Source organism: Streptomyces sp. NPDC023157, assembly GCF_055560575.1.
On sequence record NZ_JBVHIL010000004.1, the window covers coordinates 665,458 to 759,831 of the forward strand.

A 94,374-nucleotide genomic window follows, 5' to 3' on the forward strand; every position below is an offset into this window, starting at 1 on the left:
CCCCGGGTGCGCCCGGGGCCGAACCCGTGACGACACTGACGACAAGGACGGCCAAGAGGTACGATGCCCACAAAGGTTTGGGCCGACCAGGTGGCGGGCGGAGAAGATGGCAGTCGTGGAAGAGCTGACGGGCCGCGAGGCGGTGATCCAGCGCCTGCGCGACGTCGGCCTGCGGGTCACCGGACCGCGCCTGGAGGTGCTCACCGTGCTCGCCGCCGGCGGCCATCTCGACGTCGAGGCGATCACCTCGACCGCCCGTGAGCGGCTCGGCACCCTGACCAGCCAGGCCGTGTACGAGATGCTGCGCCACTTCCAGGAGACGGGCCTGGTCAGCAAGTTCGACCGCCCCGGGCTCCCGGCCGTCTTCGAGGTGTCCGGCCCGCCGCACCAGCACGCCCTGTGCGTCGAGTGCGGCCGGGTGGAGAACGTGGACGCGACCGCCCCCGCCCCGCCGCGCGGCACCCTGCCGCAGTGGCGGATGAGCGATGCCGAAGTGGTCTTCAAGGGTGTGTGCCCCGACTGCGCCGAAGAGCACCGTTCGCGCTGAAACCGCTTGAACACCGTGCGTCGCGTTCGAATTTGTGGCAGGGTCGAGCGGGGCGTTTCAACGGGATCCGCGCGATCCGAGGGGAGTCTGCTGCGCTGTGTCCAAAAACGCCGCCGGAACGCGGGCGGGAAGCGAACAGGCCCTCACCCTCTACCAGGCCCTCCGCGCCACCCCGGGTGACCCCTTCGAGGTCGTCGCCCGCCGCCTCGAACTGACCGACGCCGAGCGTGAGCGCTGCCGCGACGAGCTGATCGCCCTCGGCCTGCTCGACCACGGGCACATCACCCCCGAGCGGCCCGCCCCCGTCGTCGTCGCCCCCGACATCGCCTTGCTCCACCTGCTCCAGCACGAGCGGGACCGGCTGGAGAACCGGCTGGCCGAGACCAGCCGCGCCCACACCACCCTGGAAACCCTCGCGGGACCGTTTCTGCGGGCCGGACTCGAACCCGGCTCCGAGGTCGAGGTGGAGATCGTCGACGACCCCGCCCAGATCCGGCGCGAGCTCGCCGACCTGACGGAGACGGTCCGCGACTCGGTCCACTCCATGCTGACCGGCGCCGTACGGCGCGAGGAGATGGCACAGGAGCTGGAGTGGGACCGCTGCCGCGTCGCACGCGGGGTGCGCGTCCACGCCATGTACAGCCAACGCGTGGGCTCCGTACCGGAGATGGTGCAGCACCTCGCCGAACGCACCGCGCTCGGCGTCGAGGTCCGCCTCTCCCCCGTCGTCCCCATGAACATGGTCCTCGCCGACGACAACTTCGCCCTGCTGCCCACCGATCCGCACGACCCCGAGTCGGCCGCCATCCTGGCCCGCGGCCCCGGCCTGGTCCGCTCCTACCGCGCCCTGTACGGGTACTGCTGGCACGCCGCCACCCCGTACGGCCACGAGGAACCCGCCGGGCACGGCGGCGACGGACTGTCCGAGCAGCAGCGGGCCGCGCTGCGGATGCTCGCCTCCGGGATCAAGGACGAACAGGTCGCGCGCAATCTGGGTGTCTCCCTGCGCACGGTGAGCCGGCTGATCTCCGAGGTGATGCAGGAACTGGACGCCGCCAGCCGCTTCGAGGCGGGCGTGAAGGCCGCCCGCCTCGGCCTCCTTGACGGGGAGACGTACCAGCACAGCGCGTAGCCTGGACGGTCGGGACGATCGATTCGCGACGATAGGGGGGTGGTTCGCCATGGTCACGACGGGCGACGGCACGGAGGGCGGCACGACGACCGGCCGGCTGGTGACCCTCTATCAGGAACTGCGCAGACGAGGGGCGTCCAGCTTCACCGAGGCCGCGGGCGCGTTAGGCTGCGCACCCGAGGAGCACGAGCGATGTCGGGCCGAACTGATCGCGCTCGGCCTGATCGTGCCGACGAACAGCACCCACGCCACCGTCAACGACGTACGCGACGCCGCCTGGCAGCCGGACGCCGACACGGTGGCGTCCGTCGCCCCGGAGATCGCCCTGCTCCGCCTCCTGGACCGGGAGCGGGTCCGCCTCCGGGAGCATCTGGCCGAGGCGGACCGGGCGTTCAGCACCCTGGAGACCCTGGCCGGCACCTTTCTGCGGGCGAGCGCCCTGGCGGGCTCCGAGGTCGAGGTCGAGGCGATCACCGACTACCGCAGGATCCAGCAGACGCTGGAGGACATCACCGACGTCATCCAGGAGAGCTCCGCCTCGATGCACCCGGGCGGCCCGAGCCGCCAGGCACAGGCACGGACCCTGGACCGGGACCGGCGCCAGTTGGAGAACGGGGTCCGGGTCCGGGCCATCTACTCCCGCGCCCACGCCGACCTGCCGGACGTCGCCGAACTGCTGCGCATGCGCATCGAGATGGGCGTGGAGATCAAGGTCGCCCGGTCGGTGCCGATGAACATGGTGATCGCCGACCAGCAGTACGCGCTGCTGCCGATCCGCCCCGAGGACGGGCGTGAAGGCGCCATCCTGGCCCGCGGCTCCGCCCTCGTCCGCTCCTACCTGGGCCTGTACGAGCACTGCTGGCACACGGCCGCCCCGTACGGCGACGAGACCTCCGTCGAACGCGGCGGCGACGGCCTGTCGGAACAGCAGCGGGCCGCCCTGCAGATGCTGGCGACCGGGATGAAGGACGAGAAGATCGCCCGGAACCTCGGCGTCTCCCTGCGCACGGTGAGCCGGATGCTTTCCGAACTCATGCAGGAATTGGGGGCGTCGAGCCGCTTCGAGGCGGGCGTGCGCGCGGTACGGCTCGGCTGGCTCGACTGAACCCGAAAAGCGGACACGGAAAGGCCCCGCAATCGTGGCAGGTCGATTGCGGGGCCTTTTCGCTGCCGAATTCCGTCCGGCGGTACCTCAGTTGGTCGGGGTGGGGGTGGGGGTGGGGTCGACGAACGGCCACTCGTTGGTGACGCCCGCGTTCTGCTGCGGGGCGGCGGCGCTGCCGTCGGCGGTGGCCACGGCCGCACCGCCGGCGACGGCCAGACACGCGACCAGCGCGAGGGTGAACTGGCGGACCGTCTTGCGGACACCGGCGTTCTGCTGAGCGGTCATGATTCCTCCAGGAGTGGGAATATGAATTCCGCCTTCCGGGGGCCCGTGCCGCCGGGCGCTCCCTGAAGACATCTCTATTCTGATCCGCCCCTGGAAGCGAATCCATAGGTGGTCTGTGCGTGCACTCGCCATGGCGTGAGTGCGTCAATGCGACGCCCCGGCAACGGAATTGGGGGATCCGGAGCTTCCCTAACCTTTGGTCGGACCAAAAGAGATGCTAGACTTGAACTACGGCCTTCTCGTTCCTCCAGGAGAGAGGGGCCGCCGGGGCAGGGGCGTGCCGCCGCCCTTGCCCCACCCCACCCGCACGGCGCGACAGACCCGCCCGCGCGTCCTCGTAGACGTCGACCGTCCGCGCGGCGGAAGTGCGCCAGCTCATCCCCTGCGCGTGCCGCACCGCCGCCTCCCCCATCGACACCCGCGCCTGCGGATGCGCCGCGAGCCACCGCAGCCGACGCGCGTACTCCACCGGGTCGTGCCCCCGTACGAGCATCCCCGACACCCCGTCCCACACCGCCGTCGGCAGCCCGCCCACCGCCGCCGCGAGCACCGGCGTCCCGCACGCCTGCGCCTCCAGCGCCACCAGACCGAAGGACTCCGAGCGCGAGGGCACCACGAGCACGTCCGCCGCCCGGTACCACTCGGCCAGCCGCTCCTGCGGTACGGGAGGACAGGCCTGGAGCACGTCCTCGACCCCCAGCTCCCGCGCGAGCCGCCACATCGAGCCCTCCCGGCCCGCCCCCGAGTGCCCGCCCACCACCGGCACCAGCAGCCGCCGCCGCAGCTCCGGCGCCATCCGCAGCAGCTCGGCGACGGCCCGCACCAGGACGTCGGGCCCCTTCAGGGGCTGGATCCGCCCCGCGTACAGCGGGATGAACGCGTCGGCCGGCAGCCCCAGCCGCGCCCGGGCCGCCGCCCGCCCCGCACCCGGCCCGAAGGTCCGCAGGTCCACCCCGGGCCGCACCACCTCGGTGCGCGGCGGCGCCGCCCCGTACAGGGAGCGCAGCGCCTCCGCCTCGTCGGCCGTGTTGGCGATCAGCCGGTCGGCGTCGCCGACCACCTGCCGCTCGCCGCGGATCCGCAGCTCGGGCTCGGGGCGGTCGCCGTCGGCGAGGTGCGCGTTCTTCACCAGGGCCAGGGTGTGCGCGGTGTGCACCAGCGGTATCCCCCAGCCGAACGAGGCGATCCGCCCGGCCTGCCCGGACAGCCAGTAGTGCGAGTGGACCAGGTCGTAGCGCCGCCGCTCCTTGAGCAGGGCCAGCGAGAACGGCACCACCAGGTCCGGCATGGCCTCCTTGGGCAGCGGCCGGCGCGGCCCCGCGTGCAGGTGCCGGACCCGGACGCCGGGCGCGAGGTCTTCGAGGCCGGGCCGGCCCTCGCCACGGCAGCGGGTGAACAGGTCGACCTCCACGCCCTGTTCGGCGAGGGCCCGGGAGAGTTCGACCATGTAGACGTTCATTCCGCCGGCGTCCCCGGTTCCGGGCTGGTGGAGCGGGGAGGTGTGGACGCTGAGCATGGCGACGCGCAGGGACACGGGGGGCTCCTGTGGGGAGGGCCACGTGGTCCCTGCGCGTCGCGCGCACGGTCACGCGGCGGGGATGGGGACTGCGTTGTTCGTGTTCTCTCTTGCGGAATTGCCGAGTCGTCGCGTGACCGACTTCTCACTTACTGAGGTACTTAGCTGATTAGTAGTCGTGGGCGCGGGAATCCGGTGCGAGTTCGTCAGAACCCGTAGACCGGACCGGAGGGCGGCGCGAGCCGCGTCCCCGGCAGCGGGGCGATCAGGGCCGACCAGTCGACGGGACGGCCCGACGCCACCTGCAACGCCGACGCCAGCCGGTCCGCACCCTCCGGCATCACCGGCCGCGACCACGCGGACAGCGCGGAGGCCACCGCCAACTGGGCGGCGAGCGACGGCAGATGGCGGCAGGAGTTGCTGGGCCGGCAGCGCTCGTGGGCATTGACGTAGCCGAAGTCGGCGACCGAGCGGACCATCTCGTCGAGCACGGCCACCGCGCGGCGCGGGTCGAACGCGTCGGGGCCGTACGCCTCCCGCAGATCGTCCACGCCCCGGTGCAGCCGCCGCTCCAGGATCTCCCAGCCGGTGCCGCCCGGCATGGCCTGCGGGGCGAGCCCGTCGCACTCCTCGCGGACCGACGCGAAGAGCCGCGCGAGCCAGCTGTTCCAGTTCTCGTCGAGCTCCAGGCGGGCGGCGGCGAGCCGGTCGCGCTGGAAGACGGTCCTGCGGCCCGTCGGACGGGCCTGGAGGACATGCCGGCGCAGCGTGTCGGAGCCGTACTCGGTGAGCAGGTCGAGCGCCCACACATTGCCCTCGCGGACGCCCTCCTCCACGATGTACGACTCGTTGACGTTGAACTCCTGCGGCAGCTTCACGTCCTGCGCGAGGAGCAGCACCGGCAGCAGCACCGCGTGACAGAAGGCGTGCCCGAACCCGCAGAAGTGAATGGTGCGGCGGGGCAGCGGGCCCTTCGTGTCGTAGCCGAACAGGTGCATGGCGGCCGCCTCGAAGCAGCCGTCGATACGGTGGTCGGGGAAGCCCTCCACCGGCACCGGCAGGCCCCACTCCGCGGGATGCCCGACGGCGATGTCCGGCAGCCCGTCCTCGACCAGCGACTCGCACAGCGCGGCGAGCCGCGGCGGGAGCCCGGCCGCCGCCCAGTACTCGGCGAGGGTCTCCCGGAACGGCTCCAGGGGTACGTACAGCCGCCGGCAGCGCTTGGCGAGCGCCGGGGTGTCGCACAGCGAGCAGCGCGGCGAGATGAGGTCGCCGCCGTCGTTGGGGCGGGCGCACTCGTGGCACATGCCGCCGTCGCTGGTGGCCCCGCAGTGCGGGCAGCTGCCGGTGACGTGCGCCCCGTACAGCCACCGCTCGCACGGCTCGCAGTACGGCAGCAGGCGGGTGCGGGGGGCGATGACCCCCTGCGCGTACAGGCGGCTGAAGAGCTCCTGCACCCAGCGTGCGTAGCCCTTGTCGCGGCGCGGCCGCACGATGTGGTCGAACTCGACACCGGACCGCAGCCAGTCCGCGGTGATCGCCGCGCGGTAGCCCTCGGCGACCTCCTCCGGCTTGCGGTTGTGGCGCAGCGCTCTGACCTCCACCGAACTGGCGTGGTCGGCGGTACCGGTGGTGAACCGGACCGGCTCGCCCTCGGCCCGCAGGTAGCGGGTGAGGACGTCGGCCGCGACGTAGGGGCCGGCGAGATGTCCGATGTGCAGTTCGCCATGGGTGGCCGGAGGGGTCGCGGTGATCCAGACAGGGGTGCTCATGGGACCTCCTTGACGCTGTGGTGCGGGGAGCTTCAGCGAGTTCGGGTCGGCGGTGCCGCGGTCGGCGGGTGCGCGATCAGCGGGGTTCGAAGTGGAAGGAACGGATGAAGCAGTCCCGGGGCTGTTCGACGGCGTACACGATGCATTCGAAGAGCGCCTGGGTGGTGAGCTTCTCGTCGGGCGCTATTCCGTCGGGATTCGAGCCGTCCCATTCCGCGAAACGCGGGTCGGAGGTCGAGAAGTCCGGCGGAAAGAGCGAGAACACCCGCACCCCGGAGGGCCGCAGGCGGCGGGAGAGGATGTCGGCGAAACCGGCCTGCGCGCTCTTCGCCGCGTAGAACGCCTCGTGCGCGGCGCCCGCGGAGGCGCCCTCGGCGTCGCGCACGGCGACCATGTTCACGATGTCGGGACGCAGCGAGCCGCGCAGCAGCGGCAGGAAGTGCTTCACCATCAGGACGGTGCCGCCGGCCGTCGACTCGATCGTCTCGACGATCTCGGCGTCGCTGGCCGCCTCCAGATCCATCCCGTCCAGCCAGCGGGCCCCGTTGTTGACCAGGAGGTCGACCCGGTCGGTGTGCTCGCCGACCCGGGCCGCGAACTCCCGGATCTCGGCCGGCCGGCTCAGGTCGCAGCCGAAGGCGTGGATACGGTCACGGGCCGAGCCCATCACCTCGGCGCGGGTGCGCTCGGCGGCCTCCACGGTGCGGGCCGACACATAGACCTCGGCGCCGAGATGGGCGAATCCGACAGCGAGGGCGCGGCCGAAATAGCGGGACGCGCCGGTCACGACGACACGCAGATTCTCGAATTTCATGTGTGTCTGCTCTCCCCACGGATACGCCACGGATACGCACGGACCACGGCACGGACACGAATCCGATACGGAGTGCCACCGATTGCCGGTCGTCATTCAGCGTGACAGAGGTCGGGTGGGGACCGCCCGTTCGCAGGGGTGCGCGTTCACGCCGTTGCGTGGATACGCCAGGGCAGTGCGAGCCGGTCGAGGACCCGGGCCCGCTTGTGGTGCACGCTGACCCGGCCGGGCCCCGTGGAGACGGTCACGACACCGCCGGGCGTCCTGACCGTACCGCCCGCGACCCCCGGCACGACAGTGCCGTCGAGGGCGGCCGCGGCGGCGAGGGCGGCGGCGCCCGTGAGCGCGAGACGAGGGTGCCAGCCGCCGACGGTGAGCGCTCGCACGAAGAGCCCGTCGGCCTCCGCCCGGAACACGGCGATCTTCGGCAACGCCGCATGCGGGCCGTACCCGAGCAGCTTCCCGGCCGCCCCCCGAAGCCGCCCCAACTCCTCCTCCACCCCGTCCCCGTCCCCCACATGACGGGCGTCGACGAAGACATACGGATTCCCGTACCGCACGAGGGAGACGGGCACCCCGAGCAGCACATCCACGGCCCGCCCGGTGGGCAGGGTCCCGGCCGCCGTCACGTCCCGCAGAAAATGCAGCACCCACCCCTCCCCGCCGCCGCTCTCCTCCTCCACCCGCACGGTGTCCCCCGTAGTCACCGCCCGCACGGTGACGGGCCCGCCCCGCCCCTCCGCGACGACACACGCGAGCAGCGAATGCCCACACCCCGTACGAAAGTCGAACCGCCCGTCGGGGAGCGCCTGGACGAACCGGTAGTCGAGCCCGCCGGCGGCCCGGGAGGAGGACCCGTAGACCGCGATCTTGTTCACCCCCGTGTACGGGGTCCCCGCGAGCCCGTGGCGCAAGCCCGCCAGCTCGTGAGCGAGGGCGAGGGCGCCCGGGGGGAGGTGGTCGAGCCGGACGACGAGGGTGGGGCCGGGGGCGTCTTCGGCACGGACGATGGTGACGGGGACGGTGCGTGGCGCACCTCCCCCGCCACCCCCGTGTGGGCAATCGTCCCGCAGGGCGGGACGAATGCCCACAACGGCGGGGGTGGCCCCGCATGCGGTGGGCCCGGGACTGCCGAGGCCCGGCGGGTCAGGCCGCACAGCCCACCGGGATGCGCATGCCCTGGACGATCTCCGTCCACAGTTCGTGGACCGCCAGGCCCCACAGGGCCATCGCCGCGTGCTGGTTGGGGCGTTCCAGGTGGCGGTTGAGGAGTTTTTGGACGCGGTCGGCGCGGACCTTGCCGCCGAGTACCAGGCGGGCCGGGGAGAGGAGTTCGCGGACGGTGTCCAGCAGGGGGCCGCCGGGGGCGAGCATGGCCGCCACGGGCAGCGTGAAGGGCTGCTTGGGGCGGTTGAGGACCGCCGCCGGGAGGAGTTCCGCCCCCGCCTCGTACAGCGCGGGCTTCCCGTGCCGCGCGGCGGCCGGCAGTCCGCGCGCGTGGGTGACGACCCCGGGCTGGCAGAACGGCATGCGCGCCTCGACGGCCCACGCCATCGACAGGTGGTCGACCCGCCGCAGGTGGTACGCGGGCAGCCGCCACCGCGTCTCGAAGGCGCTGAGCGCGGTCACCCGGTCGCCCCCGGCCGCGTCGGCCGAGCGCAGTTCCTGCTCGATGCGGTCGGCCGCCGAGCCGTGTTCGGCGATGTACGCGGCGTACGAGGACGTGTACAGGTGCTCCCGCAGCAGCCGGGGCGCGGCGGAGAGCGCGTCGGCGTAGGCGCCGGCCCAGTCGATGCCGGCGGGCGCGTTGAGCGCGGCCCGCATCCGGTCGTACCCGCCGAAGAGTTCGTCGGCGCCGTCGCCGGTGAGCGCGACGGTGAACCCGTTCTCGCGGACGGCCCGGAACAGCGCGTACGTGGAGAGCGCGATGGGGTCGGCGTTGGGCTGCCCGAGGTGACGCACGGTGCGGGTGAGGAGCGAGGGGATCTCGTCGGGGTCGACGACGACCTCGTGGTGCACGGTCCGGGCCCGCCGCGCGACGGAACGGGCGTACGCGGCCTCGGAGTCGGGCCACTTGCCTCGGTAGGTGAGGTGGAAGGTGTGCAGCGGCGGCGCGTCCGTCTCGCGGGCGTGTTCGGCGGCGAGCGCGGTGATCAGCCCGGAGTCGAGCCCGCCACTGGTGACCGCGCAGACGGGCACGTCGGCGGTGGCGAGCCGGCGCACCTCGTGCCGCAGCACGTCCTGGGTGTCGCCGAGCGGCCGTACGGCGTGCGCGGGGCGGCGGCGTACGACGGGCGCGCAGCCGGGGCGTACGAGCGCGGTCGCGCCGGGCGGCAGGACGTCGACGCCGTCGAGGGCGGTGCGCGCGGAGAAGGAGGTGCGGGTGGCGAGGACGGTGTCGAGGGCGTCCTCGCGGGGGGCGATCCGTACGCCTTCGAAGGCGAGCAGCGCGGGGATCTCGGAGGCGAAGCGGGTGGATCCGTCGTACGGGTCGTGGTGGAGGTGGATGGGCTTCATGCCCATGTCGTCGACGGCGAGCACGAGTTGGGCGCCGGCGGGGCGCAGGTCGAGGATCGCGACGGCGAACATGCCGTCGAGGTGTTCGGCGAAGGCGGGCCCGTACTCGGCGTACAGCGCGGGCAGCAGCGTGCCGTCGCAGCGGTCGGGGAAGCGGTGGCCGCGCGCGGCGAGGCGGCGGCGCAGTTCGCTGTGGTTGTAGATCTCGCCGTTGAGCACGGCGAGGATCCCGGGCAGGTGGGGCAGCCGGTAGGGCTGCCGTCCGCCGCAGGGGTCGGTGACGGCGAGCCGGTCGCAGCCGAGCGACCAGCCGGGACCGCTGAGGATCTGGTGCTCGTCGGGGCCGCCGTGCCGCTGCCGGCCCGAGACCGCCGCGAGTTCGGCGGGGTCGGGTCGCGCCGCACCCGCGGCGATGGTGCCGAGAATCCTGCACATGGCCGGTCGCCTCCGGATCTCCCTGGCTCTCTCTACCAGTCTCTGTCCACGTGGAACACCCAATGATTTGAATCTACCAACTTTTTGAGTGGCGCGTAAGTGCCATGTCCTGTTCACGCCACGACTTGGCCTTGCGACGCCCCCGCCACACCAAGAGGCTGGCCCCATGGAGGACTTCGCGACGACCGACCCGACCGTCCGCAGCGCACCGGAATCCCTGCTGGTGGTGGCGGCACACCCGGACGACATCGAGTTCTGCGTCAGCGGCACGGTGATGCAGTGGGTCGAACGCGGCACCCGCGTCACCTACTGCATCGTCACCGACGGCGGCGCGGGCGGTTACGACGAGGCGCTCCCCCGCCAGGCCATGGCGGACCTGCGCCGCGCCGAGCAGGTCCACTCCGCGAAACTCAGCGGCGTCGCCGACGTCCGCTTCCTCGGCTACCCCGACAGCTTCGTCGAGGCCTCCGTCGACCTGCGCCGCGACCTGTGCCGGGTCATCCGCGAAGTACGCCCGCAGCGCGCGATCATCCCGTCCCCCGAGATCAACTGGGCCCGCGTGGCCGACCTCCACCCCGACCACCGCGCCGTCGGCGACGCCTGCCTGCGCGCGATCTACCCCGAGGCCCGCAACCCCTTCGCCCACCCTCAGCTCCTCAAGGAGGAGGGCCTGGAGCCGTGGACGGTCCACGAACTCTGGCTGATGACGGGCCCCACCCCGAACCAGTACGTGGACGTCACCCCCGTCTTCGACCGCAAGGTCGAGGCCCTGCGCATCCACACCTCCCAGACCGCCCACTTCGACGACCTGTCCGGCCTGCTCCGCGACTGGCTCAGCGAACACGCGAGGGCGGGCGGGCTGCCGGTGGGGCGGATGGCGGAGGCGTTTCAGATCGTCCACATCGACTGAGCGCCGGCTGGGGTTCTGGGTCCCGGGTCCGGGTCCCGAGTCCCGGCCCCGGCTCCGGCTCCCGGCACCCGGCACCCGACACCCGACGGACATTGCCGCTTGACCTTGACACGGTGACAAGCCCTTCACTGTGGCCGAGGAGGTGGCCCCATGACCACGACACGCGCCCTGCCCGGGCTGACACACGACGACCCGTCCGTCCGGCTCCGCGCGGCCCTGACGGCCGGCACGACCCCGGACCCCGCCGACGTCGGCACCCTCGTCGACCGCTGCGCGACCGAGCCCGACTTCTCCGTACGCGAGATGCTGACCTGGGCCCTCACCCGCCACGCCCCCGCGGCGACGGTCCCGGCGCTGCTCGTGGAGGTCCGCTCGGAGACCCCTCAGGCCCGCAGCCAGGCCCTGCACACCCTCTCCAAGATCGGCGACCGCCAGGCCTGGCCGGCGATCACCCCGGCCCTCCTCGCCGACCCCGACGACGAGGTGGCCCGCAGCGCGTGGCGGGCGGCGGTCGTCCTCGTACCGGAAGGTGAGGAGCCGACGCTGGCCGTAGGGTTGGCGAGGCAGCTCGGACGCGGCCCGCGCGAGACGCGGCTGAGCCTGAGCCGGGCGTTGATCGCGCTCGGGGAGGCCATGCTGCCGGCGCTGGACACGGCGACGCGTCACCCGGACCCGGAGGTGCGGGCGCACGCGCTCGCGACGGAATCGCTGTGGCGGGACCCGGAGGCGGGGTTCGAGTTCGCGATCGAGGCGGCGAAGCGGGTGGTGGCCCTGGGCGGGGAGGGGCCGGGGGGCGGTACGGAAAGCCGGTAACCGGTACGGAAAGCCGGTAACCGGTACGGAAAAGCCGGCAGCCGTGAGGGAAGGCCGGCTGTACGGCCGTACAGCTCGCCGGCGGTACGGGAGGACGGTGGGCGGTGCTGATCGGCGAGGTCGCGCGACGTTCCGGGGTGAGCGCCCGCATGCTCCGGCATTACGAGTCCCTGGGCCTGGTGCGCCCGACCGGACGCAGCGGTTCCGGCTACCGCGAGTACTCCGAGGAGAACATCCGGCGCGTGTTCCACATCGAGAGCCTGCGCGCGCTGGGCCTCTCGCTGCGGGATGTCGGGCGCGCGCTCGACGACCCGGACTTCGCGCCCACGGAGCTCGTCGACGACCTGGTACGCCGGACCCGGGAGCGCATCGCGGCGGAGACGGAACTGCTCACGAGGCTCCGCCGGATCGGCGCGGCGGAGCCGGCCGGATGGGAGGAGGTCCTGCGGATCACGGCCCTGCTCCAGGCGCTGGGCTCGCAGAGCCCGGGGGCGCGGCAGAGCGCGGCCCTGGCCTCGGTGTCGTCGCGACGCTCGGCGTCCTCCTCGGCCGACGGCGTCCCGGCCCCGGCCGTACCGGTGGAGGCCTTGGTCGAAGCCGTCCTGGCCGAACCCGACCCGGTCGTCGCCGGGGCACTCCACTGGGCCCTGGCCCAGACGGGTGGGACGGCGGCCCCGCTGCTGGCGGAGGGCCTCGACTCGCCCCGCGCGACGGTACGGAACCGAGCCGTCCGATCCCTGGCCGAACTCCCGGACGCCGGGGCGACCGCTCTCCTGCGGGACGCCCTCGGCCACCCCGACCGGGTGGTCCGGGCGTACGCGGCCCTGGCACTGGGGACGCGGGGAGCACCCGAGGCGGTCCCGACCCTCGTCGACATGGTGGTGGAGGAGCGCAACGACGCCGACGCGGCCGACGCCCTGAGCACCCTGGCGGCCGACCCCGCCCACGTGCCCCGGATCACCACCGAACTGACCACCCGCCTCACCCACCCCACGACCACCCCAACCGCCCGCCAACGCCTCACCCAGGCACTCGCGGACATCCCGGGCCCGGCGGCGACCCGCGCCCTCACGGAACTGTCACGGGACGAGGACCGGACGGTGGCGGCGACGGCCGCGTACGTCCTGAGGTTGCGGGAGGGCCGCTAGCGGTTCCGGCTCGATCGGCCTTGTCCGACACCGAGCGACCGGAAAGCGTCCCTCTCAACGGTGAACCAGGCGCATCCGGATGGCGAGTGCCGGGGCGGTCTCTCTAGGCTGCGTCGGCATGGGGGCGGCCAACCCGACCGCCTCACGGTGAGGGGTGCGGAGAGCGACGCATGGAGCGCTACAGCAAGGTCGGCAAACTGGTTCGGGACGGCATTCCGCAGATCATCCGCGCGAAGGGGGCCGTCCCTGTCACCTACACCGCCGGACCCGAGGAATACCGAAGCAGGCTGCGCGACAAGCTCCACGAAGAGGTCAACGAGTTCCTGGACGCGGACCATGCGGCGGCGCCGGAGGAACTCGCGGACGTACTGGAGGTCGTGCACGCACTCGCCGCGGACCTGGGGATCGGCACGGAGCAGCTGGAGAAGATCCGCGAGGCCAAGGCGGGTGAACGGGGCGGTTTCGCCGACCGGATCGTCTGGACCGGAAACCGCTGACCCGGCGCGGGTATCAGCCGCCGGCAGGTACCGCGCTTTGGCGCACTCGGTCGTACGCGACCGGCCACGGTCATCTGTACCCGGCTTCGCCCTCGGGCTTGGTGAGGACCACGTGGCAGACACCCGGTAGGGGCAATTCGGGAACATCGGCGGCGGGCAGGAGGCCGGCCCTGCGGGCGAGTGCGGTGATCTCGGCCGAGTCGATGCCGCGCTGGAAGGTTCCCTTGCTCCGGCTGGACCAGAACCCGTCGTGATGGGCCGGCCACCCGCCGTTGGCGGCGGCTTTGGCGATCTCCTCGGGGGAACGGGTGACGACAGCGACATGGCCGCCGGGCCGGGCGAAGGAAGCCGCGTCTCTCAGAGCCTGGATCCGCTGCCAGGGATCGGGCAGCACGTTGAGGACGAACATCGAGGTGACCAGGTCGAATCCGGTCCGCGCGGGACGTGGCCAGCCGAACGCGGCATGGGGATCGAAGCCTTCGGCGTCCAGCCCCACCGACCGGTAGTGGGTGACGTCGGCGCCGCGGCCGCAGCCGTGGTCCAGGACGCTTCCGATCCGGAGGGGGCCTATCAGCTGTTCAGTCACCGTCCTGGAGGCCGGGGAGGGGGCCTGGCGGCTCATCGCGGTCTTGTGGGGCTGTGAGTCCCGGCCCCCGGCGGGGGCCGGGACGTCGCCGGTCAGTTCGCTCAGCCTGAAGAGCACATCGTCGGGCTCGGCCGGCTCCAGAGTGACCGGCAGGTCGACCAGGACGGCGGAGTGGTCGGTGAACTCCTCCGGGCCGCTTCGCACCACCGGGTCCGTAGTCACCCTGACCGTCGGTACCACATGATCGCTGAGCAGGGCGAGATCGCAGCGGACTCGGGTCGGTCGACCGTGGAAGGTCCGCTCGAAGGTGAAGACGACGGGCCCCTCGGCAGTGGTGTCGACCAGCCTGGCGCTGTGTATCAGATGCCGCAGGCGATCGCGCTCCTGCTGGGTGGTGAAGGTGCTGGGCCGGTCGCCGGCGAGGCCGTCCTGAGGGCGGGGGGCGAGGTTGAAGTCCCCGCAGATCAGCAGCGGACGCCCGTCCTCGGCGGCGGCCAGCTCTCCCAGTCGGGCCAGTTGGTCGGCGCGGGCGGCACTCGTACGAGAGTCCAAATGGACCTGGAAGACGGCCAGCCAGTCCAGCTCGACGCGCTGGACCCACGGGTGCGGCGAAGTGACGGCGGGCCGGGCGAGATCCTCGCTGATCCAGGCAGCCAAACGTCCGTCGCCGCCGGCGAAGGTGAACCCGGGCAGCGCCGGCGCGGTCCGGTCGACGGGCTTGAACGGCTCCTGCGCGAGCACCGCCTGGACCCGGCGCTCCCGGAGCCAGGTCGCCAGGCGGGAACGAGCTCCGTCAGCACCGAGGCGCTTGTTGAGGTTGACCGAGGCCAGCAGCACGGGGGTCCTCCAGGAGGATCGGTCACAAGGGCAGGGGCCCACCGGAGGCGGCCTCGTCGCGGAAGGCGTCCCACAGGATATTCAGCGGATGGGAGGCGTCATAGGTTTCGCGTTCTCCCTTGCGGGCGAAGACTCCGGAGACCAACTGGAGCATAGGGTCGAAGTCGTCGGCGATGTCGATCAGGCGGAAGTCCTCGCTCGTCGGCAATCGGCCGTCCACAGCGGCCTCACCCAGGGAGCGGGCGCACAGCATGCAGCCGTAGGTCATGCGGGACCGCAGCAGGGCGAGGCCGTAGTAGATGTCGTCGATCTCGGCCGCGATCTGCAGCTGCGAGCGGAAATCCGGGCCGTACCAGCGCTCGACGAAGTCGGTGATCACCCCTCGGGAGGGAATGACCAGCGGAAGCGTCCGCAGTCGGTCGACGCCGACCTGACGGGCGGCGAGTTCCCGCACCGGCAGGTTGGTCAGCAGGGACAGGCCCTCGCGGTGCCACTCCAGGAAGTCGTACTCGGGGGCGACCTGGCTCTCGGCTGCCTCGGCGGCCAGCCCGCCGCACAACAGGTCGACCTGGTTGGAGTCGAGCCGCTGCCAGAAGTCACGGGTCCGCACATGCACGACCTTCAGCTCGACCTCCCGCTCCTGCAACTGCGGGGCCACCCGTTCCCACACCCGGCCCAGGAAGCCGAGGGTGAATTCGGTGGTCCCCACGGTCAGCGTCGAGCCCAGTCTGCGGCGGGAGCCGGCGATGCCCTGCAGCCAGTCGGCGAAGGACGCCCTCGCGCGCTCGACGACCTCCAGGCCGGTCGGGGTGAACAGGAAGTCACGGCCGCGTCCCTGCTTGACCACCAGCAACTCACCCGTGAGGGACTGGAAGTTGCGATTGAGGATGTCGAGCTGCTTCTGGACGCTGGACTGTTCGCGCCCGAGGAGCCTGGACGCGGCCAGCGCGGTCCCGGCCTCATGGACCACGATCAGGGTCCGCATCTGGTCCCAGGTCACATCCAGGAGATCCGGGGAACACGCCAGCAGATCAGCGCGGAACCCCTCAGGTCCGGGCACCTTCAGTGGCCCGGAGGGCAACGACGGCACTCTCACGCACCCTCCCCGACACGGCCTCACCCGACGTGCGCTGTCCGCTCGGCCAGCAGAACTGAACTTCTCCGCATTTCACCCCGAGAAAACCTCTAAATGTCCAATCGGACATATGGCTATCGGGAGCTATCCCGGGGAACATTTCAGCAGCCTTCGATCCGAAAGGCGATCACGTCCCTGCTGCCTGAATCCGGGGGTGAGTCATGCTCTCAGCCGAGTCGATCACCTGGCTGATCGAACGAGAAGATTTGGAATGGCCCGGCCAACTGCGCGGTGACGGACTGCTCTTGACGCTCGGGGCGCCCTTGTTGCCGCTGGCGACACCGCCCCCGCCCGTAATCGACCTGGCCGACCAGGCCAGCATCGACGATCTCTACGGCGAGTCGGTCACCGAATGGACGACCTACGACCTGATGCCCGGCGAAATGGTTCTTGGCCCGGTCGCCGATCCGCTGCGACTCGGGGCCGGGTTGATGGGAATGATCGGTGGCCTGAGCCACCTGGCCCGCGTCGGCCTGGCCGTTCACGTCACCAGCCCGTTCGTCCTGCCCGGCTGGGACGGCCATCTCACACTGGAACTGGTCAACACCGGCCCGGCCCCCCTGCGACTGCACCACGGCATGCCGCTGGCCCGCCTGCTCGTCTTCGCGCTGGACGGCACCAGCACCGGCGACAGCGCATCGCACCCCTTCTACGGCCGCGAAGCCGACCTGAAGAGCCGATACGCCGACGAGTTCCCCCTCGGCCCGAGCGGAAAGTGACCTGATGGACTGCCAGTTCTGCACCGAGTTCACCACACGCGAGCACCCCACCCGGATCATCACCGAGACCCCGGGGAGCTGGCTGCTGCTGCCCACCGTCGGAGCCTTCACCCCCGGCTACTGCTTGTTCATGCCCGTCGAGCACCTGGACGCCGCCGCCGACCTCACCCCCGCCCACCTCAGGCGGGTCGCGGCAGAGGTCGAGGAGATGCGCACGCTGATCCAGAACCGCTACGGGCCGACCATCCTCGCCGAGCACGGACCGCGTGACTGCGAACTGGGTGCCTCCTGCTGCAGCCACTGCCACCTGCACCTGATCCCCGTCCCCGACCCGGACGTGATCACCGCCGCCTATGAGCGGTCCGGTGGTCCCGGCCGCCGCCTGGGATCGATGGCCGAGCTGCCCACCGCGGCGGACGGCTCCTACCTCTATCTCTCACCCCGGCACGGTGAGCACCACTACTGGCCCTCGGCCGGCTTCGCCCGGCAGTTCGTACGCCGCGTCTGCGCCGACGCGCTCGGCATCGGCGACAGCTTCGACTGGCGCGACCACCCCTTCACCACTCACCGCGAGCGCACGTTCGCCGAGTTGTCCTCCGACCTCCACATCGCGGACGCCGCCTGACGAAGGAAGGGGGGAACGGCGCGATGGCGACAGCCCTGCCCCGCCCGTTACACGCACTGACAGCTGACGAACTGGCCTCGGCGGCCACGGACCGACGCTGGCCGAAGTGGCAGACCATGGCCCTGCTGCACTCACTGAACCTGCCCGTCCTGAACGCCTGCCTCATCGAGCCCGCCCAGGGCATGGCCGCAGTCCGCACCGCCGCCCACGACCTCGCCACCGCCACCGCCACCACGAAGCTGATGGTCCGTTCCGACGGTGGCGTCGAGAAGAAGCAGTACTACCGAGGTGGCAACACCTTCCCCGTCGAAGAGATCCCGCTCCTTGCGGCCGGGCTGCTGGCCGACGGACGGGCCGTGATCCTGGCCGAGCCCACCAACCGCTTCACCAACAGACTCACGGTTCTCGTCCGCATGGACCGGCCCTGTCCCGGCAGGCCCGGTTCCGTCACGATGGAGGCCCTCGGCCCCGGCTACGACGTCGCCGACCTGACCCGCGGGCAGATCCCGCCCCAGGTCACCGCCTACATCGGCGACGTCGACTGGGACCACTACCAGTCGCCCCGCTGGCACGAATGGCAGATCACCGGCGACCGCTGCTCCGGCGGAGAGGACGCCCGCAGGCACCGCCGCCTTGAGCGACTGGCTGCCCAGACCCTCACCGACGGCGGCCACCTGGACCGCACGGCCGGCGTCGAGCACGCCGGGGCGTGGCTGCGCGAACACGGCTTCCCGCACCTGTTCGGGCCGCAGCCGACCCGCCAGGCCCTGGCTCGTCGCGCCCTTCGGTTGTTCGAGGACGCCTTCCTCATGGCCCTGGCCCAACCCAACCGGAACTGGCACTGTCTGGCCACCGCGTTCTCGGTCTTCGACGAACCCCGCGCCGTCTACTGGGACCTCGTCGACGGCGAACACAAGTACGCCGCGACAGCGACGAACCCCGCCCGCCCCAAGGAGCGGGCGGCATGACCCAGCAGCCGGTCTACCTCGATCACCAGGCCACCACCCCCCTGGACAAGCGGGCCCTGGAAGCGATGCTGCCGTTCCTCACCACCGCGTACGGCAACCCTTCCAGCCCGCACGCCATCGGACGTACCGCCGCAAGGGCCGTCCGCACCGCCCGGCGCCAGGTCGCCGACTTGGTCGGCGCGAAGAGCGAGCGGGAGATCGTCTTCACCTCCGGCGCCACCGAGGCCGACCACCTCGCCCTTGTCGGCGGCGCCCTGGCCGCCCGCCCGCACGGCGGGCACATCGTCACCACCGTGATCGAGCACAAGGCCGTCCTCGCCGCCTGCCAGCGGCTCGTCGATCACCATGGCTACACCGTCACCCACGTCGGCGTCGACCGGCACGGCCGCGTCCAGCCCGCCGACATCGCCGCCGCCCTCACCCGGCACACCGTGCTGGCCTCGGTCATGCAGGCCAACAATGAGATCGGCACCCTGCAACGGATCGCCGCCATCGCCGAGATCACCAGCCCTCGCGGCATCCTCCTGCACACCGACGCCGCCCAAAGCGCCGGCTGCGGACTCCTGGATGTCACGGAGTCCGGGGTCGACCTCGCCTCCCTCTCCGCCCACAAGCTCCACGGACCCAAAGGCATCGGCGCCCTCTACATCCGCGGCGGCACCCGGATAGCACCTCAGCAGACAGGCGGCGGACAAGAACGCGGACTGCGGGCCGGAACGCCGAACGTTCCCGCGATCGTCGGATTCGGCGCCGCCGCCCGCCTCATCACCAGCGGCACCGTCCCGTCACCGGCCCACCTCCGAGCCCTCCGCGACCGGCTCCAGGCCCGCCTCCTCGCCGCGATCCCCGACGCCCACGTCAACGGCGACCCCCACCGCCGACTGCCCGGCAACCTCAGCCTCACCCTTCCCGGCATCGAAGCCGCCGACCTCCTCGACCGGATCCCCGCCCTCGCCGCCTCCACCGGTTCCGCCTGCGATACGGGAAGCAGCGAGCCCTCCCACGTCCTCACCGCAATCGGACTCACACGCGACCAGGCCCGCGCAACCCTCCGGCTCAGCCTCGGCCGCACCACCACCGAAGACGACATCGATCAGGCCGTCAGCCTCATCACGAGCACCATCGAACCCCACGCCCCAAAGGGCACCGCGCCGCCCAAGGCATAAGGAAACGGCCCCGAGTTACGCCGTCGGGCCGTCGCCTCGGGCGAGGCCGGTCACTTCCAGGTCGCCAGGGTGTCCTGGCCGCGCACCCACTCCACCGTCTTCGGCGTGCCGCCCCCGGCGTCGGTGAGGAAGATCTGGCAGCCCTCCACCGAGGCGCCCTTGGCCGCCTTGTCGAGGCTGTCGCCGCTCTTGCACTTGTCGAACGCGCTGACGTGCAGCGGGTCGTTCGGGTCGCCGGTCGCGTCGAGGGAGGGCAGGACGCTGAGCCGGGTCAGCCGGCCGTCGTCGCCGGAGACCTGGAAGCCGCCGGACCAGTCCAGCGAGCCGTCCTCGTTCTTGGTGTAGCGGTAGCGCAGGTAGTACGGCGTGCGGCCGGCGTACTTGCCCGGGTGGCGTTGCGAACGGGCGTGCTGCGCATGGCGACGATTCCCCACCCATGGACGCCTTCGACGGCAAGAGGATAGCGGGGCCGGCCTTCCGGCGTCCGCCTTCCGGCCCACACCCCGGCGTCGCGTTCACTCGCCATTCATTGCAACGGAGAGGGGGGCAGATGTTGCGTTAGCAGGACGCCTGTTGCAACGATTTCAAGGCTCTGAACTGGGCCAATCATCGCCGCACGCAACGTTCTTGTTGCGCTCCCACCGAACGCAACGTAGCGTTTCTCATGTCAGAAAGACACCGGAACGCCACTCCACAGGAGCAGAAAACCATGCAGAGCTTCGCCACCACCGCCCCCATCACCGCCGTCCTCGACATCCCCGCCGGCCGCGTCCAGCTCATCGCCGCCGACCGCAAGGACGCCACCGTCGACATCCGCCCCGCCAACGCCGGCAAGGGCCGCGACGTCAAGGCCGCCGAGCGCGTCCAGGTCGCCTTCACCGACGGCGTCCTCCAGATCAAGGCCGCCGCCCCCGAGAACCGTCTCTTCGGCAACTCCGGCGCCGTCGAGGTCACCGTCCAGCTCCCCGCCGGCTCCCGCGTCGAGGCCAAGGTCGCCGCCGCCGACCTGCGCGGCGTCGGCCGCCTCGGCGACGTCGCCCTCGAAGCCGCCCAGGGCCAGGTCAAGCTGGACGAGGCCACCCACGCCCGCATCACCGTCCAGGACGGCGACATCCTCGTCGGACGCCTCAACGGCCCCGCCGAACTCCGCACCATGCGCGGCGACATCAAGGTCACCGGCGCGGTGCGCGGCGCGGTCGACCTCCGCACCGAGAAGGGCGACATCGAGGTCTCCGCCGCCCGTGGCGCCTCCGCCACCCTCGACGCCGGCACCGGCCACGGCCGCGTCAGCAACGCCCTCGCCAACACCGTGGGCGCCGACGCCGAGCTGACGATCCGCGCGACCACCGCGTACGGCGACATCACCGCCCGCAGCATCTGAGCCCCGCGCCCGCGTGCGCCTCAGGGCGCGCGCCGCAGCTCGCACCACACCGTCTTGCCGTACGGCCCCTGCTCCACGCCCCACCGCAGCGCCAGCGCCTCCACGATCCCGAGGCCCCGCCCCGACTCGGCCCCGTCGACCGCCTCCCGCAGCACCGGCCACACCCTCGGATCCGGATCCGTCACCGCGACCCGCGTCCGCCCCTCCCGCGTCGCCTCCACCCGTACGGTGACCGGCGTCCCCTCCCCCACGTGCCGGATGACGTTCGTCAGCAACTCGCTCACACAGAGCCGCAGATCGTCCCCCTCCACCATCCGGCGCACCTCCGGCACCGCCTTCGGAACCGCGATCAGCTCGACCGCGAACGGCAGCGTCACCCGCCGGCCGCCTTCCGCAACGCCTCCGCCAGCTGGCGTGCAGTCGCCACGTTGCAGTTGCCCAGCGCGACGAGCGGGGGCCGTACCGTCCGCCCCGCGAGGGTCAGCGGATCCACCCCCAGGGAGGGGAGTGTGATGCCGTGAGCTGCGAGAGCGGTACGGAGGGCCTCGACGTCGGGCCTGATGTCGTCGGTCATGCGGGGTTCCGCCTTTCGTTGCGTGCCGTGACGAACCCCTCACACGCTGCCGCGCCGAGCCCTACCGTGGAAGGGTTTCCCGCTCCACGACGCAAGGTGCGAAAGGCGGTCCGTCAACGGTGGCTGCGCGCAAGGAGATCGACGGCTCGGCGAGCGTCCCGCAGTTCTATGGGAAGGAGCTCCGCTTCAAGAGAGAGGCAGCGGGGCTGACGCTTGAGGGGTTGGTGGAGGGCAGTTTCTACGGAGTGACCTATCTGAGCGAGATCGAGCACGGGAAGCGGCGGATGCCGCGCGACCTGGCGCAGCACGTGGACCGGGTGCTGGGGACGGACGGGTTCTTCTCGCGGCGGTGCGATGACGTCCGCAAGGCGAAGCAGGGTGCGCATGCGGCGTACTTCGCGGCGATCGCTGAGGCAGAGAAGCGGGCGTTGGTGATCGAGGAGTGGTGCAACGTCCTCATCCCGGGGCTGCTCCAGACGGCCACGTACGCGAAGGCCGTCATCCGCTCCACGCATCCGCTGCACACCCCTGACGAGGTGCAGGCCAAGATCGATGCCCGCCTCAAGCAAGCAATGCTCTTCGACGAGCCGAAGAGACCCGAGTACTGGGTCATCCTCCATGAATCGTTGGTGCGCAACCCCACGATTCCGGCTGTGGACATGGCCGAGCAGCTCGACCACATCGCCGCCCTCGTACGGCGGGGGCGTGTCGTTCTACAGATCCTGCCGTGGAACGCGCCGACCCGGCCCTTCATTGCCCTGCCGTTCAAGTTCATGGAGTTCGACGACGAACCTCCGCTGATGTACACGGAGGGGCCGTACCACGGTCAGACGGTCGATGATCCGGCCCTCGTGAAGCAGTACCGCAAGGCATACGATCAGCTGAGGGCCGCCGCCTCGCCGCCGGAGGTGTCCCTCGCCCTGATCGAAGAAGCGGCTGAGGACTACCGACATGGCCAGCAACGCCCTTGATCTGACCGCCGCCGCCTGGCGCAAGAGCAGCTACAGCAACGGCGATGGCGGCGACTGCCTCGAAGTGCGGGACGACACCCCCGGCATCGTCCCCGTCCGTGACTCCAAGCGCCCCAACGGCCCCGTCCTCCTCATCCCCGCCTCAGCGTGGGCGCCCTTCGTCGCATCGATCACCGATTAGTTTCTCCGTGGACCCCGGTCTTCACTCACGACTGGCAACGACACACCACGGAGGAACCCCGGCCATGCGCACTCTCATCACCACCGCCTTCATCTCCCTCGACGGCGTCGTCGAGGCCCCCGGCGGCGAGCCCGGGTACCGGAACTCCGGCTGGACGTTCAAGCACACGGAGTTCCTGCCCGAGGCGTTCGAGATCAAGGGGCGGGAGCAGCAGGAGGCCGCCGCGATGCTGCTGGGGCGGGTCAGCTACGAGGCGTTCAGCGGGGTGTGGCCGGACATGGCGGAGTTCGCCGAGTACAAGGAGATGCCGAAGTACGTCGTCTCCACCACCCTCACCGAGGACGACCTGGTGTCGAACTGGGGCGAGACGACGATCCTCCGCACCCTCGACGAGGTCCGCGCGCTGAAGGAGACCGAGGGCGGGCCGATCATCGTCCACGGCAGCGCCTCCCTGAACCAGGCGCTGTCGGACGCCGGCCTGATCGACCGCTACCACCTGCTGGTCTTCCCGCTGCTGCTGGGCGCGGGCAAGCGCCTGTTCAGCACCACGGACAAGGACGTGCAGAAGCTGAAGCTGGTCGAGCACGAGGCGTACGCCAACGGGCTGCAGAAGCAGGTCTTCGACGTGGTGCGCTGACGCGGGCTTCCGGTCAGGGCGGTTGCCGGTGCGCTGCGGCGATCGCCCCGGAGGGGTCAGCCGATCCCCGTGACGGTCGACAGCAGGGACAGGAACGCCGCGCCCAGCGCCCCCACGGCACCGAAGAGGCGCGCCCCGGCGCACGGGTCCAACCGGCGGACGTACCGCAGGGTCGCGGCGGCGAAGAGTGCTCCGCCGGCGAGGAACCACGGGCCCCACAGGCAGAGGTACCAGCGGGTGAGGCCCGCCAGGTCGGGCGCGACCGCGCGGGCACCCGTCTCGACCAGCGTTCCGTGGACGACGAAGACGGCGCCGTGCCAGGCGAGCAGCACCGCCGCACCGGCTCCGGAGAGCGCCAGGAGACGGCCGGTCCACCGGCCGCGCCGGCGGGTCAGGCCGATACCGATCAAGGCGCCGAGGATCTTCAGGAGTCCGGTCAGCCACAACACGGCCACGAACCACGTCACGCGGTCGTCGGCCAGCTTCACCAGGGACGGTGCCACGGTCGTCCGCGCACCGAACGAGAAGCCCATCGCCCAGACGAGACTGGGCACGGCGAACAGAAGTCCCCACGCCCCGGCGGCGAGTCCCGGCCACGTGCCCGCCCGGGGAAGGGGCGCCGGACGCGGGGCCCGCCGCCCCGTGTCGTCCGTCGGGATCCTGATCGTCATGGCTCCATGCTGGGCGGGCCCCGGCGCCGAGAGGTCATGCGCGCGGATGATCCGCCTCCCCCGCGCGGGCTAGCTCGGGGGCGCGCCGAAATGTCCTTGCCCGTACGCCCCCTCGCGTACGAGCCTCCTCGCATGGAACTCCCGCAGCCCGCGCCCGCGACGCGCGCGCCCGCCCGTGCCCCCGCCGGTCTGATCCGTGTCGACGACGACCTCGTCCTGCGGTCCTTCGACGCCGAGGGTGATCTTGACGCCTGGGTGCGGGTGATCGACGAGTCGTTGGAGCATCTTCGGCCCTGGATGCCGTGGGCGGCCGCGCATTCGCGGGCCCATGCGGCCGCGTTCCTCGCCGGGCGGGCGGAGCTCTGGGAGGCGGGTGTGCAGTTCTCGTATGTCGTGGGCGTGGACGGGAGGTTCGCCGGGAGCTGTGGGCTTTACCGGCATGAGGACACGCCCGAGGGGGCCTACGAGATCGGGTACTGGCTGCATCCCGCCGCCACCGGGCGGGGTATCGCCACCCGGGCCGCGGCGGCCATGGTCGCGGAGGGGTTCCGGCTCTCCGGGGTCGACGAGCTGCTGATCCTGCACGACGCCGCCAACCACGCCAGCGGCGCCGTCGCCGCACGCCTCGGCTTCGCCGAAGCCGGGCTGGACGCCGACGGGCTGCGGATCTGGCGGCTCGCGCGCACGGCCCGTCCCTAGAACTCCGCGGACGCCGCCTGTTCCCGGCGACCGGCGTCTTCGCGGTCGTCATGGACGTCACCGGCGTCGCCCGGGCGGGCCGTCATGCCAGTTTCTCCGTCACCCCCGGCTCCAGCCAGCGCAGGGTCCCCGCCAGCTGTGGGTCGGCGGCGAACGCTGCGGTGATGGCGGACGGGTCCTCGGCGAGGTGGGCCCAGGAGTCGAAGTGGAGGGGGACGACCGTGCGGGCGCCGAGGGTGCGGGCGAGGGCGGCGCCCTCGGTGGCGCTGAGCGAGAACGCGCGGTCGCCGGTGGACGGGAAGTGGGCGTCGCCGAAGTGGAGGAAGGCGGTGTCGAGGACGAAGCGTTCGCCGATCTCGGTCAGCTCGTCGTGGCGGACGGTGTCGCCGGAGAGGTAGAGCGCGCCGCCCTCGTACTCGACGACGAAGCCGGTGACCGGTCCGGTGGCCTGCTCGGTGCCTTCCGGGCCGTGCCGGGCGGGGGTCGCGGTGATCCGTACGGTGCTGCCGCCGGCGCTGACCTCGCGGCTCTCCCAGGGGGCCAGGCCCTCCGCCCGGCCGCCGAGGCGGGCGGCGCCCTCCGGGGTGGTGAGGGTGCGGGCCGCGCGGGCGAGGACCTCGCGGCCGGTGTGGTCGAGGTTGTCGGCGTGCTGGTCGTGGGAGAGCAGCACCAGGTCGACGGGCGGCAGCCGGTCGGCGGTGAGGGCGGGGCCCGCCGTGCGGTGGAGCGGGCGGGCGGCCGGGTAGTCGGCGGGCGCCGGGTCGAAGGCCGGGTCGGTGAGGACGGTGAGGCCGCCGACGCGGAGGAGGACGGTGGCGGTGCCGATGTAGGTGGCGGTGACCGGTGTCATCATGCCCAGGAAACTAAACCGATCGGTTCAGCTTGTCAACCAAACGGTTCAGTCTTGACAGTGAACTGAATGGTGTAGTTCATTCTTGGCATGGCACCCACCGAGCGCACCGTCACCCGAGTCGCCCGCCCCTTCCACACCCACGAGGGCGCCGGCTTCCCCGTACGCCGCCCCTTCCCCACCACCGAACTCCCCTTCCTCGACCCCTTCCTGATGGTCGATCAGGTAGGCCCCATCGACCTCGCCCCCGGCGAGGCCAAGGGCGCTCCCCCGCACCCCCACCGCGGCTTCGAGACGATCCAGTACGTCCTCGACGGCGACATCGCCAACGCCGACTCCCGCGGCCACCGCGCCGTCGTCCGGGGCGGCGGGGTGCAGTGGCTCACCGCGGGGTCCGGGATCGTCCACGAGGCCCTGCCCACCGAGGAGTTCCTCGCCACGGGCGGGCGGCAGCACATGCTGCAGATCTGGGTGAACCTCCCCGCCCGGCTCAAGTCCCTCCCGCCCCGCAGCCAGAACGCCGAAGCCGCCGACCTGCCGCCCGTCACCACCCCCGACGGCGCCGAACTCACCGTCCTCGCCGGCAGCAGCCACGGCGTGACCGGACCCTTCGGGACCCACACCCCGGTCCTCGTCGTCCACGCGCGCCTCGCGGCGGGCGGACGCGCCGAGTTCACCGCGCCCGCCGGGCACAACGCGATGGTGTACGTGCTGACCGGCGACGCCGCCGTCGCCGGCCGGCCCCTCGCCGACGGACACCTCGCGGTCCTCGACCGGGACGGCGAGCACTTCACCGTCGAAGCCCCCGGCGCGGCGACCGAGGTGCTGGTCCTCGCGGGCGAACCGATCGGCGAACCCGTCGCCCGCAGCGGCCCCTTCGTGATGAACACGGCCGCGGAACTCCGGCAGGCGGAGAAGGACTTCACGAACGGGTTGATGGGGCGCATGCCGGTATGACCACCTCCACGGCCCCCGCCGCCTCGACCGTCCCGACCACCCCGGTCCGCACCCCCCGGGCCTGGCGCGCCCTCCTCCCCGCGCTGTTCGTCGCGCCTGCCTCCATGGGCGTGTCCGGGCCGAGCCTCGCGCTGCCGGACGCCGCGCGGGAACTCGGCGTCTCCGCCGGGTCGGCGGCCTGGCTGATGACCGCGTTCGGCGTCGGCATGGCGGTCGGCACGCCCCTGCTCTCCGCGACGGCGGGGCGGCGCGGCCCCGGCGGGACCGTCCGGGCCTCCGGGGTGCTCCTCGTCCTGGGCGCGGCGCTCGTCCTCGCCGCCGGGTCGCTGCCGCTCGCCGTGGCCGGGCGGACGGTCGAGGCCGTCGGGGCCGCCGGGGTCACCGTCGCCGCCTTCCAGCTCGCGGGCCGGGACGGCACGGGCCGTACGTCCGGGATCGTCGCCATCGGCAGCGCCCTCGGCGGCACGCTCGGCCTCTTCGCGGGCGCGGCCGTGGCCCGGGCGGCGGGCTGGCAGGCGGCACTCGTGCTGCCCCTGCTGAGCCTCCTCGTCCTGCTGCCGGTCCTGCGGCTGACGGGCCGCGCGACCCCGCGCACCGGCGTCGCCACCCCTGGCGCGGCCCCCGGCGTCGTCCGCCCCCTCGACATACTCCGCGCCCCCGGCTTCCCGGCCGCCGCCAGACTCATGCTGGCGCTGTCCACGGTCAACTTCGCGCTCCTGTACGCCGCCCCGCACCGCTTCTCCGCGCTCACCGGCTGGAGCCCCGTCCGGACCGGCGCGGTCGCCGCGCTCGCCGCCCTGACCGGAGCGCTGCTGTCCTGGCTCCTGATCCGTCTGGCGCCCCGGCTCGGGACGCGCAGGACCCGGACGCTGCTGGCCGCCGCCTCGGCGACGGCACTGCTGCTCGCGGCCCTCGCCCCGTGGCCGGTGGCGGTGCTGCTCGGCTCCGGCCTGAGCGCCCTCGCGACGGCGGGCGGCCAGGGCGTCCTGACCGGTGCCGCGACCCGGGGGCTCGGGGAGGAGCGGCAGGGTCTGGGGATCGGCCTGTTCAACCTGGCGTTCCTGGCGGGCGTGGCGGCGGGCCCGGCCCTGGCGGCGGCAGTGGCGGCCTGAGCCCCACCCCGTACACGTACGGACGGAACCCCCGCCTGAGCCCCACGCCGTACACGTACAGACGGAACCCGCCCACCCCGTACACGTACAGACGGAACCCACCCACCCCGTACCGAACGGTTCAGTTCACGCCCTTCCTATACTGGCGGTGACCCCCGCCCCCGCCACCACGTCACCCCGCGAAGGACCCCGCATGGGCGCCAAGACCCCGGCCGATCCGTCCGCCCCGGACGACGCACTCCACGCCGTCCTCGACGCGTACGGCATCCCGGTCATCCCCGACCCCGCCTCCGCCGCCGCCCGCAAGCGCCAGGCGATGATCGACGCCGCGCTGACGGAGTTCCTGGCCGAGGGGTACTCGGCGGCGTCCATGGACGCGATCACCCAGCGGTCCGGCGTCTCCAAGGCGACCATCTACAAGCACTTCGGCAGCAAGGAGCGTCTGTTCCTCGCCGTCATCGGCGGGGTGCTGCCCCGGACGTACGCCGACGTGGAGCCCGCCGGCGCCGGCCTGGCCGACGCCCCCGACCTGCGCGCCGCGCTCGTCCGGCTCACGACCGACTGGGCCCGTACGCTGCTGCGCCCGGACATCATGTCGCTGCGGCGCCTGGTGATCGGCGAGATCGACCGCTTCCCGCAGCTCGGGCAGCTCTGGTACCGGGTCACGTACGACATGTACAACGGCCCGCTGATCGAGGCGGTCACCGCGCTGGACGCCCGCGGCACGCTGAACGTGCCCGACCCGGGGCTCGCCGTGCAACAGCTCGTGGCGACGACGGTCGGCCTGCCCCAGCTCGTCCACACCTTCGCGCCGGACACCGAGGTCGACGAGGCCGAGCTGACCCGCCAGATCACCTCGGGCGTGGACCTCTTCCTGGCCGGATACGCACGCACCTGACGGCGCGAGGAGAGGTCCGCGGAACAGGCGACCGACCCTCGCACGTTCCATTCAGCGAGATGCGGATTCCACGCGCAGTACGATCGGGACCGTCGTCAGCATCACCCGCTTCACCCGCATTACCCGTCGAAACACCCGTCGAAGGAGATCAGGCATGGCGCAGGTCACGCTCAAGGGCAACCCCGTACAGGTCAACGGCGACCTGCCCGCCGTGGGCAGCGACGCCCCGCAGTTCAACCTGGTCGGCGAGGGCCTCGCGGACCGTTCGCTCAAGGACTTCGCCGGTCAGCGCAAGGTCCTCAACATCTTCCCCAGCGTCGACACCCCGACCTGCGCGAGCTCGGTCCGCCAGTTCAACACCGTGGCGTCCGGCCTCGACAACACCGTGGTGCTCTGCATCTCCGCGGACCTCCCCTTCGCCCAGGCCCGCTTCTGCGGCGCCGAGGGCCTGGAGAACGTGAAGAACCTCTCCACCCTCCGTGGCCGCGAGTTCCACACCAACTACGGCGTGGACCTCGCCGACGGCCCGCTGGCCGGCCTGACCGCCCGCGCCGTCGTCGTCCTCGACGAGAACGACAAGGTCCTCCACGTGGAGCTCGTCAACGAGATCGCCGAGGAGCCGAACTACGACGCGGCCCTCGCCGCCCTGAAGTAAACCGAGTCCAACCGGGTCCAACCGGGTCCAACCGGGTCCAACCGCGCACGGGGGCCGTCACGACGCACACGTCGTGGCGGCCCCCGTGCTCGTACGATCGGACCATGGGACGCACAGGAAGCAAGGGAAACGACTCGTTCCTGTCCCTCTGGTCGAAGGGCTCGTTCCTGTCGATCGGATCGGTCGGGTCCTTCATGTCCATCGGGTCCGTCGGGTCGGCCTTCTCGATCGGGTCGGTCGGCTCGTTCCTCAGCGTCGGCTCGCTGCTGTCCGACCGGTCGTGGCGGCCCCGCCTCGCGGTCCGTCGCGGCCGTCACACGCTCCCGCAGTCGGCGACAGGCGTCACCGACGTCACGTCGCTGAGCGGGACGTCGACCGTGCGGCCCTGGACGATCAGGGTCAACGCGCCGCTGCCCCGGCCGAGTTCGCCGCACAGGCTGCCCGTGGAGGTGCCGACCTGCACCTCGACGGGCCCCGCCGCCGGGGTGGCCGGGGCGGTCGCCGTGTCCGGGGACGGCCACCAGGAGCTGGTGGCGGCGACGGCGGTCAGCAGGACGGTCGCGAAGGTGAGGACGAGGCCGGTGCGCAGGCGGCGGGCGGCGCGGTCCGGGTCGTCGGGGCCCACCGCGTGCGGCCAGGCGGTGCGGCCGACGAGATAGACCGCGAGGACGGCGAGCAGCAGGGCGAGCAGGACCAGGACGCCCGCGACCGCCTCGACGCCGCGGGGCGCCGGGGACCCGGGGCCGCCGCCGGCCTTCAACGCGCCGCACACCCCCACGAAGCCGAGGGCGGCCAGCTGGAGCGTGAGCCAGCCGCGGGCGGAGGTCCGGACGGCTTCCTCGCTGTCGGTCATGGCGCAAGGATGCCGAGGCGGCGACCCGGGAGGCGGGGTGCCACGCCGAGGGGCAGACTGAAGGGGTAGCACGGCCGGCCGACAGGGGTGCCCTGAAGGAGTGGTCATGGCCGGTACGGCTGTGGAGACGCTGCGCGAGGCGTTGCGCGGCGAGGTGATCGGCCCGCAGGACCCCGGGTACGACGAGGCCCGCACCATCTACAACGCGATGATCGACCGGCGGCCCGCGGTGATCGCCCGGTGCGCGGACGTGACGGACGTGCGGGCGGTGGTGCGGTACGCCCGCGAGAGCGGCATGGACCTGGCGGTGCGCGGCGGCGGCCACAGCGGTGGCGGGCTGTGCCTGGCGGACGGTTCGCTGCTGCTCGACCTGTCGGCGATGCGCTGGGTACGGGTGGATCCGGAGGCCCGGACGGCCCGGGTGGGCGGCGGCAGCCAACTCGGCGACCTGGACCACGAGGCGCACGGCTTCGGGCTCGGCGTACCGGCCGGGATCATGTCGACGACCGGCGTCGGCGGGCTGACCCTGGGCGGCGGGCACGGGCATCTGACGCGTGCGTACGGGCTGACGATCGACAGTCTCCTCGCGGCCGACGTGGTCCTCGCGGACGGCTCGTTCGTGACGGCGTCGGCGGAGGAACACCCGGAGCTGTACTGGGCGTTGCGCGGCGGCGGCGGAAACTTCGGGGCGGTGACCTCCTTCACGTATGGGCTGCATCCGGTGGACACCGTGGGCCTCGCGGTCACACTGTGGGAGCCGGAGCAGATCGGGGCGGTGCTGCGCTGGTACCGGGAGTTCCTGCCGGCGGCACCCGAGACGCTGAACGGTTTCTTCGCGATCCTGGCGGTGCCGCCCGGGCCGCCGTTCCCGGAGGAGATCCACGGGAAGAAGATGTGCGGCGTGGTGTGGTGCTTCACGGGCTCGCCGGACGAGGAGGAACTGAACCGGACCTTCGCCGCGGTCACCGAACCGGCGCCGCCCGCCTTCCACTTCGCGACACCGATTCCGTACCCCGCCCTCCAGACGATGTTCGACGAACTCATCCCGAAGGGCCTGCAGTGGTACTGGCGCGGCGACTTCTTCGACCGCGTCACCGACGGCGCGATCGACGTGCACCGCACCTTCCTGGAGAACCTCCCCACCGAGCTCTCCACCATGCACCTGTACCCGGTCGACGGCGCCGCCCACCGCCCCGGCCCCATGGACACGGCCTGGGCCTACCGCGACGCCATCTGGTCCGGCGTGATCGGCGGCATCAGCCCGCAGCCCTCCGACGCGGACCGCATCCGCGACTGGGCCGTCGGCTACTGGGACGCCCTGCACCCGCACTCGATGGGCGGCGCGTACGTGAACTTCCTCGGCGCCGACGAACCCGACGCCCGCGTCCGGGCCACCTACCGCGGACACTACGACCGGCTGGCCGACGTGAAGCGGACGTACGACCCGGACAACGTGTTCCACCACAACCAGAACATCGGACCGGCGGAGAACCAGGGGAGCCAGGAGAGCCAGGCGAGCCGGAAGAGCCGGGGCTAGCGGCCCCGCAGGACCTCCTCCGCGATGATCCCCAGCCAGGCGCCGTGGGTGTACGGGGCGGGCGGGTCCACCTCCAGGCCCAGCAGGGACAGCCCGTACGCGTACTCCGCCTCGTCCAGCCGCAGCGCCAGCAGCTCGTACACCTCCCCGCACAGCCGGGCCGCCAGCGACGGGTCCGTGACCTCCAGGTAGTCCCGCAGGGCCTCCTCGTGGTCCTGGAACTCCACGCCGTGATCCTGGGAGAACCAGCCGCCGAGCAGCTGCCCGAGCTCGGGGAACCGGGCCTGCCACTCCCAGCGGGTCTGCGGCGCCCCGGGCGGCGGCATGTCGCCCTCCGCGAGGCAGCGGCGCAGATGCCCGGCCACGGTGAGCAGCCAGGCCTGGATCCCGGCCCCGTCGAGCCCCGGATCGGGCAGCGGGTACACCTCGCCGAGGCGCAGCAGCAGCGGCCCCGGAGGATTCCGGGCGTACTCGCGCAGCTGGCTCTCGGCGATCCCGACCGCCCACGGCCTGCTGTGCCAGGTGTGGCGCAGGTACGCGGTCAGCGCCACGCTCGGCTTCTCCTCGGTGTCGTCGGCACGCTGGCCGGCGTACGCCCGGAGGACCTGGTCCATCTCCCCGTACCGGGGGTCGTGCTGGAGCGGGGTCAGCGGCATGGGAGGCGGTCTCCTGTCACGGGTAGATCGGGAAGGTGGCGTGCACGGTGAACCCGAGCGGATGCTCCGGGTCGCGCTTCAGGATCACGCGGGCGGCCCGCACGTCCACCGGCCCGTGCCCGGCCAGCATCTCCCCCTGGAGCAGCACCTGCCCGACCGGCTCGGCGCGGGACGGCCAGTACGCCTCGATGGTGAGCCGCGCGCGGTCCGGCCGCGTCAGCCACCGGTGCACCACCTGCTCGTTCTGCGAGACCACGGCCTGGGTGGCCCAGTGCGCGGTCTCCCGGTCCGGGTAGGCGGCGGAACGTGTCAGCACGGGGAGTGCCCCTCTCGGCCGGAGGTCCAGGAACACGGGCCGTGCTCCTGGCGCAGGTGGGTGGTCAGGACCTCGGAGATCAAGGTCAGCCAGGCGGACCAGGACGTGTGCGAGCCGGAGCCGAGACCGAGCTCGTCGGCGAAGAAGCGGCGGAGGGTGGCGTCGTCCTGGAAGAGGGCGAGGGCTTCGGCGCATTCGGCGACGACGAGGGGGAAGTGCCACAGGCAGGTGCCGACCAGGTGCCAGTTCGCGACGTACAGACCGATGCCGTCCTCGTCGGACAGGTCCTCGTCCTCCAGAGCGATGCCGTCCTGGCCGAAATACGGGCGGAGCATGTTCCCGAGCTGGGGGAAACGCCGCTCCAGTTCCCAGACGGTCGGTACAGCGGCGAGGAGTTTCCGATCCATGGCAGCTTGCCACGTGTCCACGTACTCGGCGATGTCCCTGAGCGTCGCGGGTTCCCCTCCGGGGCCGGATCGCATGGCCAGTTCCCAGAGGTCCCGGGGCATCCGGGCGGCCCCGGCCGCACCCACCGCGACGGCCTCGGCCAGTGCCCGGACCTCCTCTGCCGCCTCGTACACCGTCACGCCACCACGCTCGGACCGGTCGAACAGGACCCGCAGCGGAGCCTGGAGCGCGACCTCCCGCGCGTCCCGGTCGGAGGGGATACCGGGGGTGGCGCCGTAGAAGAAGGGGGCGAGGAGGGTACGCGCGGCGGCGTACCGGAAGTGGATCTGGTGCACGGGCGGTTCCTGACGGGCTAGGGCCTCTCCGGGAAGGCGGTGACGACGATGAACGGTGGCTTGCGTCCGTCATTGGCGAGCCGGATGCGGACCAGCACATTGTGTACGGGGGCCGGCACGCCGTTGGGGGTGTCCACGGACAAGCCGGTGACATCCGAGCCGAAGGGGACCAGGTAGTCGATCGTGTTCGGGTTGTTCGGGTTGTTCTGGATCGCCTGGGCGATGTCCGCGGAACGCTGGTCGATCGCCGCCTGGACGAGCCGCTGGGCGGTGGCGAGGTCCGTGAACCGGGAGGCGCGCGGCGCGTTGCTGTCATCCCGCATCCGCCGCTGGAGCTCTTCCGGGGTCAGCGCCACATGCCGGTCGATGACGTGGGCCGTCTGGTTGCCGACGGTCATGTCCTCCTGGTTGGCCAGGTCGATGGGGTACGTGTGGTTCGTCGCCTGATCCCCCGCCACCGTCCAGTTGTGTTCCGTTCCGTACCCCTCGATGGAGCGGGCGCCCACCGACTGCGCCCGGGCCTCCTCCGCCTGGAAGCTGGGGACGCTCCGCCTGGCCTCGTCGAGGGCGGGCAGGAGGTCCCTCAGGTTCTGGGCGAGCTGGTGGGTGTTGGCGTTGTACCGGTCGACACCCGCGTTGAGCACGGTCTCGTTCAGGTTGTCCAGGAACTGTTTGGCGATGGCCGGGGGACCGCCGAAGATCGCGGATGCGAGGTCCTCCAGGAAGTTCTTGACGCTGTCCGTCTCCAGCAGGTCCTTGGCCGCCCGGACGTACTCGTCCGAGATCACCTTGCGGACGTCGCGGACCTCCTTGGCGAAGGAGTCGAGGGCGTCGGCGATCTTCTTGGCGGTGGCGATCAGGACGAGGAGCACCGGCTGCTCGTTCATGCTGCGTTTCCAGTTGTAGCCCTTGGCTACGGGACTGCCGGCCCCCTTGCCCCAGGTGGCCGTTCCCCACAGGTCGGACGTGACCTGCCCCATAGCGTCCTGCCATTCCGTGGCGGCGCTGTCCGGGTTCTTCAAGTAGTTGATGGCCGCGTCCAGGTCGTCGCCGGACTTCCTGGCGTCGTCCGCGATCTTCCTCCAGGCGGCCGCCACCTTCGGCAGTTCCTTGTCGTCGCCGCCGGGGGTGATCTGGCCGACCCTGCCGTGGTTGAGGGCCTTGTCCATGACCTGGCGGATCATCCACTGGAGGGCGTGCCCGAGGACCCCGAGGATGTCGTTGACGAGCTGCTCGGCGAAGTTGTCCCCGCCACCGGTCCGCCAGCCGAGGTACGGCACCAGCCCGTAGTACGGCGGATACCGAATGACCTCCGGGAGCTGCTTCAGGCTGGTGGGGGCGCCCCAGGACGGGTGGGAGGCGTACTCGGCCGCGACGTAGTTGTTCGCGGTGATGGTCAGGCCGGTCGAGACACCGCCGATGGCGACCACGGAGGCGGCCCACACCTCGAAGTAGCGCATACAGACCGTGTTGTACGCCCGCTCGAAATCCTCCGGCCCCGAGCCGACCCCGCACACGTGCTCGTGGCCCTTCAACGTGTCCATCAGATGCCGGGGGGCCTTGTCGAACTCCGTCTGGTGGTTCCGGATGAGGTACGACGTGTACCAGACGTGCGGCGGGTCGACGTCGAAGCCGCTCGGGTACCCGCCCGGGTCCACGGACGGCTTGAGGTCCTGGACCTCTTTGTTCGGGTCGGGTTTCGGCTTCGGCTGCCCCTGGGAGATGTCCTTGCCCTGGGGGTCGGTGAGCTTGCCGGGAACGGGCGACGGAAGCGCGGGCGAGTTCGGCTGCCCGTTCCCGCTGCCACTCCCACTGCCGCTCCCGCTCCCACTGCCCCCCGTGGGCGGCGCCGGGGTGGCCATCAGGCGGCCCCCCAGCCGCGCAGGACCGCCTGGTGGGCGGCCGAGTAGTTGGCGTGGGAGGTGGTCACCGAGGTGTGCAGCCACGCCTGTTGGGCCTTGAGGTCCTCCATGTCCTTGGCCCACCGGTCCAGGGTGATCACGAACTCCTCGCGGGCCTCGCCCTGCCAGCCGAGGACCACCCGTTCGGTGCGTTCATACAGCTCGGCCAGTTGCTCGTTCAGCTGCCGGAGGATCTCCTCCAGCTCCCCGGACATCGCCTGTAACGCGGTGATGTCCACGGCTATCCGGTCGTCGCCCGCCATGTCCGCTCCTCCCCCTACACGTCTTCGATACGGCTGCGGGGGACGGGCACGGGCACGGGTGCGGACTCGGCGGCCGGAGCGCCCGGCGGCGGCGCCTGGAGGGCGTTCGCCTCCCGGGCCACGTCGATCTGGCCCTGGAGCTTCCGCAGCCGGGACAGCACCTCCAGCTCCTGCTCGCTGAACCCGTTCCGGCTGAACCGGACCGCCTCCTCCAGGATCCGCAGGTGCTCCCGGATGCGTACGGCGTCCTGCGCGGCCTCGGTGTGGAGGGTCCGGTAGGCGTCCCCGGTGGCGCCGCGCCAGCGGGCCTGGATCCGGTCGACGATCCCGTCCATCCGCCGGACCTGGTTGTCGAGGTGCCGCTGCATGGCGTCCAGGTCACCGGCCAGCTTGGCCAGCCCGTCGTCCTCGGGCACTCTCAGATCGGGATCCCCCACTGCCATGGCAGCCCCGCCTCCCCGTCGGTCGCGCGACGATCCGCCGCGCGCCCGAAACCTACAAGTGGGATCGAAACAAAGGAAGTTGAGAAGTCGTCAGGAAATCTGATCGTGATGGCGCGAATTCGATCGGACCCTGCGGGGTCGCGGGTAGCACGAGGGTCGAGCGGGGGCGCGGTCACGCCACCAGCCGCACCGCCAGCACCACGATCAGCGTGCTCGACGTCAGGGCCGTCGCCAGCCTGCCCCGGGGGCCGGTGAGGGTGCGGCCGAGGAGGGTGCCGCCGGTGGTCAGGAGGAGTTGCCAGGTCGCGGAGGCGACGAGGGCGGCCAGGACGAAGGCGGTGCGTTCGGCGGGGGACGCGGGGGCCTCGGGGCCGGTGGCCAGGATCAGGGCGACGAAGTAGATCACCGTCATGGGGTTGAGGACCGTGATGCCCAGGAAGGTGAGGTAGGCGCGGGCCGGGGTCAGGGGTGTCGAGCCGTCGTCGCGGGAGGACAGGGCGCCGGAGCGGTGGGTCCGTACCGCCGTCCACGCCGCCCGGACGGCCAGGGCCACCAGGACCAGCGCGGAGACCCAGCGCAGCGGGGTCATCACCGGGGTGAGGTACGGGACGAGGGCCGAGCCGCCCGCGACCGCCAGGAGGGCGTAGACGCCGTCGGCGGTGGCGACGCCCAGGGCCGCGGCGGCGCCGGTGCGCCAGCCGGTGCGGGCGGTGACGGCGACGAGGTACGCGCCGACCGCGCCGACCGGGATCGCGATGCCGTAGCCGGCGAGCAGGCCGGCCAGGGCCGCGGCCGTCATGCGACGGCGGAGGTCGCTCCTACGGGGGCGCCGGGCTGTCGCCGGTAGGCCGAGCCGTCCTTGGTGCGGGCGAGCTGCCCGCCGATCACCAGATAGCGGCGCAGCGCCGGGAAGTCCTCGTGCACCGTCTTCAGCGCCTCGTTGACCTCGCGTTCGGCGTACACGCGGCCCGGCTCGAAGAGCGTCGCGGCGAGGTGGTCGAGGAGGGCCGCTCTACGGGCGGGCTTGCGAGGGATCGCCTTGAGGCGTCCGTCGGCGGAGAAGAGATCGGAGGGGGTCATGCGGTGCAGGGTGCCTTCGGGGCCGGGACGCCCGCAACGGAATTACGCCGGGGGCGGGGCCGGGGCCGGGCCGGGGCCGCTACTTCACCTGGACGTTCGTGAGCGGGTCGATCTTCGGCATGATCGGCGGCATGCCCGTCTCCTGGAAGATCGGCTTCGCCTTCTCCACGAAGGCCAGGAACGCGTCCTCCGACTCCCAGAAGTCCACGATCCGCCAGCCGCCCGTCCCGTCGGGTCCCGCCGAGTGGGCGATGAAGCCCGCCGGCGGGAACCAGGACGCGGAGGTGAGCCGGCCGTGGGTGCGCTCGTACTGCTCCTGGGTGCCGCCGGGGATCTCGACGGTGACGATGACGGCCATGGTGCTGCTCCCATGCGCGGGAAGGGACGGGGTCCCGACCAGCACACCAGCCGGTCCCCCGCCCCGCACCGCGACCGGGCCCGAAAGGGCTACCGGCCCAGGCGGTAGTGGATCTTCTTCACGAGTTCCTTCAGGTCCGGGGCCCGCAGCAGGCTGTAGTGGTCGGCGTCGAGTTCGATCACCGTCGGCGGGCGGGTGGACCAGCCGGTGGTGCCTTCGAGGAAGGAGTAGTCGTCCCCCTGGGCCTTGAAGATCGTCACCGGGCAGGAGACCTTGCGTTCGGTGAGTTCGCGGAAGGTGTACGTGAAGTCGAAGGTCTGCTCCACGATCGCGATGATCCGGGCGATCAGCTCCGGGTCCAGGGACGGGAAGCGGTCCGCGACCTGGGCCGTGAACGACTCCGCGTCCTTCGCGGGGACGTCCGCGAGGGCGCCCGCGAAGACCGACCAGAGGATCTGGGTGAAGCCGGGGTTGTCGTACGAGGCGCCGCCGGCGGCCGACTCGGCGCGGACCTTCGGGGAGCCGGGCGCGATCAGGAACAGGTGCTCCACCTGCTCCCCCGCCGCCTCCAGGAGGTGGGCCGACTCGAAGGCGACGCGGGCTCCGAAGGAGTAGCCCCACAGGGTGTACGGGCCGGAGGGCTGGCGCCTGCGGATCGCGGCCACGTCGGCCGCGGCCATCTCGCGGATGGTCGCGTACGGCGTCTCGCCCCGGTTGATGCCGTGCGCCTGCACCCCGTAGAACGGGCGGTCGATGCCCAGCTCCTCCGCCAGGAAGCGCAGGTTCATCGCGTATCCGCCGAGCCCGGGCCAGCAGAAGACGGGCGACTGGGCGCCGTCCGCGTGCAGCCGGACCAGCCGGGACGCGGGGGTGGCCGCGGCGCCGTCCACCCGGTGGGCCAGCTTCTCGATCGTGGGGGCCTCGAAGAGGATCTGGAGCGGGAGCGCCGCGTCGGCGAACTCGCGGTTGATCTTCGTGATGAGCGCGACCGCGATCAGCGAGTTGCCGCCCGACTCGAAGAAGTCGTCCTGCACGGAGACCGCCTCGACCTCCTCGTACTTGAGCGCCGCCGCCCAGATCTCGGTCAGCCGGGTCTCGGTGCGCGTGCGCGGCGGGACGTGCGGGCGCCCGTGGAGGCCCGCGTTGACGACGGCCAGCTCGCCGAGGGCCTTGGTGTCGACCTTGCCGTTCGCGGAGTGCGGCAGCCGGTCGAGGACGACGACCCGGTTGGGGATCATGTAGTCGGGCAGGTGGTGGACCAGGTCGTCGCGGATCATCTCCGCGGGGCCCTTCATGTGGACGGTGTCCTCGTACATGCCCTCGCTGAGCCGCTGCTCCTCGCTGACCCGGCCGCCGACGAAGAAGTACGAGGGGCCGGTCGGGCGGCCCGCCGCCGCCAGGACCTCGTCCATGCGGCGGGCGGCCGGCAGCGGGTTGCCGGACATCGAGCTGTAGCCGGAGGACATGAACCCGAGGCCGTGGTCGCCGAGTTGGAGGCGCTGGAGCGCGCGGCCCAGGTCGATGTACGCGCGCCACGGCTCCCGGGTCCGGCTGATCGCCGTGATGCCGAGGCCGGCCCGCTCGTACACCGCCTGGTTGATCGCGATGACGTGCTTCTTCTCCACGAGGCCGGAGGAGGCGGACGAGATCGCCGTCAGCGCGCCCTCTTCGTAGGCGTACTGGCCGCCCGGGAGGTCCGCGATCCGGCCCGGGTGCGCCTGCACGTACAGGTCGACCTCCGCCTCCCCCGCCGCGGCCGACTCCTCGTCGTACGGCACGAGTTCGAAGACGCCCAGGTCCTCGGTGGCCGCCCCGTCGTCGGACTTCCCGCCGCGCACCGGGCGGATGCCGAGGCCCAGGCCCGGCAGGATCTCCTCGAACAGGCCGACCATGTGGCCGGCCTCGATCTCCAGGACCTCGCGGATGTTGTTCCGGTAGACCGGCTCGATCGCCGCCCACTTGCCGCGGAAGGAGAGCCGGACCAGCGGCGGGCCGTCGGCGGTCCCCGGCTCCATCAGGTGCAGCTGGTGGTGGACCGGGTGGTAGTAGTACGTGCCGGGCTCCAGGCCCGCGAGGCCGCGCACCTCCACGTACAGCTGGGTCGCGTACAGCGCGCCCGGCGAGGCGTAGCCGTACTTCGGGAGCAGGCGCTCCTCGCTGGGGAACTGCCCGAACCAGCGCAGGATCTCGCCCAGGTCGGCCGCGGTCAGGGTGCCGACCGGGCGGGAGCCGATGCCCTCGGGGCGGCGGGCCAGGGCGGCGAGGACGTCGGCGCGGGTGACCGGGCCGCCCTCGTAGAAGCGGTAGGTCTTGCGGGCGAAGACGGTGCGGCGCATCCGCTCGGTGGGGGTGCGGCCGGGCAGGCCGACGACGGGGCGGCCGGCGAGGGCGGCGGCGTCGAGGGTGCCCGCGTTGGACAGCTGCGCCTTGACCTGGAGCTTGGACTCCTTGGACTGGTGGTGGGCGCCGTGGTTGCCCTGGTCCATCAGGGCGGCTTCCTTCGGGGAGAGCTCGACGCAGGCGACCAGGTTCTGGAAGCCGGTGCGGGGCTCGTTCTTCACGATGACGGCGGCGGACTTCACCCAGTCGTGGTTCTCGATGGCGAGCGCGATCTCGTCGAGCTCGACGCGGAAGCCGCGGAGCTTGATCTGGTTGTCGGCGCGGCCGGCGAACTGGACGGTGCCGTCCTCGTTCCAGGTGGCCAGGTCGCCGGTGCGGTAGAGGCGTTCGCCGTCCTCGGCGGTGATGAAGCGTTCGGCCGTGAGCTCGGGCCGGTCCAGGTACCCCCGCGCCACCTGGACCCCGCCGATGCACAGTTCTCCGTCGCGTATGTGGAAGCTGGTGTCGTACGCCGGTCTGCCGATGGGGACGGCGGCGGGCCCGTCGGCGACGGTGGCCCGGTCGACGGTGTGCGAGGAGGCGTTGATGGTGCACTCGGTCGGGCCGTACAGGTTGATCAGCTCGGCGTCGGGCAGCTCGGCGAGCAGCTGTACGGCGAGGTTGCGGGAGAGGATCTCGCCGCCCGAGTAGACCCGGCGCAGGCTGGTGCAGGAGCCGAGGCGTTCGGTGTCGACGAGGGCCTGGAGGAGGGTGGGGACGCCCTGGAGCATGGTGGCGCCGTACCGCCGGACGGTGTCGATGAGGCCCTCGGGGTCGCGGTAGACGCCGGGCGGGCCCATGGCGACGCGGGCGCCGACGGCGCAGGCGAGGATCTCCCACTGGGCGGCGTCGAAGGACATGGGGGTCTTCTGGACGACGACGGCGTCCGGGCCGAGCCGGTGCGCGTCGGCCATCCAGCGCATCTGGGCGGCGAGGGAGCGGTGCTCGACCATGACGCCCTTGGGCTTGCCGGTGGAGCCCGAGGTGTAGATGACGTAAGCGAGCTGGGACGGGCTCAACTCGGGCTCGGTGAGCGGGTGTTCCTCTCCGGCGGTGCGCCAGGCGTGCTGGACGGCGTCCTTGAGGGTGAGGACGGTGGTGCCGGGCGGGGCGAGTTCGGTGACGTGGGTACGGAAGCGTTCCTGGGTGAAGACGATGCGGGCGCCGCTGTCCTCGATCATGTAGCGGAGGCGCTCCTCGGGGTACTCCGGGGAGAGCGGGACGTAGGCGCCGCCGGAGAACAGCACGCCCCACGTGCCGATCACCAGTTCGAGTGAGGGTTCGACGTACACGCCGATGCGGGCGTCGGCGGTCACCCCTAAGGTGCGGAGGTACGTGGCGAGGACGGCGGCGCCCTCGTGCAGCTCGCGGAAGGACAGCGTCTCGTCGCCGAAGACGACGGCGTGGGCGTCGGGGCGCTGTGCCGCCTGGTCGTGCAGGAGCCGGTCGAGCGTGGACATGCGGTTCCCTTCGTCTGCGGGTCCGCGGGGGGCTCCGGGCTGAACGGGCCGGACGGGTGCCGGCCCGGCGGAGGGGTTGTGCCCACCCGTTCCGCCCTGCGGAACGACTGCCCACAACCCCCACATCCCGTCCGCCCCGCGCGGGCCCGCCCTCAGCGGTAGATGAGTAGTTCCTGCTCCGTCGCGCCCGTCAGTTCGTAGCGGGTCCGTACCAGCGGGCGTCCCGAGTAGATGCGGATCAAGGTCGCCGCGTCCCCGTGGAAGCGGGCCGGCGGCCGGCCCTCGATCTCGTTGCCGAGGTCCACCTCGCCGCCGCCCCGGTCGGCCAGGACCCCGACCAGTCGGGGGGTCTCCCGCTTGCGGCTGGTGACGGAGAGCAGCGGCAGGGCCAGCTCCAGAGCGTCCCCGCAGTAGGCGCCGGGTTCGCCGAAGGCCTCCCGTACGTCTCCGGCGTGGACCCATTCGCCGAGCGCGACGGCGTCGAGCCTGCCGTCCTCCCGCTCGGCGATGACGGGGCCGGCCTCGGTGAGGCCCCGTTCCAGCTCGTCGAGGATGCGGTCGAGCGGCCAGTCCTCCCGCTCGGCCACGTCGCAGGCGTTGGCCTCGGGCAGGAACACGCCCTCCTCCAGACGTCCCTCGACGATCCTGACGAGTGCCGCCCCACAGTGCGCGAGCACCTGCCGGGCGGTCCAGCCCGGGCAGGCCGTGCGGAGCTCGAACGCCTCGGCGGGCGTCCGGCGCAGCAGCGGCATCAGCAAGTCCCGCTCCGTCTTGAGGAGATGGTCCGGGAGCCAGGGATCACGTCTGTCGTGCACGTCGTCGGTACACATCAGTAGCGGTAGTGGTCCGGCTTGTACGGGCCCTCGACCGGGACGCCGATGTACGAGGCCTGCTCCGGGCGGAGGGTCGTGAGCTTGACGCCCAGGGCGGCCAGGTGGAGGCGCGCGACCTTCTCGTCCAGGTGCTTGGGCAGCGTGTACACGCCGGTCGGGTACTCGGCGGTCTTCGTGAAGAGCTCGATCTGGGCCAGGGTCTGGTCCGCGAAGGAGTTCGACATCACGAAGGAGGGGTGGCCGGTGGCGTTGCCGAGGTTGAGCAGGCGGCCCTCGGACAGGACGATGACGACCTTGCCGTCGGGGAAGGTCCAGGTGTGGACCTGCGGCTTGACCTCGTCCTTGACGATGCCGGGGATCCGCGCGAGGCCGGCCATGTCGATCTCGTTGTCGAAGTGCCCGATGTTGCCGACGATGGCCTGGTGCTTCATGCGGGCGATGTCGGACGCCATGATGATGTCCTTGTTGCCCGTGGTGGTGATGAAGATGTCGGCCGTCTCGACGACGTCCTCCAGGGTCGCGACCTGGTAGCCGTCCATCGCGGCCTGGAGGGCGCAGATCGGGTCGATCTCGGTGACGATCACCCGGGCGCCCTGGCCGCGCAGCGACTCCGCCGAGCCCTTGCCGACGTCGCCGTAGCCGAAGACGACGGCGGTCTTGCCGCCGATGAGGACGTCGGTGGCGCGGTTGATGCCGTCGATCAGGGAGTGCCGGCAGCCGTACTTGTTGTCGAACTTCGACTTCGTCACGGCGTCGTTCACGTTGATCGCGGGGAAGAGCAGCTCGCCCTCGCGGTGCATCTCGTACAGGCGGTGGACACCGGTGGTGGTCTCCTCCGTCACCCCGCGGATCCCGGCGGCGATCGTCGCCCAGTCGAGCGGGCTGTTCTCCAGGAGGCTCCGCACGACGGCGAGTTCCTCGTTGGAGGCCTCCGGGAGCGCACCGGTCTTGCGGTACTCCACACCCTTGTGGACGAGGAGCGTGGCGTCGCCGCCGTCGTCCAGGATCATGTTGGGGCCGTCCGCGCCCGGCCAGGTCAGCGCCTGCTCGGTGCACCACCAGTACTCCTCCAGGGTCTCGCCCTTCCAGGCGAAGACCGGGATGCCGGCGGCGGCGATGGCGGCGGCGGCGTGGTCCTGGGTGGAGTAGATGTTGCAGGACACCCAGCGGACCTCGGCGCCCAGCGCGACGAGCGTCTCGATGAGCACCGCGGTCTGCACGGTCATGTGCAGGGAGCCGGTGATCCGGGCTCCGGCGAGCGGCTGCCGCTCGGCGTACTCGCGGCGGATCGCCATCAGGCCGGGCATCTCGTGCTCGGCGAGCGTGATCTCCTTGCGGCCGAACTCCGCGAGACCGATGTCGGCGACCTTGTAGTCGGAAAACACAGCACCGGTGGACTCAGACACGTGCGAGGCTCCTTGAGGCGTGGATGGATCGGTGGATTTCGAGGGCCGCGGTGGACTTGTTGAGCGTGATGTAGTGCAGGCCGGGCGCGCCCTCGTCGAGCAGCCGCTGCCCCATGGCGGTGGCGTGCTCGACGCCGATCCGGTAGGCGGCGGCCGGGTCGTCCTTGGCCGCCTCCAGGCGGTGCGCCAGGTCCTCGGGGAAGGCGGCGTCCGACAGTTCGGCGAAGCGGCGGATCTGCCGTACGTCGGTGGCGGGCATGATCTCCGGGATGATCGGGGTGTCGCAGCCGGCGGCCGCGACCCGGTCGCGCAGCCGCAGGTAGTCCTCGGGGTCGAAGAACATCTGGGTGATCGCGTAGTCGGCCCCGGCCCGGCACTTGGCGACGAAGTGCGCCAGGTCGCTCGCCGGGCCGGACGAGCGCGGGTGGCCCTCCGGGAAGGCCGCCACACCGATCCGGAACTCGCCCAACGACCGCACGAGTTCGACCAGTTCGTACGCGTAGGTGAAGCCGTCCGGGTGCGGGGTCCAGGGGGCGCGCGGATCGCCCGGCGGGTCGCCGCGCAGCACCAGCACGTCCCGTACCCCGGCGTCCGCGTAGGCGCCGATGATCGCCCGCAGCTCGGCGACCGAGTGCCCGACGGCCGTCAGGTGGGCGACGGGCCGCAGGGTGGTCTCGGTGACGATCCGCTTGGTGACCTCGATGGTGCGGTCGCGGGACGAGCCGCCCGCGCCGTACGTCACGGAGACGAAGTCCGGCGCGAGGGCCTCCACCCGCCGGATGGCGTCCCACAGGGTCTGCTCGCCCTTGTCGGTCTTCGGCGGGAAGAACTCGAAGGAAAACGTCTCGCTCACCGGCGGCCTCCCGCGTTGAAGTAGCTGGCCTCCGGGTGGTGCACGACGAAGGCGTCCGTCGACTGCTCGGGGTGCAGCTGGTACTCCTCCGACAGCTCGACCCCGATCCGCTCGGGCCGCAGCAGCTCGGCGATCTTCGCCCGGTCCTCCAGGTCGGGGCAGGCCGGGTAGCCCAGCGAGTAGCGGCAGCCCTGGTACTCGGTGCGCAGCATCCCCTCGATGCCGGCCGGGTCGGCGCCGCCGATGCCCCACTCGGCCCGCACCCGGCCGTGCCAGCACTCGGCCAGGGCTTCGGCCAACTGGACGGACAGGCCGTGCAGTTCGAGGTAGTCGCGGTAGGAGTCGGCGGCGAAGAGCTTCGCCGTCTCCTCCCCGATCCGCGAGCCGACGGTGACGACCTGGAGGGCGACCACGTCGACCTCCCCGGCGTCCTCCGCGCGGAAGAAGTCGGCCAGGCAGAGGCGGCGGCCCCGCTGTTGGCGGGGGAAGGAGAAGCGGGTCCGCTCGCCTCCGTCCTCGTCCAGGACGATCAGGTCGTCGCCCTTGGACACACAGGGGAAGTAGCCGTACACGACGGCCGCTTCGAGGAGGTGGTCCGTCTGCAGCCGGTCCAGCCAGCCGCGCAGCCGCGGCCGGCCCTCCGACTCGATGGTGTCCGCGTCCTTGAGCCCCCACTGGCCCTTGAACAGGGCGGACTCGTCGAGCCAGGAGGCGTATTCGGCGAGCTGGATGCCCTTGACGACCTTCGTCCCGAGGAACGGCGGCTCCGGTACGGGGTTGTCGGCGGCCACGTCGGACCGCCCGGCCGGCTCGGGCTCCCGCACCTGGAGGACGGGGGTCTCGCGCTTCGGCACCCGGCGCTGCTTGAGCTCGGGCAGGGCGGCGCCCGGCACGCCTCGCTTGATCCCCATGAGGGCGTCCATCAGACGCAGGCCCTCGAAGGCGTCGCGGGCGTAGCGGACCTCGCCGCCGTACAGCTCGTGCAGGTCCTGCTCGACGTACGCCCTGGTCAGGGCGGCTCCGCCGAGGATCACGGGGAAGCGTTCGGCCAGGCCGCGGCCGTTCAGCTCCTCCAGGTTCTCCTTCATGATCACCGTGGACTTGACCAGGAGACCGGACATGCCGATGACGTCGGCGCGGTGTTCTTCGGCGGCTTCCAGGATCGCGGAGACCGGCTGCTTGATGCCGATGTTGACGACGTTGTAGCCGTTGTTGGAGAGGATGATGTCGACGAGGTTCTTGCCGATGTCGTGGACGTCGCCGCGGACGGTGGCGAGGACGATCGTGCCCTTGCCGTCGGCGTCCGTCTTCTCCATGTGGGGTTCGAGATACGCCACCGCGATCTTCATGACCTCGGCGGACTGGAGCACGAACGGCAGCTGCATCTGACCCGAGCCGAACAGCTCGCCGACCGTCTTCATGCCGTCCAGGAGGACGTCGTTGACGATCTCCAGGGCGGGGCGCTCCGCGAGCGCCGCGTCCAGGTCGCCCTCCAGGCCGTTCTTCTCGCCGTCGATGATCCGGCGCTTCAGCCGCTCCTCCAGCGGCAGCGCCAGCAGCTCCTCGGCCTTGCCGGCCTTCAGCGACTTCGCCGTGGCGCCCTCGAAGAGTTCCAGGAGCCGCTGGAGCGGATCGTAGCCCTCCCGCCGCCGGTCGTAGATCAGGTCGAGCGCGACCTCGACCTGCTCCGGCTCCAGGCGGGCGATCGGCAGGATCTTCGACGCGTGGACGATCGCCGAGTCCAGGCCGGCCTTGACGCACTCGTCGAGGAAGACCGAGTTCAGCACGATCCGCGCGGCCGGGTTCAGGCCGAAGGAGATGTTGGACAGGCCGAGCGTGGTCTGGACGTCCGGGTGGCGCCGCTTCAGCTCGCGGATCGCCTCGATCGTGGCGATGCCGTCCTTGCGGGACTCCTCCTGACCGGTGCAGATGGTGAACGTGAGGGTGTCGATCAGGATGTCCGACTCCCTGATCCCCCAGTTCCCCGTCAGGTCCGCGATCAGCCGCTCCGCGATGGCGACCTTGGTCTCGACGGTGCGGGCCTGGCCCTCCTCGTCGATGGTCAGCGCCATCAGCGCCGCCCCGTGCTCCCGCGCCAACGACGTGACCTGCGCGAACCGCGACTCGGGCCCGTCACCGTCCTCGTAGTTGACCGAGTTGAGCACGGCCCGGCCGCCCAGCTTCTCCAGGCCCGCCCGCAGCACGTTCACCTCGGTGGAGTCGAGGACGATCGGCAGGGTGGACGCGGTCGCGAAGCGGCCGGCCAGCTCCGCCATGTCGGCGGCGCCGTCCCGTCCCACGTAGTCCACGCACAGGTCGAGCATGTGCGCGCCCTCGCGGATCTGCTCGCGGACCATCTCCACGCAGTCGTCCCAGCGGGCCTCCAGCATGGCCTCACGGAACTTCTTCGACCCGTTGGCGTTGGTCCGCTCGCCGATCGCCAGGTACGAGGTGTCCTGGCGGAACGGCACATGGCTGTAGAGGGACGAGGCGCCCGCCTCCTCGACCGGGGTCCGCGGCTTCACGGCCGCGCCCCGCACCCGCTCGACGATCTCCCGCAGGTGCTCGGGGGTGGTGCCGCAGCAGCCGCCGACCAGGGCCGGGCCGTAGTCCCGTACGAACGCCTCCTGGGCGTCGGCGAGTTCGGACGGCGTCAGGGGGTAGTGCGCGCCGTCCGAGGTGAGCACCGGCAGGCCCGCGTTGGGCATGACGGAGACGGGGATCCGGGCGTGCCGGGACAGGTGCCGCAGGTGCTCGGCCATCTCGGCCGGGCCGGTGGCGCAGTTGAGGCCGATCATGTCGATGCCGAGCGGTTCCAGGGCGGTCAGCGCCGCCCCGATCTCGGAGCCGAGCAGCATGGTGCCCGTCGTTTCGACGGTCACCTGCACGATCAGCGGCAGGTCGAGCCCGACCCAGTCGAGGGCCTGGCGGGCGCCGATGACGGCCGCCTTCGTCTGGAGCAGGTCCTGCGAGGTCTCGATGAGCAGGGCGTCCGCGCCGCCGCGGATCAGCCCCTCGGCGTTCTGCCGGTACGCCTCGCGCAGCGGCTCGTACGTGATGTGTCCGAGGGTCGGCAGCTTGGTGCCGGGGCCCATGGAGCCGAGCACCCAGCGGGGGCGCCCGTCGGCGGCCGTGTGGGCGTCGGCGGTGTCGCGGGCGATCCGGGCGCCGGCCTCGGACAGCTCGTACACCCGGTCCTCGATGCCGTACTCGGCGAGCGCCGCCAGGTTGGCACCGAAGGTGTTGGTCTCCACGCAGTCCACGCCGACCGAGAAGTAGGCGTCGTGCACGGAGGCCACGATGTCGGGACGGGTGACGTTGAGGATCTCGTTGCAGCCCTCCAGCTGCTGGAAGTCGTCCATCGTGGGGTCGGCGGCCTGGAGCATGGTGCCCATCGCCCCGTCGGCCACCACGACCCGCGTGGCGAACTCCTCCCTCAGTGAACGCCTGCCGCTCATCACGTCAGCCCCCTCATGACAGTGCCCTCAAGTGGGTGAGCAGCGAAGCCGTGCAGCCCACTCCGTACGTCGTCCTGATCCGGTCCAGGAGCGGATCCCGGTGCAGCCGGTACTCCTGCGTCCCCACGTAGTCGAGGACGGTCGCGGCGACCGCGCAGCCCAGCTGGGCCGCGCACCGCTCGGGCACGCCCCACAGCGTTCCGGCGAGGAAGCCGGCCCGGAAGGCGTCACCGACGCCCGTCGGGTCGACCACGCCCGCCACCGGCACCGCCGGCACGGCCAGCGGGGCGCGGCCCTCGCCGCGGATCCGCACCCCGGCCTCGGCGTGGGTGGTGATCCAGGTGCCGACGCGGCGCAGCACGTCCGCCTCGGCCCAGCCGGTCTTCTCGTGCAGCAGGGCCGTCTCGTACTCGTTGGTGAACAGGAACCTCGCCCCGTCCACCAGCTCCCGCACCTGCCCGCCGTCGAGCCGCGCGAGCTGCTGCGAGGGGTCGGCGGCGAAGGGGACGCCCAGCTCGCGGCAGGTACGGGAGTGCCGCAGCATCGCCTCGGGGTCGTCCGGGGAGACCAGGACCAGCTCCAGACGCCCGGTCCGGGCGACGACCTCCCGCAGGTCGATCTCGCGGGCCTCGGCCATCGCTCCGGCGTAGAAGGTGGCGATCTGGTTCTGCGCCCGGTCGGTGGTACAGACGAACCGGGCGGTGTGGAGCGACTCGCTGACGCGCACCGAGTCGGTGTCCACACCGTGGTCCTTGAGCCAGATCCGGTACGGCTCGAAGTCGGCGCCGACCGCGCCCACGAGAACGGGGCGCAGGCCGAGCACGCCGAGTCCGAAGGCGATGTTCGCTGCCACTCCGCCGCGCCTGACCTCCAGGTTGTCGGCGAGGAACGACAGGGAGACCCGGTCGAGCCGGTCGGCGAGCAGCTGCTCGCTGAACCAGCCGGGGAAGGTCATCAGATGGTCGGTCGCGATGGATCCGGTGACAGCGATACGCATTCCAGCTCCCCTCAGATCCCCGCGGCCTTCTTCAGCCGCTCCACCCGGTCGGTGCGCTCCCAGGTGAACTCCGGCAGTTCCCGGCCGAAGTGCCCGTACGCGGCGGTCGCCGCGTAGACGGGACGCTTCAGGTCCAGGTCGCGGATGATCGCCGCCGGCCGCAGGTCGAAGACCTCGGACACGGCTTCCTGGATGCGCTCGTCCGGGAGGGTCCCGGTGCCGAAGGTCTCGACGAAGAGACCGACCGGCTCGGCCTTGCCGATCGCGTACGCGACCTGCACCTCGCAGCGCGTGGCCAGCCCGGCGGCGACGACGTTCTTGGCGACCCAGCGCATCGCGTAGGCGGCCGAGCGGTCCACCTTCGACGGGTCCTTGCCGGAGAAGGCGCCGCCGCCGTGGCGGGCCATGCCGCCGTACGTGTCGATGATGATCTTCCGGCCGGTGAGTCCGGCGTCGCCCATTGGGCCGCCGACCTCGAAGCGCCCGGTCGGGTTGACCAGGAGCCGGTAGCCGTCGGACTCCAGTGTCACGCCCTCCTCGACGAGCTCCTTGAGGACGTGCTCGACGACGTACTCGCGCACGTCCGGGGTGAGCAGGCCCTCGACGGAGATGTCGGCGGCGTGCTGCGAGGAGACGACCACCGTGTCGAGGCGGACCGGCTTGTCGCCGTCGTACTCGATGGTGACCTGGGTCTTGCCGTCGGGCCGCAGGTACGGCACGGTGCCGTTCTTGCGGACCTCGGTCAGCCGGCGCGACAGGCGGTGGGCCAGGGCGATCGGCAGCGGCATCAGCTCGGCGGTGTCGTCGCAGGCGTAGCCGAACATGAGGCCCTGGTCGCCGGCGCCCTGCCCGGCGAGCTCGTCCTCAGCGCCTTCGACACGGGCCTCGTGGGCGGTGTCGACGCCCTGCGCGATGTCCGGCGACTGGGCGCCGATGGACACCGACACGCCGCAGGAGGCGCCGTCGAAGCCCTTCGCGGAGGAGTCGTAGCCGATGTCGAGGATCGCGTCGCGGACGAGCTGCGCGATCGGCGCGTACGCCGAGGTGGTGACCTCGCCGGCGATGTGGACCTGACCGGTGGTGATCAGGGTCTCGACGGCGACGCGGGAGGACGGGTCCTGGGCGAGGAGCGCGTCCAGGATGGTGTCGCTGATCCGGTCGGCGATCTTGTCGGGGTGGCCCTCGGTCACGGACTCCGAGGTGAACAGGCGGCGGCTCATGCCTGGGCCTCCGCCGGGGTCTTGAAGAAGTGCTGCTCGATGGCGGCGAGGGTCCGGATGGAGTCGACCTCCAGGGTCTCCATCTGGATCGCGGTGCCGCTCTCCTGCTCCAGCAGGAAGACGAACTCGACGAAGGACAGCGAGTCGATGAGCCGGTTCTCGATCAGGTCGAGGTCGGACGCGATGTCGTCGCGCTCGGGGTGGCGCTCGAGGATCCAGCTCTTCACCGTCTGCAGGCCGTCGGCCATGATTGCTCTCCTTTTAGCTACTGCTGCTGTGAAAGGGGGTGGGGGCGGAAGGGGTGGGGGCGATGATCGGCGCGGCGACCGCGACCGCGTAGTCCACGTCGTGGCTGATGGACACGGTGATCTCGGAGATGCCGGACTCGGCGGCCATGTCGGCCGCGGGCCCGTACAGCTCCACCAGCGGCCAGCCGCCCTCGGAGCGGCGTACGACGATGTCCGGCCAGGGCAGGAACCTGCCGCGGACCCGTAACGTCTTGAAGGCCGCTTCCTTGGCCGCGATCCGCCCGCACAGGCTCAGCACGTCGAGCCCGCCGGACGTGCGGCAGTCGTCGAGTTCACCGGGGGTGAGCATCCGCTCGAAGAACTTCTCCCCGTACTGCGCGAGAAGCCTGCGGACACGGTTGACGGACACGATGTCCATGCCGAGGTTCGCCCAGCCCAGGCCGCCCGCCGGCGGTGCCACGGGACGGGCCGTCACGTCAGATCACCGGCCCGGCCGCGGGACTCGCATCGGCCCGCAGACGGGCGTTCGCGTCGAGCACCGCCTGGGTGGCGGACTCCCAGCTGCCGTGGCGCCGGGTCAATGCCGACAGCCAGCGCTCCAGACCGAAGGCGACACAGCTGGTGAAGGCCGGACCGCCGGTCGACTCCAGGGTGATGTCGCAGCGGTCGCCGAAGAAGTTCCGGTGCGTGTTGACCGAGGCGATGGCCAGGTCCTCGTACAGGAACTCGTACTTCACCGGCGTGAGCCGCTGGAGCACGGCCTTCGACGTCCCCTTGTCGAAGAAGGGGTCGCAGGCGGCCTCCTTGCGCAGCGGCAGGTCGAGCGCCGCCGCGAAGGCGTGGATACGGGCGGTGAAGCCGGCCAGGTGCTGCTCGGCGTGCTGCTGCGCGCCGATGGCCACGATCTCCCGCATGCGGAAGCCGAGTTGGCGCCGCATTCCCTCGTAGTGCGTCTCCTTGCGGTAGCACCAGGAGCAGATCGTGACGAGGGTGTCGTCGGCGACCCGGTGGCCCTGGTGCGTCAGGTAGACGGCGTAGCAGGACGCCGAGGGCAGTCCGAGCGCGGCCGGTTCGAGCGCGGCGGTCGGAAAGCGGCCGGTGTCGGCGGAGATGGGGTCGGTCGTCCGTCGCTCCAGGTCGAGCGAGGTGGCGACGACGGCCTGGTGGGGGAAGTTGTCGTAGTAGTCCAGCTTGGCCAGTTCGGCGGCCGGCAGCAGCGGGGGCATGGTCATCGGGTGGGCGCCCGCGGCCACTCCCCAGCCTTCGAAGGTGTCGTCGAGGAGCCGCAGCAGGCGGGTCCCCTCGGGGCCCATCGTGGGCAGGCCCCTGGTCTCCCCGACGGTCTCGGGGCTCGTCAAGGTCATGGTCTCGTCACCTCTCGGGTGGGAGGTCTCCGGGAAGGTCCGGGCTCACGCGGGGTCCGGTCTCCGGGGAGGCCTCCTGGGCGGGTTCAGACGACGGGCAGCGTGTCGTCGGTGAAGATCCCGGTCTTCAGGAAGAAGGACAGCGGCTTGCGGATCGCCTTGCGCTCGTGCGGGCGGCGGCGCTCGTCGGCGACGAGCGAGTTGCGCAGCGCGAGCGGGTCGGGGATGCCGGCGTCCCGGTACACGTGGGGGTTGTAGAGCGAGTTGGTGCTGTAGACGACGTACCGCTTGAGGTACGCCTCGACCTCCCGGACCCGCTCCGCGCTGACGGCCTGGCACATGCGCTGGAACAGCAGCGAGACCAGCTCGCGGCCGAAGGCGATGTGCCGGGACTCGTCCTGGTGGTGGATGCGGTTGACCTCGCGGATGGTGTGGCACAGGGAGGCGTCCCTGGCCATCCGGGAGTTGTAGTGGTCGACCAGCTCCTCGAAGAACAGGATGCGGGTGAAGACCAGGAAGTTCTCGACCTCGGGCTCCCAGGCGGCGTCGGCGCGCATGGCGGTGGAACCGTAGATCTTGTTGCCGTAGCGCCGGCAGAACTCGGAGAAGAACCACATGTGTTCGTTCTCCTCACCGATGAAGTGGTGGAAGAAGTCCGAGGGGACCTCGAAGCCGGGCATGTGGATCCGGCCGACGACCTCGATGAGCAGCTCGCGGATGCCGTGCACATTGAGGCTGTAGAAGTTGATGGACTCCCACTTCGACAGGCGCTGAAGCGTTTCCTCACCGAGGGTGTCGAAGTGCTCGGTGCCGTAGACGGTGAGCAGCTCCGGCGTCATCCAGTAACGGTTCTCCTCCAGCGTCTCGGGCCACTGGAAGGTCTGGTACGGGTTGTAGTAGTCCTCGACGGAACGCTCGCTGAGACGCTCCAGGACCTCCATGAACCGGTCGGTGACGGGCAGCGGGGCGGTGACGCCCATGGTGTGACTCCTCGGGACTCGTGGGGCGATGGGCTCGGGGGGCCGGACGGGACCCGGGGAGCCACAGGGCCGGACTGTCGGGGCGGGAAACCCTCAGGGCCGGTCTGTCGGGGGAGGGTCCCTCAGGGACGGACCTCGTAGACCGCGTTGACCGGGGTCTCGGTGGCGCGCCGCCAACGGGTGAAGCCGGCCTCCTCCGCGATCGCGCGGAAGGCCTTCTCGCCGGAGTGGTTGCCGAGCGCGTGCGGGCCGCGCTGGGCGACGGCGACGGGCAGGCACATCACGGCGGACAGGGCCATGAACATGCGGGCCGCGGGGGTCTGGGTGTCGATGTCGGCGGGCGACACGTTCGACTCGACGAGCATCCAGGTGCCGTCCGCGTCGAGCGACTTGAGCACGTGCTGGGCGGCGGCGACCGGGTCGCCCATGTCGTGCAGGGCGTTGAAGAAGCAGACCAGGTCGTAGCCGGTGCCCGGGTAGTCGTCGGCGGACGCGACCTCGAAGACGACCCGGTCGGACAGGCCGGCCTCCTCGGCGAGCTGCCGGGCGATGCCGATGGCCTCTTCGGAGTAGTCGAAGCCGTGCACGGTGGCGTTCGGGAAGGCCTTGGCGATGAGCAGCGTGGTGTGGCCGACGCCGCAGCCGACGTCCACGACGGTGCCGCCGGCGCCCAGCTTGTCGGTGACCTCGTGCAGGGCGGGCAGCCAGTCCGGGACCAGCTTGTGCTCGTAGGTCGGCTGGAAGAAGGAGCCCATGCCGGTGTCGAGGGCCGCGTCGTGCTCGGCCCAGCCGACGCCGTCGCCCGTCTTGTACGCCTCGGCGAGCAGGTCCTCGGTGGCGTACAGCGCCTTGAGGGCGGTGAAGAAGCCGGCGGCGAAGGTGACGGCGGTGGGGTCGGCCAGCACCTCGACGTGGTCGGCGGGCAGCGTGTACGTGAGCGAGCTCGGGTGCCGCTCGACGTACCCGGCGGAGAGCTGGGCGTGCAGCCACTCCTCGATGTACCGCTCGTTGGTGCCGGTCTTCCCGGCGAGCTCGCCCGCGGTCAGCGGGCCGTGCTCGGCGAGCGCCTTGTACAGGCCGAGCCGCTCGCCGAGGGCGACGGTGAGTCCGCGCACGGCCGCGCCGGCGTCGGTGATGACTCTCTGGTGGAAGTCCTGGGCGCTCATGCGGCCGTCTCCTCCTCGTATCCGGGCAGGTCGCAGGTGAACAGGAAGGAGCGGGGCACGCGGGGCACGTTGCGGGCCGGGACCGGGTAGGGCCAGCGGTCGAAGTCGGCGCCGGGCTCACCCGGCTGCCTGACCTCGCGCACGGCCCAGCCGCAGGCGTCGAGCAGCGCCTCGGGCTCCTCGGTGCCGAAGAGCCACGGGTTGCCGTCCTCCTTCAGCGCGTTCATGAAGGTGCGGGCGAGCGGGTTCTCCAGGGCGGCCCTGGAGATGACGTCGCCGAGCAGCACGGAGCCGGGCGCCGCGTGCGCGGAGAGCGTCGAGATGAGGGTCCGCACGGCCTCCTCCGGCAGGAAGAAGAGCAGGCCCTCGACGACCCACAGCACGGGCTCGTCGCTCTTCCATCCGGCCTCCTTCAGGGGGCCGGTCCAGTCCTGGGTGAGGTCGACCGGGATCGGGACGCGGGTGCGGCCGGCCGGCAGCGGCTCGTCCTTCAGCATCTCGGCCTTGGCCTCCAGGAGGGCCGGGCGGTCGAGCTCGTAGACGGTGACGCCGTCGGGCCAGGGCAGCCGGAAGAACCGGGTGTCCATGCCGGCGGCGAGGAAGACCACCTGGCGGATGCCGCGCTCCTGCACCGCCGCGACGATCGCGCGGTCCAGGTAGGTGGTGCGGATGGCGAGGAACGGCACGATGCCGCCCCCGTCGTAGCGTTCGAGCAGTTCGAAGCCGATCTGGTCGGCGACGGTGCGCGCGTACGGATCGGCGAACAGCCGGTCCTCGCGCTCGGTCTCCAGGGCGCGCGCCGCGGCGGTCCACTGGGCGGTGCGGGATACGGCCTCCACAGGAGGTCCCCCTTCACTTGGATTGCGGGCGATACGGGTGACGCGGGCGGTGCGGGTGACGTGGGAGGTGCGGGCGGTGCGGTTGACGCGAGCCGCACTCGCCGCGCGTGCTGTACGGACGGCCGTGCTGTACGGACGGCCGTGCTCAGTCGCGGACCGACCTGTTCAGGTCCAGGTCAGGCGCTCATGGCCACTGCGGGGGCGGTCTCCTCGGCGCGCGCGTGCGTGCGCGGGCGCGCGCAGCACCCGACGGGGTCCTCGGCCGCGGGCATCGACGACAGATGGCCGGCCTCGGTCCCGGCGGGGCGGCGCCGGAAGATGCTGTGCAGGATCATGCTGAACACGGCCGTCCCGTCGGCGCCCACCAGCGTGCAGCGCGGTTTGACGGTGCCGCTGGTGGGGTTGAACGGCGACGGGGTGGCGCCAAGGATCTCCACCCGTGCCGTGAGGACGTCGCCCGGGCGCACGGGGCGCAGGTAGCGCACCTCGTCGATCCCGGGCGAGCCCATACAGAAGCTGTAGGCGAGCAGGCCGTCGACGTAGCGCCGCATGAACATCGACTGGGTGTGGAAGCCGCTGGCGATCAGGCCGCCGAACTGCGATTCCGCCGCGAGCTCGGGGTCCGTGTGGAAGGGCTGCGGATCGAAGCGCCTGCCGAACTCCAGCACCTCCTCCGCCGTGACGGTGACGGTGCCCAGCTCGTGGATGTCGCCGGGCCGGAAGTCCTCGAAGTAGCGCATCACGCGCCCCCCTTGACCTAGGAGTGGTCGTTCCTGTCGTTCCTTTGTTCCTTGGCACTACCCAATCTACGAATTGCTCATTTATTTTGTCAACCCAAAAGAAGGCTCAAATGACCCCATCCGCCGGGGTCTTCACCGCCCTCGTGGGCGAGCGCGCGCTCGATGTCGCCCCACAGGTCCTCGACCCCCTCGATGCCGACCGACATGCGCACCAGACCGGGCGCGATCCCGGCCGCCGCCAGGGCATCCGCGTCCAGTTCCCGGTGGGAGGTGGAGGCCGGATGGGTCACCAGGCTCTCCACCCCGCCCAGCGACAGCGCCAGCTTCGCCACCCGCACCCGCTCGATGAACGCCCGCCCCGCCTCCCGGCCGCCGGCCAGCTCGAAGGAGAGCAGCCCACCGCCCCCGGACAGCACCTTGCGGGCCGTGTCGTACGAGGGGTGCCCGGCCAGCCAGGGGTAGTGCACGGCGGACACGTCACGGCGGCCCGCGAGACGCTCGGCGAGGACCGCCGCGTTGGCGCAGTGCTCGCGCATCCGCAACGGCAGCGTCGGTATCCCGCGCAGGGTCAGCCAGGCGGCGAACGGGTCGGCGCAGGCGCCCAGTTCGACCGTGCGAGGCCACACCTTCCGGCGCAGCTCGTCGTCCGCGAAGACGGCGGCGCCGCCGAGCACGTCGGAGTGGCCGGAGAGGTACTTGGTGGTCGAGTGCACCACCACGTCCGCGCCCAGCTCGATCGGGCGGCACAGCACCGGCGAGGCGAGCGAGTTGTCGACGACGCTGGTCACCCCGAGCCGGCGGGCCGCCGCCAGCAGCCCCGGCAGGTCGGCCACCTGCCCGGTCGGGTTCGCGATCGTCTCCAGGACGAGCAGCCGGGTCGCCGGATGCACGGCCGCCTCCTCGAACTCGGCGACCTCGTCCCCGGAGACGTACACGACCTCGATCCCGTACCGCCGCGCCAGATCCGACAGGACGGCGAAGGTCCCCCCGTACAGGCACCGCTGCGCCACCACCCGGTCCCCCGGCTTGAGCAGCGCGAGCAGCACCCCGCTGATCGCCCCCATCCCGGAGGCGAAGGCGATGGCCCCTGCACCCCCTTCGAGCCCGGCGAGCGTCTGCTCCAGGGCCCGTACGGTCGGGTTGCCGCGCCGGCTGTAGACGTACTGCCCGTCGGGCCCGGCCATGGCCCCGGCGAGCTCGTCGGCGGAGGAGAAGGCGAAGGCGGAGGACTGGACGAGGGGGACGGAGAGCGGCCAACTGCCTTGCTGGAAAGGCTCGTTGACTACGTGAACGGCTCGGGTGTTCAAATCCACTGCGGGCTCCCGTGGCGGACGTAGGGGTACGAGAAAAGGGGCCGCCCGACATCCGCCGGCGCGACGGACATCGGGCGGCCCCTGCGGGGCCGCGTCAGGCGGAGACCTTGTCGCCGCCCTGCTGCGCGGGGACGCCGGCGTCGGCGGCCGGCGCCTTGTCGCCCTTCATCACGAGGAGGGTGATCACGCCACCGACCGCGGCGATGATCGCTGCACCGATGAAGGCGGCCGAGAAGCCGTCCGTCAGCTTCGGCAGGTTGCCGAGCTGGTCGGCGCCCTGGGACATGGCGACCGCGGTGAGGGCGGCGAGGCCGAGCGCGGAGCCGACGTTGTAGGTGGTGTTGACGATGCCGGAGGCGAGACCGGCCTGCTCCTGCGGCGCGCCGGACATCGCGGCGATCATGGCCGGAATGTAGGCCAGGGACATGCCGAGCGCGGCGACCAGCGAGGCCGGCAGGACGTCGACGAGGAAGGTGCCGGTGGGCTCGACGGCGGCGAGCCAGACCAGGCCGGCGGCGAGGACGAGCAGACCGATGCCGATGAGCGGCTTGGCACCGAACTTCGCCATCAGCTTGGCGGTGATGGCCGTCATGAAGATCATCAGCAGCACGGTCATCGGGAGCAGCGCGGCACCGGAGGCGAAGGCGCCGTAGCCGAGGACCTGCTGGAGGTAGAGGTTGAGGAAGTACCACATCGGGATCCAGGCGGCGCCGAGCAGCGTCATCGCGAGGTTGGCCGAGCCGAGGCGGGGCACGCGCCAGACGCTGAGCGGCATGAGGGGCTCGCGGATGGCCTTCTGGATCACGAAGAAGAGGATCAGGAGGACGACGGCGCCGGCCAGCTGGAGGATCGTGCCGGTGGAGCCCCAGCCGACCTCGGGGGCGCGGACGACCGCGAAGACGGCGAGCGCGAGACCGGCGGTGACGGCGACGGCGCCGAGGACGTCGACGGAGCCGCGGCGGGACTCGACGCTCGGGAGGATCTTGGTCGCGGCGAGGGTCGCGAGGCCGATGGGCACGTAGATGATGAAGCACCACTGCCAGGCGGCCCACTCGGTGAAGACACCGCCGAGGAAGACACCGGCGGTACCGCCGGCGGGGGCGGCGGCACCGTAGAGGGCCATCGCCTTGCCGAGCTCCCTCGGGTCGTGCATGAAGAGCATCATGAGCAGCGTCATCGCGGAGGGCGCGATGAGCGCGCCGCCGACACCCTGGACGGCACGGCCGAGGATCTCGACCCAGGCGGTCTGCGCGACGGCCGCGAGGACGGATCCGGCGATCATGACGACCCAGCCGGAGACGAAGATCTTGCGGGCGCCGATGAGGTCGGAGAGCCGGCCGCCGAGCAGCAGCAGTCCGCCGAAGACGATCACGTAGGCGTTGAACACCCACTGGAGCTCGCCCTGGGAGAAGCCCAGGTCCTTCTGCATCTCGGGGAGCGCCACCCCGATGATCGAGGTGTCCATGATGACCATGAACTGTGCGGCGGCGAGCACGACAAGTGCCCACCAGCGCCGGGGATTGACGGTTGACATTGCCCTGACCCTTCACTCGCGTTCCGACCCCGGGGACCGCCCGAGGCATACCCCTGGGGGGTACCTGTGCGCTGCACCGTAGCATACCCATGGGGGGTATGTAAGGCTGAGGTGAAGGCAAGTCAGACCCCAAAAGGGAGCACGCGCCTCCGCACGAAGGACACCCATCCGGCACCCATCCGGCACCCATCCGGCACCCGCCCGCCGAGCCCCGACACCCCACCCGCCCGGCCCCCGGCACGGCAGAATGCCCCCCATGACCACGGACCAGGAGACAGACCGGGAGCGCGAACTGCTCCGCCGCTGGACCTCGACCCTGCTCGCCGCCCGCGCCGGCCGCGAAGGCCCGGACCCCCTGCCGTACGGCCGGAACCTGCTGTCCCGCTGGGCCGAGCCGCAGCGCAGGTACCACACCGTCGACCACCTGGCGGCGGTCCTCGGCCGCATCGACGAACTGGCCGATCAGGGCGGCGAGGGCGGCGAGTTGGAGCTCGTACGACTGGCCGCGTGGTTCCACGACGCGGTCTACCGGCCGGACCGCTCGGAGAACGAGGAGCGCTCGGCGAACCTGGCCGAAAGAGCCCTCCCCGAAGCGGGCCTCACCGCCCACGAGGTAGCCGAGGTGGCCCGCCTGGTCCGCCTCACGGCCACCCACGACCCGGCCCCCGGCGACCTCAACGGCGAGACCCTGTGCGACGCGGACCTGGCGATCCTGGCGAGCCCCCTGGATACCTATACGGGGTATACGAGAGCCGTCCGCGAGGAATACGCCTTCGTCCCCGACCCCGCCTTCCGAAAAGGCCGCACCGCCATCCTCACCCACCTCCTCTCCCTCCCCCGCCTCTTCCGCACGCCGTACGGGGCAGCGGTCTGGGAGGAGCGCGCGCGGGCGAACCTGGAGCGGGAGCTGGGGGAGCTGCGGGAGCCCTCGGGGGAGGGCTGAGGGGGCGGAGTGCCGGTTGGCGTGAACCGGCCGGGGCGGCGCGCCGGGACGGTCAGCGCGCGTCGACGCAGCCCGCCCCGCGCTCCCGCGACGTGACCGTTCCGTATCGCGAGACGTGTCGGGGTGGTGGAATGTCAGGAATGAACGGCCGGTTGCGCATGTCATGCCGTCTTCCTCGTCCGAGCCTGCCGTCGACGCCTCCGCGCCGTCCGGAGCCCCCGCGCCCGCCCGCATGCCTCTCGCCGTCTACATCCTCGGTCTCTCCGTCTTCGCGCTCGGTACGAGCGAGTTCATGCTCTCCGGGCTGCTGCCGCCCATCGCCGAGGACATGGACGTGTCCATCCCCACCGCGGGGCTGCTCATATCGGCGTTCGCCATCGGGATGGTCGTCGGCGCCCCGCTGCTCGCCGTGGCCACGCTGCGGCTGCCTCGCAAGACCACGCTCGTCGCGCTCATCACCCTCTTCGGGCTCGGGCAGATCGCCGGAGCGCTCGCGCCGAACTACCCGGTGCTCTTCGCCTCGCGGGTCGTGAGCGCGCTCGCCTGCGCCGGGTTCTGGGCGGTGGGGGCCGCCGTCGCCATCGCCATGGTGCCGGTGGGGGCGCGGGCGCGGGCCATGGCCGTCATGATCGGCGGGCTGTCCATCGCCAACGTCCTGGGCGTCCCCGCCGGCGCCTTCCTCGGCGAGCACCTCGGCTGGCGGTCCGCCTTCTGGGCCGTCGGGGCCGCCTCCGCCATCGCCCTGGTGGGCGTCGTGACGAAGATCCCGCGCATCCCCGTGCCCAAGACCCGGCCGCGGCTCCGCGCCGAGCTCGTCATCTACCGCGACCGGCAGGTCCTGCTCTCCGTCCTGCTCACCGCCCTCGCCGCCGGCGGCGTCTTCTGCGCCTTCTCCTACCTGGCCCCGCTGCTCACCGACGTCTCCGGCCTCGACGACGGCTGGGTCTCCGGCGTCCTCGCCCTCTTCGGCATCGGCGCGCTCATCGGTACGTACCTCGGCGGCCGGGTCGCCGACGCCCACCTCTTCGGCGTGCTGCTCAGCGGCGTCACCGCCTCCACCGTCTTCCTCACCGCGCTCGCCCTGTTCGCCTCCAGCCCGGTCGCCACGATCACGCTGACCTTCCTGCTCGGCGTCTCCTGCTTCTACACGGCGCCCGCGCTCAACGCCCGGATGTTCAACGTCGCCGGCGCCGCCCCGACCCTGGCCGGCGCCACCACCACCGCCGCCTTCAACCTCGGCAACACCGGCGGCCCCTGGCTCGGCGGCACCGTCATCGACGCCGGCCACGGCTACGCCTCCCCCGCCTGGGCCGGCGCCGCCATGACCCTGCTCGCGCTCGCCACCGTCACCGTCTCGCTCCGGCTCCACCAGGGTTCCTCCCGGGTCGTGGCCTCGGGTGCGCCGCGGGCGCGGAAGGTCGTGTCGTCCCGCTGACCCTCCCGTCGGGGGGATCGCCTCCGCACGGGAGAGCGGGATCTCCCGTGCGGATCACCGGCCGGGGACGCTCACCGGCTAAGGGCGGTCACCGGCCGCCTCCCCCTGCGCCGGCCGACCCTTCGGCCGGCGCAGGCCCGCGTCCGTGAGACGGCGGAGCAGTTCCTTCGAGCCGACCTCGATCGCGCCCGCCGCCACCGCGCCCGCGTAGTAGTCGGAGGGGATGTCGTAGTGGTCGCCGTCGAAGCCGCGGGCGGGCGCGCCGATCGAGGCGGCGAAGGCGTGGAGCTCCTCGAAGGAGACGTCGCTGATCAGGTGGGACCACATGCGGCCATGGCCCGGCCACGAGGGCGGGTCGATGTACAGGGTCACGTCAGGCCGCCCACGGGGGCGACCACCACGCCCTGCTTGCCGCAGACCCAGTGCGGGTCGGGGCCCATCTCGGGTTCGACGTCGAGGGCGTGCGGGTCGCCCGAGGAGCAGACCGGGCAGAGCGGCCAGCGGCCGTAGCGTTCGAGCAGGGCGTCCTGGACGTCCTGGGCGACGAGACCGGCCACGAAGGGCGCGCCCTCGGGCCACTGCTCGACCCACCAGCGGCGGTGGGCCACGGCGTCCTCGACCATCGAGACGACCTCGGCCATGGCGACCTCGCGGGCCACCAGGTCGGCGAGAACCAGGGCGCGGGCGGCATGGAGTGCCTGTTCCACGGGGTCGATGTCGTCCATGCTCACATTCTCGCCCCAAGGGGCCGCCGCGGACCAATGCCGTACCCCGAGGAAGGGGACCAATGGCCTGCCCGGATACGGGTCCAACGGGGTCTTGACGGTCCCCAGGGGCCGAAAATATCTTTCATTATGTGACCAATGACGTGAAGGAAAGTTTCACCGGCGCCTCCGGGACGCCGGCCGCGGCCCCGCCCGCACCCGCCGCCCTCGCGGCGAAGGTGCGCACCCTCGCCCCTTCCATGACCCGCTCCATGCAGCGCGTCGCCGAGGCCGTCGCCGGGGACCCGGCCGGCTGCGCCGCCCTCACCGTCACCGGCCTCGCCGAGCTCACCGGCACCAGCGAGGCGACCGTCGTGCGCACCGCCCGCCTGCTCGGCTACCCCGGCTACCGCGACCTGCGCCTCGCGCTCGCCGGTCTCGCCGCCCAGCAGCAGTCCGGCCGGGCCCCCTCGGTCACCGCCGACATCGCCGTCGACGACCCGGTCGCCGACGTCGTCGCCAAGCTGGCCTACGACGAGCAGCAGACCCTCGCCGACACCGCCGCCGGACTCGACACCGTCCAGCTCGGCGCCGCCGTCGCCGCCCTCGCCACCGCCCGCCGGGTCGACATCTACGGTGTCGGCGCCTCCGGCCTCGTCGCCCAGGACCTCGGGCAGAAGCTGCTGCGCATCGGCCTGATCGCCCACGCCCACAGCGACCCGCACCTCGCCGTCACCAACGCCGTCCAGCTCCGCTCCGGCGACGTCGCCATCGCGATCACCCACTCCGGGTCCACCGGCGACGTCATAGAACCGCTGCGGGTCGCCTTCGACCACGGCGCCACCACGGTCGCGATCACCGGCCGCCCGGACGGCCCGGTCACGCAGTACGCCGACCACGTGCTGACCACCTCCACCGCCCGCGAGAGCGAACTGCGCCCCGCGGCCATGTCGTCCCGCACCAGCCAACTCCTGGTCGTGGACTGTCTGTTCACCTGCGTCACCCAACGTACGTACGAGACGGCGGCCCCTGCCCTCGCGGCCTCGTACGAAGCCCTCGCCCACCGCCACGCCCCCCGCACCCGCTGAACCCCGAGAGAGCCGCCCCGTGTCCACCGCATCCACCGCCGCCACGTACTCCGCGCTGCGCGCCCAGCTCGCCACCCTCACCACCGAGGCGTTCCGGCCGGAGCTCGCCGAGATCGACCAGCTCCCGACGGCCGAGATCGCCGCCCTGATGAACGGCGAGGACCAGTCCGTCCCCGCCGCCGTCGCCCGGCAGCTGCCCGTCATCGCCGCCGCCATCGACGCCACCGCCGCCCGCATGGCCCGCGGCGGCCGGCTGCTCTACCTGGGCGCCGGCACGGCCGGCCGGCTCGGCGTCCTCGACGCCAGCGAGTGCCCGCCCACCTTCAACACCGACCCCTCCGAGGTCGTCGGTCTCATCGCGGGCGGCCCGTCCGCGATGGTCAAGGCCGTCGAGGGCGCCGAGGACTCCAAGGAGCTGGCGGTCCAGGACCTGACCGCGCTCGGGCTCACCCCCGACGACACCGTCGTCGGCATCTCCGCCTCCGGCCGTACCCCGTACGCCATCGGCGCCGTCGAACACGCCCGTACACAGGGTGCGTTGACCATCGGCCTGTCCTGCAACGCGGACAGCGCGCTCGCCGCCGCCGCCGAGCACGGCATCGAGGTCGTCACCGGCCCCGAGCTCCTCACCGGCTCCACCCGGCTGAAGGCGGGCACCGCGCAGAAGCTGGTGCTCAACATGATCTCGACGATCACCATGATCCGGCTGGGCAAGACGTACGGGAACCTCATGGTCGACGTCCGCGCCTCCAACGAGAAGCTGCAGGCCCGCTCGCGCCGCATCGTGGCCCTCGCCACCGGCGCCCCGGACGAGCAGATCGAGACCGCCCTCGCCGCCGCCGACGGGGAGGTGAAGACCGCGATCCTCATGCTCCTCGCCGACATCGATGCCAAGGCCGCCGACCAGCGCCTGCACGACTCGCGGGGCCACCTGCGGGCCGCTCTGCACGCGACGGCCCCCGCCGCCCCCACCACCCCGTAACCCCCCGCCGGGCACCCCCTCACAGCAAGGCACGACCGCACCATGAGCACAGACGACAAGAACCGCGCCATCGCCGCCGCGATCCTCCCCCTCGTCGGCGGCGCCGGGAACATCAGCTCCGTGGCCCACTGCATGACCCGCCTGCGGCTGGGTCTGCGGGACCGCTCGCTCGTCCAGGACGAGGCCCTCAAGGCGGTACCGGCCGTGATGGGCGTGGTGGAGGACGACACGTACCAGATCGTCCTCGGCCCGGGCACCGTCGCCCGCGTGACCCCCGCGTTCGAGGCCCTGATCGCCGAGGCCCCCACGCCCGTCCACTCGGCGGACGAACTCGCCGCGCAGGGCGCCGCGATCAAGGCGGCGCAGAAGGCGAAGAACTCCACGCCGTTCAAGCTCTTCCTGCGCAAGATCGCGAACATCTTCGTCCCGCTGATCCCCGCCCTCATCGGCTGCGGCATCATCGCCGGCCTCAACGGCCTGCTCATCAACCTCGGCTGGCTGCCCGGCATCACCCCCGCGCTCGCCGCCATCGCGAGCGGCTTCATGGCCCTGATCGCGGTCTTCGTCGGCTTCAACACGGCCAAGGAGTTCGGCGGCACGCCCATCCTCGGCGGCGCGGTCGCCTCCATCATCGTCTTCGCGGGCGTCGCCAAGATCGAGGTCTTCGGCCAGACCCTCTCCCCCGGCCAGGGCGGTGTCCTCGGCGCGCTCGGCGCGGCCGTCCTCGCCGTGTACGTCGAGAAGTGGTGCCGCCGCTGGGTGCCCGAGTCCCTCGACGTCCTCGTCACCCCCACCCTCACGGTCCTCGTCTCCGGCCTCGCCACGATCTTCGGCCTGATGTTCGTCGCCGGTGAGATCTCCCAGGGCATCGGCGACTTCGCCACCTGGCTGCTCGCCCACGCGGGCGCCGGCGCCGGCTTCCTCCTCGGCGGCCTCTTCCTCCCGCTGGTGATGCTCGGCCTCCACCAGGCGCTCATCCCCATCCACACCACCCTGATCGAACAGCAGGGCTTCACCGTCCTGCTGCCCATCCTGGCGATGGCGGGCGCGGGCCAGGTCGGCGCGGCCATGGCCGTCTACCGCAAGCTGCCCCGCAACGCCTCGATCCGCCGCACCATCAAGTCCGCCCTCCCCGCCGGCTTCCTCGGCGTCGGCGAACCCCTGATCTACGGCGTCTCGCTGCCCCTCGGCCGCCCCTTCATCACCGCCTGTGTCGGCGGCGCCTTCGGCGGCGGCTTCATCGGCCTCTTCAACATGCTGGGCGACCAGGTCGGCTCCACCGCCATCGGCCCCTCGGGCTGGGCCCTCTTCCCCCTCCTCGACGGCAACAAGGGCCTCGGCGGGACGATCGCGATCTACGCGGGCGGCCTCCTCGTCGGCTACGTCGTGGGCTTCCTGGCCACGTACTTCTTCGGCTTCAGCAAGGAGCTGATCGAGGAGTTCAACGTGAACACGGAGACGGAGCCCCCGACCCCCCTGGAGCCGGCCACCGCCCCCGCCACGGCCACGGACGCGGCCACGACCTCGACCTCGACCGAGGGCCCGGCGCCGGAACCGGCGAAGGTCTGACGGGCCCACCCGGTGAACGCCTGGCATCCGCCTGACACCCGCCCGACTGCATACGAGCCGCATACGAGAGAGGGCTCCCGGTACGTGCGTACCGGGAGCCCTCTCTCGCGTCCGTCGTGCGGCGCGCGCGTATCAGCAGGTGACGTCCGTAGCCGGCCGCTCGCCCGTCAGCAGGAAGCGGGTGACCGTGCGGTCGCCGCAGGGGTTGCCGTTGCCGAGGTACATGCCGTGGCCGCCGTGGTCGACCGAGACCATGCGGGCCTTGGTGCCGAGGGCCTCGCGCATCTTGAGGCCGGCCGAGTGCGGGGTGGCGGGGTCGCGCAGGCTCTGGATCATGAGGATGTTGGAGGGGCCCTCGTCGGTGAGGCGGGTGGGCTGTTCGACGGGGCCGCCCTTCCAGAAGGAGCAGGGCGTGATGTTGGCCGGCATGCCCGCCGTCAGGGGGTACGCGGCCCGGTCGGCGACGACGGCCCGCTCGTACGAGCGGACGGAACCCCGCCACTTCACGTCGTTGCAGATCACGCCGACCGTGACGGCCGCGTCGGCGTCGGGCATCGGGCCGGACAGGGCCGGCGGCAGGACGGGCTTCTCGGACGCGGTGCGCGCCTGCTGCACCAACTGGGCCAGGCCCTCGAACTGGGAGTCCGAGTACAGGGCCATCTGCAGGGCCTGCCGCAGCAGGTTGCCGGTCAGCGGCACGCCGACCGTCGTCGAGGGCTTCGGCCCCCGGTCCAGCCGGGCGGCGAGACCGAGGAGGAGCGGGCGGACGTCCTCGGGGCGTTCGGCGAGCCGCAGCCCGGCCTTCGCCCGGTCCGGGTGCGCGGCCCAGGCGGCGAAGTCGGGGAAGCGGTCCTCGGCGCCCCCCGCCATCCCCCGCAGCCAGCCCTGGGCGACGGTGCGCGGGTTCGGGTCGGCGCTGCTGTCGAGGACCAGCCGGTCGGTGCGGTCCGGGAACTTCTGCGCGTACTGCGCGGTGACGTACGTGCCGTACGAGACGCCCCACACCGACACCTTCTTCTCGCCGAGCGCCGCCCGCAGCCGGTCCAGGTCCCGCACCTGGTTGGCGGTGGTGAGGCTGCGCAGCTCGGCGCCGCCGTTGCGGGCGCAGGCCTCCGCGATACGGCGGGAGCGCTCGACGGACACGTCGATGGAGCCGTCGGCGGCGGGCCAGCTGCGCAGGTTCACGAGCCGCCGGTCGTCGTCCGCGAGCCCGCAGTCCGCCTTCATGCTGCCGCCGACCCCGCGCGGATCGAACGCCACCAGGTCGTACGCCCCGCCCAGCTCCTTCCCCAGCGCCGCCCCCTTCCCCGACAGGCGCTGCACCCCCGACCCGCCGGGCCCGCCGGGCACCACGAGCAGGACCCCGCGGCGCGCCTCGGGCCGGTCGCTGAGGATCCGCGACACGGCCAGCCCGACCTGCCGCCCGTCCGGATCCGCGTAGTCGAGCGGGACGGTGAGCGTGGCGCACTCCTGCCGGAGACCGGCGGGACCGCACGCGGACCAGCTCAGGACGGGGGCGGCGGGGGCCACCGGGGCGGCGCCCGCCGTGGGGGCGAGGGCGGCGGAGGCGAGGGCGAGAGTGAGCGCGATACCTGCGGAAGTCGTCATGCAGGAAGCATCGTTGACCTCGCGTCAGCTCCCCATCCGGCAGGCACGCGGGTGGGGGGTGGGGGTAGCCCCCGGGGGTGGAGGTGGCGCCGGGCGGTCCGTTCGGCGCGGTCCCCGTCGGCGTGCGGCTGCCGCACCTGCCACACCCGTACCGGTCTGCCCTCGCGTGTAGCCGCCACTTCCCGGCCCGCCGAGCCGCCCGATCACGTCCGCCGCGGCGTACGGCGGGGGGAGGCGGGTGGCCAGGACGGGCCCGGCGGGAGATCATCCCCGCCATGACCTCAGACCGGAACGCCCTCGCCACCCCCACCCCCGTCCCCTCCCCCGCCGTCTCCCCGTCCGCCGCCGCCGCGGGCACGTGGACGCTCGGCGACCTCCCCGTCCGCCGCGTCGGCTTCGGCACCATGCGACTGCCGCAGACCGGGGGCGCCCTCATCGAGGACGCCGTGCCGAGGGACCGCGAGCAGGCGATCGGCGTGCTGCGCAGGGCTGTCGAGCTCGGCGTGAACCACCTGGATACCGCCGCTTTCTATTTCTCGCGCCTGCGCTCCGCCAACGAGCTCATCAACCGCGCGCTCGCCGGACCGTCCGGCCGCTACCCCGACGACCTCGTCATCGCGACCAAGGTCGGACCCGCGCGCGACGCGTCCGGCGCCTGGACCGACCACGCCCGCACCCCGGCGGCCCTGCGCGCCCAAGTCGAGGAGAACCTGCGCCAGCTCGGCCGCGACCACCTCGACGTCGTCAACCTCCGGGTCCTCGGCACCGACTCGGTCGCCGAACGCTTCGGCGCCCTCGCCGCACTCCGCGACGCCGGCCTCATCCGCCACCTCGGCGTCTCGAACGTCACGCCCGAACAGCTCGAAGAGGCGCGGGGCATAGCGCCCGTGGTGTGCGTGCAGAACATGTACGGGATCGGAGTACGCCCGGAGTACGCGGAGTTCGTCCGCCACTGCGGCGAGCAGGGCATCGCGTTCGTGCCGTTCTACTCGATCGCCGCGGCGGGCCGGGAGGGTGGCACGACGGCCGCCGCGGAACCGGAGGCGATCCTGGCCGTGGCCCGCGAACACGGCGCGACCCCGGCCCAGATCCGCCTCGCCTGGACCCTCCACCAGGGCCCCCACCTGCTCGCTATACCCGGCACGGGCGACCTCGGCCACCTGGCGGCCAACGTGGCGGCGGGCGCGCTGCGCCTGACGGAGGAGAACCTGACCCGCCTGGCGGAGGCGCACGCCCCGACGGAGACGTGACGGCACCCCCGTACCCCCACGCCCCTCCCCCCCTGACCTGCCGAAACCCATCCCCCCTGACCTGCCGAAACCCACCCCCCGCCCCTAGACTCCGGCCCCATGACCCCTGCGACGACAACGCCCGCCCTCGTCTCCGACCTGGCCCCGACCGGCACCCTGCGCGCCTCGATCAACCTCGGGAACCCGGTCCTGGCCCAGGGCACCCCGGAGTCGCCCGCCGGCATCACCGTGGACCTGGCCCGCGAGATCGGCGCCCGGCTCGGCGTACCGGTGGAGCTGCTCTGCTTCGACGCGGCGCGCAAGTCGTACGAGGCGATGGCGGCCGGCCGCGCCGACCTCTGCTTCCTCGCCGTCGAGCCGGCGCGGGAGGCGGAGGTCGCGTTCACGGCCCCGTACGTCGTCATCGAGGGCGTGTACGCGGTGCCGCGCGACTCCGCCCTGACGAGCCCCGAGGAGGTGGACGCCCCGGGCGTCCGCATCGGCGTGAAGGCGGGCTCCGCGTACGACCTCTACCTCACCCGCACCCTGCGCCACGCGGAGCTGGTGCGCGGCGAGGAGGGCGTCGACACGTTCGCCGCGCAGGCCCTGGAGGCGGGCGCGGGCATCCGCCAGCCGATGACCGCGTACGCGGCCGCCCACCCGGAGGTCCGCCTCCTCGACACCCGCTTCATGCGGATCCGCCAGGCGGTGGGCACCCCGGTCACCCGCTCCGCGGAGACGGTCGCGTTCCTCCGCGCGACGATCGAGGACCTGAAGACGAACGGCTTCGTGACGGCGTCCCTGAAGCGCGCGGGCCAGGACACGGGCCTACTGGCGGGCCCGGAGGCGTAGGGGGCCGAAAACCCTGTCGGCAGTGTCGGTGGGCGCTGTTAGCCTCCTGGCTTTCGGGCCGCTAGAAAGCGCGTTCGTGTATCCAGGGGAGGGGAATACACCCATGTCAGGAACATTCAGAAAACGAGGCCTGCTGCTCGGCAGTTGCCTCGCTGCGGTCGTGGGGGCGACCGCCGTACCGGGTACGGCCTACGCGGCGGACAACCTGCCGCCCAACCGCCCGGCCGTCAAGGATCTGCAGACCGACTTCACACCGTGCGCGACCGGCGACCCGGCTCCGTACTTCAGCGGGCCGCCCGTCCTCACGGCCGTGCTCTCCGACCCGGCGGAGGACGACCGGCCCGGCTACCCGGAGCAGGTCAGCGGAGAGTTCGAGATCTGGTGGACGGACCCGGCCGGCGTCGACCAGCGCCGCTCGTACTCCTCCTACCCGGCGTACTCGGGGCGGCTCCACCGGTACGAGGTGCCGTCGGACATCCCGGCCGACACCGTCATCTCCTGGCGCGTCCGTGCCAACGACGGCACGGCGAACGGGCCTTGGAGCTCCGACGCCCCCGACGCGGCCTGCCGGTTCGTGTACGACAACGCGAACCCGGCGACCCCGACCGTGACCTCCCCGGAGTACCCGAACGACTACCGGATCTCCGACGGAGTCGGGGTCTACGGCAGCTTCACCATGGACTCGACGTCGCCGGACGTCGTCTCGTACCGCTACAACTTCTCCGACGGCACGGCCCGGACCGTGCAGGCCACGGAGCCCGGCGCCCCGGTCACCGTCCGCTACATGCCGCCGCGCTCCGGCACGTACACGCTGAGCGTCGAGGCGTTCGACCGGGCGGGGCGCTCCAGCAACCGCACCGACTACATGTTCCGCGTCGCTCCCGGCCGTGCGCCCGTCTCCCACTGGAAGCTGGCCGACCCCGCCGGCTCCACGACCGCCACGGCCGAGACGGGCAGCCCGGCCCAGGCCGGCACCGGAGTGACCTTCGGCGGCCCGGCCCCCCAGGGCACCCCGCTCACATCCACCGCCCGCCTCGACGGCAGCAGCCACGGCTACCTCACCACGGGAGCGCCGGCCGTCGACACCGGGAAGACCTTCGCCGTCGGCGCCTGGGTACGCCCCGCGCGGACCGACCGCGCCATGACCGTGGCCGGCCAGGACACGGACTCCGGGTCCGGCTTCGCCCTGGGCCTGGAGGGCAAGGACACCGGCGCCGCCTGGACTTTCGCCATCGGCGACGCGAAGGTCTCGGGCGGCGCTCCGGAGACCGGCGAATGGGCGCATCTGCTGGGCGTATACGACGCGGAGACGGGCCGCGCGCAGCTGTACGTGAACGGACGCGAGGTCGGCACCGCGGCCGAGGCGTCGCCCGTCGCGGCCGGCGGCGCGTTCCAGATCGGCCGCGTCCGGGACGGCTCGGGCTACAAGCAGCGGTGGCAGGGCGAGATCGGCGACCTCCGGACGTACGACCGGGTCGTGGTCCCGAAGGAGGTCGGCGAACTCGCGCAGCGCAAGCCGAGTCTGCTCGGCCACTGGTCGTTCGAGACCGCGGCCGACGGCGCGACGCCCGAGCAGAACGGCGGGGCACCGCTGAAGCTGGGCGCCGGAGCGACGATCTACAAGCCGACGAGCGGCAACTGCTTCCCCGGCCGCGACCCCGACTGCGCCTACCAGCCGCCCGCGCTGGTCGACACGGGCGATCTGCGTCTGGACGGCGCGGGCGGCCACGCCGCCCTCGACGGCCCGGTGGTGAACACCGGTGACAGCTTCACCCTCGGCGTGGTCGTCCAGATCCCCGAGGCCGACGCGAACCGGCCGATGACCGTGCTGTCGCAGGCCGGTGAGCACACCGAGGCGTTCAAGCTGCGCTACGAGCCGTCGACGTACGCCTGGCAGCTGATCATGCCGGAGCGGGACGAGGCGGGCGCGCCGGAGAAGGTCGTCTCGCAGATCACGGGTCCCGCCGGCAGCAGCGGGCAGGGTGTCCGCCTCGCCGTCGTCTACGACGACGCGACCGACACCGTCAAGCTGTTCGCCGAGGGCTTCACCAACGCGCAGGCGACCGCGCACGTCCCCGACGGCTGGAAGAGCGGCGGCCCGCTCCAGGTCGGCCGCGGCATGACCGCCGACGGCTGGGGCGAGTACCTGAAGGGTGACGTCGACGAGATCCAGGCGTACGCCGGCGCGCTGCGCGACGACGACATCGTCGGCCTGGGCTGGGGAACCGACCCCTGCCTCTGCTAGCACCGGCCCGCCGGGAAGGTCCGTCCGGCTGACGGAGCGGCTACCCCGCCCGGCCCGCCACCCGCCCGTACATCACCATGTCCCGCCGCACCCCGCCCACCTCCTGCCACCCCCGCAGCACCCCCTCCCGTACGAACCCGGCGCGTTCGGCCGTGTGGGACGAGGCGGTGTTCCAGGGTTCCACGAGGAGTTGGAGGCGGGGGATGCGGAGTTCGGTGGTGGCCCAGGTGGTGAGGGTGGTGAGGGCGTGGGTGGCGGTGCCGTTGCCTCGGGCGTGGGGGGCGAGCCAGTAGCCGAGGGTCGCGCGGCCTTCGGGGAGGTCGCGGAGCCAGAGGCCGATCGCGCCGAGGGGGCGTGCGTCGGAGGTGCGGGCGATGACGAAGGGGTAGCCGGCGCCGGTCTGCGCGCGGGCCCACTGGCGGCGGACGAACGCCTCGCCCTCCGTCCGCGACCAGACCGGCGGGACGGTCGTGATCAGCGGGATGTACGGGTCGGCCGACGCCTCGCGGACCAGCGGCAGGTCCGCCTGCTCCCAGGGGCGCAGCAGCAGCCCGTCCGCCGTCAGCCGCGGGACCTCCAGGGCGGTCACATCCTGCGGAGGTGGTCGGCCAGCCGGTCGTACTGCTCCTTCACCCCCGCCTCCATGCCCGCGGCGAGCGCCTGATCCCGGATCTCCGTGGACGGCCAGAAGGACGTGCTGGTCAGCGCGGTGCCGCCGTCGGGGGTGGCGTCGAAGGCGAGGACGACGCGGACCGGCTCGGCGTCCGGCATCTGCTCGAAGATCTCCGAGTAGACGAGCCGTTCGGCCGTGACGATCTCCTCGTACGTGCCGGAGAAGACGATCTCCTGGCCGTCTGGGGTCCGCTGGCCCCAGCGCCACGCGCCGCCCGGCCGCAGGTCGACGTCGCAGACGGACATGGTCAGCCCCGCCACCCCGTACCAGGTCCGCACGTGCTCGGGCCGCGTCCAGGCCTCCCAGACGCGGCTCACGGGCGCGTCGAAGGTGCGGGTGATGACCAGCTCGCGTTCCGCCGGTGTGGTGAGGAGGGTGATCATGAGATCTCTCCTGTCTGCCCGCTGCCCGGGGCGCCGGACTCTCCTCTCAGGATGCCCCTGACAGACTCCGGCCGCGAACAGGCCATCCAGTGAACACGTTCAACCATCAAGCGCTATGTTGCTCTCACGCGGCTTGCGATCTTCCGATGCGCCGCCTTCCGACCTGTGGGGGGTCTCTCAGATGCGCTCTACGCGCACGCTGCCGCATGCCCTCGTGCGTGCGGCAACCGTTTTCGTCCTTTCGGCAGGGCTGACCCTGCCCGCCCTGGTGACCGCGCCCGCGGCCCACGCGGCCGAGACCGTCACCCGTACCGTCACCTCCGACGACGGACGGATCGTCGTCGACCTGACGTCCAACGCGCTGTGGGTGAAGGTCAGCGTCCTCGACTCCGCCGCGCCCGACGCCGCCGTCATCGCCTCCACCGACGAGCTGACCTGGCAGTCCGCGGACCAGGCCACCGACCGGCCGTACGGCTGGACCACCGCGGACGCCCTGAAGCTGCCCGCGGGCATGCCGCTGGGCGACTACCCGGTCGTCGTCGAGTACCGGCTGTCCTCCGGCACCGTCCAGAAGTGGACCGGCGGCACCTACGCCCACAAGCTGCACACCGGCGTCAGCAAGCTGTCCTTCGACCGCGCCACGACCAGCTACGACCAGCGGAGCCTCGTCCTGTCCGGCGCGGCCACCACCTGGGACCCGAACACCGGCGCCCGGACGCCGGCCGCCGAGGGCACCACGGTCCAGGTGTCCCTGAACCTGGACGCCGGCGACTGGACGACCACGAAGCTCACCGCCACCACCGGCGCCGACGGCACCTTCTCGCTGCCGGTCACCCCGAACGCGGAGATCCGCAGCGGCACCGCCACCGTCGTCCCGACCGACGCGGTCACCGACCCGAACGCCGGCTTCCCGGTGCCCCGCGTGGGCGTCGAGAAGCTCACGTACCGGATCAACGCCGACCTGAACAAGTACCGCGTCCTCCCGGGCACCGACGTCACCGTCAGCGGCGCCGTGCAGCGGCTGACCCCGGACGGCTGGGTGCCCTTCGAGGGCGCGCCGGTGGTCGCCGCCACCGAGCAGCCCGACATCTGGCACTACAAGGTCCCCGGGCAGATCGGCGGCCAGTCCGCCGCCGCCGACGGCGGCTTCCGCTTCCCGGCCCGCCCCGCCTACGCCGGGCAGCGCACGGTGTACACCTTCCTGCGGCCCTCGGTGTACTTCGACGGCTTCCCCGCCGACGAGGGCCAGATCGCCGCGCTCGGCCAGGTGTCGTACACCGGCACCCGGGTCACCCTGGACGAGTTCGGCTGGGTCCGCGCCACCGCCCGCCTCAACGGCGGCAGTTGCGCGGACGAGCCGCTCTACCTCCAGGTCTCCCTGGACAACGGGCGCACCTGGGGCAATCTGAAGTACGGCAAGACCCGCTGGGACAACAGCTTCAGCTACTGCGCCGTCGACATCGGCACCTGGGGCTACGTCAACGCCGTCTACCGGCTGCACCACTACGAGAGCGACCGGTACGTCGCGAAGACCTCGGGCGCCACGCGCCTCTCGCGCGTCGAGACGCGGTTCGCCGCGTTCTCCGTCAGCCCGAACCGTCCGCGTACCAACTCGTACATGACGGTCACCGGCACCGTGCAGAAGAAGGTCGGCGGCGTCTGGAAGCCGCACTCCGGCGCCCGGGTCATGCTCGTCTTCCGGCCCAAGGGCGACTCCCAGTGGTACTGGGTGAACCGTGACGTCCCGACCAACGCCTACGGCAAGTTCAGCTTCAAGGCCAAGAACTACGGCGACGGCTCGTGGCTCGTGCTCAAGCAGTCCCAGAACGGCTACTTCTACAGCGAGTCGAAGGGGAAGTACATCGATGCGCTCTGACCTCCGCCCCTCTTCGCGCACGGCGTCGTCCGCCGTCGCCGTACTGACCCTCCTCGCCCTCGGCGCGGGCGTCACCCCCGCCGTGGCCGAGGAGCCCGCTCCGGCGCCCGCCGTCGGCATCGGCGCCGCCTTCACCGAGGAGTACCAGCGCGGCGCCTTCCACGTGACCGCCTGGACGGACGCCGCCTCGGCCACCGTCACCGCCGTCTCGGCGAAGATCCGCAAGGGCGACACCGTCGTCACCGAGGTCCCCGCCCTGACCCAGGCGTCGTGGAGCACGAACTACTTCTCCCTGCCCGCCGCCACCGCCCTCAAGCTCACCGAGGACGGCGGCACGATCCCGGAGCTCGGGAAGTACGCCATCGACATCACGGCGACCGACTCCCTCGGCAACACCGTCACCCGCGCCGACGCCGGCACGCTCGACTTCACCCTGAAGCCGCAGCTCGGCATCGGTTTCTCGGCTCCGAGCTGGGACGACCGCAGCACCAGGGCCTCGGGCACGCTCCTCGGCGTCCAGCCCGGCTCCGGGGACCTCGTCCCGATCTCCGGGCGCGGCATCTCCGTCCAGCGCCTGATTCCCGACACCGGCGTGGCGCAGACGGTGACCACCGACGAGAAGGGCGAGTTCACCGGCGAGCCGTACGGCCAGGTGAACATCGGCGACGAGTTCCGCGTCTCGTACGCCGAGAACAGCGAGCAGGTGCACGGCGCCACCCAGTTCACCCGGACGATCCTCGCCTGGAACCACCGCGCCGTGACCGTCACCGCGACCGCCGACAGGACCCGGGTCCTGCCTGGTGAGAAGGTCACGGTCAGCGGGCGGATGACCGACCCGAAGAACGCCGACGCGCCGCTCGCCGACCAGCAGGTCCGGGTGTCCCTCGGCCGCGACGGCCGCGCGGGCTACCAGGTGTTCAAGACCGTCTCGACCGACGCCGACGGCCGCTTCACGGCCCAGTTGCCGTCCGCCCCCGGGGTCCGGCTGGACAGCTGGGTGGTCTCCACCGACGACCCGTTCCTGTACTTCCCGGCCGTCACCGCTCCGCTGGTGATGCCCCAGGAGAGCCGGGTCCTCGTCTACCGCGGCCTGCTCGCCGCGGACGGCAAGGTCAACGCCATCGGCGCGTTCCGTCCCACGTACAACCCGGGCCAGTACTACGGGTCCAGCGCCGCCCAGACGCTGCTCCTGGAGACCTCCGCCGACGGCCGCACGGGCTGGCGCACCCTCGCCACCGCGTACCCCTCCTCCTTCCCCGGCACCTACAGCCTCAACGGCCGGAGCCAGGGCGGGTACTTCCGGGTCCGGCACCCGGTGAGCGACATGTTCGCCGAGTCCGCGAGCAACGTGTTCCGGATGGTCCGCACCCCCGCCCGCGTCGTCTCCGTCAACGCCGCCCCCGAGCCCGTCCGCAAGGGCGCCGTGGTCACCGTGACCGCCGGCGTCCAGCAGCAGGTCGGTGGCGCCTGGAAGGCGTACGGGAACGCCCCTGTGAGCCTGTGGTTCCAGGCGCGCGGCCAGTCGGCCTGGAAGCAGCTCGCGACCGGCCGTACCGCCGCCAACGGGGTGGCGACGCTCAAGGCCAAGGCGACCGTGGACGGCTGGTACGTCGTCCGGTACAACACCGACGGCTCGCACTTCAACGCACCGGCCGCGGTGGCCGACTACGTCGACGTCCGCTGACGTCGTACGCGGGAACGACTGAAGGGCGGCACCCCACGGGGTGCCGCCCTTCGGCGTTCAGCGATGAACAGCTGATCCGCTGCGCAAAACCCGAGGGCGGCACCCCCTGATGGGAGTGCCGCCCTCGGCAGGACTGAGGTCGACCCCGGTCACCGGACGGAGTCCGGTGCAGCGTCCCGAAGCCTGACCGGCCGCCTGCGGCCGGTCAGTGCGAGGGGCGCATCCAGAGGATCAGACTCAGAAGTCCATGTCACCGCCCGGCATGCCGCCGCCGGCCGGCGCGGACGCCTTCTCCGGCTTGTCGGCGATGACGGCCTCGGTGGTGAGGAACAGGGCCGCGATGGACGCCGCGTTCTGCAGCGCGGAGCGGGTGACCTTCGCCGGGTCGATGATGCCCTCGGCGATCATGTCGACGTACTCACCGGTCGCGGCGTTCAGGCCGTGGCCGACGGGGAGGTTGCGCACCTTCTCCACGACGACGCCACCCTCGAGACCACCGTTGACGGCGATCTGCTTGAGCGGGGCCTCCAGGGCCAGCTTGACGGCGTTGGCACCGGTGGCCTCGTCGCCGTCCAGCTCCAGCTTCTCGAAGACCGCGGAGGCCTGCAGCAGGGCGACGCCGCCACCGGCGACGATGCCCTCCTCGACGGCCGCCTTCGCGTTGCGAACGGCGTCCTCGATGCGGTGCTTGCGCTCCTTGAGCTCGACCTCGGTCGCGGCACCGGCCTTGATGACGGCCACGCCGCCGGCCAGCTTCGCGAGGCGCTCCTGGAGCTTCTCGCGGTCGTAGTCCGAGTCGCTGTTCTCGATCTCGGCGCGGATCTGGTTCACGCGACCGGCGACCTGCTCGCTGTCACCGGCACCGTCGACGATGGTGGTCTCGTCCTTGGTGATGACGACCTTGCGGGCGCGGCCCAGCAGGTCGAGGCCCGCGTTCTCCAGCTTGAGGCCGACCTCCTCGGAGATGACCGTGCCGCCGGTGAGGATGGCGATGTCGTTCAGCATGGCCTTGCGGCGGTCGCCGAAGCCCGGGGCCTTGACGGCGACGGACTTGAAGGTGCCACGGATCTTGTTGACGACCAGCGTCGACAGAGCCTCGCCCTCGACGTCCTCGGCGATGATCAGCAGCGGCTTGCCCGACTGCATGACCTTCTCCAGGAGCGGGAGCAGGTCCTTCACGGAGGAGATCTTGGAGTTGACGATCAGGATGTACGGGTCATCCAGGGCCGCCTCCATGCGCTCCATGTCGGTCGCGAAGTACGCCGAGATGTAGCCCTTGTCGAAGCGCATGCCCTCGGTGAGCTCAAGCTCGAGCCCGAAGGTCTGCGACTCCTCGACGGTGATGACGCCTTCCTTGCCGACCTTGTCCATCGCCTCGGCGATGAGCTCGCCGATCTGGGTGTCGGCGGCGGAGATGGAGGCCGTGGAGGCGATCTGCTCCTTGGTCTCGACATCCTTCGCCTGCTCGAGCAGGGCGCCGGAGACGGCCTCGACGGCCTTCTCGATGCCGCGCTTGAGGGCCATCGGGTTGGCACCGGCGGCCACGTTGCGCAGGCCCTCGCGGACGAGCGCCTGGGCGAGGACGGTGGCGGTGGTCGTACCGTCGCCGGCGACGTCGTCCGTCTTCTTGGCGACTTCCTTGACCAGCTCGGCGCCGATCTTCTCGTACGGGTCCTCGAGCTCGATCTCCTTGGCGATGGAGACACCATCGTTGGTGATCGTGGGGGCGCCCCACTTCTTCTCGAGGACGACGTTGCGGCCCTTCGGGCCGAGGGTGACCTTGACGGCGTCAGCGAGCTGGTTCATGCCGCGCTCGAGACCGCGCCGGGCCTCCTCGTCGAACGCGATGATCTTGGCCATGTGAAGTGGTCCTCCCGGACTGGGGTGGATAACGCTCCTGGACCGCGCCGACGCCCGCGACGGACGGCCTGCGAGCCCTGTGGTTCCTTGCCCCACCTGGCCGCGGGCCTCATCTGCCCGATCCTCGATTAAGCACTCTCACCTTCAGAGTGCTAACGCCAATGATTAGCACTCGCCCCATGCGAGTGCAAGCGACTACCGAGGATCGGTCACCCCTGGGAGCACGAGCCGGGCGCACACGCCGGGCGCACATGACGAGGAGCCGGACATGACGAGGGGCCCGCATCCGGTCTGGATGCGGGCCCCTCGACGGAAGTGCGTCGGTGGCCGATCGCGCCGCGCTCAGGCGGAGGCGGCGAGCTTGACCATGTCCGCCTGCGGGCCCTTCTGGCCCTGCGAGATCTCGAACTCGACCCGCTGCCCTTCTTCAAGGGTGCGGTAGCCGTCCATCTGGATCGCGCTGTAGTGGACGAAAACATCCGCACCACCGTCGACCGCGATGAAGCCGTAGCCCTTCTCCGCGTTGAACCACTTGACGGTGCCCTGAGCCATGCCTAACTCCCCTATTACTGGCCCTTGCGCGGGGCCGCACTTCGCGGACCCGGGTCAGACCCTGCGCCGGAACGCGTCGACCGCGGCTGAATGTATCTGCCCAACTGCCCTCTGCAACAGGTCAATCGGACGAGAATTCTGGGCAGCACGGAAAGGCGAATTGGGGAGAATCCCTTGAATTCCGGGTCAAGTCGGGCCGGGCAAAGCGCGCAGAAGGTACACAAGGCACGGGCACTTTGGCTGCTTCTTGTCGCGCACGGGCGCATTCTCATATGCGTCTGGCATGAGCAGCGGCGGGGACTTCCCCAACTCTACCCCGCTCAACCATGCAGAATTGCCCCCTCCGCTTCTTCTCGCGGAAGGGGCAATTCAGATAAGACGGATACCGCGGGTAAGCGCGGAGGGGGCGACGGCTCAGCAGCCGCCGGCGACCGCCGGGATGATGGAGACGCCCGCGCCGTCCGGCGTCGCGGTCTCCAGGCCCTGCTCGAAGCGCACGTCGTCGTCGTTGACGTACACGTTGACGAAGCGGCGCAGCTTGCCCTGGTCGTCCAGGACGCGGGCGGCGATGCCCCCGTGGTTCTTCTCCAGGTCGGCGATGACCTCGGCGAGGGTCGCGCCCTCCGCCTTCACCTCGGCCTGGCCGCCGGTGTAGGTGCGGAGGATGGTGGGGATGCGGACGTTGACGGCCATGGGTTCACGTACCTTTCAGTGGGCCAGGCCCGCGTCGCGGAACGCGTCCAGGCTCGGGCGGATGGTGGCGGTCGCCTGAGAGGTGTCGGCCACCGCGTCCAGGGTCTTGAGGCCGTCGCCGGTGTTGAGGACCACGGTCGTCAGGCTCGGGTCGATGAGACCGGCCTCGACCAGCTTCCTCGTGACGCCGACGGTCACGCCGCCCGCGGTCTCGGCGAAGATGCCCTCGGTGCGGGCGAGCAGCTTGATCGCGTCGACGACCTGCTCGTCGTTCACGTCCTCCACGGCACCGCCCGTGCGGCGGGCGATGTCGAGCACGTACGGGCCGTCGGCCGGGTTGCCGATCGCGAGGGACTTGGCGATCGTGTTCGGCTTCTGCGGCTTCACGACGTCGTGGCCGGCCTTGAAGGCGACGGAGACCGGGGAGCAGCCCTCGGCCTGGGCGCCGAAGATCTTGTACGGCTTGTCCTCGACCAGGCCCAGCTTGATGAGCTCCTGCAGACCCTTGTCGATCTTGGTGAGCTGGGAGCCGGAGGCGATCGGGATGACCAGCTGGTCGGGGATGACCCAACCGAGCTGCTCGCAGATCTCGTACGCGAGCGTCTTGGAGCCCTCGCCGTAGTACGGGCGCAGGTTGACGTTGACGAAGCCCCAGCCCTCGCCGAGCGGGTCGCCGATGAGCTCCGAGCAGAAGCGGTTGACGTCGTCGTAGTTGCCCTCGATGGCGACGAGGTCACCGCCGTAGACACCGGCCATGACGACCTTGCCCTGCTCCAGGTCGTGCGGGATGAACACGCAGGAGCGGAAGCCGGCCCGGGCGGCGGCGGCGCCGACGGCACCGGCCAGGTTGCCGGTGGAGGAGCAGGACAGGGTGGTGAAGCCGAAGGCGCGGGCGGCCTCGATGGCCTGGGCGACGACCCGGTCCTTGAAGGAGTGGGTCGGGTTGCCGGAGTCGTCCTTGACGAACAGCCTGCCGGGCTCGACGCCGATCTCGCGGGCCAGGTTGTCGGCCTTGACGAGCGGGGTCCAGCCGGGGTTCAGGTTCGGCTTCTCGGCGACATCGGCCGGGACGGGCAGCAGCGGGGCGTAGCGCCAGATGTTGGCGGGGCCGGCCTCGATGCGCTTGCGCAGCTCCTCCGGGTCACCGGAGGGCAGGTCGTACGCGACTTCGAGCGGGCCGAAACAGAGCTCACAGGCGAAGATCGGGCCGAGCGGGAAGGATTCGCCGCATTCGCGGCAGGAGAGTCCGGAAGCGGGACCGAGGTCGACGGTGGTTCCGGGTGCGACGGTCTGTACAGCCATGGAGGCGAGGCCCTTTCTCCTCATCTTTCCCATGACGAATTTTTCGCCATGAGACGGATTTGGCACCTTCCCTAGTCGGGGACCTCGCTGGAGGACGAGAACCGACTGGAGGGTTGCCGGGGCTTCAACGGGCCGTTTCCCTCTGCCCCTCTGGATGAGCGGTATTCGATTGTGAGACGCGGTCGGCACCCCGACATGCATCGGGGATCCGCGTTGTTCAAGACTGTAACCGAAGGCTACGAAGGTGGAGAGGGTCGTCCGATCCGCGAGATGGAGATCACGTTGCTGGAAGAGGTGGAGCGCTGGCTGGCCCGGCGGTCCTGGTCCGTCGCCGACCGCCCGCTGGAGCGCGTCCTCGCCGCCAAACGGGGGACGCGGGTCAGCGTGGTGCTGCCCGCGCTGAACGAGGAGGCGACGGTCGGCGCGATCGTCTCCGTGATCCGCCGCGAGCTGATGACCGAGGCCGTCCCGCTGGTGGACGAGCTCGTGGTGATCGACTCGGGCTCCACGGACCGTACGGCGGAGGTGGCGGCGGCGGCCGGCGCGCGGGTGGTGGCGCGCGACGCGATCCTGCCCCGGATACCCGCGGTGCCCGGCAAGGGCGAGGTCCTGTGGCGGTCACTGATGGTGACGACCGGGGACGTGGTCTGCTTCGTGGACGCGGACCTCAGGGACTTCTCCGCGGACTTCGTCACCGGCATCGTGGGCCCGCTGCTCACCGAACCGGACGTCGACTTCGTGAAGGCGATGTACGACCGCCCGCTCGGCGACGCCCCTGGTCAGGGCGGTCGGGTGACGGAGCTGGTGGCGCGCCCGCTGCTCAATCTGCACTGGCCGCAGCTGGCCGGCTTCGTCCAGCCGCTGGGCGGCGAGTACGCGGCGCGGCGCTCGCTGCTCGAACGGCTGCCGTTCCCCGTCGGTTACGGAGTGGAGCTGGGCCTGCTCGTCGACGCGCTGCACACGGTGGGCCTGGACGCCCTCGCACAGGTGGACGTGGGGGTGCGCAAGCACCGGCACCAGGACGGGCGGGCGCTGGGCCGGATGGCGGCCGCGATCTACCGGACGGCGCAGCTGCGTCTGTCCCGGGGACATCTGGTGCGCCCGTGGCTGACCCAGTTCGAGCGGGGCGAGCGGGGCTTCGAGCCGCACACGTACCCGGTGGACACGGAGGAGCGCCCGCCGATGGCGGAGATCGCGGAGTACGCGAGGCGGCGCGTGGCGTAGCGCCGGACAATGATCTTTTCCGCCCCCCTCGACAGGGAGCGGCTTCGACAGGGAGCGGCTCCGGCCGCGGCCCGGCCCTCGGCCGGAACCGCCCGTCTGGTATCCGTACGTTTGAGCGTTTACCGGACGGGCTAGGTTCGCCGTATGGCTACCGTCCTCGTGGCATCGAACCGCGGCCCGGTCTCGTACACCGTGCGTGACGACGGCTCCCTGGACACCCGGCGGGGCGGCGGCGGGCTCGTCTCGGGTCTGAGCGCCGTCTCCTCGGAGGGCGGCCTCTGGGTGTGCGCGGCGCTCGGCGACGGCGACCGCGAGGCCGTGCGCCGCGGGGTCGCCGAGCCGGGCGTACGCATGCTGGACATCGACCCGGAGGTGTACGCCGACGCGTACAACGGCATCGCGAACTCGGTGCTCTGGTTCCTCCACCACCACCTGTACGACATCCCGCGCGAGCCCGTCTTCGACGCGGACTTCCGGCGCCGCTGGGGGTCCTACCGCGCCTACAACCGCGCCTTCGCCGAGGCGCTGGCCGAGGCGGCGGACGAGGGCGCGGCGGTCCTCGTCCAGGACTACCACCTGGCGCTCGTCCCCGGCATGCTCCGCGCGCTCCGCCCGGACCTGCGGATCGGGCACTTCACCCACACCCCGTGGGCGGCGCCCGGCTACCTGGCGATGCTGCCCGACGACATCCACCGCGAGCTGGTCGAGGGCATGCTCGGCGCGGACGAGCGCGGCTTCCACACCCGCGCCTGGGCCGCCGCCTTCCTCGCCGACCCGCTCGTGCCCGACACCACCCGGGTCGCCGCGTACCCGCTCGGTGTCGACGCCGACGAGCTGCGCGCCCTGGCCCACCGCCCCGCGGTCGACGACCGCCTGGCGGCGCTGCGCGCCGAGGTGGGCGACCGGAAGACGATCGTCCGCGTGGACCGTACGGAGCTGTCCAAGAACATCCCACGCGGCCTCCTCGCCTACCGCGAACTCCTCGCCACCCACCCCGAGTGGCGCGGCCGGGTCGTCCACCTGGCCTCCGCGTACCCCTCCCGCCAGGACCTGGAGGTCTACCGCGCGTACACGGCCTCGGTGACCGAGCTCGCCGAGGCGGTCAACGCGGAGTACGGCACCCCCGACTGGCAGCCCGTCCTGCTCTCCGTCCAGGACGACTTCACCCGCTCCCTCGCCGCCTACCGGCTCGCCGACGTGGCCCTGGTCAACCCCGTCCGCGACGGCATGAACCTGGTCGCCAAGGAGATCCCGGTCGTCTCCGACGAGGGCTGCGCCCTGGTCCTGTCCCGCGAGGCGGGCGCGTACGAGGAGCTCCACGAGGACGCCCTCACGGTCAACCCGTACGACGTGACGGCCACCGCCGAAGCCCTCCACACCGCCCTCTCGATGCCGGCCCCCGAACGCGCCGAACGCACGAAACACCTCGCGACGGCGGCGACGGCGCTGCCGCCGCGGGAGTGGTTCCTGGAGCAGCTGGGGGCCTTGCGCCAGGCCTGAGGGAGGCGGGGCGCCTAGGTGTTCCGGATCGCCTCCGCCAGCGCGGCCAGGAGTTCCACGACCGCCGCCGGTCCCGGGACCGTGAGGTCCGCGCGGTCGGCGAGGTCGGGGACGGACTCGGAGGCCGAGGCGGAGCAGACGAGGAGGCCGGGGGTGCCGTCGGAGCGGAGCTTCTCGACGGCCGCGTACGCCGGGAGGTCGCCCAGGTCGTCGCCCGCGTACAGGACGGACCCGGCGCCCAGCTCGTGGACGTAGTCGGCGAGGGCGACGCCCTTGTCCATGCCCGGAGGGCGGAGCTCCAGGACCATGCGGCCGGGTTCGAGGACCAGGCCGTGATGGGTGGCCAGATCGCCCAGGGGGCCCTTCAGGGCCTCGAAGGCGCCCTGCGGGTCGTCGGCGCGGCGGGTGTGGACGGCGACCGCGCGGCCCTTCTCCTCGATCCAGGTGCCCGGCCAGGCGCCGATCCGGTCGAGGAAGCCGGGGAGCTCGGCGCGGACCGACGCGACGCCCGGGTGCGGGGCGGCGGCGTGGACGGTGCCGGTGACGGCGTCCCAGCGTTCGGCGCCGTAGTGGCCCAGGACCACGAGGTGCTCCAGGCCTGGGACGCCGGCGAAGCCCCCGTAGCGGACCGCGACCCCGGCCGGGCGGCCGGTGACCACGGCGACGGAGGCCACCCGGGGGGCGAGGGCGGCCAGGGCGGGGACGGCGCCGGGGTGGGCGCGGGCCCGCTCGGGGTCGGGGACGATCTCGGCGAGCGTCCCGTCGAAGTCGAGGGCGACGACGGCCTTCTCGGGGCGCGCGAGGAGCGCGGCGAGACCGTCGCGGCCGGCGGCCGTGGTCGGGTGCGGAAGGCTGCTGACCATGTTCACGACCCTACCCACGCGCGGGCCTCCCGTCAGCGGCGCGATTCCCGTTCCGCCCGCACCCGCCGGAGGCGGTTCACCGTGACCGGGTCGTGGGCGAGGGCCCGCGGGTCGTCGAGGAGGGCGTTGAGCAGCTGGTAGTAGCGGGTCGCGGAGAGGCCGAGCTGTTCGCGAACCGCTCGTTCCTTGGCGCCGGGGCCCGGCCAGGAACGCCGTTCCATGGCCAGGACGGCCTGCTCGCGCTCGCCCAGCTCGCCGGGTTCGGTGGGTCCGGTGGTCATACAGACCAACTTATGCCGCCGTCCTACTCCGCGTTCTCCGCCGCCGTCGCCTCGCGGGCGATCCGGCCCAGGATCTCGGCCGGCTTCGCGTCGGGGGCGACGGCCTTGCCGATGTCCTTCTTGACGGCGCCGCTGACCCGGGCCCAGGAGGTCTTGCCGACCGGGGGGAGCTGGGAGTCGGGGAGGGCCTGGAGGAATTCGCGGAGGTCGGCGTGGGCCGGGTCGGACTCCATGCTCGCGGAGGCCGTGATGGTGGCGGGGAGGAGGCCGTTGTCGCCCGCGAACTTCAGGACGTTCTCGTCGTTGAAGGCGAAGTCGAGGAAGGCGCCGATCTCCTTGCGGTGCCCGTTCTGCTTGAAGCCCATGATCCAGTCGGCGACGCCCATGGTGGCCCTGGCCTTGCCGGACGCGCCGGGCAGGGCGACCTTGCCGACCTTGACGCCCTTCTTCTCGGCCTCCTGCATCAGGGACGGGTGCCCGTTGAGCATGCCGACCTCGCCGCGGGCGAAGGCCGCGAAGGCCTCCTTGCGGTTGAGCTTGCCGGGGGCGACGGGGCCGGTGAGGCCCTCGGCGACGAGGTTGGTCCGCAGCCACTCGAAGGTGCGGATGTTCGCGTCGGAGTCGATCTTGTAGTGGTCGGTGGCGTCGGTGTAGCCGTCGCCACCGCTGAGCAGCCACATCATCGTCTCGGCCTGGGCCTCCTCGGGCCCGAGCGGCAGCGCGAAGGGGTACTTCACGCCCTTCTTCTCCAGCTTGCGCGCGGCGGCGGCGAGCTCGTCCCAGGTGGTGGGCGGCGCGGTGACACCGGCCTTCTCGAAGAGGCCCTCGTTGAAGAAGAGCAGCCGGGTGGAGGCGACGAAGGGCAGCCCGTACTGGGTGCGCTTGTTCTCGCCGGCCGCGACGAGCGGGGCGAGGAAGTTGGCCTGGACCCGGATGGAGAGGAGCTCGTCGGCGGAGTAGAGCTGCCCGGCGGCCGCGTAGTCGGCGTAGGCGCCGATCTGGGCGATGTCGGGGGCCTGGCCGGCCTTGACCAGCTCGGCGACCTTGCGGTCGACGTCGTTCCAGGACTCGATCTGGACCTGGACCTTCACGCCGGGGTTCTTCGCCTCGAAGGCGGAGACGACGCCGGCCCAGTACTTCTTGGTGGAGTCGCCGCCGGCGAGGTCGTAGTCGGCGGCCACCAGCTTGAGGGTGACGTCGCCGGTCTCACCGCTCAGGGTGCCGCAGCCGGAGAGCGCGCCGGTCAGGCCGAGTGCGGAGGCCGCCGCGGCCAGTCCTATGAATCGTCGCCGCTGCACAGCTGTAACCCGCCCTTTGCTCATCGTCTGTTCGCCGTCGAACCCCCGTGAGCGGCAAGTTTCCCCCGCCGGAACAGGGGAGGTCTACACCACTCGCATATCGCTTCTGCAACGCATCACGGCCCGTCACCCCGTCGAATTTGTATCCGTGCGCAACAATCCTCCACAGTGGACTAGACCTTTCGGGTCCTCACGCGCGAGACTGTCCCCGTGAGACACGTCATCGCCCTCGATGTGGGCGGCACCGGTATGAAGGCCGCCCTGGTCGGGGCCGACGGCACCCTGCTCCACGAAGCCCGTCGCGCCACCGGCCGCGAGCGCGGGGCCGAGGCCGTCGTCGAGACGATCCTCGGCTTCGCCGAGGAACTGCGCGCCCTCGGCCAGGAACGGTACGGAGAGCCCGCCGCGGCCGCCGGAGTCGCCGTCCCCGGCATCGTCGACGCCGAGAACGGCATCGCCGTCTACGCCGCCAACCTCGGCTGGCGCGACGTCCCCATGCGCGCCCTGCTCAGCGAACGGCTGGGCGCCATCCCCGTCGCCCTCGGCCACGACGTGCGCACCGGCGGCCTCGCCGAAGGCCGCATCGGCGCCGGGAACGGCGCCGACCGCTTCCTCTTCGTCCCGCTCGGCACCGGCATCGCCGGGGCCATCGGCATCGGCAGCGAGATCGAGGCCGGCGCCCACGGCTACGCGGGCGAGATCGGCCACATCGTGGTCCGCCCCGGCGGCATCGCATGCGGCTGCCGCCAGCGCGGCTGCCTGGAGCGGTACGCCTCCGCCTCCGCCGTCTCCCAGGCCTGGGCCACCGCCTCCGGCGACCCCGACGCCGACGCCGCCGACTGCGCCAAGGCCGTCGAGTCCGGCGACCCCGCCGCCGCACGGGTCTGGCAGGACGCCGTCGACGCCCTGGCCGACGGCCTGGTCACCGCACTCACCCTGCTGGACCCCCGCACGCTCATCATCGGTGGCGGTCTGGCCGAGGCAGGGGAAACCTTGTTCACACCCCTACGGGCCGCGGTGGAGGAGCGCGTCACCTTCCAGAAGCTGCCCGCCATCGTCCCGGCGGCCCTCGGGGACACCGCCGGATGCCTGGGCGCGGGCCTCCTCGCCTGGGACCTGCTCGCCGACCAGCGCCCCACCGACTCGGAGGTATCCGCCTGATGGCCGTTTCCACAGTTCTCACCGGGGCCCGCGTGGTACTGCCGACCGGGATCGTCGAGAACGGACGAGTGATCGTCGAGGACGGCCGCATCGCGGGCGCCACCCGCGAGGACGCACCCGCCCTCGACCTCACCGGCCACTGGCTCGTGCCCGGGTTCGTGGACATGCACAACCACGGCGGCGGCGGCGCCTCCTTCACCTCCGGCACCGTGGACGAGGTGCTCACCGGCGTCCACACCCACCGCCTGCACGGCACCACCACCGTCGTCGCCTCCTTCGTCACCGGCGAGATGGACTTCCTCACCCAGCGCGCCGGACTCCTCTCCGAACTGGCCGAACAGGGCGAGATCGCCGGCCTGCACTTCGAGGGCCCGTTCATCTCCCCGTGCCGCAAGGGCGCCCACGACGAGACCCTGCTGCGCGACCCCGACCCGGCCGACGTGCGCAAGCTGATCGACGCGGGCCGCGGCCAGGCCCGCATGGTCACCCTCGCCACCGAGCTGCCCGGCGGCATCGACTCCGTACGTCTGCTCGCCGAGCACGGCGTGATCGCCGCGATCGGGCACACGGACGCGTCGTACGAGCAGACGCAGGCCGCGATCGACGCGGGCGCCACCGTCGCCACCCACCTCTTCAACGCGATGCCCGGCCTCGGGCACCGCGCGCCCGGTCCCATCGCCGCGCTCCTGGAGGACGAGCGGATCACCGTCGAGCTCATCAACGACGGCACCCACCTGCACCCGGCCGCCCTGGAACTCGCCTTCCACCACGCCGGCGCCGACCGGGTCGCGTTCATCACCGACGCGATGGACGCCGCCGGCTTCGGCGACGGGCGCTACATGCTCGGCCCCCTGGAGGTCGAGGTGAAGGACAGCGTGGCGCGGCTCGTCGAGGGCGGCTCCATCGCCGGCTCGACGCTGACGCTGGACCGCGCGTTCAAGCGGGCGGCCACCATCGACCGGCTGCCGGTGGAAGCGGTCGTCCAGGCCCTCTCCGCCAACCCGGCCAGACTGCTCGGCGTCTACGACCGGGTCGGCTCCCTGGAGCCCGGCAAGGACGCCGACCTCGTCGTCCTCGACGCGGACTTCGAACTCAAGGGCGTCATGCGCAAGGGCGCCTGGGTGGTCGAGCCCCAGCTGGGCTGAGCACCGACGGCGTACCTGAAATCACGTCACGGCGGTTGGTCCAGGGTCTGGGCCAACCGCCTTCTGTTTGGCATGATCAGGGCGCCAGCAGCGCTGACACGAGACGACAGGGGTGGCGCCGGTGATCCTCACGGTCACCCTCAACACGGCGGTGGACCTGACCTACCGGGTCCCCGCCCTCGTCCCGCACGCCTCGCACCGCGTCACCCAGGTCATCGAACGCCCCGGCGGCAAGGGCCTCAACGTCGCCCGGGTGCTCGGCGCCCTCGGCCACGAGACCGTCGTCACCGGCTTCGCCGGCGGGGCCACCGGCGCGACCCTGCGCGAACTCCTCGCCCGTACGACGGAAGGGCAGCGGGTCCACGACGCGCTGGTCCCCACCGAGGGCCCCACCCGGCGCACCATCGCCGTCGTCGACGCGGCCAGCGGCGACACCACCCAGCTCAACGAACCCGGCCCGGTCATCGCCCCCGCCGAATGGGCCGCGTTCACCGCCCGCTACACCGCACTCCTCGACGGGGCGCGGGCCGTGGCGCTCTGCGGCAGCCTCCCGCCGGGCATCCACGTCGGCGCGTACGCCGAACTCGTCCGGCTCGCCCGGGGCGCCGGCGTCCCCGTCCTCCTCGACACCAGCGGCGAACCGCTCCGCCGCGGCATCGCCGCCCGCCCCGACCTGATCAAGCCCAACGCCGACGAACTGGCCCAGCTCACCGGCTCCCGTGAACCCCACCGCGCCACCCGCGACGCCCGCCGCCGCGGCGCCCACGCGGTCGTCACCTCGCTCGGCCCCGAAGGCCTGCTCGCGGCCACCCCGGAGGGCCTGTGGCAGGCGGCCCCGCCCGCCCCCGTCCGGGGCAACCCGACCGGCGCCGGCGACTCGGCCGTCGCCGCGCTCCTCGCCGGCCTGGTCGACGGCACCGACTGGCCCACCCGCCTGGCCCACGCCGTCGCCCTCTCCGCGGCGACCGTCCTCTCCCCGGTGGCCGGCGAATTCGACGAAACGGCCTACGAGACGATGCTCCCCCGCATCACGGTCCAGACCCCGGCTACGGCGGCCTGACCCGGCCGCTGCACACCCGTGCTGCCCAGGCGCTTTCGGCCACCCCCGATCCGCCCAAAAGGCGCATTGAACACACTCCCGCGCACGGCCGAACATGGATGATCATCTCGGCCGTTCGAAAGGACACCCATGCGCAGGAAACTGGCCGCAACCGCCGGAACGCTCGCGACCGGACTCACTCTCGTGCTGTCCGCGCCAGGCTCCGCACACGCCGAAACGACAAGCGGCTACGTCACGTGCACGACGACCGGAGCCTACGGCGAGTACTTCTACAGCAACTACAGCGGTCCGGGCGCCACGATCAACGTGCAGATGAGCCTCACTGACACCCTGGCCGACGGCAACTCCGTGCGGGTCCGCATGATGTCGAAGGACGTCAACGGTGCCGTCACGTACTACCAGTGGCGTGCGAACGCCGGCGGCGCCAACACCACGAAGAAGTGGACGACGACGGCTTCCCACGCCAGGGGGCTCTTCGACATCGGTATCCAGGTGGCCCGGTTCAACAGCGACGGCACCCTGCGGAACAGCTGCGCCCAGTGGTCCTGAAGCGGTGAGACGTCGAGGGTGGCGCGATCATCGCGCCACCCTCGTCCTCACTTCGCGTGCCCGGCCTTCAGCAGTACCTGGTCGAGTATCGCCTCGCAGGTGTCGCCCTGCTCGCACGAGATCTTGAGGTCGTTCTTGCCCTTGGTGAGGTTCACGTAGGCGTACGTGTTGGTCCAGCCCTTCGCCCAGTCGCCCTCCGCGGCCCTGGCGAAGTTGGACATGTTCAGGGACCGGGGGGTCTCCGCGTTGACCGTCAGCGAGGTCTTGGCGTCCTTGCCCGGCACGCTGTACGTGATGAACATGGTGTACTCGCCGCTTTCCGGCACGTCGACCGACCAGCTCGCCGAACCGCCGACGCCGCCGAAGTTCACGTACGCGCCGTCCGCCCCCTTGGCGCCCTTGATGTCCTTCGCCAGCACCGCCGACCCGCCCAGCTTCAGCGTCGCCGCGTCCTGCTGGGGCAGTTCCGCCGAGGGCTTGGAGGAGGGGGTGGTGTCGGTGGAGGGGGATTCCTCCACCTGGGTGGGGGCGTTGGTCTTGCCGCCCGCGCTGCCCGCGTTCTCGTTCTCGCCGCCGTTGTTGGTGATCACGGCGGCCGCGATGCCGATGACGACGACCGCGACGACCGCGACCGCGCCGATCAGCAGGCCCTTGGTGTTGGGACCGCCGCCGCGCCCGGTGGGGGGCTGCGGGGTGGGGCGGGTCGGGGGGCCGCCGGGGTAGGTCTCGGGGGCCGCGTACTGCGGGTGCGGCTGGCCGTACGCCTGCTGCTGCGGGACGTGGGCCGGGGGTCGGCCGCCGTACTGGCGCTCGCCGACCGTGCGGACCTGGTTGTACGAGGTGCGGGGGACGCCCGGCTGGGACGCGGGGCCGGGGTAGCCGTAGCCGCCGCCCTGGGGCGGCTGGGCGCCGGCCGCCTGGCCGTCCTCGTACAGGTAGCCGAACGGATCGTCGTCCTCGGGCGTCTTCGCGCCGTCGTTGCCCGCCATCCGGGTCACTCCCTTTCCCTGCTCGCCAGCCGTCGCCGACCGGCCGAGCCTACCCCGAACGGCCCTGCGGGGAATTCAGCGCTCCGTGTACGTCCCGTGAACGGGGGCCCGTGTCCGGGGCCTATCCGGCGCGGCGGTGCATCTTCGAACGGGACCGCTTCTCGATGTACATCCGCTGGTCCGCGCTGTTCAGGACCTCTTCCACGGTCATGCCGCACTCGGCCCAGCCGATACCGAAGCTGGCCCCGACGCGGACCGCCCGCCCGTCGACCCGGATCGGCGGAATGATCGCGTTCCGCAGCCGCACCGCGAGGTCGGCGGCGTCGGCGGAGCCGAGGCCGTCGGCGAGGACGACGAACTCGTCGCCGCCGAGCCGGGCGACCGTGTCCCCGTCCCTTACGCCCGTGGTGAGCCGGCGGGCAACCTCGATGAGGACGGCGTCGCCGGTGTGGTGCCCGAAGCGGTCGTTGATCGACTTGAAGCCGTCGAGGTCGCAGAAGAGGACGGCGAGCCCCTTCGTACCGTCGTCGACCTCGCCGCCGGTGGGGGCGACGGAGTGCACGTGCCCCTCGTACGCGCCGACGGCGGCGACCGGGGAGAAGCCGAAGCCGTGTCCGTGGTCGTAGTCGTATTCGTACGGCGGCTCGTACGCGTCGGCGGGGGCGCCGGAGCCGGCGAAGGGGCGCTCGCAGAGGCGGGCGGAGAGCCGGGAGCGCAGCTCGGCGCTGTTGGGCAGGCCGGTGAGGGCGTCGTGCGAGGCGCGGTGGGCGAGCTGCAGCTCGTGCCGCTTGCGCTCCTCGATGTCCTCGACGTGGGTGAGGAGGAAGCGGGGGCCGTCGGTGGTGTCGGCGACGACGGAGTTGCGCAGGGAGACCCAGACGTACGTGCCGTCCCGGCGGCCGAGGCGCAGCTCGGCGCGGCCGCCTTCGGCGGAGGTGCGCAGCAGGGTGCCTATGTCCTCGGGGTGGACGAGGTCGGCGAAGGAGTAGCGGCGCATGACGGAGGCGGGGCGGCCGAGCAGCCGGCACAGCGCGTCGTTGGTGCGCAGGAGGCGGCCGTGCTGGTCGCCGCCCATCTCGGCGATGGCCATGCCGGAGGGCGCGTACTCGAAGGCCTGCCGGAAGGACTCCTCGCTGGCGCGCAGGGCCTGCTGCTCGCGTTCCAGGCGGACGAGGGCGCGCTGCATGTTGGAGCGGAGCCGGGCGTTGCTGATCGCGATGCCGGACTGGGAGGCGTACATCTGGAGGGCCTCGCGGCCCCAGGGGCCGGGGTGGCGTCCGTTGCGCGGGCGGTCGACGGAGATCACGCCGAGCAGTTCGCGGCCGGAGCCCGAGGCGTACATGGGGGCGTAGAGGCGGTCGTGGGGGTGCCACTCGTCCTCGAAGCGGGGGGCGGGGCCCTCGGTGTGCCACTGCGGGACGTCGTCCTCGATCAGCACCCAGCCCTCGGTGTGCGGGATGAACCGCAGGTCGCCCCAGGGCTCGCCCATGGCGAGGCGGCGGTCCCAGGAGGCGCGGGAGCCGACCCGGCCGGTGATCAGCGCTTCGGCGGCGGGGCTGCCGGCGAAGGCGGCGACGACGAGGTCTCCGTCGGGGCGTACGAGGTTGACGGCGGCCAGCTCATAGTTGAGCCCGGCGACGATGCCGTCGGCGACGGCCTGCAGGGTGTCCGCAAGGCTGCGGGCGGTGTTGAGGTCCGCCACGACCTGATGCAGCTGCCGCAGGGTCGCAAGACGGACGTACGGCTCCGACTCGGTCTCCATTGCTCGCTCTCCCCGAGACCTCGACAGCTAACTCCAGGGTTCTCATCGGCTTCGTACTGCACTGTCCCAGCCACTGAATCACAGCGAGCTGTGCACCCGGTACACAGGGTCAACAAATACTGCGCTCTGTGACTCAAGTCACAGAGGGGTGTGGGGTATTCCGAACGGCCGGCGAACGGGGTAGGGCGGGTGGGCGAAAGGGTCCTAGGACCGGCGGGGGAAGCCGGTCTGGTCCCGGGGCCCGATGTAAGGGACCCGTGGCCCGGACTAGCGTGCGAGGGTGCTGCAGAGAACCCCCGCCCCGTCCCGTGCCTCGTCCCCCGCCGCCGACCCGGCCGCCGCCCCGCTGTGCGACCTGGGCATCCCTCATGCTGAGGGGGTGAGCGACGACGACTTCAAGGCGGCGATGTCCCGCCTCGCGGCGGGCGTGGTCCTGGTGACGGCGCACGACCCGGACGACGGCCCGTCCGGCGAGGACGTCGGCATGACGGCGACGGCGTTCCTGTCGGTCTCGCTCGACCCGCCGCTGGTCCTGGTCAGCCTGCGCAACGACTCGCGCATGGACGACCTGCTCGCCGAGGTGCCCGTCTGGGGGGTGTCGCTGCTCGCCGAGAGCCAGCGGCACGTGGCCGGCCGGTTCGCGATGAAGGGCCGGGTCAGCGACCGGCTGCTCTTCGCCGACCTCCCCTACACCCGCGGCCCGCACAGCGGCGCCCCGCTGATCGGCGGCGCGCTCGCGACCCTGGAGTGCCGTACGGAGAGCCGCGTCGTCGCCGGTGACCACACCCTGGTCGTGGCGCGCGTGCTCGCGACGACCCTGCCGTCCGCGGAGGGCGGCCCGCTGACGTACTTCCGGGGGAAGTACCGGACGCTGGGCTAGGCCCGGCGGGTCCGCCCGCTCGGGCGGGTCCGGCCGCGGTCCGGCGCCGGGCGGTCTCGCGGTCTCGCGGTCTCGCGGTCTCGCGGTCTCGCGGTCTCGCGGCTCTACCAGTCGCGGCCCTGGCGGCCGCGCTTGGTGTCCGAGCGCTGCTTCTTCTCCCGCAGCCGGCGCTCGTTGATGCCGCGCGGGATCCTCGTCGGGCGGCGCGGCTTCGGCGGTGGGGCGGTGGCCTCGGCCAGGAGCGCGGCGAGGCGGACGGCGGCGGTCTCGCGGTTGCGCCACTGGGAGCGGTGCTCCGAGGCGCGGACCGTGACGACGCCGTTGACCAGGCGGCTCGCGAGCCGTTCGAGGGCGCGGGCCTTCCAGACCTCCGGGAGCGCCTCGGTCGCCGCCAGGTCGAAGCGCAGCTCCACCTGCGAGTCGCTGGTGTTGACGTGCTGCCCACCCGGACCGGACGACCGCGAGAAACGCCACTGGAGCTCGGCCTCGGGGAGCGAGACGGAGCCGCGGATGACATACGGACCGGACATGTCCTCCATGGTCCCCGCCCGGGGACCCCGGCGTCACCCCGATTTACCGGTAGGCCGTCAGGGTGGACTCCGCGGCGCTGGAACCGCCGCGACCCTTCGCGCGTTATCCGCTGTGAACACACCGCGATGAAAGGGACTTCCCATGGCTGTAAGCCTCTCCAAGGGCGGCAACGTCTCCCTGACCAAGGAGGCCCCGGGCCTCACCGCCGTCACCGTGGGCCTCGGCTGGGACGTCCGTACGACCACCGGCACGGACTTCGACCTCGACGCCTCGGCGATCGGCGTCAACGGCACCGGCAAGGTCGTCTCCGACGGGCACTTCGTCTTCTTCAACAACAAGTCCACCCCGGACCAGACCATCGTCCACACCGGTGACAACCGCACCGGCGAGGGCGGCGGCGACGACGAGCAGATCAACGTCAACCTGGCGGGTCTCCCGGCCGACGTCGACAAGATCGTCTTCCCGGTCTCCATCTACGACGCGGTGAACCGCTCGCAGAACTTCGGCCAGGTGCGCAACGCGTACATCCGCATCGTCAACCAGGCCGGCGGCGCCGAGATCGCCCGCTACGACCTGTCGGAGGACGCCGCCGTCGAGACCGCCATGGTCTTCGGTGAGCTGTACCGCAACGGTGCCGAGTGGAAGTTCCGCGCCGTCGGCCAGGGCTACGCCTCCGGCCTCGAGGGCATCGCCCGCGACTTCGGCGTCAACATCTGACCGGGCCGCACCGCGTGACACGGAGCCCCGGCGCCCGCGCGCCGGGGCTCCGTGCGTGCCGGGGCTCTACGCTTGCCGGGTGATCGTCGCACCGCTGACCGCCAGGGACCCGTACGGCCTCCCCGGCCCGCTGCTCACCGAACTCACCGAGCTGTACGCGTCGAACGAGGAGTTCCAGCAGCTCAGCGGCGACTTCCCGGACCCGGGCCGGATCCGGCCCGAGCAGGTCGCCGCCGCCCTCGCCGACGAGCTGGCCCAGCCGGCCGCCGAGGTGCTGCTCGCCCGCTCCGAGGGGCGCCTGGTCGCGATCGCCGTCACCCTCGGCCGCCACCCCGACCCGGCCGACCCCGATCCGTGGCTCGGCCTGCTGATGGTCCACGCCGGCACGCACCGCGCGGGCTTCGGCCGCCGTCTCGCCACCTACGTCGAGCAGGGCTTCCGCTCCCAGGGCCGTACGGGCCTGCGGCTCGCCGTCCTGGAGAACAACCCCCGGGCGCTCGCCTTCTGGACCTCCCTCGGCTACGAGGAGACCGCCCGCCGCCCGGACCTGGCGCACGGCCGGCCGTGCGTCGTCATGCGCAAGTCGCTCTAGGTGTATTGATCACGAGCGTTGTTGACACTGGTCTGGTCTTGAACATGGCGAAGACCTCCGGTGTGGTGGGAGCTGTCTAGGAACTCACCGC

General features: G+C 71.8%; 94 protein-coding genes, 1 pseudogene and 1 riboswitch. Of the genes and pseudogenes, 41 read left to right on the forward strand and 54 right to left on the reverse strand.

Translation table 11 applies throughout. The features are described 5' to 3' along the window. Nucleotides 1-106: 106 nt before the first annotated feature. The 3 genes from ACZ3ZE_RS18145 (at nt 107) to ACZ3ZE_RS18155 (ending at nt 2,784) form a co-directional block, all read left to right on the forward strand. On the forward strand, nt 107-547 hold the full coding sequence (locus tag ACZ3ZE_RS18145; protein WP_361165317.1) for a Fur family transcriptional regulator: 441 nt from the start codon (nt 107-109) through the stop codon (nt 545-547). A gap of 97 nt (nt 548-644) precedes the next feature. Then, nucleotides 645-1,679 (forward strand): helix-turn-helix domain-containing protein, encoded by a 1,035-nt coding sequence (locus ACZ3ZE_RS18150; protein ID WP_361165314.1) that lies wholly within the window; start codon nt 645-647, stop codon nt 1,677-1,679. 49 nt (nt 1,680-1,728) lie between these two features. Then, the gene (locus ACZ3ZE_RS18155) at nt 1,729-2,784 is read left to right on the forward strand and encodes a helix-turn-helix transcriptional regulator (RefSeq protein ID WP_361165311.1); all 1,056 of its coding nucleotides are present in this window, start codon (nt 1,729-1,731) and stop codon (nt 2,782-2,784) included. Between the two features lie 87 nt (nt 2,785-2,871). Here ACZ3ZE_RS18155 and ACZ3ZE_RS18160 read toward each other — a convergent pair whose 3' ends face one another. From ACZ3ZE_RS18160 to asnB, 6 genes are all read right to left on the reverse strand, one after another. Beyond that, complete coding sequence (locus ACZ3ZE_RS18160; protein WP_361165308.1) at nt 2,872-3,069, reverse strand: hypothetical protein; 198 nt, start codon at nt 3,067-3,069, stop codon at nt 2,872-2,874. Between the two features lie 217 nt (nt 3,070-3,286). Further along, nucleotides 3,287-4,585 carry a D-inositol-3-phosphate glycosyltransferase gene (gene mshA, locus ACZ3ZE_RS18165; protein ID WP_361166346.1) on the reverse strand — a complete coding sequence of 433 codons (1,299 nt, stop codon included), beginning with the start codon at nt 4,583-4,585 and terminating at the stop codon, nt 3,287-3,289. A 206-nt stretch (nt 4,586-4,791) separates the two neighbouring features. Beyond that, a complete protein-coding gene (locus tag ACZ3ZE_RS18170; RefSeq protein WP_361165305.1) occupies nt 4,792-6,357 on the reverse strand; it encodes a class I tRNA ligase family protein in 1,566 nt (521 codons plus the stop codon). 76 nt (nt 6,358-6,433) lie between these two features. Further along, a complete protein-coding gene (locus tag ACZ3ZE_RS18175; RefSeq protein ID WP_361165302.1) occupies nt 6,434-7,171 on the reverse strand; it encodes an SDR family oxidoreductase in 738 nt (245 codons plus the stop codon). 146 nt (nt 7,172-7,317) lie between these two features. Continuing rightward, nucleotides 7,318-8,262, reverse strand: a complete 945-nt coding sequence (locus ACZ3ZE_RS18180) for a 2-methylaconitate cis-trans isomerase PrpF family protein (protein ID WP_361621158.1) — start codon at nt 8,260-8,262, stop codon at nt 7,318-7,320. Nucleotides 8,263-8,317: 55 nt separating this feature from the next. Next, nucleotides 8,318-10,123 carry an asparagine synthase (glutamine-hydrolyzing) gene (asnB, locus tag ACZ3ZE_RS18185; protein ID WP_361165297.1) on the reverse strand — a complete coding sequence of 602 codons (1,806 nt, stop codon included), beginning with the start codon at nt 10,121-10,123 and terminating at the stop codon, nt 8,318-8,320. A 166-nt stretch (nt 10,124-10,289) separates the two neighbouring features. On the opposite strand from asnB, the gene ACZ3ZE_RS18190 reads away from it, so the two are divergent. The 4 genes from ACZ3ZE_RS18190 to ACZ3ZE_RS18205 all read left to right on the forward strand — a co-directional run bounded on the left by ACZ3ZE_RS18190 (nt 10,290) and on the right by ACZ3ZE_RS18205 (nt 13,491). After that, nucleotides 10,290-11,033: a PIG-L deacetylase family protein gene (locus ACZ3ZE_RS18190; RefSeq protein WP_361165293.1), complete on the forward strand. Its 744-nt coding sequence runs from the start codon at nt 10,290-10,292 to the stop codon at nt 11,031-11,033. A 150-nt stretch (nt 11,034-11,183) separates the two neighbouring features. Further along, nucleotides 11,184-11,846, forward strand: coding sequence for a HEAT repeat domain-containing protein (locus tag ACZ3ZE_RS18195; protein WP_467259718.1), 663 nt, complete (start codon nt 11,184-11,186; stop codon nt 11,844-11,846). Between the two features lie 104 nt (nt 11,847-11,950). Beyond that, nucleotides 11,951-12,994 carry a HEAT repeat domain-containing protein gene (locus tag ACZ3ZE_RS18200; RefSeq protein ID WP_467259721.1) on the forward strand — a complete coding sequence of 348 codons (1,044 nt, stop codon included), beginning with the start codon at nt 11,951-11,953 and terminating at the stop codon, nt 12,992-12,994. A gap of 170 nt (nt 12,995-13,164) precedes the next feature. Further along, nucleotides 13,165-13,491, forward strand: a complete 327-nt coding sequence (locus ACZ3ZE_RS18205) for a nucleoside triphosphate pyrophosphohydrolase (protein WP_361621149.1) — start codon at nt 13,165-13,167, stop codon at nt 13,489-13,491. 70 nt (nt 13,492-13,561) lie between these two features. On the opposite strand, the gene ACZ3ZE_RS18210 is transcribed toward ACZ3ZE_RS18205, so the two are convergent. After that, on the reverse strand, nt 13,562-14,914 hold the full coding sequence (locus ACZ3ZE_RS18210) for a methyltransferase domain-containing protein (RefSeq protein WP_361621146.1): 1,353 nt from the start codon (nt 14,912-14,914) through the stop codon (nt 13,562-13,564). A 22-nt stretch (nt 14,915-14,936) separates the two neighbouring features. Then, the gene (locus ACZ3ZE_RS18215) at nt 14,937-15,914 is read right to left on the reverse strand and encodes a LysR family transcriptional regulator (RefSeq protein WP_361621143.1); all 978 of its coding nucleotides are present in this window, start codon (nt 15,912-15,914) and stop codon (nt 14,937-14,939) included. Between the two features lie 296 nt (nt 15,915-16,210). Between ACZ3ZE_RS18215 and ACZ3ZE_RS18220 the strand changes: the two genes are divergently transcribed. The 4 genes from ACZ3ZE_RS18220 (at nt 16,211) to ACZ3ZE_RS18235 (ending at nt 19,527) form a co-directional block, all read left to right on the forward strand. Then, nucleotides 16,211-16,768 carry a dCTP deaminase gene (locus ACZ3ZE_RS18220; protein ID WP_467259722.1) on the forward strand — a complete coding sequence of 186 codons (558 nt, stop codon included), beginning with the start codon at nt 16,211-16,213 and terminating at the stop codon, nt 16,766-16,768. Between the two features lie 4 nt (nt 16,769-16,772). After that, nucleotides 16,773-17,393 (forward strand): HIT domain-containing protein, encoded by a 621-nt coding sequence (locus ACZ3ZE_RS18225; protein WP_467259725.1) that lies wholly within the window; start codon nt 16,773-16,775, stop codon nt 17,391-17,393. A 116-nt stretch (nt 17,394-17,509) separates the two neighbouring features. Next, the gene (locus ACZ3ZE_RS18230; protein WP_467259728.1) at nt 17,510-18,361 is read left to right on the forward strand and encodes a hypothetical protein; all 852 of its coding nucleotides are present in this window, start codon (nt 17,510-17,512) and stop codon (nt 18,359-18,361) included. Beyond that, nucleotides 18,358-19,527 carry a cysteine desulfurase family protein gene (locus ACZ3ZE_RS18235; RefSeq protein ID WP_467259730.1) on the forward strand — a complete coding sequence of 390 codons (1,170 nt, stop codon included), beginning with the start codon at nt 18,358-18,360 and terminating at the stop codon, nt 19,525-19,527. The genes ACZ3ZE_RS18230 and ACZ3ZE_RS18235 overlap by 4 nt, the downstream gene beginning before the upstream one ends. Before the next feature lie 50 nt (nt 19,528-19,577). Here the strand turns inward: ACZ3ZE_RS18235 and ACZ3ZE_RS18240 are convergent, their stop codons facing one another. Continuing rightward, nucleotides 19,578-19,961: a hypothetical protein gene (locus ACZ3ZE_RS18240; protein WP_467259732.1), complete on the reverse strand. Its 384-nt coding sequence runs from the start codon at nt 19,959-19,961 to the stop codon at nt 19,578-19,580. Nucleotides 19,962-20,236: 275 nt separating this feature from the next. Between ACZ3ZE_RS18240 and ACZ3ZE_RS18245 the strand changes: the two genes are divergently transcribed. Beyond that, complete coding sequence (locus ACZ3ZE_RS18245) at nt 20,237-20,908, forward strand: DUF4097 family beta strand repeat-containing protein (RefSeq protein WP_467259735.1); 672 nt, start codon at nt 20,237-20,239, stop codon at nt 20,906-20,908. Between the two features lie 20 nt (nt 20,909-20,928). Here the strand turns inward: ACZ3ZE_RS18245 and ACZ3ZE_RS18250 are convergent, their stop codons facing one another. Together ACZ3ZE_RS18250 and ACZ3ZE_RS18255 are read right to left on the reverse strand one after the other, a co-directional pair. After that, on the reverse strand, nt 20,929-21,285 hold the full coding sequence (locus ACZ3ZE_RS18250; protein WP_467259736.1) for an ATP-binding protein: 357 nt from the start codon (nt 21,283-21,285) through the stop codon (nt 20,929-20,931). Further along, nucleotides 21,282-21,482 (reverse strand): hypothetical protein, encoded by a 201-nt coding sequence (locus ACZ3ZE_RS18255; RefSeq protein ID WP_363292355.1) that lies wholly within the window; start codon nt 21,480-21,482, stop codon nt 21,282-21,284. The genes ACZ3ZE_RS18250 and ACZ3ZE_RS18255 overlap by 4 nt, the downstream gene beginning before the upstream one ends. Nucleotides 21,483-21,601: 119 nt before the next feature. On the opposite strand from ACZ3ZE_RS18255, the gene ACZ3ZE_RS18260 reads away from it, so the two are divergent. The 3 genes from ACZ3ZE_RS18260 (at nt 21,602) to ACZ3ZE_RS18270 (ending at nt 23,271) form a co-directional block, all read left to right on the forward strand. Continuing rightward, complete coding sequence (locus ACZ3ZE_RS18260; RefSeq protein ID WP_467259738.1) at nt 21,602-22,453, forward strand: helix-turn-helix domain-containing protein; 852 nt, start codon at nt 21,602-21,604, stop codon at nt 22,451-22,453. After that, complete coding sequence (locus ACZ3ZE_RS18265) at nt 22,434-22,634, forward strand: DUF397 domain-containing protein (protein ID WP_467259739.1); 201 nt, start codon at nt 22,434-22,436, stop codon at nt 22,632-22,634. Before ACZ3ZE_RS18260 ends, ACZ3ZE_RS18265 begins: the two co-directional genes overlap by 20 nt. A 64-nt stretch (nt 22,635-22,698) precedes the next feature. After that, complete coding sequence (locus ACZ3ZE_RS18270; RefSeq protein WP_442303702.1) at nt 22,699-23,271, forward strand: dihydrofolate reductase family protein; 573 nt, start codon at nt 22,699-22,701, stop codon at nt 23,269-23,271. 56 nt (nt 23,272-23,327) lie between these two features. On the opposite strand, the gene ACZ3ZE_RS18275 is transcribed toward ACZ3ZE_RS18270, so the two are convergent. Further along, complete coding sequence (locus ACZ3ZE_RS18275) at nt 23,328-23,942, reverse strand: DUF3995 domain-containing protein (protein ID WP_467259742.1); 615 nt, start codon at nt 23,940-23,942, stop codon at nt 23,328-23,330. 132 nt (nt 23,943-24,074) lie between these two features. On the opposite strand from ACZ3ZE_RS18275, the gene ACZ3ZE_RS18280 reads away from it, so the two are divergent. After that, entirely contained in the window at nt 24,075-24,641 is a 567-nt protein-coding gene (locus ACZ3ZE_RS18280; protein ID WP_361165263.1) for a GNAT family N-acetyltransferase, read from the forward strand. An 82-nt stretch (nt 24,642-24,723) separates the two neighbouring features. Here ACZ3ZE_RS18280 and ACZ3ZE_RS18285 read toward each other — a convergent pair whose 3' ends face one another. After that, entirely contained in the window at nt 24,724-25,494 is a 771-nt protein-coding gene (locus tag ACZ3ZE_RS18285; RefSeq protein WP_363292351.1) for an MBL fold metallo-hydrolase, read from the reverse strand. 87 nt (nt 25,495-25,581) lie between these two features. Here ACZ3ZE_RS18285 and ACZ3ZE_RS18290 point away from each other — a divergent pair, with 87 nt between their 5' ends. The 5 genes and pseudogenes from ACZ3ZE_RS18290 to ACZ3ZE_RS18310 form a co-directional block, all read left to right on the forward strand. Further along, nucleotides 25,582-26,448, forward strand: coding sequence for a pirin family protein (locus tag ACZ3ZE_RS18290; protein WP_467259744.1), 867 nt, complete (start codon nt 25,582-25,584; stop codon nt 26,446-26,448). Then, entirely contained in the window at nt 26,445-27,560 is a 1,116-nt protein-coding gene (locus tag ACZ3ZE_RS18295; protein WP_467259746.1) for an MFS transporter, read from the forward strand. Before ACZ3ZE_RS18290 ends, ACZ3ZE_RS18295 begins: the two co-directional genes overlap by 4 nt. A gap of 193 nt (nt 27,561-27,753) precedes the next feature. Then, complete coding sequence (locus tag ACZ3ZE_RS18300; protein WP_361165251.1) at nt 27,754-28,458, forward strand: TetR/AcrR family transcriptional regulator; 705 nt, start codon at nt 27,754-27,756, stop codon at nt 28,456-28,458. A gap of 154 nt (nt 28,459-28,612) precedes the next feature. After that, on the forward strand, nt 28,613-29,113 hold the full coding sequence (gene tpx / locus ACZ3ZE_RS18305) for a thiol peroxidase (protein ID WP_361165248.1): 501 nt from the start codon (nt 28,613-28,615) through the stop codon (nt 29,111-29,113). Between the two features lie 104 nt (nt 29,114-29,217). Next, a pseudogene (locus ACZ3ZE_RS18310) lies at nt 29,218-29,397 on the forward strand (hypothetical protein); the annotation flags it as partial. Between the two features lie 29 nt (nt 29,398-29,426). Here the strand turns inward: ACZ3ZE_RS18310 and ACZ3ZE_RS18315 are convergent. Further along, on the reverse strand, nt 29,427-29,966 hold the full coding sequence (locus ACZ3ZE_RS18315) for a hypothetical protein (RefSeq protein ID WP_361165245.1): 540 nt from the start codon (nt 29,964-29,966) through the stop codon (nt 29,427-29,429). A gap of 106 nt (nt 29,967-30,072) precedes the next feature. Between ACZ3ZE_RS18315 and ACZ3ZE_RS18320 the strand changes: the two genes are divergently transcribed. Beyond that, nucleotides 30,073-31,503 (forward strand): FAD-binding oxidoreductase, encoded by a 1,431-nt coding sequence (locus tag ACZ3ZE_RS18320; RefSeq protein WP_467259749.1) that lies wholly within the window; start codon nt 30,073-30,075, stop codon nt 31,501-31,503. Here ACZ3ZE_RS18320 and ACZ3ZE_RS18325 read toward each other — a convergent pair. From ACZ3ZE_RS18325 to ACZ3ZE_RS18445, 25 genes are all read right to left on the reverse strand, one after another. After that, nucleotides 31,500-32,159, reverse strand: coding sequence for a contact-dependent growth inhibition system immunity protein (locus ACZ3ZE_RS18325; RefSeq protein WP_467259751.1), 660 nt, complete (start codon nt 32,157-32,159; stop codon nt 31,500-31,502). The two genes, ACZ3ZE_RS18320 and ACZ3ZE_RS18325, sit on opposite strands and share 4 nt — an antisense overlap. Nucleotides 32,160-32,175: 16 nt before the next feature. Continuing rightward, nucleotides 32,176-32,475: an RNase A-like domain-containing protein gene (locus ACZ3ZE_RS18330; RefSeq protein ID WP_361165236.1), complete on the reverse strand. Its 300-nt coding sequence runs from the start codon at nt 32,473-32,475 to the stop codon at nt 32,176-32,178. Beyond that, complete coding sequence (locus ACZ3ZE_RS18335) at nt 32,469-33,218, reverse strand: hypothetical protein (protein WP_361621087.1); 750 nt, start codon at nt 33,216-33,218, stop codon at nt 32,469-32,471. Before ACZ3ZE_RS18335 ends, ACZ3ZE_RS18330 begins: the two co-directional genes overlap by 7 nt. Before the next feature lie 17 nt (nt 33,219-33,235). Continuing rightward, the gene (locus ACZ3ZE_RS18340) at nt 33,236-35,080 is read right to left on the reverse strand and encodes an RNase A-like domain-containing protein (protein ID WP_361165230.1); all 1,845 of its coding nucleotides are present in this window, start codon (nt 35,078-35,080) and stop codon (nt 33,236-33,238) included. Continuing rightward, a complete protein-coding gene (locus tag ACZ3ZE_RS18345) occupies nt 35,080-35,382 on the reverse strand; it encodes a WXG100 family type VII secretion target (RefSeq protein ID WP_361165227.1) in 303 nt (100 codons plus the stop codon). Before ACZ3ZE_RS18345 ends, ACZ3ZE_RS18340 begins: the two co-directional genes overlap by 1 nt. A 14-nt stretch (nt 35,383-35,396) precedes the next feature. Then, nucleotides 35,397-35,825 (reverse strand): WXG100 family type VII secretion target, encoded by a 429-nt coding sequence (locus tag ACZ3ZE_RS18350; protein WP_361165224.1) that lies wholly within the window; start codon nt 35,823-35,825, stop codon nt 35,397-35,399. A gap of 172 nt (nt 35,826-35,997) precedes the next feature. Then, on the reverse strand, nt 35,998-36,624 hold the full coding sequence (locus ACZ3ZE_RS18355; RefSeq protein WP_361165221.1) for a LysE family transporter: 627 nt from the start codon (nt 36,622-36,624) through the stop codon (nt 35,998-36,000). Then, entirely contained in the window at nt 36,621-36,905 is a 285-nt protein-coding gene (locus ACZ3ZE_RS18360) for a DUF2087 domain-containing protein (protein ID WP_361165218.1), read from the reverse strand. The genes ACZ3ZE_RS18355 and ACZ3ZE_RS18360 overlap by 4 nt, the downstream gene beginning before the upstream one ends. Before the next feature lie 79 nt (nt 36,906-36,984). After that, complete coding sequence (locus ACZ3ZE_RS18365; protein ID WP_361165215.1) at nt 36,985-37,263, reverse strand: antibiotic biosynthesis monooxygenase; 279 nt, start codon at nt 37,261-37,263, stop codon at nt 36,985-36,987. An 89-nt stretch (nt 37,264-37,352) separates the two neighbouring features. Continuing rightward, nucleotides 37,353-41,102: a non-ribosomal peptide synthetase family protein gene (locus ACZ3ZE_RS18370; protein WP_467259754.1), complete on the reverse strand. Its 3,750-nt coding sequence runs from the start codon at nt 41,100-41,102 to the stop codon at nt 37,353-37,355. Between the two features lie 152 nt (nt 41,103-41,254). After that, nucleotides 41,255-41,932, reverse strand: coding sequence for a maleylpyruvate isomerase family mycothiol-dependent enzyme (locus ACZ3ZE_RS18375; protein WP_361165209.1), 678 nt, complete (start codon nt 41,930-41,932; stop codon nt 41,255-41,257). Then, the gene (ahcY, locus tag ACZ3ZE_RS18380; protein WP_467259756.1) at nt 41,932-43,341 is read right to left on the reverse strand and encodes an adenosylhomocysteinase; all 1,410 of its coding nucleotides are present in this window, start codon (nt 43,339-43,341) and stop codon (nt 41,932-41,934) included. Before ahcY ends, ACZ3ZE_RS18375 begins: the two co-directional genes overlap by 1 nt. After that, the gene (gene metF / locus ACZ3ZE_RS18385; protein WP_361165206.1) at nt 43,334-44,194 is read right to left on the reverse strand and encodes a methylenetetrahydrofolate reductase [NAD(P)H]; all 861 of its coding nucleotides are present in this window, start codon (nt 44,192-44,194) and stop codon (nt 43,334-43,336) included. Before metF ends, ahcY begins: the two co-directional genes overlap by 8 nt. After that, on the reverse strand, nt 44,191-47,652 hold the full coding sequence (metH, locus tag ACZ3ZE_RS18390; RefSeq protein WP_361621072.1) for a methionine synthase: 3,462 nt from the start codon (nt 47,650-47,652) through the stop codon (nt 44,191-44,193). The genes metF and metH overlap by 4 nt, the downstream gene beginning before the upstream one ends. A gap of 13 nt (nt 47,653-47,665) precedes the next feature. After that, nucleotides 47,666-48,649 (reverse strand): carbohydrate kinase family protein, encoded by a 984-nt coding sequence (locus tag ACZ3ZE_RS18395; RefSeq protein ID WP_467259758.1) that lies wholly within the window; start codon nt 48,647-48,649, stop codon nt 47,666-47,668. Nucleotides 48,650-48,660: 11 nt separating this feature from the next. Then, nucleotides 48,661-49,869 carry a methionine adenosyltransferase gene (metK, locus tag ACZ3ZE_RS18400; protein WP_361165197.1) on the reverse strand — a complete coding sequence of 403 codons (1,209 nt, stop codon included), beginning with the start codon at nt 49,867-49,869 and terminating at the stop codon, nt 48,661-48,663. Then, nucleotides 49,866-50,117 carry a phosphopantetheine-binding protein gene (locus tag ACZ3ZE_RS18405; protein WP_132911903.1) on the reverse strand — a complete coding sequence of 84 codons (252 nt, stop codon included), beginning with the start codon at nt 50,115-50,117 and terminating at the stop codon, nt 49,866-49,868. The genes metK and ACZ3ZE_RS18405 overlap by 4 nt, the downstream gene beginning before the upstream one ends. A 13-nt stretch (nt 50,118-50,130) precedes the next feature. Next, on the reverse strand, nt 50,131-50,592 hold the full coding sequence (gene acpS / locus ACZ3ZE_RS18410; RefSeq protein WP_123955185.1) for a holo-ACP synthase: 462 nt from the start codon (nt 50,590-50,592) through the stop codon (nt 50,131-50,133). A 1-nt stretch (nt 50,593) separates the two neighbouring features. Next, nucleotides 50,594-51,481: a class-II aminoacyl-tRNA synthetase family protein gene (locus tag ACZ3ZE_RS18415; protein ID WP_467259760.1), complete on the reverse strand. Its 888-nt coding sequence runs from the start codon at nt 51,479-51,481 to the stop codon at nt 50,594-50,596. An 86-nt stretch (nt 51,482-51,567) separates the two neighbouring features. Next, complete coding sequence (locus tag ACZ3ZE_RS18420; protein WP_361165190.1) at nt 51,568-52,461, reverse strand: diiron oxygenase; 894 nt, start codon at nt 52,459-52,461, stop codon at nt 51,568-51,570. A gap of 122 nt (nt 52,462-52,583) precedes the next feature. Further along, on the reverse strand, nt 52,584-53,627 hold the full coding sequence (locus ACZ3ZE_RS18425; RefSeq protein ID WP_361621066.1) for a class I SAM-dependent methyltransferase: 1,044 nt from the start codon (nt 53,625-53,627) through the stop codon (nt 52,584-52,586). Continuing rightward, on the reverse strand, nt 53,624-54,466 hold the full coding sequence (locus ACZ3ZE_RS18430; RefSeq protein ID WP_361165184.1) for a class I SAM-dependent methyltransferase: 843 nt from the start codon (nt 54,464-54,466) through the stop codon (nt 53,624-53,626). Before ACZ3ZE_RS18430 ends, ACZ3ZE_RS18425 begins: the two co-directional genes overlap by 4 nt. Before the next feature lie 176 nt (nt 54,467-54,642). Next, nucleotides 54,643-55,206 carry a MaoC family dehydratase gene (locus tag ACZ3ZE_RS18435; RefSeq protein ID WP_361165181.1) on the reverse strand — a complete coding sequence of 188 codons (564 nt, stop codon included), beginning with the start codon at nt 55,204-55,206 and terminating at the stop codon, nt 54,643-54,645. An 89-nt stretch (nt 55,207-55,295) separates the two neighbouring features. Next, entirely contained in the window at nt 55,296-56,519 is a 1,224-nt protein-coding gene (locus tag ACZ3ZE_RS18440; RefSeq protein ID WP_442304669.1) for a trans-sulfuration enzyme family protein, read from the reverse strand. A gap of 94 nt (nt 56,520-56,613) precedes the next feature. After that, nucleotides 56,614-58,053: an MFS transporter gene (locus ACZ3ZE_RS18445; protein ID WP_467259762.1), complete on the reverse strand. Its 1,440-nt coding sequence runs from the start codon at nt 58,051-58,053 to the stop codon at nt 56,614-56,616. Between the two features lie 256 nt (nt 58,054-58,309). On the opposite strand from ACZ3ZE_RS18445, the gene ACZ3ZE_RS18450 reads away from it, so the two are divergent. Both ACZ3ZE_RS18450 and ACZ3ZE_RS18455 read left to right on the forward strand, forming a co-directional pair. After that, nucleotides 58,310-58,996 carry an HD domain-containing protein gene (locus ACZ3ZE_RS18450; RefSeq protein ID WP_361165172.1) on the forward strand — a complete coding sequence of 229 codons (687 nt, stop codon included), beginning with the start codon at nt 58,310-58,312 and terminating at the stop codon, nt 58,994-58,996. Nucleotides 58,997-59,228: 232 nt separating this feature from the next. Beyond that, the gene (locus ACZ3ZE_RS18455) at nt 59,229-60,431 is read left to right on the forward strand and encodes a Cmx/CmrA family chloramphenicol efflux MFS transporter (protein WP_467259821.1); all 1,203 of its coding nucleotides are present in this window, start codon (nt 59,229-59,231) and stop codon (nt 60,429-60,431) included. 78 nt (nt 60,432-60,509) lie between these two features. Here ACZ3ZE_RS18455 and ACZ3ZE_RS18460 read toward each other — a convergent pair whose 3' ends face one another. Together ACZ3ZE_RS18460 and ACZ3ZE_RS18465 are read right to left on the reverse strand one after the other, a co-directional pair. Then, the gene (locus ACZ3ZE_RS18460; RefSeq protein ID WP_361165169.1) at nt 60,510-60,803 is read right to left on the reverse strand and encodes a DUF4031 domain-containing protein; all 294 of its coding nucleotides are present in this window, start codon (nt 60,801-60,803) and stop codon (nt 60,510-60,512) included. Next, nucleotides 60,800-61,156, reverse strand: coding sequence for a hypothetical protein (locus ACZ3ZE_RS18465; protein ID WP_361165165.1), 357 nt, complete (start codon nt 61,154-61,156; stop codon nt 60,800-60,802). Before ACZ3ZE_RS18465 ends, ACZ3ZE_RS18460 begins: the two co-directional genes overlap by 4 nt. A gap of 131 nt (nt 61,157-61,287) precedes the next feature. On the opposite strand from ACZ3ZE_RS18465, the gene ACZ3ZE_RS18470 reads away from it, so the two are divergent. The 3 genes from ACZ3ZE_RS18470 to ACZ3ZE_RS18480 are packed head-to-tail and all read left to right on the forward strand — an operon-like array spanning nt 61,288 to nt 64,774. Next, the gene (locus ACZ3ZE_RS18470) at nt 61,288-62,223 is read left to right on the forward strand and encodes a MurR/RpiR family transcriptional regulator (protein WP_361165162.1); all 936 of its coding nucleotides are present in this window, start codon (nt 61,288-61,290) and stop codon (nt 62,221-62,223) included. 19 nt (nt 62,224-62,242) lie between these two features. After that, nucleotides 62,243-63,205: an N-acetylmuramic acid 6-phosphate etherase gene (gene murQ, locus ACZ3ZE_RS18475; RefSeq protein WP_361165159.1), complete on the forward strand. Its 963-nt coding sequence runs from the start codon at nt 62,243-62,245 to the stop codon at nt 63,203-63,205. Between the two features lie 42 nt (nt 63,206-63,247). Further along, nucleotides 63,248-64,774, forward strand: coding sequence for a PTS transporter subunit EIIC (locus tag ACZ3ZE_RS18480; RefSeq protein ID WP_467259764.1), 1,527 nt, complete (start codon nt 63,248-63,250; stop codon nt 64,772-64,774). 132 nt (nt 64,775-64,906) lie between these two features. On the opposite strand, the gene ACZ3ZE_RS18485 is transcribed toward ACZ3ZE_RS18480, so the two are convergent. Then, complete coding sequence (locus tag ACZ3ZE_RS18485) at nt 64,907-66,382, reverse strand: alpha/beta hydrolase (RefSeq protein WP_467259766.1); 1,476 nt, start codon at nt 66,380-66,382, stop codon at nt 64,907-64,909. A gap of 275 nt (nt 66,383-66,657) precedes the next feature. Here ACZ3ZE_RS18485 and ACZ3ZE_RS18490 point away from each other — a divergent pair, with 275 nt between their 5' ends. The 3 genes from ACZ3ZE_RS18490 (at nt 66,658) to ACZ3ZE_RS18500 (ending at nt 70,708) form a co-directional block, all read left to right on the forward strand. Next, the gene (locus ACZ3ZE_RS18490) at nt 66,658-67,632 is read left to right on the forward strand and encodes an aldo/keto reductase (RefSeq protein ID WP_467259768.1); all 975 of its coding nucleotides are present in this window, start codon (nt 66,658-66,660) and stop codon (nt 67,630-67,632) included. Nucleotides 67,633-67,731: 99 nt separating this feature from the next. Next, entirely contained in the window at nt 67,732-68,463 is a 732-nt protein-coding gene (locus ACZ3ZE_RS18495) for a transporter substrate-binding domain-containing protein (protein WP_361621052.1), read from the forward strand. Between the two features lie 103 nt (nt 68,464-68,566). Next, the gene (locus ACZ3ZE_RS18500; protein ID WP_361165144.1) at nt 68,567-70,708 is read left to right on the forward strand and encodes a LamG-like jellyroll fold domain-containing protein; all 2,142 of its coding nucleotides are present in this window, start codon (nt 68,567-68,569) and stop codon (nt 70,706-70,708) included. 40 nt (nt 70,709-70,748) lie between these two features. Here ACZ3ZE_RS18500 and ACZ3ZE_RS18505 read toward each other — a convergent pair whose 3' ends face one another. Then, nucleotides 70,749-71,297, reverse strand: coding sequence for a GNAT family N-acetyltransferase (locus ACZ3ZE_RS18505; RefSeq protein WP_361621050.1), 549 nt, complete (start codon nt 71,295-71,297; stop codon nt 70,749-70,751). Beyond that, a complete protein-coding gene (locus tag ACZ3ZE_RS18510) occupies nt 71,294-71,764 on the reverse strand; it encodes an SRPBCC domain-containing protein (protein ID WP_361165138.1) in 471 nt (156 codons plus the stop codon). Before ACZ3ZE_RS18510 ends, ACZ3ZE_RS18505 begins: the two co-directional genes overlap by 4 nt. Before the next feature lie 268 nt (nt 71,765-72,032). On the opposite strand from ACZ3ZE_RS18510, the gene ACZ3ZE_RS18515 reads away from it, so the two are divergent. Together ACZ3ZE_RS18515 and ACZ3ZE_RS18520 are read left to right on the forward strand one after the other, a co-directional pair. Beyond that, the gene (locus ACZ3ZE_RS18515) at nt 72,033-73,640 is read left to right on the forward strand and encodes a hypothetical protein (protein WP_361165135.1); all 1,608 of its coding nucleotides are present in this window, start codon (nt 72,033-72,035) and stop codon (nt 73,638-73,640) included. Beyond that, the gene (locus tag ACZ3ZE_RS18520) at nt 73,630-75,324 is read left to right on the forward strand and encodes a hypothetical protein (RefSeq protein WP_361165132.1); all 1,695 of its coding nucleotides are present in this window, start codon (nt 73,630-73,632) and stop codon (nt 75,322-75,324) included. The genes ACZ3ZE_RS18515 and ACZ3ZE_RS18520 overlap by 11 nt, the downstream gene beginning before the upstream one ends. 237 nt (nt 75,325-75,561) lie before the next feature. On the opposite strand, the gene groL is transcribed toward ACZ3ZE_RS18520, so the two are convergent. The 4 genes from groL to thrC all read right to left on the reverse strand — a co-directional run bounded on the left by groL (nt 75,562) and on the right by thrC (nt 79,731). Next, nucleotides 75,562-77,184, reverse strand: a complete 1,623-nt coding sequence (gene groL, locus ACZ3ZE_RS18525; RefSeq protein WP_329422768.1) for a chaperonin GroEL — start codon at nt 77,182-77,184, stop codon at nt 75,562-75,564. A 342-nt stretch (nt 77,185-77,526) separates the two neighbouring features. Next, a complete protein-coding gene (locus tag ACZ3ZE_RS18530) occupies nt 77,527-77,736 on the reverse strand; it encodes a cold-shock protein (protein WP_265867325.1) in 210 nt (69 codons plus the stop codon). Between the two features lie 414 nt (nt 77,737-78,150). Continuing rightward, a complete protein-coding gene (locus ACZ3ZE_RS18535) occupies nt 78,151-78,429 on the reverse strand; it encodes a MoaD/ThiS family protein (protein ID WP_361165128.1) in 279 nt (92 codons plus the stop codon). Nucleotides 78,430-78,444: 15 nt separating this feature from the next. After that, on the reverse strand, nt 78,445-79,731 hold the full coding sequence (gene thrC, locus ACZ3ZE_RS18540; RefSeq protein WP_361165125.1) for a threonine synthase: 1,287 nt from the start codon (nt 79,729-79,731) through the stop codon (nt 78,445-78,447). A 17-nt stretch (nt 79,732-79,748) separates the two neighbouring features. Next, nucleotides 79,749-79,892, reverse strand: a riboswitch (SAM riboswitch). 121 nt (nt 79,893-80,013) lie between these two features. On the opposite strand from thrC, the gene ACZ3ZE_RS18545 reads away from it, so the two are divergent. Both ACZ3ZE_RS18545 and ACZ3ZE_RS18550 read left to right on the forward strand, forming a co-directional pair. After that, complete coding sequence (locus ACZ3ZE_RS18545; RefSeq protein ID WP_361166337.1) at nt 80,014-80,955, forward strand: glucosyl-3-phosphoglycerate synthase; 942 nt, start codon at nt 80,014-80,016, stop codon at nt 80,953-80,955. Between the two features lie 144 nt (nt 80,956-81,099). Further along, a complete protein-coding gene (locus ACZ3ZE_RS18550; RefSeq protein ID WP_467259770.1) occupies nt 81,100-82,455 on the forward strand; it encodes an alpha,alpha-trehalose-phosphate synthase (UDP-forming) in 1,356 nt (451 codons plus the stop codon). Nucleotides 82,456-82,469: 14 nt separating this feature from the next. Here the strand turns inward: ACZ3ZE_RS18550 and otsB are convergent, their stop codons facing one another. Genes otsB through ACZ3ZE_RS18565 form a run of 3 tightly spaced genes read right to left on the reverse strand, consistent with a single transcriptional unit; the run spans nt 82,470 to nt 84,897 of the window. Further along, nucleotides 82,470-83,318 carry a trehalose-phosphatase gene (otsB, locus tag ACZ3ZE_RS18555; protein ID WP_442304664.1) on the reverse strand — a complete coding sequence of 283 codons (849 nt, stop codon included), beginning with the start codon at nt 83,316-83,318 and terminating at the stop codon, nt 82,470-82,472. 32 nt (nt 83,319-83,350) lie between these two features. Next, nucleotides 83,351-83,599: a DUF3263 domain-containing protein gene (locus ACZ3ZE_RS18560; protein ID WP_442304663.1), complete on the reverse strand. Its 249-nt coding sequence runs from the start codon at nt 83,597-83,599 to the stop codon at nt 83,351-83,353. Between the two features lie 23 nt (nt 83,600-83,622). After that, a complete protein-coding gene (locus ACZ3ZE_RS18565; protein WP_467259772.1) occupies nt 83,623-84,897 on the reverse strand; it encodes an extracellular solute-binding protein in 1,275 nt (424 codons plus the stop codon). A gap of 210 nt (nt 84,898-85,107) precedes the next feature. Here ACZ3ZE_RS18565 and ACZ3ZE_RS18570 point away from each other — a divergent pair, with 210 nt between their 5' ends. The 4 genes from ACZ3ZE_RS18570 (at nt 85,108) to ACZ3ZE_RS18585 (ending at nt 88,812) form a co-directional block, all read left to right on the forward strand. Next, the gene (locus ACZ3ZE_RS18570) at nt 85,108-86,058 is read left to right on the forward strand and encodes an ROK family protein (protein WP_467259775.1); all 951 of its coding nucleotides are present in this window, start codon (nt 85,108-85,110) and stop codon (nt 86,056-86,058) included. Next, nucleotides 86,058-87,203, forward strand: a complete 1,146-nt coding sequence (gene nagA, locus ACZ3ZE_RS18575; protein WP_467259777.1) for an N-acetylglucosamine-6-phosphate deacetylase — start codon at nt 86,058-86,060, stop codon at nt 87,201-87,203. Before ACZ3ZE_RS18570 ends, nagA begins: the two co-directional genes overlap by 1 nt. A gap of 121 nt (nt 87,204-87,324) precedes the next feature. Further along, complete coding sequence (locus ACZ3ZE_RS18580; RefSeq protein WP_361165104.1) at nt 87,325-88,263, forward strand: 1-phosphofructokinase family hexose kinase; 939 nt, start codon at nt 87,325-87,327, stop codon at nt 88,261-88,263. A gap of 129 nt (nt 88,264-88,392) precedes the next feature. Beyond that, on the forward strand, nt 88,393-88,812 hold the full coding sequence (locus ACZ3ZE_RS18585; protein WP_361165101.1) for a hypothetical protein: 420 nt from the start codon (nt 88,393-88,395) through the stop codon (nt 88,810-88,812). Nucleotides 88,813-88,859: 47 nt separating this feature from the next. On the opposite strand, the gene ACZ3ZE_RS18590 is transcribed toward ACZ3ZE_RS18585, so the two are convergent. Next, a complete protein-coding gene (locus ACZ3ZE_RS18590) occupies nt 88,860-89,801 on the reverse strand; it encodes a carbohydrate-binding protein (RefSeq protein WP_361165098.1) in 942 nt (313 codons plus the stop codon). Nucleotides 89,802-89,922: 121 nt separating this feature from the next. Further along, nucleotides 89,923-91,563, reverse strand: a complete 1,641-nt coding sequence (gene cdgB / locus ACZ3ZE_RS18595; protein WP_467259780.1) for a diguanylate cyclase CdgB — start codon at nt 91,561-91,563, stop codon at nt 89,923-89,925. A gap of 280 nt (nt 91,564-91,843) precedes the next feature. Between cdgB and ACZ3ZE_RS18600 the strand changes: the two genes are divergently transcribed. After that, complete coding sequence (locus ACZ3ZE_RS18600) at nt 91,844-92,443, forward strand: flavin reductase family protein (protein ID WP_467259782.1); 600 nt, start codon at nt 91,844-91,846, stop codon at nt 92,441-92,443. A gap of 104 nt (nt 92,444-92,547) precedes the next feature. Here the strand turns inward: ACZ3ZE_RS18600 and arfB are convergent, their stop codons facing one another. Next, complete coding sequence (arfB, locus tag ACZ3ZE_RS18605; protein WP_361165089.1) at nt 92,548-92,982, reverse strand: alternative ribosome rescue aminoacyl-tRNA hydrolase ArfB; 435 nt, start codon at nt 92,980-92,982, stop codon at nt 92,548-92,550. 133 nt (nt 92,983-93,115) lie between these two features. Here arfB and ACZ3ZE_RS18610 point away from each other — a divergent pair, with 133 nt between their 5' ends. Both ACZ3ZE_RS18610 and ACZ3ZE_RS18615 read left to right on the forward strand, forming a co-directional pair. Further along, the gene (locus tag ACZ3ZE_RS18610; RefSeq protein WP_329422735.1) at nt 93,116-93,691 is read left to right on the forward strand and encodes a TerD family protein; all 576 of its coding nucleotides are present in this window, start codon (nt 93,116-93,118) and stop codon (nt 93,689-93,691) included. A gap of 79 nt (nt 93,692-93,770) precedes the next feature. After that, a complete protein-coding gene (locus ACZ3ZE_RS18615) occupies nt 93,771-94,283 on the forward strand; it encodes a GNAT family N-acetyltransferase (protein WP_363292320.1) in 513 nt (170 codons plus the stop codon). Nucleotides 94,284-94,374 lie beyond the last annotated feature (91 nt).

What these genes read in the sequence shown, in the direction of transcription:
- ACZ3ZE_RS18145 (WP_361165317.1), top strand. Translation starts at nt 107, where the DNA reads ATGGCAGTCGTGGAAGAGCTGACGGGCCGCGAGGCGGTGATCCAGCGC.
- ACZ3ZE_RS18155 (WP_361165311.1), top strand. Translation starts at nt 1,729, where the DNA reads ATGGTCACGACGGGCGACGGCACGGAGGGCGGCACGACGACCGGCCGG.
- ACZ3ZE_RS18160 (WP_361165308.1), bottom strand. Translation starts at nt 3,069, where the DNA reads ATGACCGCTCAGCAGAACGCCGGTGTCCGCAAGACGGTCCGCCAGTTC.
- mshA (WP_361166346.1), bottom strand. Translation starts at nt 4,585, where the DNA reads ATGCTCAGCGTCCACACCTCCCCGCTCCACCAGCCCGGAACCGGGGAC.
- ACZ3ZE_RS18170 (WP_361165305.1), bottom strand. Translation starts at nt 6,357, where the DNA reads ATGAGCACCCCTGTCTGGATCACCGCGACCCCTCCGGCCACCCATGGC.
- ACZ3ZE_RS18175 (WP_361165302.1), bottom strand. Translation starts at nt 7,171, where the DNA reads ATGAAATTCGAGAATCTGCGTGTCGTCGTGACCGGCGCGTCCCGCTAT.
- asnB (WP_361165297.1), bottom strand. Translation starts at nt 10,123, where the DNA reads ATGTGCAGGATTCTCGGCACCATCGCCGCGGGTGCGGCGCGACCCGAC.
- ACZ3ZE_RS18190 (WP_361165293.1), top strand. Translation starts at nt 10,290, where the DNA reads ATGGAGGACTTCGCGACGACCGACCCGACCGTCCGCAGCGCACCGGAA.
- ACZ3ZE_RS18195 (WP_467259718.1), top strand. Translation starts at nt 11,184, where the DNA reads ATGACCACGACACGCGCCCTGCCCGGGCTGACACACGACGACCCGTCC.
- ACZ3ZE_RS18205 (WP_361621149.1), top strand. Translation starts at nt 13,165, where the DNA reads ATGGAGCGCTACAGCAAGGTCGGCAAACTGGTTCGGGACGGCATTCCG.
- ACZ3ZE_RS18220 (WP_467259722.1), top strand. Translation starts at nt 16,211, where the DNA reads ATGCTCTCAGCCGAGTCGATCACCTGGCTGATCGAACGAGAAGATTTG.
- ACZ3ZE_RS18225 (WP_467259725.1), top strand. Translation starts at nt 16,773, where the DNA reads ATGGACTGCCAGTTCTGCACCGAGTTCACCACACGCGAGCACCCCACC.
- ACZ3ZE_RS18230 (WP_467259728.1), top strand. Translation starts at nt 17,510, where the DNA reads ATGGCCCTGCTGCACTCACTGAACCTGCCCGTCCTGAACGCCTGCCTC.
- ACZ3ZE_RS18235 (WP_467259730.1), top strand. Translation starts at nt 18,358, where the DNA reads ATGACCCAGCAGCCGGTCTACCTCGATCACCAGGCCACCACCCCCCTG.
- ACZ3ZE_RS18245 (WP_467259735.1), top strand. Translation starts at nt 20,237, where the DNA reads ATGCAGAGCTTCGCCACCACCGCCCCCATCACCGCCGTCCTCGACATC.
- ACZ3ZE_RS18255 (WP_363292355.1), bottom strand. Translation starts at nt 21,482, where the DNA reads ATGACCGACGACATCAGGCCCGACGTCGAGGCCCTCCGTACCGCTCTC.
- ACZ3ZE_RS18265 (WP_467259739.1), top strand. Translation starts at nt 22,434, where the DNA reads ATGGCCAGCAACGCCCTTGATCTGACCGCCGCCGCCTGGCGCAAGAGC.
- ACZ3ZE_RS18270 (WP_442303702.1), top strand. Translation starts at nt 22,699, where the DNA reads ATGCGCACTCTCATCACCACCGCCTTCATCTCCCTCGACGGCGTCGTC.
- ACZ3ZE_RS18275 (WP_467259742.1), bottom strand. Translation starts at nt 23,942, where the DNA reads ATGACGATCAGGATCCCGACGGACGACACGGGGCGGCGGGCCCCGCGT.
- ACZ3ZE_RS18280 (WP_361165263.1), top strand. Translation starts at nt 24,075, where the DNA reads ATGGAACTCCCGCAGCCCGCGCCCGCGACGCGCGCGCCCGCCCGTGCC.
- ACZ3ZE_RS18285 (WP_363292351.1), bottom strand. Translation starts at nt 25,494, where the DNA reads ATGATGACACCGGTCACCGCCACCTACATCGGCACCGCCACCGTCCTC.
- ACZ3ZE_RS18290 (WP_467259744.1), top strand. Translation starts at nt 25,582, where the DNA reads ATGGCACCCACCGAGCGCACCGTCACCCGAGTCGCCCGCCCCTTCCAC.
- ACZ3ZE_RS18295 (WP_467259746.1), top strand. Translation starts at nt 26,445, where the DNA reads ATGACCACCTCCACGGCCCCCGCCGCCTCGACCGTCCCGACCACCCCG.
- ACZ3ZE_RS18300 (WP_361165251.1), top strand. Translation starts at nt 27,754, where the DNA reads ATGGGCGCCAAGACCCCGGCCGATCCGTCCGCCCCGGACGACGCACTC.
- tpx (WP_361165248.1), top strand. Translation starts at nt 28,613, where the DNA reads ATGGCGCAGGTCACGCTCAAGGGCAACCCCGTACAGGTCAACGGCGAC.
- ACZ3ZE_RS18315 (WP_361165245.1), bottom strand. Translation starts at nt 29,966, where the DNA reads ATGACCGACAGCGAGGAAGCCGTCCGGACCTCCGCCCGCGGCTGGCTC.
- ACZ3ZE_RS18320 (WP_467259749.1), top strand. Translation starts at nt 30,073, where the DNA reads ATGGCCGGTACGGCTGTGGAGACGCTGCGCGAGGCGTTGCGCGGCGAG.
- ACZ3ZE_RS18325 (WP_467259751.1), bottom strand. Translation starts at nt 32,159, where the DNA reads ATGCCGCTGACCCCGCTCCAGCACGACCCCCGGTACGGGGAGATGGAC.
- ACZ3ZE_RS18340 (WP_361165230.1), bottom strand. Translation starts at nt 35,080, where the DNA reads ATGGCCACCCCGGCGCCGCCCACGGGGGGCAGTGGGAGCGGGAGCGGC.
- ACZ3ZE_RS18345 (WP_361165227.1), bottom strand. Translation starts at nt 35,382, where the DNA reads ATGGCGGGCGACGACCGGATAGCCGTGGACATCACCGCGTTACAGGCG.
- ACZ3ZE_RS18350 (WP_361165224.1), bottom strand. Translation starts at nt 35,825, where the DNA reads ATGGCAGTGGGGGATCCCGATCTGAGAGTGCCCGAGGACGACGGGCTG.
- ACZ3ZE_RS18355 (WP_361165221.1), bottom strand. Translation starts at nt 36,624, where the DNA reads ATGACGGCCGCGGCCCTGGCCGGCCTGCTCGCCGGCTACGGCATCGCG.
- ACZ3ZE_RS18360 (WP_361165218.1), bottom strand. Translation starts at nt 36,905, where the DNA reads ATGACCCCCTCCGATCTCTTCTCCGCCGACGGACGCCTCAAGGCGATC.
- ACZ3ZE_RS18365 (WP_361165215.1), bottom strand. Translation starts at nt 37,263, where the DNA reads ATGGCCGTCATCGTCACCGTCGAGATCCCCGGCGGCACCCAGGAGCAG.
- ACZ3ZE_RS18370 (WP_467259754.1), bottom strand. Translation starts at nt 41,102, where the DNA reads ATGTCCACGCTCGACCGGCTCCTGCACGACCAGGCGGCACAGCGCCCC.
- ACZ3ZE_RS18375 (WP_361165209.1), bottom strand. Translation starts at nt 41,932, where the DNA reads ATGTGTACCGACGACGTGCACGACAGACGTGATCCCTGGCTCCCGGAC.
- metH (WP_361621072.1), bottom strand. Translation starts at nt 47,652, where the DNA reads ATGAGCGGCAGGCGTTCACTGAGGGAGGAGTTCGCCACGCGGGTCGTG.
- ACZ3ZE_RS18395 (WP_467259758.1), bottom strand. Translation starts at nt 48,649, where the DNA reads ATGCGTATCGCTGTCACCGGATCCATCGCGACCGACCATCTGATGACC.
- metK (WP_361165197.1), bottom strand. Translation starts at nt 49,869, where the DNA reads ATGAGCCGCCGCCTGTTCACCTCGGAGTCCGTGACCGAGGGCCACCCC.
- ACZ3ZE_RS18405 (WP_132911903.1), bottom strand. Translation starts at nt 50,117, where the DNA reads ATGGCCGACGGCCTGCAGACGGTGAAGAGCTGGATCCTCGAGCGCCAC.
- ACZ3ZE_RS18415 (WP_467259760.1), bottom strand. Translation starts at nt 51,481, where the DNA reads ATGACCTTGACGAGCCCCGAGACCGTCGGGGAGACCAGGGGCCTGCCC.
- ACZ3ZE_RS18420 (WP_361165190.1), bottom strand. Translation starts at nt 52,461, where the DNA reads ATGGGCGTCACCGCCCCGCTGCCCGTCACCGACCGGTTCATGGAGGTC.
- ACZ3ZE_RS18425 (WP_361621066.1), bottom strand. Translation starts at nt 53,627, where the DNA reads ATGAGCGCCCAGGACTTCCACCAGAGAGTCATCACCGACGCCGGCGCG.
- ACZ3ZE_RS18435 (WP_361165181.1), bottom strand. Translation starts at nt 55,206, where the DNA reads ATGCGCTACTTCGAGGACTTCCGGCCCGGCGACATCCACGAGCTGGGC.
- ACZ3ZE_RS18445 (WP_467259762.1), bottom strand. Translation starts at nt 58,053, where the DNA reads ATGTCAACCGTCAATCCCCGGCGCTGGTGGGCACTTGTCGTGCTCGCC.
- ACZ3ZE_RS18450 (WP_361165172.1), top strand. Translation starts at nt 58,310, where the DNA reads ATGACCACGGACCAGGAGACAGACCGGGAGCGCGAACTGCTCCGCCGC.
- ACZ3ZE_RS18455 (WP_467259821.1), top strand. Translation starts at nt 59,229, where the DNA reads ATGCCTCTCGCCGTCTACATCCTCGGTCTCTCCGTCTTCGCGCTCGGT.
- ACZ3ZE_RS18465 (WP_361165165.1), bottom strand. Translation starts at nt 61,156, where the DNA reads ATGGACGACATCGACCCCGTGGAACAGGCACTCCATGCCGCCCGCGCC.
- ACZ3ZE_RS18480 (WP_467259764.1), top strand. Translation starts at nt 63,248, where the DNA reads ATGAGCACAGACGACAAGAACCGCGCCATCGCCGCCGCGATCCTCCCC.
- ACZ3ZE_RS18485 (WP_467259766.1), bottom strand. Translation starts at nt 66,382, where the DNA reads ATGACGACTTCCGCAGGTATCGCGCTCACTCTCGCCCTCGCCTCCGCC.
- ACZ3ZE_RS18490 (WP_467259768.1), top strand. Translation starts at nt 66,658, where the DNA reads ATGACCTCAGACCGGAACGCCCTCGCCACCCCCACCCCCGTCCCCTCC.
- ACZ3ZE_RS18495 (WP_361621052.1), top strand. Translation starts at nt 67,732, where the DNA reads ATGACCCCTGCGACGACAACGCCCGCCCTCGTCTCCGACCTGGCCCCG.
- ACZ3ZE_RS18500 (WP_361165144.1), top strand. Translation starts at nt 68,567, where the DNA reads ATGTCAGGAACATTCAGAAAACGAGGCCTGCTGCTCGGCAGTTGCCTC.
- ACZ3ZE_RS18510 (WP_361165138.1), bottom strand. Translation starts at nt 71,764, where the DNA reads ATGATCACCCTCCTCACCACACCGGCGGAACGCGAGCTGGTCATCACC.
- ACZ3ZE_RS18520 (WP_361165132.1), top strand. Translation starts at nt 73,630, where the DNA reads ATGCGCTCTGACCTCCGCCCCTCTTCGCGCACGGCGTCGTCCGCCGTC.
- groL (WP_329422768.1), bottom strand. Translation starts at nt 77,184, where the DNA reads ATGGCCAAGATCATCGCGTTCGACGAGGAGGCCCGGCGCGGTCTCGAG.
- ACZ3ZE_RS18530 (WP_265867325.1), bottom strand. Translation starts at nt 77,736, where the DNA reads ATGGCTCAGGGCACCGTCAAGTGGTTCAACGCGGAGAAGGGCTACGGC.
- ACZ3ZE_RS18535 (WP_361165128.1), bottom strand. Translation starts at nt 78,429, where the DNA reads ATGGCCGTCAACGTCCGCATCCCCACCATCCTCCGCACCTACACCGGC.
- thrC (WP_361165125.1), bottom strand. Translation starts at nt 79,731, where the DNA reads ATGGCTGTACAGACCGTCGCACCCGGAACCACCGTCGACCTCGGTCCC.
- ACZ3ZE_RS18550 (WP_467259770.1), top strand. Translation starts at nt 81,100, where the DNA reads ATGGCTACCGTCCTCGTGGCATCGAACCGCGGCCCGGTCTCGTACACC.
- otsB (WP_442304664.1), bottom strand. Translation starts at nt 83,318, where the DNA reads ATGGTCAGCAGCCTTCCGCACCCGACCACGGCCGCCGGCCGCGACGGT.
- ACZ3ZE_RS18560 (WP_442304663.1), bottom strand. Translation starts at nt 83,599, where the DNA reads ATGACCACCGGACCCACCGAACCCGGCGAGCTGGGCGAGCGCGAGCAG.
- nagA (WP_467259777.1), top strand. Translation starts at nt 86,058, where the DNA reads ATGGCCGTTTCCACAGTTCTCACCGGGGCCCGCGTGGTACTGCCGACC.
- ACZ3ZE_RS18585 (WP_361165101.1), top strand. Translation starts at nt 88,393, where the DNA reads ATGCGCAGGAAACTGGCCGCAACCGCCGGAACGCTCGCGACCGGACTC.
- ACZ3ZE_RS18590 (WP_361165098.1), bottom strand. Translation starts at nt 89,801, where the DNA reads ATGGCGGGCAACGACGGCGCGAAGACGCCCGAGGACGACGATCCGTTC.
- cdgB (WP_467259780.1), bottom strand. Translation starts at nt 91,563, where the DNA reads ATGGAGACCGAGTCGGAGCCGTACGTCCGTCTTGCGACCCTGCGGCAG.
- arfB (WP_361165089.1), bottom strand. Translation starts at nt 92,982, where the DNA reads ATGGAGGACATGTCCGGTCCGTATGTCATCCGCGGCTCCGTCTCGCTC.
- ACZ3ZE_RS18610 (WP_329422735.1), top strand. Translation starts at nt 93,116, where the DNA reads ATGGCTGTAAGCCTCTCCAAGGGCGGCAACGTCTCCCTGACCAAGGAG.